The 115,343-nt window shown below is 33.8% G+C and carries 100 protein-coding genes and 17 pseudogenes (1 of these 117 running past the window's edge); 62 read left to right on the forward strand and 55 right to left on the reverse strand.

Annotated features, from left to right (window positions below; all coding sequences use genetic code 11):
• Both OM962_RS06260 and OM962_RS06265 read left to right on the forward strand, forming a co-directional pair.
• Positions 1-683 (forward strand): DMT family transporter (locus OM962_RS06260; RefSeq protein ID WP_264331184.1); only part of this gene is annotated, 683 nt, incomplete at its 5' end.
• Between the two features lie 47 nt (positions 684-730).
• Complete coding sequence (locus tag OM962_RS06265) at positions 731-2,038, forward strand: UDP-glucose dehydrogenase family protein (protein ID WP_264331185.1); 1,308 nt, start codon at positions 731-733, stop codon at positions 2,036-2,038.
• 39 nt (positions 2,039-2,077) lie between these two features.
• Here the strand turns inward: OM962_RS06265 and tnpC (OM962_RS06270) are convergent, their stop codons facing one another.
• The 10 genes from tnpC (OM962_RS06270) to OM962_RS06315 form a co-directional block, all read right to left on the reverse strand.
• Entirely contained in the window at positions 2,078-3,430 is a 1,353-nt protein-coding gene (gene tnpC / locus OM962_RS06270) for an IS66 family transposase (protein WP_264330462.1), read from the reverse strand.
• A 113-nt stretch (positions 3,431-3,543) separates the two neighbouring features.
• Positions 3,544-4,689: an MFS transporter gene (locus OM962_RS06275; RefSeq protein WP_405196980.1), complete on the reverse strand. Its 1,146-nt coding sequence runs from the start codon at positions 4,687-4,689 to the stop codon at positions 3,544-3,546.
• Between the two features lie 127 nt (positions 4,690-4,816).
• A complete protein-coding gene (locus tag OM962_RS06280; protein ID WP_006280070.1) occupies positions 4,817-5,869 on the reverse strand; it encodes a threonine aldolase family protein in 1,053 nt (350 codons plus the stop codon).
• Positions 5,866-6,915 carry a threonine aldolase family protein gene (locus OM962_RS06285; protein ID WP_264331021.1) on the reverse strand — a complete coding sequence of 350 codons (1,050 nt, stop codon included), beginning with the start codon at positions 6,913-6,915 and terminating at the stop codon, positions 5,866-5,868. The genes OM962_RS06280 and OM962_RS06285 overlap by 4 nt, the downstream gene beginning before the upstream one ends.
• 1 nt (position 6,916) lies before the next feature.
• Positions 6,917-8,692, reverse strand: a complete 1,776-nt coding sequence (locus OM962_RS06290) for an ABC transporter ATP-binding protein (protein WP_264330992.1) — start codon at positions 8,690-8,692, stop codon at positions 6,917-6,919.
• Entirely contained in the window at positions 8,693-9,682 is a 990-nt protein-coding gene (locus OM962_RS06295; protein WP_319606758.1) for a phytanoyl-CoA dioxygenase family protein, read from the reverse strand.
• A 4-nt stretch (positions 9,683-9,686) separates the two neighbouring features.
• A complete protein-coding gene (locus OM962_RS06300) occupies positions 9,687-11,363 on the reverse strand; it encodes a WG repeat-containing protein (RefSeq protein WP_264330990.1) in 1,677 nt (558 codons plus the stop codon).
• Positions 11,324-13,651, reverse strand: coding sequence for a glycosyltransferase (locus OM962_RS06305; RefSeq protein ID WP_264330989.1), 2,328 nt, complete (start codon positions 13,649-13,651; stop codon positions 11,324-11,326). The genes OM962_RS06300 and OM962_RS06305 overlap by 40 nt, the downstream gene beginning before the upstream one ends.
• On the reverse strand, positions 13,608-14,561 hold the full coding sequence (locus OM962_RS06310; RefSeq protein WP_264330988.1) for an NAD-dependent epimerase/dehydratase family protein: 954 nt from the start codon (positions 14,559-14,561) through the stop codon (positions 13,608-13,610). Before OM962_RS06310 ends, OM962_RS06305 begins: the two co-directional genes overlap by 44 nt.
• Positions 14,562-14,685: 124 nt before the next feature.
• Positions 14,686-15,435, reverse strand: coding sequence for an NTP transferase domain-containing protein (locus OM962_RS06315; RefSeq protein ID WP_151807609.1), 750 nt, complete (start codon positions 15,433-15,435; stop codon positions 14,686-14,688).
• 647 nt (positions 15,436-16,082) lie between these two features.
• On the opposite strand from OM962_RS06315, the gene OM962_RS06320 reads away from it, so the two are divergent.
• A complete protein-coding gene (locus tag OM962_RS06320; protein WP_264330447.1) occupies positions 16,083-17,315 on the forward strand; it encodes an IS256 family transposase in 1,233 nt (410 codons plus the stop codon).
• 153 nt (positions 17,316-17,468) lie between these two features.
• Here OM962_RS06320 and OM962_RS06325 read toward each other — a convergent pair.
• The 3 genes and pseudogenes from OM962_RS06325 to pdhA form a co-directional block, all read right to left on the reverse strand.
• Positions 17,469-19,988: pseudogene (locus OM962_RS06325) on the reverse strand (ankyrin repeat domain-containing protein); the annotation flags it as partial.
• Positions 19,989-19,999: 11 nt separating this feature from the next.
• On the reverse strand, positions 20,000-21,421 hold the full coding sequence (gene gatB / locus OM962_RS06330) for an Asp-tRNA(Asn)/Glu-tRNA(Gln) amidotransferase subunit GatB (RefSeq protein WP_264331187.1): 1,422 nt from the start codon (positions 21,419-21,421) through the stop codon (positions 20,000-20,002).
• 205 nt (positions 21,422-21,626) lie between these two features.
• Positions 21,627-22,607: a pyruvate dehydrogenase (acetyl-transferring) E1 component subunit alpha gene (gene pdhA / locus OM962_RS06335; RefSeq protein WP_264331188.1), complete on the reverse strand. Its 981-nt coding sequence runs from the start codon at positions 22,605-22,607 to the stop codon at positions 21,627-21,629.
• A gap of 65 nt (positions 22,608-22,672) precedes the next feature.
• On the opposite strand from pdhA, the gene hemJ reads away from it, so the two are divergent.
• The 7 genes from hemJ (at position 22,673) to OM962_RS06370 (ending at position 32,034) form a co-directional block, all read left to right on the forward strand.
• Positions 22,673-23,101: a protoporphyrinogen oxidase HemJ gene (gene hemJ, locus OM962_RS06340; RefSeq protein WP_012481732.1), complete on the forward strand. Its 429-nt coding sequence runs from the start codon at positions 22,673-22,675 to the stop codon at positions 23,099-23,101.
• Between the two features lie 154 nt (positions 23,102-23,255).
• Complete coding sequence (locus OM962_RS06345) at positions 23,256-24,767, forward strand: HlyD family type I secretion periplasmic adaptor subunit (RefSeq protein WP_264331189.1); 1,512 nt, start codon at positions 23,256-23,258, stop codon at positions 24,765-24,767.
• 556 nt (positions 24,768-25,323) lie between these two features.
• Positions 25,324-26,088, forward strand: a complete 765-nt coding sequence (gene coxB / locus OM962_RS06350) for a cytochrome c oxidase subunit II (protein ID WP_264331190.1) — start codon at positions 25,324-25,326, stop codon at positions 26,086-26,088.
• Positions 26,089-26,103: 15 nt separating this feature from the next.
• A complete protein-coding gene (gene ctaD / locus OM962_RS06355) occupies positions 26,104-27,654 on the forward strand; it encodes a cytochrome c oxidase subunit I (protein WP_264331191.1) in 1,551 nt (516 codons plus the stop codon).
• 1 nt (position 27,655) lies between these two features.
• A complete protein-coding gene (locus OM962_RS06360) occupies positions 27,656-28,543 on the forward strand; it encodes a heme o synthase (protein ID WP_006013853.1) in 888 nt (295 codons plus the stop codon).
• A 175-nt stretch (positions 28,544-28,718) separates the two neighbouring features.
• Positions 28,719-29,156, forward strand: a complete 438-nt coding sequence (rnhA, locus tag OM962_RS06365) for a ribonuclease HI (protein WP_264331192.1) — start codon at positions 28,719-28,721, stop codon at positions 29,154-29,156.
• The gene (locus tag OM962_RS06370) at positions 29,149-32,034 is read left to right on the forward strand and encodes a DUF3971 domain-containing protein (protein ID WP_264331193.1); all 2,886 of its coding nucleotides are present in this window, start codon (positions 29,149-29,151) and stop codon (positions 32,032-32,034) included. Before rnhA ends, OM962_RS06370 begins: the two co-directional genes overlap by 8 nt.
• On the opposite strand, the pseudogene tnpC (OM962_RS06375) reads toward OM962_RS06370, so the two are convergent.
• Positions 32,017-33,368 (reverse strand): annotated as a pseudogene (gene tnpC / locus OM962_RS06375) (IS66 family transposase). The gene OM962_RS06370 and the pseudogene tnpC (OM962_RS06375) sit on opposite strands and share 18 nt — an antisense overlap.
• A gap of 107 nt (positions 33,369-33,475) precedes the next feature.
• On the opposite strand from tnpC (OM962_RS06375), the pseudogene OM962_RS06380 reads away from it, so the two are divergent.
• From OM962_RS06380 to OM962_RS06420, 9 genes and pseudogenes are all read left to right on the forward strand, one after another.
• Positions 33,476-34,105: pseudogene (locus tag OM962_RS06380) on the forward strand (integrase core domain-containing protein); the annotation flags it as partial.
• Positions 34,106-34,133: 28 nt separating this feature from the next.
• A pseudogene (locus tag OM962_RS06385) lies at positions 34,134-34,238 on the forward strand (group II intron maturase-specific domain-containing protein); the annotation flags it as partial.
• 18 nt (positions 34,239-34,256) lie between these two features.
• Positions 34,257-34,523, forward strand: coding sequence for a hypothetical protein (locus OM962_RS06390; protein ID WP_264331194.1), 267 nt, complete (start codon positions 34,257-34,259; stop codon positions 34,521-34,523).
• Positions 34,520-34,945: pseudogene (locus tag OM962_RS06395) on the forward strand (PD-(D/E)XK nuclease family transposase); the annotation flags it as partial. The gene OM962_RS06390 and the pseudogene OM962_RS06395, both read left to right, overlap by 4 nt.
• Positions 34,946-35,455: 510 nt before the next feature.
• Entirely contained in the window at positions 35,456-37,159 is a 1,704-nt protein-coding gene (gene ltrA / locus OM962_RS06400; RefSeq protein ID WP_264330835.1) for a group II intron reverse transcriptase/maturase, read from the forward strand.
• Between the two features lie 95 nt (positions 37,160-37,254).
• Positions 37,255-37,626: pseudogene (locus tag OM962_RS06405) on the forward strand (nuclease/transposase family protein); the annotation flags it as partial.
• A gap of 108 nt (positions 37,627-37,734) precedes the next feature.
• Positions 37,735-39,189, forward strand: a complete 1,455-nt coding sequence (locus tag OM962_RS06410; RefSeq protein ID WP_264331196.1) for a cytoplasmic incompatibility factor CifA — start codon at positions 37,735-37,737, stop codon at positions 39,187-39,189.
• 13 nt (positions 39,190-39,202) lie between these two features.
• The gene (locus tag OM962_RS06415) at positions 39,203-42,646 is read left to right on the forward strand and encodes a cytoplasmic incompatibility factor CifB (protein ID WP_264331197.1); all 3,444 of its coding nucleotides are present in this window, start codon (positions 39,203-39,205) and stop codon (positions 42,644-42,646) included.
• 784 nt (positions 42,647-43,430) lie between these two features.
• Positions 43,431-43,907, forward strand: a complete 477-nt coding sequence (locus tag OM962_RS06420) for a hypothetical protein (protein ID WP_264331198.1) — start codon at positions 43,431-43,433, stop codon at positions 43,905-43,907.
• A 204-nt stretch (positions 43,908-44,111) separates the two neighbouring features.
• Here OM962_RS06420 and OM962_RS06425 read toward each other — a convergent pair whose 3' ends face one another.
• Positions 44,112-45,134 (reverse strand): IS110 family RNA-guided transposase, encoded by a 1,023-nt coding sequence (locus OM962_RS06425; RefSeq protein WP_264331199.1) that lies wholly within the window; start codon positions 45,132-45,134, stop codon positions 44,112-44,114.
• An 841-nt stretch (positions 45,135-45,975) separates the two neighbouring features.
• Between OM962_RS06425 and OM962_RS06430 the strand changes: the two genes are divergently transcribed.
• Together OM962_RS06430 and OM962_RS06435 are read left to right on the forward strand one after the other, a co-directional pair.
• A complete protein-coding gene (locus tag OM962_RS06430) occupies positions 45,976-46,929 on the forward strand; it encodes a D-alanine--D-alanine ligase (protein ID WP_264331200.1) in 954 nt (317 codons plus the stop codon).
• Complete coding sequence (locus OM962_RS06435) at positions 46,910-47,668, forward strand: cell division protein FtsQ/DivIB (RefSeq protein ID WP_211908130.1); 759 nt, start codon at positions 46,910-46,912, stop codon at positions 47,666-47,668. The genes OM962_RS06430 and OM962_RS06435 overlap by 20 nt, the downstream gene beginning before the upstream one ends.
• A gap of 133 nt (positions 47,669-47,801) precedes the next feature.
• On the opposite strand, the pseudogene OM962_RS06440 reads toward OM962_RS06435, so the two are convergent.
• Positions 47,802-48,425: pseudogene (locus OM962_RS06440) on the reverse strand (ankyrin repeat domain-containing protein); the annotation flags it as partial.
• An 87-nt stretch (positions 48,426-48,512) separates the two neighbouring features.
• Between OM962_RS06440 and OM962_RS06445 the strand changes: the two are divergent.
• A pseudogene (locus tag OM962_RS06445) lies at positions 48,513-49,607 on the forward strand (IS256 family transposase); the annotation flags it as partial.
• On the opposite strand, the gene OM962_RS06450 reads toward OM962_RS06445, so the two are convergent.
• Positions 49,563-50,435 carry an IS982 family transposase gene (locus OM962_RS06450; protein WP_264330502.1) on the reverse strand — a complete coding sequence of 291 codons (873 nt, stop codon included), beginning with the start codon at positions 50,433-50,435 and terminating at the stop codon, positions 49,563-49,565. The pseudogene OM962_RS06445 and the gene OM962_RS06450 overlap by 45 nt on opposite strands.
• 77 nt (positions 50,436-50,512) lie before the next feature.
• On the opposite strand from OM962_RS06450, the pseudogene OM962_RS06455 reads away from it, so the two are divergent.
• A pseudogene (locus tag OM962_RS06455) lies at positions 50,513-50,713 on the forward strand (IS256 family transposase); the annotation flags it as partial.
• Between the two features lie 113 nt (positions 50,714-50,826).
• Here the strand turns inward: OM962_RS06455 and OM962_RS06460 are convergent.
• The 3 genes and pseudogenes from OM962_RS06460 to OM962_RS06470 form a co-directional block, all read right to left on the reverse strand.
• Positions 50,827-52,320 carry an ankyrin repeat domain-containing protein gene (locus tag OM962_RS06460; RefSeq protein WP_264331201.1) on the reverse strand — a complete coding sequence of 498 codons (1,494 nt, stop codon included), beginning with the start codon at positions 52,318-52,320 and terminating at the stop codon, positions 50,827-50,829.
• A 114-nt stretch (positions 52,321-52,434) separates the two neighbouring features.
• Entirely contained in the window at positions 52,435-53,787 is a 1,353-nt protein-coding gene (gene tnpC, locus OM962_RS06465) for an IS66 family transposase (protein WP_264330462.1), read from the reverse strand.
• A 110-nt stretch (positions 53,788-53,897) separates the two neighbouring features.
• Positions 53,898-54,647: pseudogene (locus OM962_RS06470) on the reverse strand (IS66 family transposase); the annotation flags it as partial.
• A gap of 67 nt (positions 54,648-54,714) precedes the next feature.
• Here OM962_RS06470 and OM962_RS06475 point away from each other — a divergent pair.
• The 3 genes and pseudogenes from OM962_RS06475 (at position 54,715) to tnpC (OM962_RS06485) (ending at position 56,810) form a co-directional block, all read left to right on the forward strand.
• Positions 54,715-55,065 carry a head decoration protein gene (locus OM962_RS06475; RefSeq protein ID WP_264331330.1) on the forward strand — a complete coding sequence of 117 codons (351 nt, stop codon included), beginning with the start codon at positions 54,715-54,717 and terminating at the stop codon, positions 55,063-55,065.
• A gap of 64 nt (positions 55,066-55,129) precedes the next feature.
• Positions 55,130-55,351 (forward strand): annotated as a pseudogene (locus OM962_RS06480) (major capsid protein); the annotation flags it as partial.
• Positions 55,352-55,457: 106 nt separating this feature from the next.
• Positions 55,458-56,810 carry an IS66 family transposase gene (gene tnpC / locus OM962_RS06485; protein ID WP_264330459.1) on the forward strand — a complete coding sequence of 451 codons (1,353 nt, stop codon included), beginning with the start codon at positions 55,458-55,460 and terminating at the stop codon, positions 56,808-56,810.
• A gap of 190 nt (positions 56,811-57,000) precedes the next feature.
• Here tnpC (OM962_RS06485) and OM962_RS06490 read toward each other — a convergent pair whose 3' ends face one another.
• From OM962_RS06490 to OM962_RS06525, 8 genes and pseudogenes are all read right to left on the reverse strand, one after another.
• Positions 57,001-58,029, reverse strand: a complete 1,029-nt coding sequence (locus OM962_RS06490; RefSeq protein WP_264331202.1) for a S49 family peptidase — start codon at positions 58,027-58,029, stop codon at positions 57,001-57,003.
• Positions 58,026-59,444 (reverse strand): phage portal protein, encoded by a 1,419-nt coding sequence (locus OM962_RS06495; RefSeq protein ID WP_264331203.1) that lies wholly within the window; start codon positions 59,442-59,444, stop codon positions 58,026-58,028. Before OM962_RS06495 ends, OM962_RS06490 begins: the two co-directional genes overlap by 4 nt.
• Entirely contained in the window at positions 59,445-59,669 is a 225-nt protein-coding gene (locus OM962_RS06500) for a gpW family protein (protein ID WP_264331204.1), read from the reverse strand.
• Between the two features lies 1 nt (position 59,670).
• A pseudogene (locus OM962_RS06505) lies at positions 59,671-60,102 on the reverse strand (terminase gpA endonuclease subunit); the annotation flags it as partial.
• 8 nt (positions 60,103-60,110) lie between these two features.
• A complete protein-coding gene (locus OM962_RS06510) occupies positions 60,111-60,611 on the reverse strand; it encodes an IS630 family transposase (RefSeq protein WP_319606738.1) in 501 nt (166 codons plus the stop codon).
• 10 nt (positions 60,612-60,621) lie between these two features.
• Complete coding sequence (locus tag OM962_RS06515) at positions 60,622-60,969, reverse strand: IS630 transposase-related protein (RefSeq protein ID WP_213864026.1); 348 nt, start codon at positions 60,967-60,969, stop codon at positions 60,622-60,624.
• Positions 60,970-61,017: 48 nt separating this feature from the next.
• Positions 61,018-62,709, reverse strand: coding sequence for a phage terminase large subunit family protein (locus tag OM962_RS06520; protein ID WP_264331205.1), 1,692 nt, complete (start codon positions 62,707-62,709; stop codon positions 61,018-61,020).
• Positions 62,706-63,056 (reverse strand): annotated as a pseudogene (locus OM962_RS06525) (ankyrin repeat domain-containing protein); the annotation flags it as partial. The pseudogene OM962_RS06525 and the gene OM962_RS06520, both read right to left, overlap by 4 nt.
• Before the next feature lie 218 nt (positions 63,057-63,274).
• Between OM962_RS06525 and OM962_RS06530 the strand changes: the two are divergent.
• Both OM962_RS06530 and OM962_RS06535 read left to right on the forward strand, forming a co-directional pair.
• Positions 63,275-64,297, forward strand: a complete 1,023-nt coding sequence (locus OM962_RS06530; protein WP_264331199.1) for an IS110 family RNA-guided transposase — start codon at positions 63,275-63,277, stop codon at positions 64,295-64,297.
• A 218-nt stretch (positions 64,298-64,515) separates the two neighbouring features.
• A complete protein-coding gene (locus tag OM962_RS06535; protein WP_264331207.1) occupies positions 64,516-64,746 on the forward strand; it encodes a hypothetical protein in 231 nt (76 codons plus the stop codon).
• Positions 64,747-64,775: 29 nt separating this feature from the next.
• Here OM962_RS06535 and OM962_RS06540 read toward each other — a convergent pair whose 3' ends face one another.
• Positions 64,776-65,153, reverse strand: coding sequence for a ferredoxin family protein (locus tag OM962_RS06540; protein WP_254229739.1), 378 nt, complete (start codon positions 65,151-65,153; stop codon positions 64,776-64,778).
• Between the two features lie 61 nt (positions 65,154-65,214).
• Here OM962_RS06540 and OM962_RS06545 point away from each other — a divergent pair.
• A pseudogene (locus OM962_RS06545) lies at positions 65,215-65,742 on the forward strand (DNA-processing protein DprA); the annotation flags it as partial.
• A 20-nt stretch (positions 65,743-65,762) separates the two neighbouring features.
• Here OM962_RS06545 and tnpC (OM962_RS06550) read toward each other — a convergent pair.
• On the reverse strand, positions 65,763-67,115 hold the full coding sequence (gene tnpC / locus OM962_RS06550; RefSeq protein WP_264330459.1) for an IS66 family transposase: 1,353 nt from the start codon (positions 67,113-67,115) through the stop codon (positions 65,763-65,765).
• 205 nt (positions 67,116-67,320) lie between these two features.
• Between tnpC (OM962_RS06550) and OM962_RS06555 the strand changes: the two genes are divergently transcribed.
• Positions 67,321-67,515: a hypothetical protein gene (locus OM962_RS06555; protein ID WP_264331209.1), complete on the forward strand. Its 195-nt coding sequence runs from the start codon at positions 67,321-67,323 to the stop codon at positions 67,513-67,515.
• Between the two features lie 219 nt (positions 67,516-67,734).
• Here the strand turns inward: OM962_RS06555 and ykgO are convergent, their stop codons facing one another.
• The gene (ykgO, locus tag OM962_RS06560; protein ID WP_006015378.1) at positions 67,735-67,863 is read right to left on the reverse strand and encodes a type B 50S ribosomal protein L36; all 129 of its coding nucleotides are present in this window, start codon (positions 67,861-67,863) and stop codon (positions 67,735-67,737) included.
• 69 nt (positions 67,864-67,932) lie between these two features.
• The gene (locus tag OM962_RS06565; protein WP_264331331.1) at positions 67,933-68,751 is read right to left on the reverse strand and encodes a pyruvate, water dikinase regulatory protein; all 819 of its coding nucleotides are present in this window, start codon (positions 68,749-68,751) and stop codon (positions 67,933-67,935) included.
• Between the two features lie 142 nt (positions 68,752-68,893).
• On the opposite strand from OM962_RS06565, the gene ccmC reads away from it, so the two are divergent.
• Positions 68,894-69,604 carry a heme ABC transporter permease CcmC gene (gene ccmC / locus OM962_RS06570; RefSeq protein WP_264331332.1) on the forward strand — a complete coding sequence of 237 codons (711 nt, stop codon included), beginning with the start codon at positions 68,894-68,896 and terminating at the stop codon, positions 69,602-69,604.
• Between the two features lie 123 nt (positions 69,605-69,727).
• On the opposite strand, the gene OM962_RS06575 is transcribed toward ccmC, so the two are convergent.
• Both OM962_RS06575 and OM962_RS06580 read right to left on the reverse strand, forming a co-directional pair.
• Positions 69,728-70,228 carry an IS630 family transposase gene (locus OM962_RS06575; RefSeq protein ID WP_319606738.1) on the reverse strand — a complete coding sequence of 167 codons (501 nt, stop codon included), beginning with the start codon at positions 70,226-70,228 and terminating at the stop codon, positions 69,728-69,730.
• Between the two features lie 10 nt (positions 70,229-70,238).
• A complete protein-coding gene (locus OM962_RS06580; RefSeq protein ID WP_213864026.1) occupies positions 70,239-70,586 on the reverse strand; it encodes an IS630 transposase-related protein in 348 nt (115 codons plus the stop codon).
• Positions 70,587-70,924: 338 nt separating this feature from the next.
• Here OM962_RS06580 and OM962_RS06585 point away from each other — a divergent pair, with 338 nt between their 5' ends.
• The 3 genes from OM962_RS06585 (at position 70,925) to guaA (ending at position 75,342) form a co-directional block, all read left to right on the forward strand.
• Complete coding sequence (locus OM962_RS06585; protein WP_264331210.1) at positions 70,925-71,521, forward strand: hypothetical protein; 597 nt, start codon at positions 70,925-70,927, stop codon at positions 71,519-71,521.
• 564 nt (positions 71,522-72,085) lie between these two features.
• Positions 72,086-73,552 (forward strand): type II secretion system protein GspD, encoded by a 1,467-nt coding sequence (locus tag OM962_RS06590; RefSeq protein WP_264331211.1) that lies wholly within the window; start codon positions 72,086-72,088, stop codon positions 73,550-73,552.
• A gap of 227 nt (positions 73,553-73,779) precedes the next feature.
• Complete coding sequence (gene guaA, locus OM962_RS06595) at positions 73,780-75,342, forward strand: glutamine-hydrolyzing GMP synthase (RefSeq protein ID WP_264331212.1); 1,563 nt, start codon at positions 73,780-73,782, stop codon at positions 75,340-75,342.
• A gap of 229 nt (positions 75,343-75,571) precedes the next feature.
• Here the strand turns inward: guaA and OM962_RS06600 are convergent, their stop codons facing one another.
• The gene (locus OM962_RS06600) at positions 75,572-76,264 is read right to left on the reverse strand and encodes a TerC family protein (RefSeq protein ID WP_264331213.1); all 693 of its coding nucleotides are present in this window, start codon (positions 76,262-76,264) and stop codon (positions 75,572-75,574) included.
• A gap of 282 nt (positions 76,265-76,546) precedes the next feature.
• Here OM962_RS06600 and OM962_RS06605 point away from each other — a divergent pair, with 282 nt between their 5' ends.
• From OM962_RS06605 to lepA, 4 genes are all read left to right on the forward strand, one after another.
• The gene (locus OM962_RS06605; RefSeq protein WP_264331214.1) at positions 76,547-77,923 is read left to right on the forward strand and encodes a malonyl-CoA decarboxylase; all 1,377 of its coding nucleotides are present in this window, start codon (positions 76,547-76,549) and stop codon (positions 77,921-77,923) included.
• Between the two features lie 85 nt (positions 77,924-78,008).
• A complete protein-coding gene (locus OM962_RS06610; protein ID WP_264331215.1) occupies positions 78,009-78,611 on the forward strand; it encodes a hypothetical protein in 603 nt (200 codons plus the stop codon).
• A 102-nt stretch (positions 78,612-78,713) separates the two neighbouring features.
• Complete coding sequence (locus tag OM962_RS06615; protein WP_264331216.1) at positions 78,714-79,019, forward strand: hypothetical protein; 306 nt, start codon at positions 78,714-78,716, stop codon at positions 79,017-79,019.
• A gap of 81 nt (positions 79,020-79,100) precedes the next feature.
• Positions 79,101-80,897, forward strand: coding sequence for a translation elongation factor 4 (gene lepA / locus OM962_RS06620; protein ID WP_264331217.1), 1,797 nt, complete (start codon positions 79,101-79,103; stop codon positions 80,895-80,897).
• Positions 80,898-81,136: 239 nt separating this feature from the next.
• Here lepA and OM962_RS06625 read toward each other — a convergent pair whose 3' ends face one another.
• Entirely contained in the window at positions 81,137-82,009 is an 873-nt protein-coding gene (locus OM962_RS06625; RefSeq protein ID WP_264331218.1) for a hypothetical protein, read from the reverse strand.
• A 95-nt stretch (positions 82,010-82,104) separates the two neighbouring features.
• Entirely contained in the window at positions 82,105-82,476 is a 372-nt protein-coding gene (locus OM962_RS06630) for a glutaredoxin (protein ID WP_264331219.1), read from the reverse strand.
• Positions 82,477-82,544: 68 nt separating this feature from the next.
• Here OM962_RS06630 and ribF point away from each other — a divergent pair, with 68 nt between their 5' ends.
• The 7 genes and pseudogenes from ribF to OM962_RS06665 all read left to right on the forward strand — a co-directional run.
• Positions 82,545-83,477: a riboflavin biosynthesis protein RibF gene (gene ribF / locus OM962_RS06635; RefSeq protein WP_264331220.1), complete on the forward strand. Its 933-nt coding sequence runs from the start codon at positions 82,545-82,547 to the stop codon at positions 83,475-83,477.
• Positions 83,474-83,950: a signal peptidase II gene (gene lspA, locus OM962_RS06640; RefSeq protein WP_264331221.1), complete on the forward strand. Its 477-nt coding sequence runs from the start codon at positions 83,474-83,476 to the stop codon at positions 83,948-83,950. The genes ribF and lspA overlap by 4 nt, the downstream gene beginning before the upstream one ends.
• A gap of 4 nt (positions 83,951-83,954) precedes the next feature.
• Complete coding sequence (locus OM962_RS06645; RefSeq protein WP_264331222.1) at positions 83,955-85,286, forward strand: M16 family metallopeptidase; 1,332 nt, start codon at positions 83,955-83,957, stop codon at positions 85,284-85,286.
• Positions 85,273-85,566: pseudogene (locus OM962_RS06650) on the forward strand (insulinase family protein); the annotation flags it as partial. The gene OM962_RS06645 and the pseudogene OM962_RS06650, both read left to right, overlap by 14 nt.
• A 52-nt stretch (positions 85,567-85,618) precedes the next feature.
• Positions 85,619-85,966, forward strand: a complete 348-nt coding sequence (locus OM962_RS06655) for an IS630 transposase-related protein (RefSeq protein ID WP_213864026.1) — start codon at positions 85,619-85,621, stop codon at positions 85,964-85,966.
• A 28-nt stretch (positions 85,967-85,994) separates the two neighbouring features.
• Positions 85,995-86,477, forward strand: coding sequence for an IS630 family transposase (locus tag OM962_RS06660; protein ID WP_264330460.1), 483 nt, complete (start codon positions 85,995-85,997; stop codon positions 86,475-86,477).
• 1 nt (position 86,478) lies between these two features.
• Positions 86,479-87,516 (forward strand): annotated as a pseudogene (locus OM962_RS06665) (M16 family metallopeptidase); the annotation flags it as partial.
• Here OM962_RS06665 and purN read toward each other — a convergent pair.
• The gene (purN, locus tag OM962_RS06670; RefSeq protein WP_264331223.1) at positions 87,510-88,076 is read right to left on the reverse strand and encodes a phosphoribosylglycinamide formyltransferase; all 567 of its coding nucleotides are present in this window, start codon (positions 88,074-88,076) and stop codon (positions 87,510-87,512) included. The pseudogene OM962_RS06665 and the gene purN sit on opposite strands and share 7 nt — an antisense overlap.
• Positions 88,077-88,342: 266 nt before the next feature.
• Between purN and OM962_RS06675 the strand changes: the two genes are divergently transcribed.
• Positions 88,343-88,759 (forward strand): hypothetical protein, encoded by a 417-nt coding sequence (locus OM962_RS06675; protein WP_264331224.1) that lies wholly within the window; start codon positions 88,343-88,345, stop codon positions 88,757-88,759.
• On the opposite strand, the gene OM962_RS06680 is transcribed toward OM962_RS06675, so the two are convergent.
• Positions 88,752-89,273 carry a Na+/H+ antiporter subunit E gene (locus OM962_RS06680; protein ID WP_006015458.1) on the reverse strand — a complete coding sequence of 174 codons (522 nt, stop codon included), beginning with the start codon at positions 89,271-89,273 and terminating at the stop codon, positions 88,752-88,754. The two genes, OM962_RS06675 and OM962_RS06680, sit on opposite strands and share 8 nt — an antisense overlap.
• A 103-nt stretch (positions 89,274-89,376) precedes the next feature.
• Between OM962_RS06680 and OM962_RS06685 the strand changes: the two genes are divergently transcribed.
• From OM962_RS06685 to lgt, 3 genes are all read left to right on the forward strand, one after another.
• Positions 89,377-90,288: an ankyrin repeat domain-containing protein gene (locus OM962_RS06685; protein ID WP_264331225.1), complete on the forward strand. Its 912-nt coding sequence runs from the start codon at positions 89,377-89,379 to the stop codon at positions 90,286-90,288.
• An 88-nt stretch (positions 90,289-90,376) separates the two neighbouring features.
• Positions 90,377-90,826 carry an SsrA-binding protein SmpB gene (gene smpB / locus OM962_RS06690; RefSeq protein WP_264331226.1) on the forward strand — a complete coding sequence of 150 codons (450 nt, stop codon included), beginning with the start codon at positions 90,377-90,379 and terminating at the stop codon, positions 90,824-90,826.
• Between the two features lie 6 nt (positions 90,827-90,832).
• Positions 90,833-91,624: a prolipoprotein diacylglyceryl transferase gene (gene lgt / locus OM962_RS06695; protein ID WP_264331227.1), complete on the forward strand. Its 792-nt coding sequence runs from the start codon at positions 90,833-90,835 to the stop codon at positions 91,622-91,624.
• A 238-nt stretch (positions 91,625-91,862) separates the two neighbouring features.
• Here the strand turns inward: lgt and tnpC (OM962_RS06700) are convergent, their stop codons facing one another.
• Complete coding sequence (gene tnpC / locus OM962_RS06700; RefSeq protein ID WP_264330462.1) at positions 91,863-93,215, reverse strand: IS66 family transposase; 1,353 nt, start codon at positions 93,213-93,215, stop codon at positions 91,863-91,865.
• Between the two features lie 66 nt (positions 93,216-93,281).
• Entirely contained in the window at positions 93,282-94,607 is a 1,326-nt protein-coding gene (locus OM962_RS06705) for a UvrD-helicase domain-containing protein (protein WP_264331228.1), read from the reverse strand.
• A gap of 647 nt (positions 94,608-95,254) precedes the next feature.
• Here OM962_RS06705 and OM962_RS06710 point away from each other — a divergent pair.
• From OM962_RS06710 to OM962_RS06720, 3 genes are all read left to right on the forward strand, one after another.
• The gene (locus tag OM962_RS06710) at positions 95,255-95,530 is read left to right on the forward strand and encodes a hypothetical protein (protein ID WP_264331229.1); all 276 of its coding nucleotides are present in this window, start codon (positions 95,255-95,257) and stop codon (positions 95,528-95,530) included.
• Positions 95,531-95,598: 68 nt separating this feature from the next.
• Positions 95,599-95,946 (forward strand): IS630 transposase-related protein, encoded by a 348-nt coding sequence (locus OM962_RS06715; protein WP_213864026.1) that lies wholly within the window; start codon positions 95,599-95,601, stop codon positions 95,944-95,946.
• Positions 95,947-95,974: 28 nt separating this feature from the next.
• Complete coding sequence (locus tag OM962_RS06720) at positions 95,975-96,457, forward strand: IS630 family transposase (RefSeq protein ID WP_264330460.1); 483 nt, start codon at positions 95,975-95,977, stop codon at positions 96,455-96,457.
• Here OM962_RS06720 and OM962_RS06725 read toward each other — a convergent pair.
• Together OM962_RS06725 and OM962_RS06730 are read right to left on the reverse strand one after the other, a co-directional pair.
• Complete coding sequence (locus OM962_RS06725) at positions 96,387-96,902, reverse strand: hypothetical protein (protein ID WP_264331230.1); 516 nt, start codon at positions 96,900-96,902, stop codon at positions 96,387-96,389. The two genes, OM962_RS06720 and OM962_RS06725, sit on opposite strands and share 71 nt — an antisense overlap.
• On the reverse strand, positions 96,886-97,107 hold the full coding sequence (locus OM962_RS06730; RefSeq protein ID WP_264331231.1) for a hypothetical protein: 222 nt from the start codon (positions 97,105-97,107) through the stop codon (positions 96,886-96,888). Before OM962_RS06730 ends, OM962_RS06725 begins: the two co-directional genes overlap by 17 nt.
• Before the next feature lie 154 nt (positions 97,108-97,261).
• Between OM962_RS06730 and ligA the strand changes: the two genes are divergently transcribed.
• Positions 97,262-99,217, forward strand: a complete 1,956-nt coding sequence (gene ligA, locus OM962_RS06735) for an NAD-dependent DNA ligase LigA (RefSeq protein ID WP_264331232.1) — start codon at positions 97,262-97,264, stop codon at positions 99,215-99,217.
• Between the two features lie 61 nt (positions 99,218-99,278).
• Here the strand turns inward: ligA and OM962_RS06740 are convergent, their stop codons facing one another.
• From OM962_RS06740 to OM962_RS06760, 5 genes are all read right to left on the reverse strand, one after another.
• On the reverse strand, positions 99,279-99,779 hold the full coding sequence (locus OM962_RS06740; RefSeq protein WP_319606738.1) for an IS630 family transposase: 501 nt from the start codon (positions 99,777-99,779) through the stop codon (positions 99,279-99,281).
• Positions 99,780-99,789: 10 nt separating this feature from the next.
• Complete coding sequence (locus tag OM962_RS06745; protein ID WP_319606739.1) at positions 99,790-99,969, reverse strand: IS630 transposase-related protein; 180 nt, start codon at positions 99,967-99,969, stop codon at positions 99,790-99,792.
• The gene (locus OM962_RS06750; protein WP_264330453.1) at positions 99,957-100,136 is read right to left on the reverse strand and encodes a transposase; all 180 of its coding nucleotides are present in this window, start codon (positions 100,134-100,136) and stop codon (positions 99,957-99,959) included. The genes OM962_RS06745 and OM962_RS06750 overlap by 13 nt, the downstream gene beginning before the upstream one ends.
• A gap of 518 nt (positions 100,137-100,654) precedes the next feature.
• Entirely contained in the window at positions 100,655-101,245 is a 591-nt protein-coding gene (pyrE, locus tag OM962_RS06755; protein ID WP_264331233.1) for an orotate phosphoribosyltransferase, read from the reverse strand.
• Positions 101,242-102,426 (reverse strand): dicarboxylate/amino acid:cation symporter, encoded by a 1,185-nt coding sequence (locus tag OM962_RS06760; protein WP_264331234.1) that lies wholly within the window; start codon positions 102,424-102,426, stop codon positions 101,242-101,244. The genes pyrE and OM962_RS06760 overlap by 4 nt, the downstream gene beginning before the upstream one ends.
• Positions 102,427-102,543: 117 nt before the next feature.
• Here OM962_RS06760 and OM962_RS06765 point away from each other — a divergent pair, with 117 nt between their 5' ends.
• Positions 102,544-102,945, forward strand: coding sequence for a hypothetical protein (locus tag OM962_RS06765; protein WP_264331235.1), 402 nt, complete (start codon positions 102,544-102,546; stop codon positions 102,943-102,945).
• A gap of 152 nt (positions 102,946-103,097) precedes the next feature.
• On the opposite strand, the gene murB is transcribed toward OM962_RS06765, so the two are convergent.
• Together murB and hemC are read right to left on the reverse strand one after the other, a co-directional pair.
• Positions 103,098-103,982, reverse strand: a complete 885-nt coding sequence (gene murB, locus OM962_RS06770; protein ID WP_264331236.1) for a UDP-N-acetylmuramate dehydrogenase — start codon at positions 103,980-103,982, stop codon at positions 103,098-103,100.
• The gene (hemC, locus tag OM962_RS06775; RefSeq protein ID WP_264331237.1) at positions 103,973-104,851 is read right to left on the reverse strand and encodes a hydroxymethylbilane synthase; all 879 of its coding nucleotides are present in this window, start codon (positions 104,849-104,851) and stop codon (positions 103,973-103,975) included. Before hemC ends, murB begins: the two co-directional genes overlap by 10 nt.
• A gap of 119 nt (positions 104,852-104,970) precedes the next feature.
• On the opposite strand from hemC, the gene OM962_RS06780 reads away from it, so the two are divergent.
• The 6 genes from OM962_RS06780 to OM962_RS06805 all read left to right on the forward strand — a co-directional run bounded on the left by OM962_RS06780 (position 104,971) and on the right by OM962_RS06805 (position 108,737).
• A complete protein-coding gene (locus OM962_RS06780; RefSeq protein WP_264331238.1) occupies positions 104,971-105,336 on the forward strand; it encodes a hypothetical protein in 366 nt (121 codons plus the stop codon).
• 107 nt (positions 105,337-105,443) lie between these two features.
• On the forward strand, positions 105,444-106,958 hold the full coding sequence (gene secD, locus OM962_RS06785; RefSeq protein ID WP_264331239.1) for a protein translocase subunit SecD: 1,515 nt from the start codon (positions 105,444-105,446) through the stop codon (positions 106,956-106,958).
• 457 nt (positions 106,959-107,415) lie between these two features.
• A complete protein-coding gene (locus OM962_RS06790) occupies positions 107,416-107,724 on the forward strand; it encodes a transposase (RefSeq protein ID WP_264330510.1) in 309 nt (102 codons plus the stop codon).
• Positions 107,725-107,879: 155 nt separating this feature from the next.
• Positions 107,880-108,059: a transposase gene (locus OM962_RS06795; protein ID WP_264330453.1), complete on the forward strand. Its 180-nt coding sequence runs from the start codon at positions 107,880-107,882 to the stop codon at positions 108,057-108,059.
• Positions 108,060-108,106: 47 nt separating this feature from the next.
• Positions 108,107-108,226, forward strand: coding sequence for a hypothetical protein (locus OM962_RS06800; protein ID WP_264330464.1), 120 nt, complete (start codon positions 108,107-108,109; stop codon positions 108,224-108,226).
• A 28-nt stretch (positions 108,227-108,254) separates the two neighbouring features.
• Positions 108,255-108,737 carry an IS630 family transposase gene (locus OM962_RS06805; RefSeq protein WP_264330460.1) on the forward strand — a complete coding sequence of 161 codons (483 nt, stop codon included), beginning with the start codon at positions 108,255-108,257 and terminating at the stop codon, positions 108,735-108,737.
• A 110-nt stretch (positions 108,738-108,847) separates the two neighbouring features.
• Here OM962_RS06805 and OM962_RS07845 read toward each other — a convergent pair.
• The 4 genes and pseudogenes from OM962_RS07845 to OM962_RS06820 all read right to left on the reverse strand — a co-directional run.
• Positions 108,848-109,004, reverse strand: a pseudogene (locus OM962_RS07845) (helix-turn-helix domain-containing protein); the annotation flags it as partial.
• Positions 109,005-109,187: 183 nt separating this feature from the next.
• Positions 109,188-110,147, reverse strand: coding sequence for a P44/Msp2 family outer membrane protein (locus OM962_RS06810; protein ID WP_264331240.1), 960 nt, complete (start codon positions 110,145-110,147; stop codon positions 109,188-109,190).
• Between the two features lie 58 nt (positions 110,148-110,205).
• Positions 110,206-111,432, reverse strand: coding sequence for a tRNA (N(6)-L-threonylcarbamoyladenosine(37)-C(2))-methylthiotransferase MtaB (gene mtaB, locus OM962_RS06815; protein WP_264331241.1), 1,227 nt, complete (start codon positions 111,430-111,432; stop codon positions 110,206-110,208).
• A 230-nt stretch (positions 111,433-111,662) separates the two neighbouring features.
• A complete protein-coding gene (locus OM962_RS06820; RefSeq protein ID WP_264331242.1) occupies positions 111,663-112,217 on the reverse strand; it encodes a hypothetical protein in 555 nt (184 codons plus the stop codon).
• A gap of 397 nt (positions 112,218-112,614) precedes the next feature.
• Between OM962_RS06820 and OM962_RS06825 the strand changes: the two genes are divergently transcribed.
• Positions 112,615-112,863 (forward strand): hypothetical protein, encoded by a 249-nt coding sequence (locus OM962_RS06825; protein WP_264331243.1) that lies wholly within the window; start codon positions 112,615-112,617, stop codon positions 112,861-112,863.
• Positions 112,864-113,235: 372 nt separating this feature from the next.
• On the opposite strand, the gene OM962_RS06830 is transcribed toward OM962_RS06825, so the two are convergent.
• Complete coding sequence (locus tag OM962_RS06830; protein ID WP_264331244.1) at positions 113,236-114,072, reverse strand: hypothetical protein; 837 nt, start codon at positions 114,070-114,072, stop codon at positions 113,236-113,238.
• Between the two features lie 144 nt (positions 114,073-114,216).
• Between OM962_RS06830 and recG the strand changes: the two genes are divergently transcribed.
• Positions 114,217-115,343, forward strand: the 5' portion of a protein-coding gene (gene recG, locus OM962_RS06835) for an ATP-dependent DNA helicase RecG (RefSeq protein WP_264331245.1). 913 nt of this gene lie beyond the right edge of the window; only the first 1,127 of its 2,040 coding nucleotides appear in the window; the start codon lies at positions 114,217-114,219; its stop codon lies beyond the right edge, outside the window.

Below are 115,343 nucleotides of genomic sequence, written 5' to 3' on the forward strand. Positions count from 1 at the left end.
AAATAACCAGGGGTGGGTTGTTGTTTTGTGGAATGACCTTATGGACTTACGGGTTGACTGTTTTCCCCATAGTAACTGCAACGATTATAAGTTTTTCTATACCATTATTTGTTATACTTCTTGCAATCCCTTTGCTAAACGAAAATGTAATTTGGCAAAGATGGATAGTAACTGTTATTGGCTTTGTTGGTATTGCTATTACTACCAAAGCTCATAGTGAAGATTTTAATCCTAAAATTCTTATTTTTATTGTATCTGCATTGATCTTTGCTATATTAGATATACTTAATAAGAAACTTGTAATAAAAGAGTCAGTAATAAGTATGTTATTTTATTCAGCTCTAACGACAACTATTTTTTCTACTCCACCTTTGTTATTTTATTGGCATATGCCTTCCTTGTTGGAGTTAGTATTACTGCTGATTTTAGGAATAAGTTCAAACCTAATTCTGTTCTTCATGTTAAAAGCTTTTGCTCTTACTGATGCTACTGCACTTGCACCGTATAGATACATAGAGCTAATAATTTCTGCAATAGTAACATACGTTATATTTAATGAATTACCTGATGAAAGTGCTTTATATGGTACTTTGATATTAATACCATCAACCTTATTTATAGCTTATTCGGAAGGTAAGGCAATTAAGAAAAATAATGTAACAACAAAAGTTTATAATTGTTAATGGTATTTATTTTAGATGCTAAGCTATATTTTTAAGGTGATAATAAAATGCACATAACTATTATAGGAGTAGGGTATGTAGGCTTAGTATCTGGTACAATGTTATCTGAGCAGGGCCATAAAGTTGATTGCATTGACATAAATACTGAGAAGATTGAACTTTTGAAATCAGGGAACATTCCTCTATATGAACCTGGATTAGCAGATTATTTAGAGAATAATATAAAGTCACAAAGGATAAGATTTTTCGATTCGTATTTTCAAATAAATCCCAATACAGAAGTAGTATTTATAACTGTAGATACTCCATCAGACTCCCTAGGAAATGCAAATTTAAAGAATGTATATAATGCAGTAAGTGAAGTTTCTGAGAGAGTTAATCAAGATTGCTTAATAGTGATAAAGTCAACTGTTCCTCCTGGTACTGCAGAAAATATATATAATTATTTATCTAATAAGGGCTATAACTTTGATTTGGGGGTTAATCCAGAGTTTCTCAAGCAAGGCTCTGCAGTATCAGATTTTTTATACCCAGATAGGATAATAATAGGAGTAAAAACTAAGCTAGCTAGAGCAAAACTAGAAGTTATATATAGATCATTTATAGATAAGAATATTCCGTTAATAGTCACTGATACAGTTACTGCTGAAATGATTAAATATGCTTCTAATGCTTTTCTAGCAACAAAGGTTGCTTTTATCAATGAGATGGCAGGTTTATGTGAGCTATTAGGAGCAGACATTGACCTTTTAGCTAACAGTATGGGAATGGACCATAGAATAGGTAAGGAATTTCTCAAAGCTGGTCCAGGATTTGGAGGATCATGTTTTCCTAAAGATTTGTCAGCTTTAATAAGGCTTGCTGAAGATCACAATGTCAAGCTACAAATTTTAAATTCAGTTAAGGAATCTAACTATAATCATATAACAAACATTGCTAAAAAGGTAGAATATGTATTAAATGGAGTCCAAAATAAAAAAATAGCAATATGGGGGCTAACTTTTAAGTCTGGTACTGATGATGTAAGAAATAGCCCAGCTATAGATATTGCACAATTGTTAGTGAATAACAAGGCTAAAATTACTGCATATGACCCAATGGGGATGGATAATGCTAGGCAAGTTCTAAAGGATATAGAATACGCGGACAATGCTATAGGGGCTGCAAGGGACGCGGAAGCCTTGTTATTGTTAACGGAGTGGAAAGAATTTAAAAATCAAGATTTTGCAAGTTTAAAGAGTATTATGGCTGCACCTAATGTTTTTGATTTCCGTAATTTATTAGATAGCGAGCTATTACTAAGATATGGTTACCATGTTTATTCCTTGGGTAAAAAATCTATCTACAAAGTTTAACTGTTGAGAAATTTTTTTGTATCCGTTCAGAGGTGTGGTTTAAGAAACAACAGCTAGCAGGTTTTGAAAAGGGTTTAATTCCTTTTGTTTCCAAGTCAGATACAACGAAATTATCCGCTCAAGAAATCTATTCCCTCGCTCTGACTGTGCAAAATATGAATTCTTACGATAGACAACATAATGCCGTATCTGTCGCTCAACATGGTTATTCGTTAATGGAATATTCTCTGGGTCATCCAAAAATGTCCACATCATTGACTCGGATTTTATAATACCCTTTACCGTTCGTGAAGCTCCTTTTGCTTCAAGTATATAAGATATTTTTATCATGCAGTACTGTATGTATCTTCGTAATTCTTTAGCTTGCTTAGTGAACTTTGAAATACTAATTTCATTTTCTGACAAAGCGTTTTTTAATACAAACAATCCATTAGCTGCGTCTTTTAAACAATGGCCAAGTCTCATTACTTCACTATTCCAACTATGAGATAACCTCTCGAAATTTCTCAATAAGTGAGCCCAACAAATTTGTCGTTTTTCATCACTGAAGTGGTTGTAAACTGCATATCTGTCAGTAATTACCAGGTTTTTGTAATCACAAAATGCACTATTCTTTAAAAATTTCATTCCTCTTGTATCTGCTAACTTCATAAGACTTGCTTTATTGTTGGCAAACATCCAGCACCATCCCAATTTGCCTTTGTTGTAGTGACTGGTTTCATCAATATGCAAAATTTCGCTTGCTTTTATTTCTTCCTCTATTTGTTCATAGGCTTCTTTACATTTTGACGAAACCCTTGCTTCACTATTGGACACACTACCAACACTTATACTCATGTTAAAGATGTCTTTCATAATATTCGCTATTTCTCGCTTTGAATTCTTATAAAACCCACTTAGTGATGCAACTACTGACTTAACTCTAGGACCAAAGGTATCCGGTGTAACTCCTTCTGGTAATTTGCTACTCCTTCTTTTTCCGCATTTACGACAGCGACCATGTTCTAATTGATACTCAACTACGTAAGGCTTAATTTCTGGTAAATCAACTTTTTGATAGACATATGGTTTTTCCGATATTGCGATTTCTTCACCACACTCGCATCTATTTGGTAACTCTACCTTCACCACCTCATCTGCTTCCATTTTAGCTCGGCAATTCCCCTTATGTCCAACTTGACCACCTATCTTCCTGCCGCCCTCTGACTTATCTTCTGGTGTGTCTTTTTTTATTTTGTACAGCTCTTTTGAACTTGGTAAAGATGAATTCCTTGAGTTTAAGCCGAGTCTCTCTCTTAGTTCAGCATTCTCTATTTCTAAGATTTTATTTTTTTCTTCAAGCTTTGCTACTTTCTGCTCTAAGTTTTTACATAACTCTACAATACTGATCAACAATTGAAGCATCTAGCCTTACTTTACTATCAACATTTTGTGTTATTACTACTTTAATATATTATGTCAATTGTTTTTTATCCTTGCCACACCTCTGAACGGATACATTTTTTTTACACCGCTTTACTTAGTTTTTTTAGATCTTTGCTTGATAGTATGGAAAAGCAAACGAGTGCAACAACAGAGCAAATGGAAAAAAATGAAAACATAATACTGTTACCACAGTGCTTAACAAGTACTCCTAAGAGCACGCATGAAAATATTGAACTTGCAATATACCCAAATAATCCTGTTAAGCTTACAATTGCACATACATTATTTTGTGGAGCAATTTCTACAGCTATAACACCTGTCAGTACTTGCACTCCAAATATAAAGAATCCTGATAAGATTGCACCAAGGTTCATAAGAATTATGTTTTGACCAAAGTTCATTGCAATAAAAGTGAGTGCTATACCCAACATATAAAGTGATGCCAGCAAGCTTCTATTTTGAAAGAAGTACATATCACTAATTCTTCCTGTTATTAAAGTTCCAAGGATTCCACCTAAATCATATACGCCTGTTATTAGTGAGGATTGTACAAGAGAAATTTGTAATTTATCCTTTAAAATTATAGGAAACCAAAAGAAGATTCCCATTTTTATAATATAAGCACAAAAAGTAGCACAACATAGAAACCATATGGAACTTGTTACCTTGATACCTATTTGAGATTTCTGCACCTTATAATAGGTAGTAAAGTTGGCACTTTCTTTGTAATATGCCTTTAATATTATATAAATTCCAAAAAGTAAGCATAAGAAACCAGAGTACAAAAATGCACTTTTTGCATCATATATTTTAATTATACTTGGTAATACAATTAAAGTAATACAAGAACCAAGTTGCTGAGATGCGCTCATAACTCCCCATGATGATGCAATTGAAGAGATGCTAGAGTTTGTAACCATAAACTTGGTAATAGCTGGCCAACCTAACCCTTGTGTCCAAGCTAATAATATTAATGTTAACAGTAATAAAGTTAGATTATTATATGATAAAGTTATACCAATGGTTAATAATCCAGTTGCAATATTGCATAGCCCAAACATAAATAATGGATTATTTTTGGAGTCCATGATTATTCCATTAACAAATTTTGATACTCCATAAAAAAAAGAAAAGCAGGCAAAAAAATAGCTTAATTTTACATGGTCAGTATCTATTAACAGTGGTAGAGCAATTGGTATACTTTGTCTTGATAAATAAAGCAGCATATATCCACAGAAGAATAGTAAATATTGAAAGAAGACAAAGTTCACACCTATTCCCAAATAGCTCTATGCAGATGCTAGCATAATACTATATTGGTATAATATTGTTTGACAAGAAGTTTGCAAACAATTAGTGCAGAAAATTACTTAGTATCTTTCTTATAGCAGATACAGTAGTATTAATATCTTCATAGCTTATATCTCTATGTGTTATAGCTCTGATTTTACCTTTGATGTTAGCCATTCTAATTCCATAATTTGTCATTAGTACGTTTATTAATTCTTGAGTAGATATACAATTAGTACGTAATGAAAAATACGCTATATTAGTTTTATACAGGTCGATATCAATTATAACTTGATCTATGGAGTCTAGGCCTTCTATAAGGTGCTGCATTTTTTTATGATCTTCTTCTAAAGAATTTACATTATTACGTAGAGCATATAAACATGCAGCTGAAATAATGCCAGCTTGGTGCATACCTCCGCCAATTTGAAACTTATAGTACCAAGCTTTTTCAATAAAATCTTCACTTCCAAGCAATATTGCGCCCATTGGAGCACCTAATCCTTTACTAAAATCAATGAATACCGAATCAAAATAACTTGCATACTCCTTTGGAGATATTTTAGTATGAGCACAAGCGTTGAACAGTCTTGCTCCATCTAAATGAGTGAATACGTCATTCTCTTTGCAGAGACTTGAGATCTCTTGAATATATTCTAAAGGCCACACAGCTCCACCACCAAAATTTGTCGTTTGTTCGATAGAAACAAGCCCAACTCTCGGAATATTTCTTAAACTAGGACGAGTAATAAACTCAACAATTTGTTCTCCAGTAAATATTCCTCTCGTACCTTTGATGGGCAAAGGAGTGGCATGTGCCTGGGCTGCGATCAAGCCAGATTGTACTATGAGCGGATGTGAAGTTTCATCAAGCAGCAAGTAATCACCAGGTCTTTGAATGTGTACTTTATAAGCAATTACATTGGACATCGTTCCTGAAATCAAAAAGATTCCTGCAGGTTTACCTAATATTTTACATGCGGTTGCCACTAATTCGTTCACAGTTGGATCTTCACATGCAGCTTCGTTTCCAACTTTTGCTTTAGCCATCGCTTCCCTCATTTTAGCTGAAGGGTCAGTGTTTGAATCGCTAAAGAAATCTATTTTTACTCTCATATTAAATTTAACACAACCTCCTTTATAATTTCAGCAGCTTTCATGATGTCTGTTTCCTTTGTGCCAAGATGGGTAACTGCTCTTATATGAGACTCGAGCCAAGGAAAAAGCAATAAACCATAAGCTTGGCACTTACTCAAGAAAACCTCATTAGTTACATTTAGTGCTTTTATACTAAAGCTTACTATATTAGTTTCTGGATAAGGTAGTACCAGTTTTATGTGTGGAATTTCCTTAATCTTGTCTGCAAACAGTTTGGCGAGTTTATTGTCTTCTTTAAGCCTAGAAATATTGTTCTGTAGTACATACTTTGCTGCATTAGCACAATACCCTATCTGATGATAACCACTACCTAGCCAAACCTGTAGCTTTTTAGCCCTTTCAATTATCTCTCTTTTACCCATAAGCATTGAACCAAAAGGAGCTCCAAGTCCTTTGGTAAAAGAAAAGCTCATTGTATCCACATATTTAGCATAATCTGCTAAAGCAATATTTGTTTCGACATGAGCATTAAATATTCTTGCACCGTCTAAATGAAGATTTACATTGTGAGCTTTTAAAAAGTGATATAACTCGACTTGTTTTTCAAAAGGATAAATTTTACCATTAAACCCGTTTATACTATTTTCTATAGAAACAAGACTCACCTGAGCAAAAATTTTGTACCTTGGCTTAGAATTAATAGCATATTCTACTTCATCAACATCTAAGATTCCGCTATTATTTCTAATACAATTAAATACGATATTATTTACTTTTGCATTGCCTGCGCTATCGAAAAAATTAACGTGATAATTATAATGAGTTATTAGTTCATCACCAGGACTTGTTTGACTGGCAATGGCTAATCTATTTGCAAGCATACCGCTGGTTACAAATAATGCTTCTTCTACTTTGAATAATTGTTTGCAATATTCTGATAAGTCATTACAGCTTTTGTCTTCACCATAAGCAAAATCTCCAACAGTTGCATTACTTATTGCATGTATAACGTTGGAGCTCTGCAGAGTTGTAGTGTCACTTCTCAGATCAATAATTTTTTCCATCTTATTTCTTGCCATTCAAACAACCAATTTGAGCATTCCAAAGTTCCTTGTAAAGACCTTGCTTAGAAACTAGTTCAGCGTGTTTACCATCTTGGACAATTTTTCCTTTGTTAAATACTAGAATTCGGTCCATGTGTAAAAGTGTAGAAATACGGTGTGCTATAGTAATCGTAGTTTTATTTTTCATCAGTTTAAATAAACTCATTTGAATTGTTTTTTCTGTTATAGAATCTAACTGACTAGTTGGTTCATCGAGAAATAATATTGGAGCGTTTTTTAAAAATGCCCTTGCTATTATTATTCTTTGTCTTTCTCCTCCAGATAGCTTGATGCCTTTTTCTCCGACTGTAGTTTCATATTGATCTGGTAGCGCCATAATGAAATCGTGAACACCAGCCAGCTTTGCAGCTCTCATTATTTCTTCGATAGTAGATTGAAGTTTACCATATATGATGTTTGCTAAAATAGTATCATGAAATAACAATGGGTCTTGAGGTATTACAGATATTTGTTGCCTCAAAGAACTCTGTGTAACTTCTGATACTATTTGATTATCAATCTCTATATTACCTTTTTTAACATCAAATAGCCTTAGGATTAAGTTTATAAAAGTAGATTTACCACCTCCAGAATAACCAACTAGGCCTACCTTTTCGCAAGGATTAATGGTAACTGAGAAATCTTGAAATAATGACTCCTGACCTTCATAAGAAAAAGAAACATTATTAAACGTTATTCTTCCACTTAATAAATTTAATTCTTTAGCATTTTCCTTATCTTGAATTTCTGGTACGGTATTCAAGATTGGCAATGCATCTGAAACTTTGCCGAAATGAGTAGAAAATTGGGTAAGATTCCTAGTTAGATGGTTAAGAAACTCTATAATCGATATATTAATTCCAAGTACAAGAGCAATATCTCCTATTGCGACCTTGTTCAATTGATAATCATGAATTAAAAAATACAAGTTTACTGCTTGGAGTATATCGAATGAATAGCCATATATAAACCAAAGACAAAAGTATGCCCATTGTAATTTTCTCTCTGCAATAGTTCTTTTCTTGCATATTTGAAAAAATTTGTGTCTCTCATGTGCTTGCTGAGAAAATAACCTTACTGATATAACATTTAAAATACTATCTGCTATACTAGCTATTACTTGTGAATTTTGTTTAGAGTAATTATCAGCTAGTTCAGTAAGTACACGAAAGCTGAAAATCGATACTAAAATAAAAATGCTTACCCAAGTGAATGTAGCGATTGCAAATTTTATGTTTACTAATGATAAGGTATAAATAGCTAAGACTAATGCTATGCTGTAACTGAAAAAACAATCTATAAGCAATCTTATTAACTCTATCACACTATCCATTAAGTTACTGACCTTATGTACTAAGCTTCCAGATAAATTGTTCTGATAATAGGAATGGTCTTGCTGGAGTAGCCTACAAAAAGACATATCAGCTATCTTTTGACGCATTAAGGTAAACATTCGAATGTCAACAAAATAGCCATAGAATCTAAAAGCAGTAGTGATAAGTAATGCCATACCAAGATAAGCGCTTACAGGTAATAAAAGATTTTCAATTACATTACCTTCCTGATATTTTACAGCTGTATCTAGAATATTTTTTACTAAATACTTTCTAAAAGACAAATCAACAGCTACCACCAGGGCAACTAAAGACATTATAAGTACATTAAGTTTGAATTTAGATACTATATTCAGGATGAACATCAATACACATTTGAAGCTATCAACTCTACTTCTGTTCATTTACAATGCTAGCTCCACTACGTTGACTTTTTTATTGAGAAATACAAGTAGTGAAAACCATAAATTTTTGTATATTTTTCCTGAGATGTCTCCAGCATCATGTAGTACTGATGCTTGATTTAGAATAAGCAGCTTATATAAATCTCGCTTAGCCTCAGTAGTGTCGATCTCAGAAATATTTGTAGTTGTGTCTATAATAAAGGCTAACCAGCTCTTGATAAGTTCTTCCATGTTTTTTGCTTTTATACTTTCCTGGTAGCCAAACAATGACAAGCATTCTCTCAGTATAGATTCTGTTAACTCACCACAATTGAGTATACCAAAAACTGAAGGCTGAGGTTTTGGCACATAGGGAAGGTCTTGATCTTTTATAATCCACCTTGTTACATAAGCAAATCTATCTTTAGCATCTGTATTTTTATCACTACCATGCCATAACCGTGAATCAAAAACTATCGCATCTCCTGCTGAAATAGGTAGTGACTTAATTTTGTAATTTTCTCGGTTGTTTGAGTACTGATCAAAAAAATATGGGTACCAAAAATCAACTAAAGGCTGTATTTCCCATTTATGACTGTTTTCTATAATTTGCAGTGCACCTGAAGTTTCACTGACATTATTCAAAGCTAACCAAACAGAAAAGTGGTAAGGATCATTGAAACTATAGGAGATGTCTTGATGGAAGGGAACTGCATCTATTAAATCAGCAGTTTTACATATAACATTTGATTTTTTCTGCAGTATCTGACACTGAAGTGACTTTTCAAGGTAATTTTTAATAATTTTATCTAATGCTTGAGAGATAATTCTAGTTACTTGAGATGACGTGCCCCATCTGCCGGTACAGTTTAAGTAGTCAGAAGTTGAAACACTTAGTTCTTGGGATAGCTTTGATATTTTATTTGTTATATCACTTAAAGACTGATTTATTAGTTCTAAAGGAACCAGATTTTTGATAATAAAAAAACCATTTTTTTGTAGTATTTCCATATGATTAATACCTGACATCAATGACTGACAAGTAATCTGTTAAAGGTACAACAGAAGAAATTTTGAATCCTTTTACTTGTTTGAGTATTTTTTCCCAATCGCTTAACGTTCTTAGTTTACCTCCTGTTTCAACCATTACATTAATATCTACAGAGCCTCCAGCTGGAGAGCGGTAATCTAAAATGGTTTCTATCAATAAAATACGAGATATTCCTTTGACCAATTTTAAATAAGATAATACTTTATCATCATCATAATGCTGCAGAAAGCGGCAAAAGACACCTAATTCATAATTTGTAGCTGATAGTTCTTTCTGAGTTATAAGTTTGACTTTTAAATTTTCTACTAACTGTCTTGGCACTTTATGTTCGTTATATAGGCCTATGGAACCTTTATTGTGTATACCAGAATAAGCAAGAAATAAAGAATGTACACCAAATAGCAATATATTCTTAGCATCATCTATATTAATTCTAGAATTAAACTCTTTAGTATCAAACCTAGAATATCCTAGCAATGCTTGGTAAAACGCTATTTTCTTATTTTCTGATGCTTCTCTTTCCTTAAAAGATTCAAATGAAGAGATTGACTTCTGTTTTAGTATATCGGCAATATTTAACCAATTCTTTTCAGCGGCAACTCTTGCCCACATCGTTGCTGCTTTTGGCAAAAATGGTATTCCCTTAAAACACTTACCTTTTGATGATAGTTGCCATAAGTCCTTGTCCTTATCGTAATCAATAAACCCTATTTCCCACAACGCCCTTAACAGCCTTTCTAGATTTGGTACGATAATGTTTAACTTTTTAGATAAAATCGGCATAGTTGCAGGTAAAATATTTAACAAATCAAGTTCAATAGCAACGTTTGTTAGGTACGTTTTCCAAAAGGCTGAAAGTTCTGCAGAAATCTTATGCACTTGAGATTCTTTACCTAAATCAAAAATATTAAACTTTACATTTCCGGTAATATCGATTTGTCCTAACACACCCTCAAAAGTTTCAACTTTTGCCATCCCATTATAGAATGCTTCTACCATTTTAAATCTCTGCTGGTAAACAGGATCACCATTAATATCTATATGAAACCAACCATGTTGATCTTCTGCAATAGAATATCCTTTATGAAAAACATTAAGTTTTTTATACCATTTATTATGTACTAACTTTCCATGATGATTAATATGTGTAGCTTTGCCATCCTTATAGACTACAGCGATACCATCCTTAAAATCTCCAACATAATCATATTCCTCTTGATAAATCCTGTTGCCATTTAAATTAATATGAAAACATTTATCATGTCTTCTAACTACACAAGCATCTTCCTGATAATTTCCAATCCATTGATACGACTGTTTGTATACTCTACATCCAGATGAATCAATATGGTAACACCCTGTATCATCTTCTACGGCCGCTCTATTAAAGTAGAATCCAAAAGTTTTTAGAAATCTATGATGATAAACTGCTTCTCCTCTCACATTGATATGATAAGCGCCTATCTGATCATAAACCGGTGCAAGACCGGGCTCATGAAATTTACCAACCTTTATAAACCTATTTTCATACAAAGGATTTCCTAGCAACTCGTGAAACCTCTCACACGGTGAAATTTTAATAGATCTAAGATTATCTTTGATTAATTGATCAAAGGTTTTCTCATGTTGCATGTTTTGCATAATTTGTAATTTAAATAATTCTTTTGTAAGCTTAGGTACTCACTACTCTGCCATATTTCCTCGAGTTTAACCTCATTAACATTACCAAAATTTCCTAATGTCTTACGGAGTTCATCTGGGGCACAGCAAGGACTAAACTTTCCTTCATTGTTTATCCATGCTTCTTTACCTAAAAATGGGCATTGACCACCTGGAGCCAAATCCTTAATACCTTCTTGAGAAAGGATTGTGAAATTTTCTAATTTTATCTTTTTACCATTTGGCAATAGCATATTATCTCTAAGTTCGTATAACCTTCTCACCTCCGTGTTCCATCTACTAATTGCTAATTCATCTCTTCTCATAGATAGATCCTGAATTTCCTCAAAATGTGCCCAAAGATGATGTCCTTTGACTCTATCTATGCCGTTCTTTATGGCCATCTTAACTATGTCATAGAGTTCATGTAAATTACTTTCCAAAAATGTTAATTGTAAAGTAACGGTACACCTTTCACCTGTATCGCTAAAGTATTTATCTCTAACTTCAAGGAAAGTTTTTAAATTTTCTGTCACTACTTCCCATTTTGAACCTTTCATGATTCTTTCATGAGTTTCTTTAGTTGCCCCATTCCAGGAAATCTTAACATCAGATAAAATTGGTACCAATAGTTCAGCCCATTTTCTAGCTCCTTTAATAGGAAAAGAACCATTAGTTGTTAGGTTAAGCTTCAAACCAAACTCATGGCACAAATTGATTATTTCATCAAAGCTTTTGTACATTAAAGGCTCACCCATAGTAGAAGGAATGATTTCCTTTAAAGGTGTGCCAGCTGCTTCCTTAATTACTTTTCTGATAGTTTCTATCGACAATATCTTAGGTTTTATTCCTTTAGCTTTCTTTTCTTCTTTAACTTTGCTGTATGGTGAAAAACATTCGCACATTATACAAGCAAAATTGCAGTAGTCTGGATTAGTATCAAAAGTAATTCTCCAAGGACCGGGTTTCACAGCTACTGATTTGCCTTTCTTTTCAATAGCATTACGGTAAATCTTGTTAAGTTTCTCAGTATGCTCACTTATAGAAGGTATATTTCCATTTTCAGTATAAGGATAGCCTTTTTGGGTAAGTTTATTGTATAACTCCTGATTTGTAGATAGGACTTGCATTTTTTCTGACAAACTACTTGCATCTCTGTGCTTAAATAATAGTCCATCTCTTACATATTCTGCCATGCCACCATAATCGGCTGTTATAACTGGTATTCTAAGTTGCTGTGCTTCATGTATTACTAACGGTGAATTTTCACCCCAAATTGAAGGAACGACTATTGCGTCAACTTTATTAAATACGTCAGTAACTATATTCTTATTATCATAACTTCCCATCCACTCTATTCTTTCTTTAACAACAGGTGAAAACTGATCGGCAATCGCTTTTAAAGCTTTAGTTTCTTCTCTTGCTGCTCCCCAAATTCTAAGTTTTGCTTTAGATGATAAGTGAGAAAAAGCTTTCAATAATAGATCAACACCTTTTTCGGGAGTATGAGTACCAATATAACCGAAAATAAACTCTTTTTCTTGTGCTCTATTTCTATTCTTAAGACGATTGAGATCAAAACCATAATCAAGATAAGAAATTTTGTTTATCGGAACATTAAAATCCTGAGTAAATTTGTCCATCAAGAATTTCGATGGGGAAATAAAGTAATCTATATAGTCTATTATTTTCCTTGTGTGCTTCATTCTAGTTGCAACCCATTGTTCCCAATAATTTATGTCTAAATTCAGGAATTCTTCATCTCCTGTAAAATATCCTTTGTAACATTGGGTTGCACATTTTTGATCCTTTTGTCCATCACAAAGCCGTAACAAATCTTCAGAATTGCGTTGAATAAACCTTCCTCTTGGACACATTAACCAAAAGTCATGTAGCGTAAAAATTGTAGGTATATTTTCTTTAAAAGCAATTTCTGGTAAAGTAATTGATAGATGATTAAGATGACCAAAATGTATAAGATCTGGCTGAAAGTTATCTATTACTCTTTTAAATTGTATATCTACTTCTTCATTGATAAATTTGTAACGATATTTAGCTATGGGTATATTAATTAAATGCAGTAAGATTCGAGAATCACTACGATCTAGGACTGTAGTGTAATAAAAATCAGGTAAAAAGCTATTTTCATACCTAGTAAATACTTGTACCTCATTGTTATTTGCTAGTTCATGAGCAAGAGTTTGGCTATAAACCTCTGAACCAGCACTATAATAAGGAGGGTAACCATGAATAACTTTTAATATTTTCATATATTACCATATCTATATTGTTAGGATATTCTTGTGTATTGTTTTGTAGACTTTTTATAAATTTACTTAATCCTACTTCTAATGAATGTTTTGGAGACCAACCAAGTAGCTCTTTAGCTCTAGTAAAATCACCATAGAACTTAGTTACGTCAAAATTTCTTGGAGGATAAAAATCAATTCTAGAATCACTTTTCGTGACTTTTAATATTGTTTTTGCTAAGTTTTCTAAAGTACATGGGCTATTAGTAGTAAGATGAATAGCAGGAAGAGAAGATTTTTCGCTTTGTAAATATTTAACAGTTAAGCATATACCCTCTATAACATCATACAAATAGGTAAAATCAAAAACACATTCTTTACCTTCTATTTTAATTGGATCACCTCTTAATGCATTAATACAGAGTGCAGGAATTACTCTACTGTTATGATCTAGTAAACCACCGTATACATTTGAAAAGCGTAATATTGCTACATTAAAATCTTTTGAACTTGTTATTTGTTCCTCAATAAATGCTTTACCTTTGGCATAATTATTTATTGGATCGATACTAGCAGATTCTGTAACTGGCAGTTCCTTCTGCTCTCCATAGACTTCCCTACTACTTGCATATATAAACCATGGTTTATTTGGAAGTGACTTACATAACCCTAAAAACCGCATTGTACCATCAACATTAATTTTTTGACACAGTGTAGGATAAAGTTCACCATGTATAACTCGAGAAATTGCAGCCAGATGAATAATTCCTGTACACTTAGCAAGTAGTGGTACTATATCTTCTGAAAAAAAACTGAGTGGATTGTTGCAAAACCTAATATCGCAGCTTATTACTTCATGGCCTTGGTTTTCTAACTTTTTCACCAAGGTCGACCCTATCAAACCTGCAGCACCTGTTATTAATATCCCCATGTATACCCTCTACTACAACTAGGAAAATTTGTCGTACCAATTATCTTACAAGTAAGAATCAAAAGGTATTATAAAACCAGTATAAAACAAATGTCAACTTAAATTAATGAATAAAAAAATTTAGTTATGAAAGAAGAATTGGCTGCCTTCTTTCTTGAAAATAGTGTTCGGCTTTAATCAAATCCTCTTTATTATTTACTCCCATTGCTTCTTTTTCATCAGAAACTACATAACCTACACTCAAGTTATTGTTTGCTGCAATGGGTACTATATCATTAAGACAATATTCATTGGTCGAATTATTAAATTTTATTTCTTTTACTAAGGTAAAAAGATCTTTAGCATATGAAACTATTATTCCAGAGTTTGCAAGAAGCATTTTATCGCCATTTTTTAGGATTTTTTGAACATTTCCGTAATTATCAATTACTAACCTTCCATATTGTTCATCTTGACTATTGAATCCAAGAAGAACTAAATTATTATACTTTAGACAATCAGTCATCTTCATAACTGTATCACTAGATATAAATGGAGTGTCCCCATACTGTATTAAAACCATATCTTGATCAGATAACTTCTCCAGATTTTCTAGGGCAATTTTAACTGCAGTGCCAGTACCTGTAATATCTTCTTGAACTATTAGTTTTATATTGTATTGATCGATTATACTTTTTAGGGTATCAAACCTTTGTAAATCTTTTAGAAGAGACTCATTAACAACAATTGATAAGCTTTTTAGACTCAGCGATTTTGCATTAGAAATTATATGCTCTAAAAGAGTAAGATTTCCCACTTGGTGCAACGCTTTTGAATATTCAGAATTCATTCTACTGCTCTTTCCTGCTGCTAATATTATCAAAATGTTACTCATACATAACTCAGGAATTAATTAGGTAGTAAGTTAATTTATAATTAATAAGATGTAAAGTCCACTTTGATTTTCTAGAGGAAGATAACTAACATCGAACAGACAAAATTCGTTAAATTAGCATCTGTAGTAATTCTTAGCAGTTCTTAAGTAAAATTTTAGAAAGAGACGCACCATAGTTATAATTGAGTGTGTGCTACTTTCAAGTATGGTTTTTATTGATGAAACCTCTTAGACCACTCTGTTTGAAATAAGGTAACTACTGCTTAATTCACCAAAAAGTCTGTAATTAAGTTTTAAAGCGAGTGTGCCCACCAACCCAATCGATTGTACCTCTTTAGCGCCTGTAATGCCCTTTAAAATTTGAATAAAAGGTACTTTTACTAATTCTATTAGTATAGAATAAACGTGTGCATAACCCTATAGTCATTGTTATTTATTGTAAAGAAAATTTTGTATGAAGGTTTTTTAGAAAACTCACTTACCCCTCTTAAATGTTCTCAACATCCTGAAAATTTGAATAAATGAAAACATAGGCTGTTTGTAACAAAAAAGTAATTGCTATTTTCAGAAACTTTTGGGAACGTTCAAAAAAGTGTGTCAAACCGAGAAGTAAAGTAATAAATTGATATAAAAAATGGAGGTTTGATATGAGTCAAGCAAATAGAACTAATGGGTTGGTAGATTATAAAGAATTAGAAACAAATATCCTGTCATCTATACGAGAAGGAAAACCATTGACAGGAAAAGATGGAGCATTAACACCGTTTATAAAAAGGTTGCTAGAGGCAAGTCTGGAAGGTGAAATAGAAAACCACATGTCAGCTAAAAGTGAAGAAAATAACCGAAGAAATGGGAGAAACGCAAAAACTTTACGCACGAGTGGAGGCTCATTTGAGCTGCTAACACCAAGAGATAGGGAGGGAAGTTTTGAACCACAAATAGTTAGAAAAAGGCAAACAAGCCTACATCCAGAACTTGAAGCAAAGGTATTAAGTACATACGCCAGTGGCATGGGATACAGAGACATAGCTTCACACGTTGAGGAAATATATGACCACAAAATATCAGCAGCAGAGATATCCAGTATTACTGATAAACTGCTACCAATAATCAATGAATGGCGCAGCCGTCCACTGCAATCAGTATATCCAATAGTGTTCATGGATGGCATGTTTTTTAAGGTTAAGGAGGATGGACATTGTGTAAGCAAGTGTATGTATAACATATTAGGCATAGATCAAAATGGCAGAAAAGAAGTATTAGGTTTTTATTTGGCTGAAAGTGAGGGAGCTAATTTCTGGTTGGGAGTGCTAAATGACCTCAAAGAAAGAGGAGTAGAAGATATTCTAATTGCCTGCATTGATGGGCTAAAAAGCTTTTCTACAGCTATAAATAGTATATTTCCTAAAGCAGAAGTACAACTATGTATAGTGCATCAGATAAGGAATTCACTGAAATATGTATCTAGCAAAGATGTAAAAGTTTTCATGAATGATTTGAAAAAAATATATCGTGCTTCAAGTAAAGAAATTGCCGAAAATTATTTGCTTGAACTGGAGGAAAAATGGGGCGAAAAGTATCCATTAGTCATAAAATCTTGGCAGAATAATTGGGAAAATTTGTCCAGTTATTTTAAGTATTCAGGTCCTGTTAGGAGGCTAATTTATACCACTAATCCTATTGAGGGACTGCACAGACAGATTAGAAAATTTACTAAAACCAAAGGCTCATTTACTAATACAAATGCCTTGTATAAACAGGTATATTGTGCTATAAAAAAAGTAGAGCAAAAATGGGCTATGGCTTTACCTAATTGGGCTTTAACTATATCTCAACTTGATATCTTTTTTCCTGATAGATTAAAAATTGAGTTGAATTAAAAATACGGTTTGACACACTTTTTTGAACGTTCCCAGGGAATAGATTTCTTGAGCGGATAATTTCGTTGTATCTGACTTGGAAACAAAAGGAATTAAACCCTTTTCAAAACCTGCTAGCTGTTGTTTCTTAAACCACACCTCTGAACGGATACCATATTTGTCTCTAGCATTAGTGCTAGCACCTTTATTGACTAGACATTTCATTACATTCAAACTCCCACTCCTAGCAGCAATATGCAACAAAGTTTGACCGTGATTGTCCTTAACATTAAGAGTTTTTACAAATTCACTAGAGTAATGTTTTTCTATATGTGCTATTATTGCACTAATTGCTTTACAATCACCACTTTCAGCAAGCAAGTGCAAAGTGGTGCTTTTCCTTATAAACAGTGGTCCTCCATATACATAAGATGAGTTAAAGTAAAAGTCATCAATCAACTTACCGTATTTACTTGCATATCCCCAAATAGAGACAATATGACTTATACTGTCTTGTGCTATATTACCACCGTTTATCAATTCTAGAGCTTTTCTCAAAATTTCTTCTTCTCGGCCTTCTTTTTGTAATTTTAATCTTGTTACTTCCTGCACCAGTCTGTGAATGTTTACTACTCCTTCACTTAAGTTAACCATCGAATATCTATCGAGTAACTTAACAGCATTCCACAGCTTTTCTTCATCATCTGCTATTAATTTTGAAAAGATTTCTTCTATATGAATCTTGTCAGGAGCAAGGTAGGCCATTATCTCCAGAATATTCAACGTTTCACAGCCGTATTCTTTTTGTATATGTGTCATCGTAATGGTACAAGTTATTGAAACTGCTTCAGCATAACAATCTTCATCTTTACAAACTCCTTCTTTAAGTGATTTTCCTGTGTACCGTTGACACTCCTTTAAGTAATCACTTATCTCAAATCTTCCACAACCTCTCAACTTTGATTCTTTATTTTTGTTGCGAATGTACACTACCACTTGCTTTAAAGCCAAGGGCAAATACTGCAGCTTTTCCATTAGCTCTTTTATTTCCTTATCCTGTAAAGGGTCATCTATATTTAAGGACTTCTTAATAAATCCCAAAGCCTCCGTTTTATTGAATATATCTAACTTTATTACTTCTATATCTCCTCTTGCTTCCCACTTATTATCACGAGAAGTAATTAAAACATAAGGTTTTTTATAGTCAGGATATAAAGACAGTGGTAAAAATTTACTGATGTCTTTATATTCTCTTGCATTATCGAAAATAAAAAGACTTTTTACATCTTTAAAATATCTATATACACTCTTAATAATAGATCTGATTCCCTTTTCTTGTTCAGTATCTTCATCTGTAATAAAAATTTTCGAACCTTCAGGTAACCTTCTATTTAACTCCTTAGCTAATCCTTTAAACGATTCTTCAAGATCCTTTTGTGTTCCTGCATTTACCCATACAAGATTACCATCATAATGCTCTTTATATTCACAAGCATATTTTCTGGCTAACTCACTCTCCCCTACTCCTTCAGAACCGCCAATAACAACAATCCGCGATATTGCCATTGGTTTGTCAGTGCTTTTATGCAGCCTATCATATATTTCTTGCAATTCATTTTTTCTTCCAACAAACATTTCAACCGGATGTTTTATATTAAACTGAATAGGTTTCCCTACCCGCTTGTTATCCTGTGTCGTTACAGCCACATATATTTTATGTAGTGTTTTACTATCCTTATGTTGTTGTTTTATTACTTTATCAATTCTTTCATTCTTTTCTTTTACTCCTTGTTCTATCTTACCTAAAGTACTAGCCCACAGCTCAACTTCTCGAAAAAGTTCTTCTCCTTCTTTGTACGAAAGAGGACGCGCTTTTATATCTTTTACCCAGTCTGATATTTTTTTTAGAAGATTATTACAAAAGATTTGATTGTCACCAATATAGTCGAACTTTTTGTTCAACCTACTACTCAACTTACCTAGCAATAATTTTCTTAGCTGAGCTTCATGGGGTAAGTTAACGACGAACACCAGTTCATTTAAAAAGTCCTCTATCTCTTTATTGCTGACTTCCTTGCCTATCTCACGCTTTATAAAATCCATATTTTGTTTCAAGTATTGAGCAACACTACCACCTGAATCACTAATTCTATATCTTGCACTATCACCTATATCCAGAAACTCATCTTTTGTGTCTATCCTTACAAATGAAAGTTCTTTTCCTTTATTTTCTCCACTTAACATTGCTCTTAGGTTTCTTACTTCGTGTTGTATTGAATATGGTGAATCAAGATCCATATTCGTAGCAAAAAGAAAATGCTTTATTCCATCACTAAACTTTGCACTATTTTTGATTTTTAAATAGGCAAGGAAAAGTTTTAAAATACTAAACTTACCACTTTTTGTTAATAAGCTACTTACACTGATTTTTTTAGTTCCATTTTGGTTGTGCTTAACTTGTATAAACTTATGTACTATATCTTTATTTTGCTCATGCCAAACAACAATGTCATCAAAACCTTGAGCTGACTCTAACTCTGTGTCTATGGAGAAAGAACATTCTTTACCCATCTTAGACATGAGAGATGTTATATCCATCTCATGCATTAGAGATATTACGATCAATAACTCTTGAAAGGCAATACCATGGTAAATGCGTTTGAAACCCCAAGTAGAATCATCTTCTAGATACATTACCCCTGTTTTTACCCTAATCTTTCACTCAAAACCAAGTTTACGACATCAGGGCTGGCTTTTCCCTTGGTAAGTTTCATGACTTCGCCGACAAAGAATCCATATAGTTTTGTTTTACCGCTTTTGTATTCTTGAACTTTATCTTGGTTGCTATTGATGATTGTGTCGATAACTTCTGCTATTTGACCTCTATCGGTTATTTGTTTTAGGTCCTGCTCTTCTATGATGAGAGATGCCGGTTTGCCAGTTTCAAACATAATATCAAAAACTTGCTTGCCGAGCTTAGCAGAGATCGTTCCATCAACGATAAAGTCAAGGAGCTCGGATAAAGCATCTGCTTTAATTGGAGAGCTAACAATATCAATATTTGTTTTATTTAAACGACCGAAAAGCTCGACGGTTAACCAGGTAACTGCAATCTTTGAATCATGCTTTTTTGCTAATTTTTCAAAATAATCGGCAATTTCTTTATCAGAAGTGATAACGTCTGCATCATATTCATTGATACCTAATTCCGCTATGTATCGAAGTTTTTTTTGATCTGGCAACTCGGGTAAAGATGATTTAATAGAATCAATTTTGTCTTGGCTTATTTCAACAGGTAGCAAATCAGGTTCAGGGAAATATCTATAGTCACTTGAATCTTCTTTGCTTCTCATCACTTTTGTTTTTCCTAAAGTGACATCAAACAATAAGGTATCTTGACTTATTTCTCCTCCGCTTTCCAAAATTTTGATCTGCCTTTGTGCTTCATAATCTATAGCTTGTACAATATAACGTATTGAATTTAAGTTTTTTATTTCACAACGAGTGCCAAATGTGCTACTGCCCTTTGGGCGAACAGAAACATTTGCATCACAGCGAAGTGACCCCTTTTCCATATCACCATCACATGAACCGATGTAACGCAAAATCTGCCTCAATTTTTTCATGAATTCTGCAGCTTCTGCAGATGAACGAAGATCTGGCTCTGAAACAATTTCCATTAAAGCAACACCTGCACGATTTAAATCTATGTAAGTTTTGCTTTCTTCATGAATACTCTTTCCTGCATCTTGCTCTAAGTGAATTCTTGCGATTCTTATTTCTTTTTCATTATTATTGATAAAAACTTTGCCATTTTTAACTATTGGCTCAAAGAACTGGGTTATTTGATAACCTTGTGGTAAATCGGGATAAAAATAATTTTTCCGGTCAAAGTAAGAGCATTTATTAATTTCTGCAGAAATTGCAAGTCCGGTGCATATTGCTTGCTCTATGCAGCTATAATTTAATACTGGTAGTGTACCTGGCATTGCTGCATCAACTAGAGAAACTTGAGTATTGTGCTCAGTGCCAAATTCCGTTAGTGAACTAGAAAATAGCTTTGTCTTAGAAGAAACCTGAGCGTGTACCTCAAGTCCAATTACTGTCTCCCAGTTTTCTTTTGTCATGTATTTTATTCAATTAATAACTTTATATTCTGCAAACTAGCACAAAAAGTCAAATAAAACTCATTTAACCTATGATCCAAGAGCGGTGTATATCAATAATATAAGAGTTACTACAGTTTCTATTGACTAGGCTGTTATATAATAAAGTTAAGTGCTGCCAAAAAATATCTATAGTAGGCCAAAACATAATTTTGATGGCAACTGATTAGCTAACAAATTTATAAACATCAGTATATAGTTCATCAACGCCTGGCTCTTTACTATTTTTAGCAAAATCTTCTGACTTTTTTACTAAATCTCGTATTTCCTTATCAATAGCTTTGCATTCTTCATCAGAAGCGATTTTATTGTCTGTTATATACTGCTTTAAGGTGCTTATAGGATCATGATTTTGCTTCATATCTTCAACTTCTTCTTTTGAGCGATAAGTAGCAGGATCTGACATCGAATGGCCACGATATCTATATGTCTTCATTTCAAGCAAGAGAGGTCCTTTTCCCCCACGTACGTGCTCAGCTATTTCACTTGTTATCTCATAGACAGAGAAAAAATCCATTCCATCAACTTGTTTTCCAGGAATACCAAAACTCTCTCCTCTTTTATATAGTTCAGTTACTAAAGTTGATCTTTGCACAGAAGTTCCCATTGCGTATTCGTTATTTTCTATGATATAAACCACAGGTAACTTCCACAAAGATGCCATATTAAATGATTCATATACTTGTCCTTGATTTGCAGCACCGTCACCAAAATATGTGAATACAACGTTATCTTTTTTCTTGTATTTATTAGCAAATGCTATTCCTGTACCAATTGGGACTTGTGCACCTACTATTCCATGTCCACCAAAGAAATTTTTTTCAACATCAAATATGTGCATGGAGCCACCTTTACCTTTTGAACACCCTGTTTCTTTGCCGTTTAGTTCTGCCATCACAACATTCGGATCAGAATTACATGCAAGCATTAAGCCATGGTCTCTATAGCTTGTGATAAAAGCATCACCAGATTTTGATGCAGCTTGAGTCCCAACTGCAACTGCTTCTTGCCCTATTGATAAGTGACAGAATCCGCCTATTAATCCCATTCCGTATAATTGTCCTGCTTTTTCCTCAAATCTGCGTATGAGAAGCATTTTTCTGTAGAATCCAATCACCTGTTCTTTAGTGAAATTTTCTGCTTTCATATTGACTTTCTTTTATTAAATTGAGATCATACCAGAAATTTTTAACATTTTATAATACTATCTATATGGACTACTATCACTGGCTTGAAGCTTTTCACGTTATCTCTGTAATTATGTGGGTGGCAGGTATGCTCTATTTGCCAAGGCTTTATGTTTACCATGCATCTGTAAAACCAGGGTCAGAAAATGACAGCTTACTTCAAATAATGGAGAAGAGACTCCTTAGATATATCATAAACCCTGCAATGCTTTTCTCCCTTAGTTTTGGAATTATGCTAATGATTATTAGGGAAGCATATCGCGAAGGGTGGTTTCATGTAAAAGCGCTAGCATTATTCTTAATGTTTGCTATTCATGTCCTACTTGCAAAACATAGGAAAAATTTTGCAGTGGGCTTGAATAAGAAAACTCACGTTTATTTTCGTGTTTTAAACGAAGCAGTAACAGTGTTAATAATAATTATAGTTATTATGGTTATTGTAAAACCTTTTTGATTTTCTAGCCTAATGCTGAACCATTGAATGGAGTATAAGAATTGTTACTAAATAGTTTATTCTGATGTTCCATAGTCTAAGTAAAGTACTTAAGGTATAGATTCTTTGTTTTTGTGTGTTATCCTGGTTAACAAGAATTCGCAGTAGTATTATAATGAGTAAGTTAAAAAAGCTTAGTGCTGGACTTTCTTTGACAGGCCTGATTGGTAGTGATGATATAGATATGCAAAGGGCAGGAAATAGAAAGAAGAAATATCAATTTTTGGATAAGACGTTCGCATGGATTGATGCGATGATAAATTTTATTTTTAAACGTGAGAGTAATAACGTAAATGAAGTCCTAAAAGTCACATGGGGACCACTATTTTTTGGTTTAGTGGTGATATTCATCTTTTTTGGAATAGGTGGTATTTGGTCAGCTATAGCTCCAATTGACGGAGCAGTGCATGCAAGTGGAGAAGTTATTGTCTCTTCAAATAGAAAAATAGTGCAACACTTGGGTGGGGGAATAATAAGCAAAATTTTAGTAAAAGAAGGTCAAGCAGTTAAGAAAGATGAGCCTTTAGTTTTATTAAGTGATGTTAACGAAAAGGCAAATTTGAGTATAATTAAAGAAAAACTCTTATCGTTTTTGGCAACTGAAGCAAGACTTATTGCAATTAGGGGAGACTTAGATACGCTAGAATTTTCTGATGAGGTTAAAAGATTATCTAACGATGAACTTGTAAATAAAGCGATAAAGAATCAGGTAGAGTTGTTCAACTCTCAGAGAAAGAGTATATTAGGAAAAACTGACATACTGCAACAACGTATAAAGCAGTTAAATGATGAATTAGCAGGGCTAAATTTTCAACTAAATGCAGCCCATAAGCAATATGACTTGATAACTGAGGAGTTAGAAACAAAAAGACAATTACTTGATAGTGGCCATATAAGTAAACCTCACATTTTAGCTTTAGAAAAACAGTTTGCTGACATTGAGGGTAGAGTTGGGCATTACCGTTCTGCAATATCTCAAGTACAGCAAAAGATTGGAGAAAATGAGTTAGAGATTATAAATGTGAAGAATGATGCTCAAGAAAGAGCAAATGCTGAGCTTAAGGAAGTTAATACATCTATTGCAGACTTAAAAGAGAGGCTGATGGTTTCTGAAGATTCGTTAGCACGTACAATAATTAAATCACCTCAAGATGGTATAGTTACAGATATAAGATACCACACTGAAGGTGGTGTTATACAATCTGGAGTTCCAATTATGAGTATAGTACCATCAGATGATGATCTAATAATAGATGCTAAAGTTTTAACCAGAAACATAGAAGAGATACTGTCAGCAAAAAAGAAAGATAGCAATATAGTCTCTATCGACGGACTAGAAGGGCTGAAAGTTAAAGTAAGGCTGAGCGCTTATAGTGCACGTCGCTTAAGTTTAATTAACGGTATAGTAAACCATATTTCCCCTGATGTTCTTGATGATCCAAGGATGGGGCGTTATTATTCAGTGCGAGTGGTGATACCAAAATCAGAACTTGCTCAATTTAAAAACGTATACCTATATCCTGGTATGCCAGTAGAGGTATATATAGTTACTCAATCCCGCACTCTTTTATCGTTCTTGTTTACACCTATAATTGCAACATTCGATAGATCTTTCATAGAGAGATAATTTATTTGGCTTTTCTAAAAAATTTGTTTACAGAGTTTGATATGCAAAAAAATTTACACACAAGTAGTGTATTATTTTATAATTATTTTCTATAATATGTAAATCTTTGATTTAAGATGCAAATGCTAACGTAAACATTAAAGGTTAATTAGTAAACTCAGCTGTATAATAGAATTAAAGGAATTAGTAAGATTTTTACCTTAATGAATTATAAATAGATAAACTTACCTAAAGTTTAATAGTGTCTGTTACTGCTTTTAGGTGTGAGGCTAGAGGGTTATTAGCAATAACAGACACTATTAAACTTATTATAGAATTTCCTTAAAGTAAATACTTAACTTAAAATATTATAATATTTTAACTTAAAATAGATTCATGTAAATGCTTTTTCCTCAAGTTAGTATCGTATTATTATATTTATTAAATGCTAAAAAAACATTAATCATCATTTACTTTTGATTCAATATTTAGCAAAACACTTGTGTATATCCTATAATCTCTGTTTGCATAGTAAGTTTATATATACTATTATATAGTTAGTTTTACAGCAAAAAATATGGTGAAGTTATTTGCACTATTGATAATATTTTACTCAAATATATCTGTTGCCTCTGCTCCTACTTCCTGGCAATTTGGATTTCCTGCTCCTGCAACTGAAGTAATGGAGGCTGTAGTTAGGTCACATTCGTTTGTGATGCTTGTGATGGTTACAATAATGCTTTTTGTGTGGGCGCTGCTTGCTTATATAGCGTTTCGCTTTCGTAAAAGCAAAGTAACAAACATAAGTAAAACTACCCATAGTGTTCCTTTAGAAATTATTTGGTTTGTTATACCAACTATCATTGTTGGAATATTAGCCTTTGAAAACGCTAAATTACTGAAGCTACAGGAAGAAATACCGAAAGCTGACATAACACTAAAAGTTATTGGCCATCAATGGTATTGGAGCTACCAATATCCAGAATATCAAGGTGTGTCATTTGATAGTTATATCAAGGGAAAAGATGACTTTATTGAAGGGGATTTGAAGCTATTCTCTGTTGATAATAACATCATTTTACCCGTTAATACTAACGTTCGTTTACAAGTTACAGCAGGAGATGTGATACACAGTTGGGGAGTGCCGGCTTTTGGTGTAAAAATTGATGCGATACCAGGAAGGCTGAATGAGGCGTGGTTTAATGTCAAAAAGCCAGGTGTTTATTACGGGCAGTGCTACGAATTGTGTGGTCAAGGCCATGGATTTATGCCAATTGTTGTTGAAGCAGTAAGCAAAGAAGATTTTAATAAGTGGATCGAAAATAGAAAATTAGTGAGTTAAATTTGGAGTATAGATATGAGTGATGTACCAAAGGGCATAAAGCGTTGGTTGTTTTCCACTAATCATAAAGACATAGGGACACTGTACATTATTTTTTCCATATTAGCTGGAATTATTGGTGGATTATTATCGTTGATTATTCGCACTCAGCTAATGCACATTAATATACTTAACAATAATTATCAATTATATAACGTAATGGTTACAGGGCATGCGTTGATAATGGTATTTTTTATGATAATGCCAGCCCTCATGGGAGGATTTGGTAACTGGTTTGTACCTCTCATGATTGGTGCACCAGATATGGCATTTCCTCGTATGAATAATTTAAGTTTTTGGTTATTAGTGTCATCTTTTATTTTGCTCATTCTCTCAGTGTTTATTGGTGAAGGTCCAGGTACAGGTTGGACTTTATATCCACCTTTATCACAGGTAATATCCCATCCAAGTGCAGGAGTTGACCTTGCTATACTTGCACTTCATGTTGCTGGTATGTCGTCAATTGTTGGGGCGATCAACTTTATAGTTACTATATTTAACATGCGCGCAAAAGGAATGTCATTAACTAAGATGCCACTGTTTGTTTGGTCTGTCTTGTTAACAGCATTTATGTTGATTGTTGCCTTACCAGTGCTTGCCGGTGCTATAACTATGCTTCTTACTGATCGCAATATTGGTACTTCCTTTTTTGATCCTGCCGGTGGTGGTGACCCTGTGTTATTTCAACATTTATTTTGGTTTTTTGGTCATCCGGAGGTTTACGTAATTATTTTTCCTGCATTTGGCATCATAAGTCAGGTTGTATCAACTTTTTCTCACAGACCTGTATTTGGTTACATAGGAATGGTTTATGCAATGATAGGTATAGCAGTATTTGGCTTTATGGTTTGGGCTCACCATATGTTCACTGTTGGGCTTAGTGCTGACGCTGCTGCATTTTTTAGCACTACCACAATTTTTATCGGTGTTATAACTGGTGTAAAAGTCTTTAGCTGGATTGCAACTATGTGGGGCGGAGCAATTGAGTTTAAAACCCCTATGCTATTTGCGTTGGGTTTTATTTTCATGTTTGTTGGCGGTGGAATAACGGGAATAATTCTTTCTCATGGTGGAATAGATAAGCTCTTGCACGACACCTATTATGTCGTTGCTCACTTTCACTATGTCATGTCGCTTGCTGCATTATTTGGAGCTTTCGCCGGTTTTTATTATTGGATAGGTAAAATGTCAGGTAAGCAATATAACGAGTGTTTAGGAAAGATACACTTTTGGCTCACTTTTATTAGCACCAATGTCACTTTCTTACCCCAGCATTTCCTGGGATTAGCAGGTATGCCAAGGCGTATACCTGATTATCCCGACGCGTTTATCCCTTGGAATTATATATCCTCAATTGGCTCATATATGTCCTTTGTTTCAGTTATGTTTTTTGTATTTATAGTTATACATCTCTTTAAGTGGGGCAAAAAAACTGGAGATAATCCTTGGGGGGGTGATACCTTAGAGTGGACGGTATCTTCACCACCACCTTTTCATACTTTCGAAAAGCCACCAGTGGTAAAATAAAGTGTACATAAGTGCTTTGTTAAACGTTGAATCGACAATATTAGATTTTTGGCATTTGCTAAAGCCAAGGATAATGTATCTTGTAGTATTTACTGCAGTTGCTGGAATGGTTGCTGCACCAGGTAGCATTCATCCTTTCCTTGCACTAATATCTCTTATGTGCATTGCTCTTGGTTCAGGATCTGCAGGTGCAATAAATATGTGGTATGACAGAGATATAGACTTGGTTATGGAGAGGACAAAAAGTCGTCCTATACCTTCGGGTAGAGTTTTTGCAGAAAGCGCGCTTGAGTTTGGTATAACTCTTGGAATATTGTCAGTATTTATCATGGCAATAGCAGTAAATTATATTTCTGCTGCTTTACTTGCAGTTAGCATATTATTTTACGTTTTCGTATATACAATTTGGCTAAAAAGGCGTACTCCGCAGAATATCGTTATCGGTGGTGCAGCAGGTGCTTTTCCTCCAATGATTGGCTGGGCGGTTGTAACTGACTCTGTAAGTTGGGAAAGTTTTATTCTATTTTTAATAATTTTTATGTGGACACCACCACATTTTTGGGCTCTATCTCTAAATAGTTCTAAGGATTATGTAAAAGCATCAATTCCAATGTTTAATATTATCCATGGACCGGAAAAGACAAGAAAACGTATATTAATTTATAGTGTATTATTGGTGTTAACTAGCTTACTCCCAGCACTATTTTTGAAAAAGGCTCTATTTTACCTGAGTATGGCAATTATTGAAGGTTGCGTTTTTATTTGGTTTGCCATATCAGTTATAAGGCTTAAGAGTCATAGCTCGCAGAGAAAGCTGTTTTCTTATTCGATCTCCTATCTATTTTCTCTGTTTGCTAGTATTATTTTTTGTTCTATTGACTTGTTTTGATTATGAAAGAACACAAAAACTATCTTTTACTTTCTCTTCTAATAATGCTAGTTGTAGCACTTTTCTTTATTTCCATAATAAAATTTAAAGGTGGGGCTTAAATTGCCTATATATCTATAAAATTTGTGATTTTATAGAAGCAGTTATATACTTTATTAATTCATTACAGTTAAAGATGAATAAAAAGGAAGTGACAATATATACAGATGGAGCATGCCTTGGTAACCCTGGTTTAGGAGGGTGGGCAGCAATCATATTATTTCAAAATCATAGAAAGAACATCTGTGGTAGAGAAGAAAATACTACAAATAATAAAATGGAGTTAACAGCAGTGATCAATGGACTGAAGGTATTAAAATTTCCTTGTAATATCAGTTTGTATACGGATAGCCTCTATGTTAAATGCGGTATAACAGAATGGATAAGTAAGTGGAAAATGAACGGCTGGAAGACAAGTAATAAGAAGTCAGTAAAAAATATAGAATTATGGAAAGAATTAGACGATGTTGCTTTGCAACATGAGATTAACTGGAAGTGGGTGAAAGCGCATAATGGTGATAAATACAATGAAGAAGCCGACAGCTTAGCAAGAAAAGCAATAATCGATGCTTAAAAAAATAGCTCTATCATTTTCTATAATTTTATTATTTATATTCTGCTTCTTTATCCCTTTTAAAGGGGAAGGTCCTTTAGAAATCAATATTAGTTATATTAATTTTTATATAAAGAAAAAAATATCAAAGATATTTACCAATTCGGATGTCAGCATGGAGAGTACCTCGGTTATTTGGCAGAAAGATGGCAAGCTAGTCATTACAGATTTAAAAATAACAAATCCTGACTTTACCATAGAAGTTCCTGAGCTTTTCGTACACTTTAAGTTAAGTTCCAAAAAGTTCTCTCAGGTTTTAGCTGGTAATGTACACATATATATCAAGAAGGAAGAGACCAGAGGAATAACAACATCTGTAATGACAGATAAGATGAGTAGTACAAAAAATCTGCTGAAGACAATAAGAAAAATTTTTTTCTACTTAAATGCAGACTCAAGGATTGAAATTACTAACATTGCTATCAATAAAAATATGGAAGGTGAATTCTTCATTGATAAAGTATATTTAGGAAAGGAGGAAAATTTTAATGTTTTGGATATTCGTGTTCATACAAAAGATAAAAAGGGGATTCTAGATGATTTATCTATTATGATAAAAAATCGCAATAATTTGTTAAATTTGTATGGAACATTTTATAACCTAAAGTTGGGGCTATTTAACGAGTTTTCCACACTAGTTAAAAGTTACAATTTGGACAAAGAAATAGGGTTCAAAGGGAACTTCTCAATGAGAATTAATGGAAGGGATGAAGTTATGGATGGAAACATATACGTGTTAAATACAGAGAGTCACTCAGGTAAAAACTTAGCCTTGACTAATGTAAATGTAAATTTGACATATAGTGATGAAATCATTAGCGTAAAAAACTTTCATTTTAAGTTAAATGATACTTACCTTTCTTTGATTGGCAAAATGAACTTTGGCACAAATCATGCTTTGCTTAGAGTTAATATTAGTAAACTTGTTGCAAAAGATTTATGTACTTATGTACCAGATGGTCTAGTGAACAATGAATTTAGAAAGTGGTATTGTAATAATATTGATGGGAATATTATAAATACAATCATAAGTTTTAACGGTAAAATCGATAGTTTAATAAATGATGATCTGTCAGGTATTGTAATTGTTGCTGATATAGAAAATGGCAGCGTTCAATTTGATGAGGATTTTGAACGAGTAGAGAACTTGAACGGTGAGTTAACTCTCAAGGATAACAATCTCAAAATTATTGTAAATAGAGCTAAGTTTCAGAATTTTACTATCAATAGTGGTCATATTGAAATGAACTCTCTCAATAAAGAAGATTCTGTTCTTACCATTAATGGTCAGGCTGTAAGTGATGCTTATGGGTTATATGAGCCTATAAAATTTAAGCTGGATGATGTGGTAAAATTTGAAAGAGATAAAGTAGGTGGAATAGCAAATTCTATATTCAATTTTCGTATTTTTAATCTAAATGGTGATAGTAAAAAAGTGGACTTCTCAGCAAATTTCTATTCTGAAATTGATAATTTGGTCGTATATAATGAAAGTCTTGGTAAGTATGATATTAAGCTTGATTTCGGCAGAGATTTTATTGATTTAAATGGCAGTGGTATGGTAAATAATACACAGCTGCTATTTGACCTCAAAAGTAGCAATAAAAATGAAAATTTTGCCTGGAGTTTGACTGGAGATTTACCTGCTCAAATACTTAATTTCGGTGATGGTTATATCAATGCAAATATAGAATCAGCGATAAATCAAGATAAGACTGGATATGTTAATGGTAATATAGATTTATCAGAGCTTGAGTTGCGTTCAAGCTACTTAGGATGGAAAAATCATTTTGAAGATCACAATGAAGTTTTATTTTCTACAAGGCTAAAAGGAGCAGGTAAGTTACTAATAGATAAACTAGACGTTGTAGGAAGTGATCTAGACATAAAATTTAGCGGAAGAGTAGAAAATGGAAATCTATATTTAAATTCTAGCAATTTTAAATTACCTGATAATAATTTTAGTATAGAAATTGAATCAGGTAAGGAGAAAGATGCCATAACTATTCACGGTGAGAAAATCAACTTAAGTGATGTGTTAGGTTTACTTGGCAAAGATAGTAATCGATTAAGTAACAAAATAGAAGTTACTATGAATGTTGACAATATAATTATGAAAGAAGGCATTACCATAGAAGATGCCAAGCTGAACGTAACTTGCGCTAAAGGTGATTGCAGTGGAAGTCAATTTACAGGAAAGTTTTCAGAGGATAATAGTAGTATATTAGCAGAATACAGTGAAATAGGGCTTGAAATATACGCGGATAATTCAGGTATGCTTTTGCGTTCTTTAGGGATTAGTAAATCAGTTAAAAACGGCAAATTCTCCCTTTATCTATCTTCTAAGAGAGAAAATGGAGGACATTATGGTATGTTATCTATCAGCAATTTCTATATCAAAGATGCTCCATTACTTACTACTTTATTATCAATGTCCTCACTTCCTGGCATTGTAAATGCTATAAAGAACGAAGGTGTGCATTTTTATAAGTTTAATGTACCTTTTTCATATAAAGATGGCACTGTTGAAATTGAAGAATCTTGGCTTGAAGGAGCGGAACTGGGCATTAGTACTAGTGGTACGCTCAATACTAAGGATTATAAGTTCCAGGTTGAAGGACAAGTAATACCGGCATACTCAATTAACAAATCTTTGTTGAAAATCCCTATAATCGGAAAACTTCTGACTGGTGGGAAGAGTAGGGGGATTATTTCAATAGACTACAAAGCAAATGGTGATGATAAAAACAATAACGTATCTGTTAATCCTATCTCTTCTCTCACTCCAAGCTTATTTAAGGTATCCGTTCAGAGGTGTGGTTTAAGAAACAACAGCTAGCAGGTTTTGAAAAGGGTTTAATTCCTTTTGTTTCCAAGTCAGATACAACGAAATTATCCGCTCAAGAAATCTATTCCCTCGCTCTGACTGTGCAAAATATGAATTCTTACGATAGACAACATAATGCCGTATCTGTCGCTCAACATGGTTATTCGTTAATGGAATATTCTCTGGGTCATCCAAAAATGTCCACATCATTGACTCGGATTTTATAATACCCTTTACCGTTCGTGAAGCTCCTTTTGCTTCAAGTATATAAGATATTTTTATCATGCAGTACTGTATGTATCTTCGTAATTCTTTAGCTTGCTTAGTGAACTTTGAAATACTAATTTCATTTTCTGACAAAGCGTTTTTTAATACAAACAATCCATTAGCTGCGTCTTTTAAACAATGGCCAAGTCTCATTACTTCACTATTCCAACTATGAGATAACCTCTCGAAATTTCTCAATAAGTGAGCCCAACAAATTTGTCGTTTTTCATCACTGAAGTGGTTGTAAACTGCATATCTGTCAGTAATTACCAGGTTTTTGTAATCACAAAATGCACTATTCTTTAAAAATTTCATTCCTCTTGTATCTGCTAACTTCATAAGACTTGCTTTATTGTTGGCAAACATCCAGCACCATCCCAATTTGCCTTTGTTGTAGTGACTGGTTTCATCAATATGCAAAATTTCGCTTGCTTTTATTTCTTCCTCTATTTGTTCATAGGCTTCTTTACATTTTGACGAAACCCTTGCTTCACTATTGGACACACTACCAACACTTATACTCATGTTAAAGATGTCTTTCATAATATTCGCTATTTCTCGCTTTGAATTCTTATAAAACCCACTTAGTGATGCAACTACTGACTTAACTCTAGGACCAAAGGTATCCGGTGTAACTCCTTCTGGTAATTTGCTACTCCTTCTTTTTCCGCATTTACGACAGCGACCATGTTCTAATTGATACTCAACTACGTAAGGCTTAATTTCTGGTAAATCAACTTTTTGATAGACATATGGTTTTTCCGATATTGCGATTTCTTCACCACACTCGCATCTATTTGGTAACTCTACCTTCACCACTCATCTGCTTCCATTTTAGCTCGGCAATTCCCCTTATGTCCAACTTGACCACCTATCTTCCTGCCGCCCTCTGACTTATCTTCTGGTGTGTCTTTTTTTATTTTGTACAGCTCTTTTGAACTTGGTAAAGATGAATTCCTTGAGTTTAAGCCGAGTCTCTCTCTTAGTTCAGCATTCTCTATTTCTAAGATTTTATTTTTTTCTTCAATCTTTGCTACTTTCTGCTCTAAGTTTTTACATAACTCTACAATACTGATCAACAATTGAAGCATCTAGCCTTACTTTACTATCAACATTTTGTGTTATTACTACTTTAATATATTATGTCAATTGTTTTTTATCCTTGCCACACCTCTGAACGGATACAAAAGAGGCCCATGGAGAAATTGAAACAGAGCATCCAGGATACTTAGGTAGCCAAGACAGTTATTATGTTGGTAATATCAAAGGTATTGGACGAATTTACCAGCAAACCTTTGTTGATACCTATTCCAGAGTTGCTTTTGCTAAGCTTTACACAGAAAGGACTGCTATCACAGCTGCAGATCTTCTTAATGATAGGGTAGTACCGTTCTTTGATGAACAGAAAGTATCATTGCTACGTGTTTTGACGGATCGTGGTACAGAGTATTGTGGCAGACCTGAAAATCACGCTTACCAGCTATATTTAGGGGTAGAAAATATTGATCATTCTCGAACCAAAGCTCGTTCTCCACAGACTAATGGCATATGTGAAAGGTTCCACAGAACTATGCAAGATGAATGTTACAATATTATCTTTAGAAAGAAAATTTACACCTCTTTGGCAGAACTTCAGTTAGACGTAGACCATTGGGTGCATTCTTACAATAGATCTAGACCGCATTCAGGTAAATATTGCTATGGTAAGACTCCTATGCAAACCTTTTTTGATAGTATGCATATTGCTTATCAGAAAAATATTGATAGCATTAAACAGGATGCTGGTTTTGACTTTGTTAATTCTTCTGTCAGTTAATTCATGCCTGTCAGATCAAGTCTAAACTATTACAGCTAAAAAAGCGTTTAGAAAGATCGACAATGAAATTTGGCATAGTTTATGGAAATGGGCAAAGAAAAGACATCCTTGTAAAGGATTACGTTGGATAAAGAATCGTTACTTCAAAGTAATGGGTCAACGCCAATGGGTTTTTGCTGCACCCCTATGCAAGAACAAACCAAAAGAGATACGGTATTTAAGACTGCTTAAGCTGATTGATATACCTATCAGACGACATGTTAAAATCAGAGCGGATGCAAATCCCCTTGACTTAAAATGGAAAAAGTATTTTGATGAGAGAGTGAAACGAACAAGAATGTTAGCAAGCTCTTTCTCAAGAGAAGGTTCTCTACTGTTGGTGTCACCATTAAGAATGATGTTTCCTGAGGAATCATGAAGGACAAGCCGGTTCTAGAAAAGAAGAACTTAGATAAGGGGCTCAAGCGTAGTGTGGGGAAACCTGCATGCTGCGTTTCTAAGGGAGGGGGTAGTAGTAATACTGCTTCCTTACCTGACCAGCTTGCTCGTGATAAAGGCTTTGAAAAACGTGCTCAACTTTATGCTGCTAAGGCTTACTCAAGGCAGGCTGATAAAGGTGGTAAGTACATTGATTTAAAGAAGGTTTTCTTTATTGCTATTTCTAACTGTAATTTATTTCCTGACAAGCTTGATTATATATCTAGCCATACCATAAGAGATGAAAAAACTAACGAGCATGACTTAAAAGATTTTCAATTTGTCTTTATTGAGCTGCCAAAGTTTCCTAAGAGTAGAGAAGAGCAGCTAGAAAATGTAGTAGATCGTTGGCTATTTTTTTTCAGTGCGACCTGGAAGGTCATGGTTTTGTGGTGGTTAAATTCCATCTTCCCAGACATCAGGGATAATGTATATCTCACATTTCAAAGAGTGGCAACCTCTGGGATGCAAGCATGAGATAAAAGCAGGTAACACTAAATCTCGTGGTGAATCCCTGCAAACAGAGTTAGATATGATTACGAGAGAAACCTATGTTTGAATTGTCGTCAAAGCATAATATGCGAAAAGAGATTGAACTACGCATAGACCAAAATGGTACGAAGCAAAAAGGGAACTAAAGATTGAAGACTTTAGTTATTGATGTTCCAAGCTTCCGGCAAATAGTAGGAATCTAAGTTTAACGTGAAACGAAGCCATGGAACAGAGTAACCACATAGAAGCTCTTATATTCATTAAAATATAAGTAAGTAGCCAGCCACAAGCTACTATGTGGAAGGATTGTTTAAGAAGCTAATGCCCAAAGTAATATCTGGGATATGCAGACGTAAACACTTTAATTTGGAAGGTAAAGTGGTGAATAGTAGTGAATATGTTATGGACCAGCAAAAAGTTAGGTATGAATGGAATGGAATTCCTTGGCGCAAGCTAAAGAAATCTTCATTTAAGCTACAAAAACGAATTTACCAAGCTTCTAAATGTAATGATATCAAAAAGATGCATAATCTTCAGAGATTATTACTCAAATCAACAAGTGCAAAAACACTCGCTGTTAAGAAAGTAACACAGGACAATAGGGGGAAGAAGACTGCAGGTATTGATGGAAAAGCTAACCTTAATCAAAAAGAAAGATTACAACTATCATATTCTTTAGATATAAAAGAAAAAGCAAAGCCATCAAGACGTGTCTGGATTCCAAAATCTGGTAAGCCATCGGAGCATCGCCCACTTGGTATACCCACTATATCGTGTCGAGCAAAACAAACACTTGTAAAAATGGCTTTAGAACCAGAATGGGAGGCAAAACTTGAGCCAAACACTTATGGTTTTAGACCTGGTAGATCATGTTATGATGCAATTGAAGCCATATTTGATGTGCTAAAACAGAAAACAGCATATGTATTAGATGCTGATATTTCTGGATGCTTTGACAATATTAACCATAATAAATTGCTTGAAAAGCTCAATACCACACCAACATTAAAGAAAATCATAAAAGGATGGTTAGGAGCTGGTGTTATGGAAGATGGAAAGCTTCAATCCACAAAACGTGGTACAATTCAAGGAGGGACGATCTCACCGTTGCTAGCTTGTGTTGCATTACACGGATTAGAGCAACATGTCAAAAAAGCATTAACAAACGAACTCTTTCAATGCATGAAAAGAAAATATGGTAGGATATCGCATAGAAACGCGCAAAAGTCTATTAGTGTAATTTTCTACTGTGATGATTTTGTCATCATACATGAAAACGAAGAGATTATTCTTAAAGCAAAAATTTTAGTTGAAGAATGGTTAGAAACCATTGGACTAAAATTAAAGCCCTCTAAAACAAGAGTTTCTCATACATTAAGAACCATTGACGAAACAAAACCAGGATTTGATTTTCTTGGATTTTCAATAAGACAATATCCAATAAAAGAAAGTAAGAAAGGTTACAAGTTATTAATCAAACCAAGTCGTAATTCTATAAAACAGCATACACTAGCTATTAAACATAAACTCAGAGAAATGCGTGGAGCACCACAAGAACGGGTGATAAAGGATCTCAATCCAATAAACAGAGGATGGAGTCAATATTACTCCTCGGTAGTTTCATGTAAAATCTTTAGCTCATTGGATAATATTATGCATAGAAAACTCTGGAAGTGGGCAGTTTTTAGGCACCCAAACAAAGGGAGATGCTGGATAAAAAGAAAGTACTTTAAGAAGTATAATAACGAAAACTGGCGCTTTATGACAAGTAACAAGGTACGTCTTACTATACACAGCGATCATGTTATTAAACGACATATCAAAGTGCAAAAAACCAGATCCCCATATGATGGTGATTGGGTATATTGGGGTAAACGTCTGAGAAAAATACCAGATAAGCCACTAGGAGTAATAAAATTATTGAGGTTGCAACAAAGTAAATGCGATAATTGTAGACTATGGTTTAAAAGTGATGATATAATAGAAATACATCACAAAGACCGGAATAGACGAAACAATATGATCACAAACTTATCTTTGTTACATGGACATTGTCACGATGAATTACACAGGAGGTGTGCATGAAAAGCACCAAATTAGAGAGAAGCCGTATGAGGCGCAAAGTCTCACGTACGGTTTTGCAGTCGAGTGAGGAAGGGCGACCTTCTTCACTTAGACAACAATATGCAGAAGAAACAACTGATGAAGATTTAAGGAAAATAGTAGAAAAATCACCAATAATAAAGTTAGCATATGATGAATTAGATAAGTTTCATTGGAATGAGAAAGATCTTGTGGCTTATGAAGAAAGGGTAATGGATTTACAGAAAGAAGCTGCTATCTTAGAACAAAAACTCGATGATGCTACTCAAAAAGGTAGACAAGAAGGCATCCAAATTGGCCATGAAAAAGGCAGAGAAGAGAGCAAAAAACAGGCTAAAATTGCTGTGGCTAAAAACTCACTTAAGGCGGGTGTTTCTATTGATGTGATTGCTGAAATAACAGGGTTTTCTGTTGATTATATTAAGAAAATTCAAGAAAAGGAGTTTTAGCCATAACGTTTTTTTATTAAACCCTCTATTCTAGTAATTTTAATATTGCAATCCATTCTAATGTCTGTACAATGCCTTTTTTACCTAAATACTTAATAGGAGGGGTTAATGCCAACACAGAAAGAGCTTCGGGCTACGATGTCCAAAAAATTACAGGAAGCTATTAAACATCCAGATACAACAGTTGCTGCCGGAAGGAAGTCAGCTATCAAGAGATGGGTGGGAGTCCTTCAAGATAACTTTATGGAGCACATAAAATACTTCAAGGATGATAAGCTGAAGTTTTTGCACAATGTATTCCAAGATGAAAGTTGCTGGTCAGGTGTAAGGTTGGATAATGCTTCTTTAGGTCAAAGATTTACTGAAGAGAAAGTAGGTGGGGTAGATAATTCACTTTCAGAATATGATATAGCTTGTAGGTATTGCGTAGTAGATAAAATTCACCATCTCTTTCAAGAGCAGTTTGAATCTTACAAAGGTAGTTTTTCCTCGAATGCAGTTGATGGTTATGGTAATCCTGTAACTGACATATACATAAGAAACTCACTGTTGAACGGTATGAAAAGGGAAGATCCTGTATTAAGTTTCTGGATCGATAGAGAATCTGGGGAATTAAAGAAGTATGATGCAGTAGAAGGTTTTGATAGTGCTGTAAAACTTAAGTGGAGTGAAGGGGTAGAGTATTTTTATAATCATTTAAAAGAAGAAGATAAGGAAAAGAAGCTCACAGAAGCTATTCTTGCTCTTTCTCGTCCTCAATCTGTTGAGAAAGACGCCCCTATTTTAGATTTCTGTATAAGGAATGTAGATGATAAAGATACTCTTTTACAAGAATTATTACGGAGAGATGATGGAGTATATTGCTTTTTTAGTAGATTAATACGTTCGTGTTTTTTTGATACAGTTCATGATTTGGTGCAGTGCTGGTGTTATAAAGAAGTTTCAGCATGTGGAAGCCATTCAGAGAAAATATTTTCACAGGATAAGTATGAACTTCTTCTTTATTCACTTTCAAATGTGATGTTGAAAAATCCTGAGTCAAGCGTTCAAGCTAGATCTCTTATCATGGAGATTTGGAAGTGTGACCGCTTTACTGAATACAGAAAGACTTCTGTTAATACTTCTAATTATACAGTTCCTATAAAGAGTGTACTTGGGGGATTAATCATTAATTGGAAACGAGGAGATGTTTGTAAGCCTGATGAAGAAAAGAAAATAGAGAAAAAAGAAATATTAGATATAATATCATTTGCTCGAGGTTCCTTTCCTGAAAAATTTGAACTTTTTAAAGAAATCATGATAGAAAACCTTAGATTATGTGGTAGAGAAGGAATGGAAGAAGATATAGACTATGGTACTTTCGCAAAAGAGTTGTTTTCTGAGTTAGAAGAAGCAACTTTACCTCCTAGAGATGATGGTTCCGGTGATTATCGAAGACGGTCCATATCCATAGTGGAAGCTGAAGATTCTAGTCTTTCTATTAGACATGATGGTTCTGGTGATGCTCCGAAATCCATTCTTGGAATCCCTGGTGTAAGTGATTTTTCTCGCCGTAGCAAGTAGAAAGGTATATTATATGAATAATGGTGATGGGTTTATCAGAAGTTTGGTCAATAGAAATCTTGAAGGTTTTAGACGAGAGTTTGAATCCTTTTTAGATCAGTGTCCATCTTTCTTGTATCATGTGGGTACGGGTCGTTTCCTTCCTGTATTCTTTTTCAGTATGTTTGCTACTGCACATGACGCAGGTGTTTTAGCTCCAGATGAGAGAGTCTATATTCGTTTTGATAATCATGGTATTGATACAGATGGTAGGAATAGAAATACAGGAAACCTGAAGGTTGCAGTCTTAACTAATAAATCCCTTGGTAAAAAGCGAGTTGTCAGGTGTTACAGCATCTCTGATGTCCCCAATAGTGATGGGTTAAGATTTAGTGAAAGGGAGAAAAATTCTCTAGTGCAAGAGATTGGACGGGAAAATTGGGATTTAAGGGAAGAAGGCCTAAGTTTTGAGCAATACAAAGTGTGTACGCATGGGAAAGGCAAGAGCCAGGGAGAGAAAGGAGCAGTAGTATTTGAAGAGATTCGCGAAAAAGATCCTCGAGGTGGAGATAGATTTGCCAAATATTCAGCATCTGAAATCAATCTTATTAGAGTGCTCTTAGAAAATCACGAATTAACAATTAAGGAAATAGAAGGGATGGACCTCAATCAAAATCAGCATGGACAGCTTGATGAGTTGGTCAATTTTGCACAAGTCGGGCCTGGTCAACAAAGAATCGACGGTTTTATAGGGATGCTAGCAAGTAACAATGAAGAAAATACAGAACGTCAAATAAATGAAGAAATTTTGCCATACATAACTCGAATCTATCGTCATTACTCAGGCACACTAGAAAATGATATTCAAAATCGTAATCAAAAATTTGAGAGTCACGCGGTTTTATTAGGTTTGTTAGCAAATTTTAGTCACCTCTACACGATAGATATTGACCTTGACTTGTCCCCTGGAAATTCATATGTTGCTTTTCTTGTACGTCGTCAAGCAGAGAGAGAAAACATTCCTATCGGTATTAATGTTACTAGATGGAGAACACCGTCTGATATTGCATTAAACCGCGCTAGAGGTGACGCTAAAAGATTACATGCTTCTTCATTTATATCTATTCATACTGAATCAAGAAATACTGTCTGTGTTGGATTAAATTTTAATTTAAATCGAATTCCTTTTAGGGTTGATACAGTAGGGCTTCAACAGGGTAGGTTTCCTTTAGTACAAAGATTGTTTGAGTGTTTGGAGAATGAAGGAATTAGAGAAAATATTAGAGATTTCTTGCTTCAACATCTTCCTAATGAAATACCAAGAAATGCAGAGAATTATAATAGAATATTTGATTGCATAACTGGTTTTGCTTTTGGAAGTAGTGCTTTTGATAATGGGTATATACCAATACAAAGGAATGGAAAAAGAAGTAGGTTGCAAGCAACAAAACATATATTCAGATATGATGATCCAGATTTAAGAAGATGTTTAACTATGGTCTTTCATGTTCAAGGTTTGCCTATAGTCATACTTGACGTTAGAGCTTACAATATGCAACAACAAGGGGCAATCAATTTAGAAAATCTTAATGTTGGTAGAAATAATCCTAACGTTTATAGAGTATCATGTATACTTAACAATCAAGATAATCAAGTGCACTTAAATACCCGTGTAGATAATCTTGGTTTATATCGCGGTTATCAAAATGCAAATAATTTTCTTGCTGGTGATCTTATACAAGTGCCTAATGCTGAAAATGTACATGGTATTTCAGAAAGGGTTATGAATGATAGCTGGCAAAATAGAGATCAGCATAGAGTATTACTGATGGCTATTTCTATAGTATTAATGCCAGAGAATATGAACGGTGATGCAATAATAGATGTAGATAGCAATGACAAGTTTAGGTCTATGTTACATGGTGTATTTTATGCTAGTGACGATCCTGATAAAGTGCTTGCTATGTATAAAATTGGTCAAACATATAGTTTGAAAAGGAGGCAGGAAGAAGAAGGAGAAAGGGTAATGCTCACAAGAATTACAGAACAGAGATTAGACCTTTTATTATTAAGACAATCTACGGAGAATGCTCCAGATACTCACCCGATTGTATATGTATTAGGATTTGCTGATAATGCGGAAGAAGTAGCACAAAAGGAGAATAACGCAAAAGATCGAATAAAAGAACTTATGAACAGGCAAAGGGGATATTTGCCTATTACTCCTGGAAATGAGGTGGTTTTATCTTCTGCTGTATTTAATGCAGGTGCACAGAGAGTAGAAGATCTTATATCTATTCCACAAGAACTATATATACATAGGCTTGACCGCAGTACTAGAGGATTAGTGGGACCTGAAAGTGTTATTGATGAAAATCCACCAGAAGGTCTATTATCAGATCAGACTCGTGAAAATTTCAGGCGCTTTTACACGGAAAGAAAACCAGGACAGAACTCGATTTTTTTGCTTGATATAGATGATAATCTGCACGTTCCATTTAGTTACTTGCAAGGTACTAGAGCACAGGTAATAGAAACATTAAAGTCAAGAATAAGGGGAGGTGATAATTCCATTCCTACAGCACAAGAGATAAGAAGACAAATAAGAGATATTCTTGGAAATCAAGGGATAGAAGTAAATGATCTACTTACACTAGAATTTGCGACGAGAAATGGACATTATGATTACTGGCTTCAACAAATTGATATAGCTCACGCTGGAAGATTGCGATATCAGCTTCGTACTGAAGGTAATCACACTTTTGAAGTAGCTAATTTGGCAAGGAATGACGGTAACGAGCACATTGTTAGAGTATTAAATCAATTTAGGGAAAATGAAGAACAACAGCGTTTAACTTTAATCATTACTTTAAATAATACTCATTGGGTTACACTAGTGATTGAACGTCAAAATGGGAACTATGTTGGGTACTATGCTGATTCAACTGCTACTGCTGTTCCAGGTGGTATTATCGATATCATTCAAAATAACTTAGGAAATAATATCAGGATTAATAATGTTTCTGTTCGTCAGCAAACAGATGGTTGGAATTGTGGTTTATGGGCATTAGAAAATGCTACAGATATTAATAGAGTCCTAAATGAAAATCCTGGAGAACAAGTTCAGAATGTTGTAAATATTATGCGTGATTTTCTTGGAAGAGGCCACCCAAACAGAGATAGAAATTACTTTCAGAACATAAGAGTGAGCATTTCACAATTATTCAGGAATGATCCGGGATTTCAAGATGTGCAATTGCAAGCATACATTCAAAATAGAGAACAAATTGATCCATTACTACGTACTTATCTAGAATTAGGATATCACAGAGTGGGAGGAGGGTGTGGACCAGTAGAAGCACCTATATCGCTTAGTGTTAGTGATTCCAGTAATTTTGGTGGCCTGCCACAGTCGAGTTTAGAAGGTCCTGAAGCTAGTCGTGTTTCTGACCTTAGCAAAGGTAAAGGCGGTAGGTAGAGGTAATCGGTAGATGAAAGGAGTGTAACAAAAACCTTATGCATCAAGTAGAGATTGTGAGCAAATTTAAAGAAGTTAAGATGGGTAACCTGTTTTTTTCTACTTGCAGCAATGTTTCAAAAAGTATATGTGTCAAGTTGGGTAAAGTTGAAGGAGGTTCTTAAATGAGCAACTATTAATTTGGTAGTGTATAACATTAATAAATTTAAACGATGCAACCATTTCCAGCAACCAAAATCAGCAAGTATGAGAACAAGTTTTTTTGGGATGGATTGGTCTACCAAATGATACATACGAACTTTTCAATATAATGATTTTGCTATACGCTAAAACTAGCCATATTAGACCATTTCATCCATATCTACATACGAACTGTTTTGCCTAAGCTTATGGAAATAATTTAAATCTTCTATTTTTATAACCTTATTTTTACGCGGCTTGTTCTCACAAATATACGATCTATTTTTATCTTTTCAAAGAAAGTAAACAATCAAATTACTATTAGCGCTATCTACTGTAATATTCTTCCCAGAAGTGCTCTTGAACACACGTTGCTTGTGTCATCGAAGGTAAAAAGATTTATGATTGGTCTTGCAAGTTGATAGATTATTTGGTAGTATGCAAGCTAAGCTGATTTGCAGTTAGGTAAGAAAAGTAGTTTAATGTGTTAGTGGTGATTTGTGTATTAAAAATCAACAAGTTGGTAAAGAAATGGTCTGCAAATTAGAAAAGGAATCAATAAACTTGTTGAATGTGTTCAGCAAGGTATTTAGAGGGGGGAAAAATGTTAAGTGATTGGTCTTCAGACATGCAATCAATTAATTCTATTCAAGAAATACTTAAGCAGCTAGGTCCTAATGGTACAGGTGAGAATGGAGGAGGAGCCTATTCTATCAGAATAGTGTCTCCTTTGGTTAAATGTATTGCAAATATTCTTGGGAGCGTAGGTGAATGCTGTGGACTTCAAGATGGAAAAGGAGTGGTACGTGAGTTAGGAGAAGAAGTAGAAAATTTACTTGGTACACTTGAAAAAATGAAGAATAAAGCTGATAGGCTTTCTGACACAAGTTATACACTCGAAAAACAGATAGAAAAATTACAACAAGATCTAAAAAATAATAATTATATAGAGGAAATGGCATCAGAAGTAGAAGGTAAGCTTCTGTTGCAGTTGCAGGATGTAGAAAAAGAACTCAAAGATAGTAAAGCTACGATAGACAATCTAGAGATACCGTCTCGTCAGTCAACAAAAAAATTATAAAAATTGAACCTTAAGCTGTATTGTAAAATCACAAAATACTGCCAACTGTTTAGTGGTATAAAGATTATTATAGTTAATGTATATGTTGATAAGTAAATTAGTTTTATATATAAGACAGCAGGAATTTACTTATCAACATATACATTAACCAACTACATTAAACGAATTTATATAAAATACTATTTTATATTAGATGGTAGCATCTTAAATTACTAAAACTTCAGTCAACCTCCTAGCCCTGTAGTTTTTAATATGGTCAGGATTAAAAGCACTTTTGGATCTCAGGATACCAAAAATAATATGGAGTAGTTTACGCATTGCAGCACCAACGATGGCCATATTATGCTTACCCTTTTCCTTTAATCTTTGGCAAAAGCTCATAATGATAGGATTGTGATTCTTAGCTACTATAGCAGGAAAGAAAAGTGCCTTACATAATGTTCGCGAACCAACTTTACTTAATCTGGGCTTGGCATGTACAGATGAACCTGACGTTATGTTTCGTGGTATAACTCCTGCATATGCTGCCAATTGCCTGGCATCTCTAAAAGCCTTTATGTCAGGAACTTCAGCTAAAATAGCTATTGCTGATTCCTCTCCTATTCCTGGAATAGTTAATAAAAGTTGAAAATTTTCCAACAATTCTTTGTGCTGTTTTAGTAGTTCACGTACAGAGTTTTTTATTGTTTCTATTTTTTGTTCTATGTTCATTGCAAGGTCTTCCCAAGCATTTGCAACTTCTTTTGGCAGTCTCTCTTTTTTTTCTAAGTGGTTATTTACTAATGTCAATTCATCTTTTAACGCAGCCGAGCAGCGATAAAGATGTTTTAGTTTTTTCAATTCAGAAGAAGGCGGTGTCCAGCGAGAAGGTTCCTGTCTTTGGCAATAATCAGCAATAATTTCTGCATCAGTCTGATCATTCTTTTGTCGTACAAGCTTACTCCTCGCATAAGATTTAATACAATAAGGATTTATAACACTAACAAAATGCCCAGTATTGTGCAGAAATTCAGCCAAAGCTCCGCTATAACAACCAGTAGCTTCCATACAAGCTTTCACTTGTTCTACGTTATGTTTTTGTAGAAAGCTCAGTAGACCTTGAAACCCATTATCATCGTTCTTAAAGCTCCTTTTCCTAGCTTCACGTTTTCCTTTTTTGCTTATGAATGAAAGAAAGACATCAAAACGTTCTTTTGAAATGTCTATGCCTAAAAAATTGTTGATCATATATAACCCCGTACGTTACTATTAAAATGAAAAGTAAGGCTTACCTTGTGAATACAGAATTAGAACCACTTAGGTTTTTCTATGATACCGTCCAGCCTATACTTTTGAGGAGGAAGCTCTTATCTCACGAGCAGATTCTTAATCTTGGACAGGTTTCAGAGTTCTTCCTCCTCCATCTAATATTTAAGCTTAAAACATTAGATGCTTTTTTCAAGATACAAGATAGGTTACGTGCCTGAAACGTTAATGAATTCGAGTTTTGTGTAGGTATAACCATAATATACTCCTAAATTAAAAAACTAACGCCACGGTAGCATTTATGTGTTAATAAAATTATAATATTTATATCAGCATAATTACTTTCCAGATAAGTTTACTTTATTAAAAACTTCAGGAAAATATTGTACAATTACTCATGAACTTTGGTAAAACTTACGGCAAACGCTAATGTATCTTTCAGTAAAAAAACTTTACAGCATTTTGCTAAGCTAGTTGAGTTTACTAAGCAGCCCACTCAAGAATTAGCAGAAAGACTATTTAATAGATCATGAAATGGAACTATCTGTAGTTGCTGATCAATATGACATTGAAGGTGTAGAAACAGTTGATTACAAAGATGTAAAGTGGAAATCAAGTGGATTACAAAATTAAATTTTTAAAGAATATTACTGAAAAAGATCTTCCAGTTTTACTTGCAATCTGGTGTCTGATCATAAAGGAACCAGTTTGCATGACACCATCTGCAAGTTTCAATATCTGTACGGCTGTGGAATTTTTCAAAGCGTTTTTTCTATTGAAGATAAAAGTATCTTTTATATATGATATATAGCAAAATATTAGGGTGCTTATGGTTCCAAATATAGCAATTTTAAGTGGTGGATTTTCTTGCGAAAGAGAAATATCGCTTATGAGCGGAAAAGCAGTAAAGAAGGTGCTTGATAGCCTTTCATATAATGCAATAGAAATAGATGTTGATAGCAACATTGCTGAAAAGCTTAGAAAAATTAATCCGGGCCTTGCTTTTATTGCTCTACATGGACCTTATGGTGAAGATGGCTGTATTCAAGGTTTATTGGAAATCTTAGGTATAAAATATACACACTCCGGAGTTATGGCTTCGGCTGTTGCTATGAATAAAGTGATGTCAAAGCATATATTCCGATCCCTGAGTATCGACACTCCAGAAGGTGATGTAATTAGTCGAGAAGATCTGCTAAAAAATAATATTAAAATTGATTATCCGTACGTCTTAAAACCGATTAACGAAGGCTCAAGCATTGGAGTACACATGATTTTCTCGCATGAGGATTACTTAGAACTGAAAAATAACAGTTCTACTATAATGGAAAAGATGATCATAGAAGAATACATACCGGGTATAGAGTTACATACTGCTGTGTTGCTGAATGAAGCAATTGGCACTATGGAAATACGACCAAAAAATAAATTCTATGATTATGAAGCAAAGTATACAGATGGATTTGCAGAACATATATTTCCTGCTGAAATTCCTGACAATATATATAAAATGACCTTGGAACACGCACTAAAAGTTCATCAATTTTTAGGATGCAAAACTGTTTCCCGCTCAGACTTCCGTTATAATCCCCAAAATAACACTTTAAAAATGCTTGAGATTAATACACATCCTGGCTTTACTGAATTATCGTTAGTACCAGAAATTGCAAAATTGACAAGAGGAATTGATTTTAATGAATTAATTAAAATTATTGTCAAAGACAGTTTACACCACAAGAATATTAGAGATCAAGCCGATGTTGAACAATGTTACTAGAAGCCAAAGGAGTTTTTTGCGCAAGTGTGCTTTCATGATTATAACTGCACTTTTCCTTACACTAGTACTTTATAGTTCACTTGATAAAATAACAAATCGATTCAATTACTACTTTACTTGGTGTAACGATCGCTTATCGAGCTTATTAATTAGCAATGGATTTTCAATCGACAAAGTAACCGTTACTGGAAACAAATTTACAAATGAACAGGACATTCTAAGTTTAGTAGATAGAACACAACCTATCATGTATGTATCACTCTCAAAACTAACAGATAATATACAATCTGTAAGCGAATGGATAAAACATGTAAGAATTTATAGGATTTTACCCAACACCTTACTCATTGATGTAAATGAACACAAACCTTTTGCTCTTTGGAAAGATGATAACAGAACTTCAGTAATTGACTCTGAAGGTAAAGTAATCGTAGATGATTACCAGATAGATAACCTCGTTATAATCAAAGGACAAAATTCGTTATCAAGCCTAAAATTCATTAAATATATACTAGAGAGGAAAACTCAATTAAGTGATCATATTTCTTCTTGTGTTTATGTAGGAAATAGAAGATGGAATATCATACTCGATGACAGTGCCACAGTAAAATTGCCTGAAGATAATCCTTATAGCGCATGGGATTATTTAAGCCACTTGCAAAATACAACCGACTTTACTTTTAGCAATTGGAGTATAATTGATATGCGTGTTGCTGATAAGATCCTTGTGAAAAAGTGATCTGCTCGGTGCTCCTTTTCATGTCATGCAAGTAGCCTTTTCTCTTTCATCCGAGTAGCTTAAAACTGGAATCCAGATTGCAAGTAATTAATTAGGTTGGGTGAGTATGGGTTTTGCATTATAGAAGGAAGCATTAACCATTACTAAACAAAAAGCCTTGATCTGGAGTAGAATGTTTTAAAACAGAAACATCACAAAGATCTCTCTTAGAATGAGAATTTTCTTTAGCACGTTTTAGTTTTTTAAATATTTCAGTTTCTGTGTCTATATTTTTCTTAGCATAAGCATATAAAAGATCTAATAACTTTCCACCAGCTTTAATAGCAATTTCAATAGTCGTATTTTCATCATTACCATCTAGAGAGTAGTTTAAGCTTGCTTTGAAACCATGTTTGTTTTTTGACTCCAATAATTCTTCTATCTTTTTGAGTAATTTATCTGACTTACCCTTATCCTTTTCATTTGATACTTCTTTTATCTTTTGAAATAAATTGTAATCCTGTCGAAATTTTTGAGAAAATTTTTCTTTGCCTTCTTTATTTTCCTTGTTAATAGATGCAGCTTTTATACAACCAATATTAATATTTGGATCAGCAAACAGAAGATTAGCCACTTCGAAATGTCTACACTCTAGTGCTAATAACAAAGGAGTACTACCTGCCTTGTCCTTAGCATTAACATTAGCTTCACGCTTTAGAAGAAGTTTAACTGTACTATCTTTACCATTCATTACTGCCGTATGTAAAGGAGTAAAATTAAAATTGTTCCTAGAAGGGAACGTTCAAAAAAGTGTGTCAAACCGAGAAGTAAAGTAATAAATTGATATAAAAAATGGAGGTTTGATATGAGTCAAGCAAATAGAACTAATGGGTTGGTAGATTATAAAGAATTAGAAACAAATATCCTGTCATCTATACGAGAAGGAAAACCATTGACAGGAAAAGATGGAGCATTAACACCGTTTATAAAAAGGTTGCTAGAGGCAAGTCTGGAAGGTGAAATAGAAAACCACATGTCAGCTAAAAGTGAAGAAAATAACCGAAGAAATGGGAGAAACGCAAAAACTTTACGCACGAGTGGAGGCTCATTTGAGCTGCTAACACCAAGAGATAGGGAGGGAAGTTTTGAACCACAAATAGTTAGAAAAAGGCAAACAAGCCTACATCCAGAACTTGAAGCAAAGGTATTAAGTACATACGCCAGTGGCATGGGATACAGAGACATAGCTTCACACGTTGAGGAAATATATGACCACAAAATATCAGCAGCAGAGATATCCAGTATTACTGATAAACTGCTACCAATAATCAATGAATGGCGCAGCCGTCCACTGCAATCAGTATATCCAATAGTGTTCATGGATGGCATGTTTTTTAAGGTTAAGGAGGATGGACATTGTGTAAGCAAGTGTATGTATAACATATTAGGCATAGATCAAAATGGCAGAAAAGAAGTATTAGGTTTTTATTTGGCTGAAAGTGAGGGAGCTAATTTCTGGTTGGGAGTGCTAAATGACCTCAAAGAAAGAGGAGTAGAAGATATTCTAATTGCCTGCATTGATGGGCTAAAAAGCTTTTCTACAGCTATAAATAGTATATTTCCTAAAGCAGAAGTACAACTATGTATAGTGCATCAGATAAGGAATTCACTGAAATATGTATCTAGCAAAGATGTAAAAGTTTTCATGAATGATTTGAAAAAAATATATCGTGCTTCAAGTAAAGAAATTGCCGAAAATTATTTGCTTGAACTGGAGGAAAAATGGGGCGAAAAGTATCCATTAGTCATAAAATCTTGGCAGAATAATTGGGAAAATTTGTCCAGTTATTTTAAGTATTCAGGTCCTGTTAGGAGGCTAATTTATACCACTAATCCTATTGACGCTAACTATGGATTAGCGAACAAAAAAAGAATTGGAAATGGAAGGTTTTTTACGTTGTAAAGAGTATGAAATGAGTGTAGAAAAAATATGAACCAGAAAGTTAAAAGGAGATCGGTGGCGAGTGTGCTCAATTTCTAATCTATTTTTTAGGTAACCAAAAACTGTTTCAATAATAGATCTTTTCCTTAAAAAAATCTTCTCATTTAGAGAGATTAATGCGTTTTTCATCCCTTTTTTTATCTTGGTAACAAGCTTTAAATTTCTATCAAGTAATTGTAGAAATAGACCTTTTTGGATATAACCTTTATCTCCAAATAATAAACCCGTTAGTTTTTTAGTCAGATCTAAAACTGGCTTTCTATCGTCAATGTTACCTCTGGTTAGCGTAACACCTTGAATTTCGCCTATTTCATTGATTACTACATGTAATTTAAAACCAAAAAACCAGCCATAAGTGCTTTTGCTTAATTTTGCAATTCCAGTAAAAACTTTATTTTTAGATATTCTTTTTGCATGACAGACCGTGATAGGAGTTGAATCAATGTAGGAAATACCTGTATTTTTTGCCTGCTCACATAACCACTGTAGCAACATTGCTAAATACCATAAAACTCGAGGTTTTAGCGCAATAAATCTATCATAAGAAGGTAGTCTGGAAAAGTCTGACTTATGCAGCAACTGTAAGTAACATATGTAAAATGATTTAAAGTTTTCATATCTAGATTGCTGATATAACAGAATTATTGTTATAATTTCGGAATGCGTTATTTCTGGCACTCTTGTAGGTTTTTTACCATTGGATAATAATCTACCTGCAAAATTTTTGTCTATTATTTTACAATAATCATCTACAAAACAGAATAATTCTGTTACATTCTTATTCACTGGGTAACCTCCTATTATCTCTAAAATACTGGAGTTTACCTTCTTTTCTTCTTCTCTTCTAATCCATAGTTAGCGTTATTGAGGGACTGCACAGACAGATTAGAAAATTTACTAAAACCAAAGGCTCATTTACTAATACAAATGCCTTGTATAAACAGGTATATTGTGCTATAAAAAAAGTAGAGCAAAAATGGGCTATGGCTTTACCTAATTGGGCTTTAACTATATCTCAACTTGATATCTTTTTTCCTGATAGATTAAAAATTGAGTTGAATTAAAAATACGGTTTGACACACTTTTTTGAACGTTCCCTCCTAGAATTAATATTATCTTTCTTAGAATCTAGAAAAAGTGTAACTATACTATCTTTATAATAGATTATTGCTAGATCTCAAGGAGTAAAACCTTCCTTATTATTAGCATCAACCTCAGCTCCATTCTTCAGAAGAAATTTAACTATATCATAGAGACCTCTTTTTACTGCCAAATGTAAAGGAGTATCATCTACTTTAGTCTTAGCATTAACATCAACATTTTTTTCTTCGATGAAGTATTTAACTATCTCTAAACGACCATTCTCAGCAGCTTTGTGTAAGGGAGTCCTACCTGAAGCATTTTTGGCATTAACATCAGCTCCATAATCCAGAAGAAGTTTAACTATATCTACGTAACCATTTCCTTCTGCTGTATGTAAAGAAGTCAAATTTTTCTGATTTACACCAGCTACAGCATGAACGTCAGCTCCATTACTCAGAAGAGATTTAACTACTTCATAATAACCATTTTCTACTGACCAATGTAAAAAAGTACGATTTACTTTATCTCTAGCATAAACATTAACTCCTTGTTCAATTAATCGTTCAGCCTTTTTCAAATTTTTATTTTTTAAAGCTAAAAATAATTCATTTGTATTTTTCTCTAATCTTTTTGATTCCTTTGCGTCATTTAAATCCTGTTTATACCTTTCATTCTGAGGCTTTTTGCTATTGTGTTTTCTATTAGTACTATCTTCTAAAGAAAGCTGTGGTTTTACCTCTTGAACTTGATGATATTTTTTAGCTTTCTTCTTTTTGTTTTTATTATGTCTACTTTCTTTACTCTGAGGTTTGCTAATATCATCTCCTTCATGTTCTGAGTTTTGTGAAGACTGAGAACTCATATCACTCTCTAACACTGAATTTGTATGCTTGTTCTTATCTAAGATCTGATCCTCTTCATGATACCTATTAGTTCTCAACGCATTCGTAACCTCTTCAGCATATTCTTTTTTTCCTTCGTTTTGCAATTTCCTTGCTATAAGTTCTGCTTGCTCTATGTTTCCTTTCTCTATTAACTCTAGTGCCTTATTTCTCCATTCTTCAGGACTCGATTTTTCTTGCTCAATATTTACATTACCTGCTTCTTCTGGTTCTATTATTTTCAATAAATTACTTTCATCATCTATAATGTAGACATTACTAACAGCACGAGTGACTCCAACATACAGAGCGTTCATATAAAATTTATATTTCTCCAAAGACTTATCATTCTTATCCTTCTTTCTTGAAGTGTTAACTTCCCTTTCGTTATATGAATCACGAATTTCATTAATAGTATTATCTATCTCCCTCTCACTTTTATTCGGACATGCTATATTCCATATTTCATTATAAGCTTTACAGGATGTAAACTTGTAAAGAACCACATTTTCAAACTCCAGGCCTTTGGCTTCATATATATTAAACACAAGTGGAGTATCAAACGATTTACGAGCATCTTCTTTGCTTTCATCATCCAGAACTAAAACAGCACAATTTACAGATTCATTTATTTTTTTTGCTATTTCTTCTTTTTTATCATCAATAATAAAGCCAACGTTCCCTTTGTTCTTAGTTTCACTCTTCATTAGAAAAGCATCGTCTACTGTTATTTTATCTTCTGAAGCAAAACAATAATTCTTAAGATGTAGTATACGGTTGGCAAGCTCAATGACTTGTTCGTATCCGTTCAGAGGTGTGGTTTAAGAAACAACAGCTAGCAGGTTTTGAAAAGGGTTTAATTCCTTTTGTTTCCAAGTCAGATACAACGAAATTATCCGCTCAAGAAATCTATTCCCTCGCTCTGACTGTGCAAAATATGAATTCTTACGATAGACAACATAATGCCGTATCTGTCGCTCAACATGGTTATTCGTTAATGGAATATTCTCTGGGTCATCCAAAAATGTCCACATCATTGACTCGGATTTTATAATACCCTTTACCGTTCGTGAAGCTCCTTTTGCTTCAAGTATATAAGATATTTTTATCATGCAGTACTGTATGTATCTTCGTAATTCTTTAGCTTGCTTAGTGAACTTTGAAATACTAATTTCATTTTCTGACAAAGCGTTTTTTAATACAAACAATCCATTAGCTGCGTCTTTTAAACAATGGCCAAGTCTCATTACTTCACTATTCCAACTATGAGATAACCTCTCGAAATTTCTCAATAAGTGAGCCCAACAAATTTGTCGTTTTTCATCACTGAAGTGGTTGTAAACTGCATATCTGTCAGTAATTACCAGGTTTTTGTAATCACAAAATGCACTATTCTTTAAAAATTTCATTCCTCTTGTATCTGCTAACTTCATAAGACTTGCTTTATTGTTGGCAAACATCCAGCACCATCCCAATTTGCCTTTGTTGTAGTGACTGGTTTCATCAATATGCAAAATTTCGCTTGCTTTTATTTCTTCCTCTATTTGTTCATAGGCTTCTTTACATTTTGACGAAACCCTTGCTTCACTATTGGACACACTACCAACACTTATACTCATGTTAAAGATGTCTTTCATAATATTCGCTATTTCTCGCTTTGAATTCTTATAAAACCCACTTAGTGATGCAACTACTGACTTAACTCTAGGACCAAAGGTATCCGGTGTAACTCCTTCTGGTAATTTGCTACTCCTTCTTTTTCCGCATTTACGACAGCGACCATGTTCTAATTGATACTCAACTACGTAAGGCTTAATTTCTGGTAAATCAACTTTTTGATAGACATATGGTTTTTCCGATATTGCGATTTCTTCACCACACTCGCATCTATTTGGTAACTCTACCTTCACCACCTCATCTGCTTCCATTTTAGCTCGGCAATTCCCCTTATGTCCAACTTGACCACCTATCTTCCTGCCGCCCTCTGACTTATCTTCTGGTGTGTCTTTTTTTATTTTGTACAGCTCTTTTGAACTTGGTAAAGATGAATTCCTTGAGTTTAAGCCGAGTCTCTCTCTTAGTTCAGCATTCTCTATTTCTAAGATTTTATTTTTTTCTTCAAGCTTTGCTACTTTCTGCTCTAAGTTTTTACATAACTCTACAATACTGATCAACAATTGAAGCATCTAGCCTTACTTTACTATCAACATTTTGTGTTATTACTACTTTAATATATTATGTCAATTGTTTTTTATTCTTGCCACACCTCTGAACGGATACTAAGACTTGCTTTATTGTTGGCAAACATCCAGCACCATCCCAATTTGCCTTTGTTGTAGTGACTGGTTTCATCAATATGCAAAATTTCGCTTGCTTTTATTTCTTCCTCTATTTGTTCATAGGCTTCTTTACATTTTGACGAAACCCTTGCTTCACTATTGGACACACTACCAACACTTATACTCATGTTAAAGATGTCTTTCATAATATTCGCTATTTCTCGCTTTGAATTCTTATAAAACCCACTTAGTGATGCAACTACTGACTTAACTCTAGGACCAAAGGTATCCGGTGTAACTCCTTCTGGTAATTTGCTACTCCTTCTTTTTCCGCATTTACGACAGCGACCATGTTCTAATTGATACTCAACTACGTAAGGCTTAATTTCTGGTAAATCAACTTTTTGATAGACATATGGTTTTTCCGATATTGCGATTTCTTCACCACACTCGCATCTATTTGGTAACTCTACCTTCACCACCTCATCTGCTTCCATTTTAGCTCGGCAATTCCCCTTATGTCCAACTTGACCACCTATCTTCCTGCCGCCCTCTGACTTATCTTCTGGTGTGTCTTTTTTTATTTTGTACAGCTCTTTTGAACTTGGTAAAGATGAATTCCTTGAGTTTAAGCCGAGTCTCTCTCTTAGTTCAGCATTCTCTATTTCTAAGATTTTATTTTTTTCTTCAATCTTTGCTACTTTCTGCTCTAAGTTTTTACATAACTCTACAATACTGATCAACAATTGAAGCATCTAGCCTTACTTTACTATCAACATTTTGTGTTATTACTACTTTAATATATTATGTCAATTGTTTTTTATCCTTGCCACACCTCTGAACGGATACAATAATTTAGGCGATCTTCTGAAATATGAAGTGTCCAACCTATATTCAAGAGACCAAATAACAGTAGCTAAAGGTCAAAATCTTAAGCTTGGTGCAGTAGTTGCCAAAAAGACGGAAGATGGTTTTATTAGAGTACTTAATCCTGCTGGAACAGATGGCACACAAACAGCAATAGGTGCAATAGTAAGTGATGTAAATGCGACAGAAAATGCCAAAGCAGTAATTATTACTCGTGGTGCAATACTAGCAGATCATGCAGTTGTGTGGCCAGCAAATATCACTGAAGAACAGAAAGCTGAAGCAATAAAGCAACTTGAAGCATGAGGGATCATTATCCGCAAGGGAGCTTAAAAAAACTATTAAAAATACAAAAGGGGGAAAAGAAAAAATGCAAAATCCATTTACAAATACAGCATTTAGCATGACGGCGCTAACAAATGCGATAAATATATTGCCGATAAATTATGGACGTGTTGAAAATTTAAACTTGTTTCCAAATAGGTCAGTAAGATTTAGACATATCACCATAGAAGAACATAATGGAGTTTTAAGCCTGTTGCCAACACAAGTTCCAGGAGCACCAGCAACAGTAGGAAAAAGAGGAAAAAGAGTATCCGTTCAGAGGTGTGGCAAGGATAAAAAACAATTGACATAATATATTAAAGTAGTAATAACACAAAATGTTGATAGTAAAGTAAGGCTAGATGCTTCAATTGTTGATCAGTATTGTAGAGTTATGTAAAAACTTAGAGCAGAAAGTAGCAAAGATTGAAGAAAAAAATAAAATCTTAGAAATAGAGAATGCTGAACTAAGAGAGAGACTCGGCTTAAACTCAAGGAATTCATCTTTACCAAGTTCAAAAGAGCTGTACAAAATAAAAAAAGACACACCAGAAGATAAGTCAGAGGGCGGCAGGAAGATAGGTGGTCAAGTTGGACATAAGGGGAATTGCCGAGCTAAAATGGAAGCAGATGAGGTGGTGAAGGTAGAGTTACCAAATAGATGCGAGTGTGGTGAAGAAATCGCAATATCGGAAAAACCATATGTCTATCAAAAAGTTGATTTACCAGAAATTAAGCCTTACGTAGTTGAGTATCAATTAGAACATGGTCGCTGTCGTAAATGCGGAAAAAGAAGGAGTAGCAAATTACCAGAAGGAGTTACACCGGATACCTTTGGTCCTAGAGTTAAGTCAGTAGTTGCATCACTAAGTGGGTTTTATAAGAATTCAAAGCGAGAAATAGCGAATATTATGAAAGACATCTTTAACATGAGTATAAGTGTTGGTAGTGTGTCCAATAGTGAAGCAAGGGTTTCGTCAAAATGTAAAGAAGCCTATGAACAAATAGAGGAAGAAATAAAAGCAAGCGAAATTTTGCATATTGATGAAACCAGTCACTACAACAAAGGCAAATTGGGATGGTGCTGGATGTTTGCCAACAATAAAGCAAGTCTTATGAAGTTAGCAGATACAAGAGGAATGAAATTTTTAAAGAATAGTGCATTTTGTGATTACAAAAACCTGGTAATTACTGACAGATATGCAGTTTACAACCACTTCAGTGATGAAAAACGACAAATTTGTTGGGCTCACTTATTGAGAAATTTCGAGAGGTTATCTCATAGTTGGAATAGTGAAGTAATGAGACTTGGCCATTGTTTAAAAGACGCAGCTAATGGATTGTTTGTATTAAAAAACGCTTTGTCAGAAAATGAAATTAGTATTTCAAAGTTCACTAAGCAAGCTAAAGAATTACGAAGATACATACAGTACTGCATGATAAAAATATCTTATATACTTGAAGCAAAAGGAGCTTCACGAACGGTAAAGGGTATTATAAAATCCGAGTCAATGATGTGGACATTTTTGGATGACCCAGAGAATATTCCATTAACGAATAACCATGTTGAGCGACAGATACGGCATTATGTTGTCTATCGTAAGAATTCATATTTTGCACAGTCAGAGCGAGGGAATAGATTTCTTGAGCGGATAATTTCGTTGTATCTGACTTGGAAACAAAAGGAATTAAACCCTTTTCAAAACCTGCTAGCTGTTGTTTCTTAAACCACACCTCTGAACGGATACAAATTATTTCCTTCAGTTATACTTATCATGTCTTTTTCTCTCCTTTTTTTATTTTTTACCGCCGTGTTTATAACTGCTATACACCGCGGTTATTACCTTATAATTAGCCATTATGGCGCATTTTGGACACTTATTTACCGCAGAGCACTATATATGGCGGTTATAAAATTTAAATGCACCGACTTTTCGCTACCTGTGTCATCAAATCTTCTCCTGAATTCTGTGATATTGCACTCAGTATCTCTGTCTTCTTCGTTCGCTCTGCTAGCAGTTCCATTAAAACTTCCCTGGCTTGCTCAACACTTACGCTTTGCTCAATAAATTCTCCTATCTTTTCTGGCATCTTTGATACATTACATAATCTTATTATCTCTAAAATTTCTCTACGACAGTTCTCGTAGCTTTCCTCAATAGTTGTCATACTAACACTCCTACTTTTATGATTGTTGATAAATTCAAAAAATGTTGTAACTCCATCTGCAAGACCTATCTCTACTGCTTTCCCGCCAAAATATAGACCTGCTTCTGTTGATCGAATCTTTTCCATTGAAAGACCTCTGTTTCTTGCTATTAGCTGCAAAAACATTTCATATAGTCTTCCTACTTCTTTTTGTAAGCTTTCTAAACTTTCAGACGTCATTGGCTCATGCGGGTTTAAATCATTCTTTCGACTACCAGCAAAGATTGTGGTGTACTTAATACCTTGCCTTTCATCAAACCTACTTTGATCTATGTGACTTGCTATTACTCCAATACTGCCCACACCAGAAGTTCTGCTCACAAATACCTTCTCAGCGCTAGAAGCTATAGCATATGCAGCAGAATATGCATCATCATTTGCTATCGCTATTATCCTCTTTTTTCCCCTTGCACTGTAAATAAAATCAGCAAGGTCAAACACTCCATTGACCTCTCCTCCAGGACTGTCTATATCCAACAGGATTGTTTCTATATCACTATCTTCTATTGCTTGTGTAATTTGTGCTTCTATTTGATTATAGGAAGTCATTCCAAAAATATCATCAAAAGTTTCTGACTTTTTTGTCAAGATTCCATGTATCGGTATTATTCCTCTTTCACTATTTCTTACTGCATGTTTTATCTTTTTAAAGATAGGCTGCTTTCCTGTTTGTAGTGACAGTAATTCAAAACTCCTTGGTTCTACCATTACACATCTGTTTAGCCATTGTTGTTTCATATCACCTCTTGATTGGCCGTAACGTCAGAATCAAAACTTAAGCCCAGTTCACTTGCACGTCTTTGATCTTCAGCAATTTCCTGCTCAATTTCTTCTACATCGTAACCCATTTCTGATACTACTTCCGATCGACTCTTAAATCCATTCCTTACTGCCATTTGCTGTGCTTGCTGGTCTTTCAGTGGATCCACCCAATCAAATCCCTGTGGTATCCATTTTACTTCTTCTTTCGCTGCTTTTACTACTTTTTCATCTATACTCAGTTCTCCACAAAGTACTGCTAACTCTAGCCATCTATTCCAAATAGGTCTACAAAACTGGAACACTATCACGTTATGCTGTAACATTGCACACCTTCTGCGAAACTCTATCAGCCCTGCTCGAATGGATGAATAATTAACACCTGTTAAATCTCCTGTTAGCTGCTCATATGTTATTCCTGTACCTATTGCTATTGCCCTCAGTTGCTGTCTCATGAATGCTTCATAACTTCCTCCAACATCTGATGGCTCTGAAAATTTTATGTCCTCTCCTGGGTCTAAAAGCTGCATTGTTCCAGGTTCCAGGCCAGATAGTGCTACTCCTTGCTCACTTGCTTCACCTTCTCCCATGATATTTGCTTCTGGATCAAGTCTCGTAATAAATCCCGCAAACATTGCTGCAGTCTTTTTTCGTACTAATTCTGCATCATCGTATTGATCAAGCTCATAAAGCTTTAGTAGTATACTCGAAAGCCAAGGCTCTCCTCTAATTTGCCCAGGTCTTAGTGGTCTATAAATATGTAAAACATCATTTGCTGGTACTCTTACTGATTCTCCAAATGAGCCTTCGCCCGGATGTTCTCTAAATAAGTAATATGCTTCTCTTTGCCCAAGCTTGTTAAACTCAATCCCGTTTCTTATTACATTACAATTTGCTAAAGTTTGATTTGTTTTATTGTCTAAATGTTCAGACTCAAGTACTTGCAGTTGTAGTGGTACAGAAAATCTATCTTCCAGCTTTCTCGTTCTTAAACGTACAAAACATTCTCCTCCCTCTATCATACTTCTGCATACTAGAGCTTGTAATCCATAAAAATCACTTACTCCGTTACTGTCTGCTTCATCTGTCCATTTTAGCCATAATTCTTGTACTTTCTTTCGAAATTCTCCATCTCTTGCTTTTGATTGCGGTTTTATTCCTGTTCCAATAGAGTTACTCACTATTGTATCAACGATATTTGCTGCATATGGATTTTTTCTCACCATATCACGTGATCTACTACGTAAAGTTTCAAGGTTTTGAGACAGCAAATTGTTTATACTTCCTAACTCTGGTTGAAAGTGAAAAAATCTTCTTCCTGAGCCTGCTGCATCCCACGCTGAGCTTTTTATCTTTGGTTTGTTAAATAATTGCTTGAAGGTTTTTAGCAGCATTTATAAAATTCCTTTACTCGTTGAAAAAACAATTTTCCTCTTTGGCTCCACTCCAGCAATCTTTAGCTCAGCTTTAATTCGTTGTCTTAAGCTTAGTAAATCATTTATATCTACTTCAGCATATCTTACAACATGGTCACCATATGCAATTGATACTACTCGCTCTCCGTTTTGTAGTTTCTTTATCGCTTCTTCGACTTGAATTAAATACTCTTCGCTGTACATCTTACTTCTCATTCAACCATTTGCTTTGTCTCACTTTTTTAGGTTTTTTGCTTTCTGGTTTTTCACTATTCCATTTACTCTCTGGCCAACGATCAATTCCAAGCGCAATAGATGCTGCTCTTGCGTAAATTCGGCAATCTAGTACTTCATTTCTTTCTCTTACCTTTTGCCACTCTTGTTTGGTATATCCTTTCACTACTTTACTGACTAATTGCTCTGCCGTTAGCTGCTTAAAATATTCAGGTGCATACTCAGGAAAATGACAATATCCTGCTGGCACTTTCTCTTTTTCCCCGCTTTTTAAAATATTAAGTAGCTGAAAAAGCTCTGATTTTAATATCGATACTCCTACTGGCCAGAGCTTTATTCCTCTCTTTAGCTTTTGACCACCAACTGTTATATCTACTCTACTTGGGCTGCTAAGTGGTACTATAGTATTTTCTAAAATGGATGATAAAGTTCCATTATGGTATTACCAACCAAAAGCTGTAAGTCTGTATATTTATACATGAGAGGTCTGAGGCGGCTTTTGATGGTATGCCAACAGTATTCTATAGGATTCAAATCTGGTGAATATGTTGGAAGATACAGCAAATGACAGCCAAAAGACTCTATTAATGATTTTGTTTTAGTGGTCTTATGAAATGTAGCATTATCCATAACTATAGTTGTGCCAAGTGGCAATTTAGGTAATAACATCTTCTCCAACCATGTATTGAATACCTCTTTGTCACACCCACCTTTGAAAGTCATTGGTGCAATAAATCTCTTTCCAATCCACCCGGCTACTATACTGATTCTCTCTCGAGTTCTCCCTGGAATATCTGCATAAATTTTCTTTCCTCTTGGAGCGCGTCCATATTCTCGGTATAACTTATTATCAACTCCTGCTTCATCTATATATAAGATGCTGGAATGGTCTATTTTTGAGATTTTATCAATAAATTGCTCCCTATCTTCTTGATTGCGCTCTTGATATAGTGTGACTTTTTTTTAAAGTAATTTTTAGCTGTTTTAGTCTATACCAAATTGAGTTTATTCCAAATCCAAGATTTTGTTTCATCTCTGCCAGAGTATGATCTGGATTCTTTGTAACATATTCTTCGAGTATTTTGGGGTCTATTTTTCGAATAAAGCTACCGTTTTTAGATGGCTTGAGGCTTTCACCAGCAGCTTTCTTTTTTAACCAACGGTACAGAGTTGCTATTCCTATCTCCATAAGCTCTGCTACCTCAACCTTTGTCTTACCTTTTTCTATCATCAATACTGCCTTTTCCCTTAAATCCACACTATATGCCATTATAACTCAAATACTTTATTATACCTTTATCATTTACTTTAGGAAATACTATAGTACTTCATTTCTTTCTCTTACCTTTTGCCACTCTTGTTTGGTATATCCTTTCACTACTTTACTGACTAATTGCTCTGCCGTTAGCTGCTTAAAATATTCAGGTGCATACTCAGGAAAATGACAATATCCTGCTGGCACTTTCTCTTTTTCCCCGCTTTTTAAAATATTAAGTAGCTGAAAAAGCTCTGATTTTAATATCGATACTCCTACTGGCCAGAGCTTTATTCCTCTCTTTAGCTTTTGACCACCAACTGTTATATCTACTCTACTTGGGCTGCTAAGTGGTACTAGTGCTTTATTTACACCTTTCACTGCCATTACTCTTCCCGATCCTTGATGACTTCTCACCCAGTTGTAAACTTCCTGCGTTGCATACCCTGCATCAACCGCCATCATGCTTATCATATATTCAAGCCCATTTTCACCGATAAAATGATGATTTAAGAGCTCAGAGAGTTTTCCCCATACTTCTCCACCTCCTGTATCTCCTTCAAATACTCGATAGTCTATTGACCAACTTTCACGGCTTTTTCCCCAGGCTACAACTTCTACTTCTAACCGATCTTTTTGGACATCTACTCCTGCTGTGAGAACTACTTCGCCTTTTGGTACTGTGCCTATGGGGAAAAATTCTCTTCTGTTAAATAGTTGCTTCCAGTCTGGTACTTCTCCTTTGTCTACCCAGGTTTCTCCAAGCGTAGTATTTATCCAAACCTTCAGTAATTGTTCACTTTCCTTTGCATGCAGAAAATCCTCTACTGCTTGTTGCCAACTATACCAGCCAACTGGACTATAAAGACTTGAAAGATGAAATCCTTTTTTCTCACCTTTTACTCTACTAGTAGGCCTCCATTCTCCACGCTCAAGCATCTCTGTCTTTTGATGATTTTCTATCTTTTCACCACATTCTACACATATATAGTGTGCTGTATTTGGATTTTTATCTTCCCATTTTATTTGTGACCACTTTAGAACTTGATAGTAATTACAATGCGGGCATGGTACAAAAAAGTATCTCTTATCTGTTGCTTCAAATTCCTTCTCAATTCTGCTTATTCCATGAATTGTTGGTGTTGATACTAAAAAAATCTTTCGCTGTGCAAATGTATTAGTTCGAGCAATACTAAGCAGTACTGGATCTCCTTCTCCTCCTGAATCTCCTGGGTAGGCATCTATTTCATCAAGAAAGAGATATTTTACTGGCATAGATCTCAGTGCTACACTGCTATTTGCTCCGGTTATTACTACTATTCCACCTGGAAATTCCTTACTTTGTACAGTATTGCCTGAGTCTCTTGACCTTGGGTCTTTTACTTTACTCTTTAAACATGGCGTACTCTCTATTAACGGCGCAAATCTTCCTTTTGACCAACGTTTTCCCATTTCAACTGTTGGCTGCACAACTAACATTGGACCTGGTGTCTGATCAATGATGTAGCCAATCCAATTGTTACCAGCTTCTGTTCCTCCAATCTGCGCTCCTTTCATGAATACTACTTTTTCTGCTGGTGAGAACGGAGAAAGTGAATCCATGATTTCTTTTAAATAAGGAGTTCTTTCCGTTCTCCATTTACCTGGCTCTGATGCTGCAGTTGGCGCTAAAACTCGATACTCATTCGCCCACTCTGATACTTTAAGTAGTGGATCTGGTCTTAAACCTTCAGAAAAAGATGTAGCATAGATCATACCTTAACCCTACTTATTGCTGGTTCTATCTCAACATCATTAACAGTAGAACTACATTCCTCCAATTCCATAAACATCTTTTTCTGAAATTCATTTTCTATATACCTTTTGCTCATCTCACTTATCATTATTGCTATAATAAGCGCAAATATTCCTGTTATTGTTGCAAAAATGATTGCATTGCTTATTGTTGTTGTTATCAACCCTATATATACTGCTACTGCTGTTGCGCTGACTGTAGTATAGATGCAGATAATATTATTATGTTTTTTCGTCCTTTTATCTGCTATTTCTCTCTGTGCTATATATTTATTATGAAGGGTTGGAAAATTAACAACGGTATCTTGTATCTTGAAAAAAGCATCTAATGTTTTAAGCTTAAATATTAGATGGAGGAGGAAGAACTCTGAAACCTGTCCAAGATTAAGAATCTGCTCGTGAGATAAGAGCTTCCTCCTCAAAAGTATAGGCTGGACGGTATCATAGAAAAACCTAAGTGGTTCTAATTCTGTATTCACAAGGTAAGCCTTACTTTTCATTTTAATAGTAACGTACGGGGTTATATATGATCAACAATTTTTTAGGCATAGACATTTCAAAAGAACGTTTTGATGTCTTTCTTTCATTCATAAGCAAAAAAGGAAAACGTGAAGCTAGGAAAAGGAGCTTTAAGAACGATGATAATGGGTTTCAAGGTCTACTGAGCTTTCTACAAAAACATAACGTAGAACAAGTGAAAGCTTGTATGGAAGCTACTGGTTGTTATAGCGGAGCTTTGGCTGAATTTCTGCACAATACTGGGCATTTTGTTAGTGTTATAAATCCTTATTGTATTAAATCTTATGCGAGGAGTAAGCTTGTACGACAAAAGAATGATCAGACTGATGCAGAAATTATTGCTGATTATTGCCAAAGACAGGAACCTTCTCGCTGGACACCGCCTTCTTCTGAATTGAAAAAACTAAAACATCTTTATCGCTGCTCGGCTGCGTTAAAAGATGAATTGACATTAGTAAATAACCACTTAGAAAAAAAAGAGAGACTGCCAAAAGAAGTTGCAAATGCTTGGGAAGACCTTGCAATGAACATAGAACAAAAAATAGAAACAATAAAAAACTCTGTACGTGAACTACTAAAACAGCACAAAGAATTGTTGGAAAATTTTCAACTTTTATTAACTATTCCAGGAATAGGAGAGGAATCAGCAATAGCTATTTTAGCTGAAGTTCCTGACATAAAGGCTTTTAGAGATGCCAGGCAATTGGCAGCATATGCAGGAGTTATACCACGAAACATAACGTCAGGTTCATCTGTACATGCCAAGCCCAGATTAAGTAAAGTTGGTTCGCGAACATTATGTAAGGCACTTTTCTTTCCTGCTATAGTAGCTAAGAATCACAATCCTATCATTATGAGCTTTTGCCAAAGATTAAAGGAAAAGGGTAAGCATAATATGGCCATCGTTGGTGCTGCAATGCGTAAACTACTCCATATTATTTTTGGTATCCTGAGATCCAAAAGTGCTTTTAATCCTGACCATATTAAAAACTACAGGGCTAGGAGGTTGACTGAAGTTTTAGTAATTTAAGATGCTACCATCTAATATAAAATAGTATTTTATATAAATTCGTTTAATGTAGTTGGTTAATGTATATGTTGATAAGTAAATTCCTGCTGTCTTATATATAAAACTAATTTACTTATCAACATATACATTAACTATAATAATCTTTATACCACTAAACAGTTGGCAGTATTTTGTGATTTTACAATACAGCTTAAGGTTCAATTTTTATAATTTTTTTGTTGACTGACGAGACGGTATCTCATATTTGCCACAAAAACTGTGAAGAGGCGTTCAATGAAACAGACAAACCTCTATGCAAGGCTAGATGTGACGTTTTCTTTCCAGTGCCTGAACCTCGTTCACAAATTAGTGAGAAATTAATAGATATTGCAAACAATCTCCGTTTTGAGAGTGCACAATTATCGTCTATGGCAGATGAAATAGACGCTTACAATTCAATGTCTATTTAATCAAAAAAATGTAAGTCTATTTTTGTACTCTATGACCCTAAATTTTCATCAAAATAAGCTGTCTTATCCTTTTTTTCTTTATACTCTTCTGCTGTATCTAGGGGTTGCTTTTTAGCTGTAATGTTTGGCCATTTTTGCGAATATTCTACGTTTATATTGTAAAATGATTTAAAGATTTTTTGTTCATTATTCAGTAAGCCTTCATCTAGCTCTAGAATATCTTTTATGGAATCATCAGTTACAATTGCATCTACTGGACATTCAGGTATACACACTCCACAATCAATACACTCATCTGGGTTAATCACGAGCATATTTTTACCTTCATAAAAGCAGTCAACGGGACATACTTCCACACAGTCTGTATATTTACATTTTATGCATTTATCTGTAACAAAATGCGTCATAAAACACTGTATATTTACATTATCTTGGGTACACTAAATTGATAAGAAATTCAAGCCTTTTATGAAGATAAATAAATTAAATAACGAAGAATTAGAAATATGGCTAAGCTTGGCTAGAACTGTGGGACCAGTAAAGTTCTTTAGTATACTTAGAGCATGTGGGTCGCTATATGAAGTGCTTAAATATCTTAATAAGTTGACTAACAAGGATTATGGAATTCAAAATGCACGAGAAGAAATTAAGAATGCAGAAAAAATTGGAGCCAAAATAACACCAGCATGTGATCCAGATTACCCTGATATTTTAAGGAATATCTCTGGTTTTCCTCCTGTAATAACTATACTTGGTGATGTATCATTATTAAGTCGTGAGATAATTGCAATAATCGGTGGACGTAATTCTTCAATGAATGGAAGAAATTTTGCCAATAAGTTGGCACTCGATTTAAGCCAAGCTGGTTTCATCATAATTTCTGGGCTTGCAAGAGGGATTGATACTGCAGCAAACAGTGTAATATACAAAAATTACCCCACTATTGCTGTCACAGCAAGCGGAATTGACGTAGTATACCCAAGAGAAAATTTTGAGTATCCGTTCAGAGGTGTGGTTTAAGAAACAACAGCTAGCAGGTTTTGAAAAGGGTTTAATTCCTTTTGTTTCCAAGTCAGATACAACGAAATTATCCGCTCAAGAAATCTATTCCCTCGCTCTGACTGTGCAAAATATGAATTCTTACGATAGACAACATAATGCCGTATCTGTCGCTCAACATGGTTATTCGTTAATGGAATATTCTCTGGGTCATCCAAAAATGTCCACATCATTGACTCGGATTTTATAATACCCTTTACCGTTCGTGAAGCTCCTTTTGCTTCAAGTATATAAGATATTTTTATCATGCAGTACTGTATGTATCTTCGTAATTCTTTAGCTTGCTTAGTGAACTTTGAAATACTAATTTCATTTTCTGACAAAGCGTTTTTTAATACAAACAATCCATTAGCTGCGTCTTTTAAACAATGGCCAAGTCTCATTACTTCACTATTCCAACTATGAGATAACCTCTCGAAATTTCTCAATAAGTGAGCCCAACAAATTTGTCGTTTTTCATCACTGAAGTGGTTGTAAACTGCATATCTGTCAGTAATTACCAGGTTTTTGTAATCACAAAATGCACTATTCTTTAAAAATTTCATTCCTCTTGTATCTGCTAACTTCATAAGACTTGCTTTATTGTTGGCAAACATCCAGCACCATCCCAATTTGCCTTTGTTGTAGTGACTGGTTTCATCAATATGCAAAATTTCGCTTGCTTTTATTTCTTCCTCTATTTGTTCATAGGCTTCTTTACATTTTGACGAAACCCTTGCTTCACTATTGGACACACTACCAACACTTATACTCATGTTAAAGATGTCTTTCATAATATTCGCTATTTCTCGCTTTGAATTCTTATAAAACCCACTTAGTGATGCAACTACTGACTTAACTCTAGGACCAAAGGTATCCGGTGTAACTCCTTCTGGTAATTTGCTACTCCTTCTTTTTCCGCATTTACGACAGCGACCATGTTCTAATTGATACTCAACTACGTAAGGCTTAATTTCTGGTAAATCAACTTTTTGATAGACATATGGTTTTTCCGATATTGCGATTTCTTCACCACACTCGCATCTATTTGGTAACTCTACCTTCACCACCTCATCTGCTTCCATTTTAGCTCGGCAATTCCCCTTATGTCCAACTTGACCACCTATCTTCCTGCCGCCCTCTGACTTATCTTCTGGTGTGTCTTTTTTTATTTTGTACAGCTCTTTTGAACTTGGTAAAGATGAATTCCTTGAGTTTAAGCCGAGTCTCTCTCTTAGTTCAGCATTCTCTATTTCTAAGATTTTATTTTTTTCTTCAATCTTTGCTACTTTCTGCTCTAAGTTTTTACATAACTCTACAATACTGATCAACAATTGAAGCATCTAGCCTTACTTTACTATCAACATTTTGTGTTATTACTACTTTAATATATTATGTCAATTGTTTTTTATCCTTGCCACACCTCTGAACGGATACAATAAATATATATAGAAGGTACCGTTTTAAAGAGCACAAAAGGAATACACAGTAAAAGCGAGAAGAAGTTGAGAGTATGTATGGAAGCAGTGTGGAGAAATGGCTGCCAATGATCAAAAATTTACTGCAATTACAGAAGTATACATAAGAGGTTTAAAAGGTGGTGTAAAAAGGGAATTTTGGCAAAATGACTTAAGTATGCACAACAAGATCCAGATTTGCATAATTGATGATCAGATGTCATTCATGCTCAGCCTATATATAGAAAAAATTCTCAAGCTCAAGAGGGCTTAGGGTGGAACTAAAATTCATGGACTTGTTGACGCACGTAATTAATTTCTTTTTTTAAGTTAATTAATGTTAACAAGCCACGTCTGCCTGTAATCAGGTTAACACCAAAATATAATGTAAGAGAAGAAATGGGCAGTGCTATGGTTAAATACAACAATTTTTGTTTCTTTCTAACCATGCTTCCATATGAAAAACATATGACATAAAAAGGCAAACAAAAAGCTAAGAACCTTGACGCGCTTTACATCTCGGCTTTACCTTATTTATAATATAAACTTTACCACCCCTTTTCACAACTTTACAATTTTTATCTCTGTTACGATGAGATTTTAGTGACCCTTTAACTTTCATATCTATAGTAAGAATAGAATTACCTTACATTATGATCACTGACAGAGAGTTAGTCAATTGATAAATTTTTCACATTTTATTAAAATATTGTATAATTGTTGCTGATACTTCTTCGATCGACCTTTGCGTAACATCAATAATTGGCCAGTTATTTTGCTTAAAGAACTCCTCCGCTTCTTTAATTTCCTTTTCTACTTTTCTAGGGTCAGCATATATATTATTACCTTCATTATTAATTGAAGTCAGTCTATTTTTGCGTATTTCTATTAGCCTTCTTACGTCTATTGTTACTCCTATAGTCAGTTTATTTTTTAATTTTGCTAAGTCGACGTAAAAGGGTATCTCGCTAACAAAAGGAACATTTGCAACTTTATAGCCTCGGTAAGCTAAATACATACTGGTGGGAGATTTTGATGTGCGTGAAACTCCAACCAAAATTATATCGGCTTTATCAATATCTTGAATATTTTGTCCATCATCATGATTAATGGTATAGTTTATTGCCTCAATGCGCTGAAAATATTCGTTATTTATTTCAGTATATAGGTCAAGTTTTTCATCTTTTTCAATTTCAAGATAGGATGAAATTTCTCTAATAATATGTGATAATATTGCTCTATATGGAATTTTTAACTTGATACAATTATCTTTTAGATATTTTCTGAGTCCATCATCAGTAATAGTACATATAACAAAGTTATGCTCATCACTTTTTCTATTAATTTCCTCTAAAATTTTGTCAATCTGCTCTTCTCCTTTTACGAAAGACCAAACATATTCGATCGTTTCTACAGAACGAAAGTGTTTCAGAGCTGATTTTGCAACTGATATAACAGTTTCACCACTTGAATCTGACACTAAGTGTAGGTTAAGCTTTTTAAGGGTCATCAACGTTATACTAAAAATAATAGCAAGCAATCTGCTACTGAAATTGTGCTAATTTATTATACTACGTAAATATAGAAAAACTATCTTGTTGATAAAACTCAAACTAATTGATAAATTCTTAACACAATTATTCTCAAAACGAATGTTTTTATTAAAGCCTACAAATTTCACTTCTTTTGCTAAAAAAGCTCTACCTTGGCTTGGGATTATTTGTTTCGCATGTTTTTTAATTGGAATGTTCTTGGCATTATTCTTCTCCCCAGGAGATTATAAACAAGGAGAAATCGTACGAATTATGTATCTTCATGTGCCTTCTGCATGGCTTGCTCTTGGAATATACGGACTCATTGCATCACTCAGTTTCATTTCGTTGGTATGGAACAATAGCGTTGCTAGTGTCTTAGCACATGCCGCTGCTCCTGCAGGGACAGTCTTTTCGGCAATATGCTTAATCACAGGTAGCGTCTGGGGAAAAGGAACATGGGGTACTTGGTGGGTATGGGATGCAAGGCTTACTTCAATGCTGATTTTGTTTTTTCTGTATGTTGGTTATCTTTCATTGTGGAGCGCTTTTGATAATCAAGCAAGAGCAGAGAAATCATCAGCAGTATTTGCCATTTTTAGTGCTATAAATATTCCCATAGTAAAATTTTCTGTGAATTTATGGTCTACTCTTCATCAGCCAGCAAGTATTTTTAGAAAAGGTGGAGTAGCAATAGAAGGTTCTTTACTGCTGCCACTCATTGCAATGTTTATATTTTGTGCAACATTCTTTTTAGTAGTGTGGATACTTAATGCCCTTCATTTAATTAATTTGCAGAAGATAAAGAGAGAAATCAGCATGCGATATTAGGTATATAGTTCCAGAGTGTAATGTTGTGAACAGCGACAGAGATTAAAATGTAGAGCAATCATCCATTGGCAAGTTCCAGAACTAATTACGTACAAACCACACTTCAAGATTATATAGTATTTTCTAAAATGGATGATAAAGTTCCATTATGGTATTACCAACCAAAAGCTGTAAGTCTGTATATTTATACATGAGAGGTCTGAGGCGGCTTTTGATGGTATGCCAACAGTATTCTATAGGATTCAAATCTGGTGAATATGTTGGAAGATACAGCAAATGACAGCCAAAAGACTCTATTAATGATTTTGTTTTAGTGGTCTTATGAAATGTAGCATTATCCATAACTATAGTTGTGCCAAGTGGCAATTTAGGTAATAACATCTTCTCCAACCATGTATTGAATACCTCTTTGTCACACCCACCTTTGAAAGTCATTGGTGCAATAAATCTCTTTCCAATCCACCCGGCTACTATACTGATTCTCTCTCGAGTTCTCCCTGGAATATCTGCATAAATTTTCTTTCCTCTTGGAGCGCGTCCATATTCTCGGTATAACTTATTATCAACTCCTGCTTCATCTATATATAAGATGCTGGAATGGTCTATTTTTGAGATTTTATCAATAAATTGCTCCCTATCTTCTTGATTGCGCTCTTGATATAGTGTGACTTTTTTTTAAAGTAATTTTTAGCTGTTTTAGTCTATACCAAATTGAGTTTATTCCAAATCCAAGATTTTGTTTCATCTCTGCCAGAGTATGATCTGGATTCTTTGTAACATATTCTTCGAGTATTTTGGGGTCTATTTTTCGAATAAAGCTACCGTTTTTAGATGGCTTGAGGCTTTCACCAGCAGCTTTCTTTTTTAACCAACGGTACAGAGTTGCTATTCCTATCTCCATAAGCTCTGCTACCTCAACCTTTGTCTTACCTTTTTCTATCATCAATACTGCCTTTTCCCTTAAATCCACACTATATGCCATTATAACTCAAATACTTTATTATACCTTTATCATTTACTTTAGGAAATACTATAGTAGAAAAGAAGCTTACGAAATGTGAAGAGGAGGTTAAGCGAGCAAAAGCAGAGACTGAGTGGTATAAAAAAATAGCTGAAGAATGTAAAAAAGGAAGTGGTACGGGCGAACCTGTTACCGATGAAGGAGAGAATGAAAATGGAGAAATTACATCTCGCAAAGTAACCTCAGATTGTTCCAAGTATGAAAATTGTGGGCCGTATTCTCATTTTTATAAAGTTGATAATAAGATAGGTTGTCAAGGTTTTAGTGCATCTGATTTACTAAAGGAATTATATCCTGAGATGTACAGTAATCCTAAGATTGCAAAATATATAGAAGAGGGAGCAAATGGTAATTATGGTGCAGTAAATTTTAAATTTGCCTTTACAGAGGATCTTAATTCAATATCCTGGCTTGGTAATATAGAATGTGAAAAATATGTCGATGATCAAATAGAGTTAGCGTGTCAAGAAGAAGAGATTAAGAGTTTCTGCTACCCGAACGTTTACCGTAGTAATCCAGAATTCAACAAGAGCTTTTTTTCCAGAGGAGCATGTCCTAATCTCTTTAAAGAGTCCAGTGAAACAAGTGTTGTAAAAGCAAAACAAGTTGCACCATTGATACTTGTTAATACCTTAGGACAAATGATAGATAAAGAAGGTAATAACACTAAAGTATACTATGATGCATTGAAGCGTTATCTAAATGATGATGGTAAAATCAAGGATTGTGGAGACAATCAAAAGTGTAAGGATTATATTCCAATTATGGAGAAAGTTGCATGGAATAGTGATAAGGAAGTACTATTAAAAACTGCTGTTAATAATACACAAGAAGCAAATCCTTACTATTATGGAAATGAGGATAATTCTACTTCCGTTGAATTTGGTTCTATATAAGGCTGAATTTGTCTAATTTTTTCTACACTAGACACAATGTAGTCGTATCTGAACAAATACATAACCTATATAAAGAGGACGTAGGTACCATCTGTCCTTTTAAGGCATTTATGTCAATGATATGCGTAATCCATGATTTTAAACATGATGATCCTCCTAAGTAATACAAAAAAACTCAGAAAAATGTATATAGCTATGATAGAAGTTATCTATACATAAGTACAATATACTTTAACTAGAGATTATAAATTAATGAAGTTGAAAAGTCTGCAGACGAAGATAGATTTCGAGCTCTAGAATATCTTCACTATCAAAATAACAAAGCTGTCAAAATTTGTCAAGTAATTTTTATCGCAACTGTACAAACATTTCACAGGACAAATTTAAAATGCTGTAAAATAGTGTCTGTTCAGACGCATGTGAAACCAGTGCTTCTTTTCATCCTACTTCCATGCGGCTAAACCTTTTTCATAATCTCCTATCTATCATTTCTTAAACCACTCCCCTGAACGGATACAATTAAATACATTTTTAACATTTTTATAGAAAACTATTAGTATAGATTTGTATGCTGCCCTCATGGCTATTTTAAAATGTTTAATACTCCTTTTCATTATTTCTTGTACACATCTACCTAACAAGCAACATTCTGTTAATATAGACAATTATAAGCACGATTATTCGTTGCAACAATATAATACTCCTTTGAAGAATAACGAACCAGCAATACCAGAAATGATACCTTTACCGGTAGAGTTTCCCGATCTTACAACCAGTAACCAGTTTCTTTCGATTAATGTTGATGAAAAAGTACCAGTAAAGGATTTACTGATTGAGATAGGAAAACTTTCTGACGTTAACTTAGACATAGATCCCCAGATATCAGGTAATATTATTTTAAAGCTAAAGGATAAGAATATAAATGAAGTAATTCAGAGTATAGCCAACAGCGCCAAATTGCGTTACTCAATGAATAATGGTGTAATTAGAATTGAACAGGATTTGCCATACGCACAAAATTATTACGTAGACTTCATCAATATTCAACACTCTGCTCAAAGCAATTTTGTCGTTAGTGGCAATGTTACAAGCAGCGATGCTGACAGGAATGTTAGAAAGTCTCAATATAGCAGTGACTTATGGAGTTCATTAGAAAAAGGCTTAAATGCAATAATGGATGTTAATGGAGTGGATGATGGTGAATTTCTTTCATCCAACAGAGAAGCTGGTGTCATTATTCTGAATGCCAGGAAGGATATTCATAAAGCTGTTGAAGAATATATTAATAAAGTTAAGAGACTGGCGTCTTCTCAAGTAATGATAGAGGCCAAAATAGTTGAAGTTGTATTAGACGATAAATACCTTTCTGGTATCAACTTAAATGATTTGCATAATGAAACAAAATCTATAACAAATCAAGATAGTTCCATTACTAGCCTGGTAATGAACTCTGATTTAGAAAATTTAGTAAAAACTTTAGACAAGTTTGGCACTTCAACCGTAATTTCAAGCCCTAGAGTACATGCTATAAATAATCAGCAAGCAATGATTTCATTTACTAAAAACCATATCTATTTTACTTCCGATATACAGAAAGATACCGGAAACTCCAATCATGCCTTAATTACCAAGATGAATAGCACTCCAATAGGTGTGGTGTTAATAATCCACCCAAGCATTAACATTGATACTAACGAAATATTTATGGATATACACCCAACCTTATCAAGAATTAACAATTACACTAAAGACCCAAATATAGAATATGTCGCACAACAGAATAAAATGAAATTAAATAGTGACATTCCAATTATTGAAACCAGAGAAATGCACTCTACGTTAAAAATTAAGAGCGGCGAAGTTATGGTAATTGGTGGGCTTATAGAGCATAGAAAAGATAACCAAAACTTATTGCATCAAAAGTCAAAAAAACTGGCTAAGACAGTAGAAACCGTCATCTTCCTGAAAGCAACAATCGTACCAACACTTGGTTTATTAGATATAAAAGATAGGAATTTATATATATATTAAACGTATCCGTTCAGGCAATGGTATCAACTTAAGGAAAGATGTTGGGGTTGCTATTATGATAAGAAGAGAGTATCAGAATGATAATTAAGACAGCTTAATCATAAATCTGTTGCGGTAAATTTAAGTTACTTTAGTCATATATTAAAGTTTTTAAACAGGTCTTAGTTTACTTACTTTATTGTTTTCTTTATTATCAAATATTGCTTTAAATAATATGGAGGAGCACATTGTCAGCAATTGCCGTTATTGATTTTGGTTCACAGTTTACACAGCTTATTGCAAGACAAATCAGGGAAATGGGCGTTTACTGTGAAATATTTCCAAGCAATATTGATTTCGAAACAGTATCAAAATTCAATGGATTTATTTTTTCTGGAGGACCGCAATCTGTAAATGACAATTGCTCTGAAGTAAGTGAAGTAGCACATAAAATTATAAAACTTAACGAAACAATAAACACTCCTATACTTGGAATATGTTATGGACAGCAACTCATTTGTCATTATTTCGGGGCAAAGGTAAGAAAAGAATTCAATCAGGAATTTGGCAAAACTAAAATCAAGATACTAAAAGAATCCCCAATTATAAAGGATACTTGGGACGTTAATTCCGAAGTCGATGTGCTAATGAACCATGCAGACAGTGTCGAAACTATACCGCAAGGATTTACTGCTATTGCCTCAGGTATAATAAATCAAACAATCGCAATAATTGCCAACGAACAGCGGAAGATTTACTGTACTCAGTTCCATCCTGAAGTTAAGCCTACGACAAATGGTAGTAAACTTCTCTCTAATTTCTTAGATATTGCAAATTGTGAGAGAGATTGGACAATGAAGTCATTCATTGAAAAACAGAAGGAAAAAATTCAAAACTTAGTAGGGGAGAAAAAAGTAATTGCTGCAGTAAGTGGGGGGGTTGATTCAAGTGTTGCAGCAGTTCTTACACACAAAGCTATAGGAAAACAATTAAACTGTATTTTTATCGATACTGGGTTATTGCGTAAGAGCCAGACCACTGCTATGTTAAAAGAAATTCCAATAAATTACGTTGATAAATCAAACTTGTTTTTAAGTAGGTTAAAGGGAATAACTGATCCGGAAGAAAAGCGAAAAATTATCGGCAATACTTTTATCGAAGTATTTGAAGAAGAGGCAAAAAAAATAGGTGATGTGGATTTTTTAATGCAAGGCACCATTTACTCTGATGTAGTTGAATCAGGTCACGCTTCAGGAAACACTAGTACAATTAAATCTCATCACAATGTTGGTGGGTTGCCAGAAAAAATGAATCTGAAACTAGTAGAACCTTTACGTTATCTCTTTAAAGATGAAGTAAGGCTGCTTGGCAAAGAAATTGGGCTTTCAGATGAGATAATATTTCAACATCCATTTCCTGGACCTGGACTTGCAGTGAGGATCATAGGTGAGGTTGATGAAGAAAAGGTACGAATATTGCAAGAAGTAGATGAAATATATATCAACACAATGAAAAATTATGATCTGTATGATAAAATATGGCAGGCTTTTGCTGTACTGTTACCAGTAAAAACTGTGGGAGTTATGGGAGATAATCGTACATACGGATATGTTTGCGCTTTAAGGGCTGTGACTTCATCTGATGGCATGACAGCTGATGCATTTCCATTTGAAAATAAAGATCAACATTCGTTAGTATTTTTGAGGTTTTTGCAAGACGTCAGTAGTATAATTGTTAACAAAGTTTCCGGAGTAAATCGAGTTGTGTATGATTTAACTTCCAAGCCACCAGCAACTATTGAGTGGGAGTAGCAATAATTTCATTCCAGTTTCAGCTACTCGAATCACACCAAAGAGGCTGGTTGCATAACTCAAATTTTAAGGAAAACTATTTAATGTCATTCCAGCGCGTGACGCTGGAATCCAGAAAAAAAGAATAATGGATCCCAGTGTCAGCTACTCGGATGACATCGAAATGTTCGTACAGATATTCGTCACACACCGGAATAAAAATTAGACTTTTGCTTTGTGGAAAATAATTTCAAGGCCGCATTGTCTTTATTTTGCTTATAGCTTCCACAAGCAGTGCAAACATAAATGAAGAATACAAATATGCTTTTGGTAGCTCTATGTGAAGTCCTTCAAGTATTAAATATATACCGATGAGTAAAATAAATAGAATGGCAATTACTTTTAAGCTTGGGCTGGATTTTATTAACTGAGCGGTATAACTTGATGAAAATAGCATTGCTAATATGGAAAATGTAAATGCTATAGCAATGATTATCATATTATGAGTTAATGCTATAGCAGTTAATATTGAATCAACAGAAAAAACTAAATCTATTAATATAATTTGTAGCACAACTAAAAAAAATTGTGATTTAACGTTTGCCTTTGTTTTGTTCTCCTTATGTACAAAAATTTCGCTCCATAACTCCATAGAACTTTTAACAATAAGAAATAACCCTCCTGCAATCATAAGCAAATCTTTTACTGAAATATCTAGTGATACAGAGTGAAATATAGGCTTTTCCATTGATAATATATGTGATATAAAAAATAGTATTACAAAACGCATCAATAGCGCCAAGCCAAAACCTATCAGGCGGGCTCTTTCTCTCAGCAGATTTGGCACCTTATCTATTGCTAGAGAAATAAAGATTAAATTGTCTATACCAAGTATAGTTTCAAGTAGCGTAAGTATCAATAAAGTCCAAGCATCAGCTAGCATTTTCATTCCAAAGTCAGATTTTGTACTTTACAATAGATGTGTAAAAATTAAGTAACTTCGACTAGGTAATTAAAAAATCAGCCTTACCCGGAAAAGAAAGAGGCAAAAGGGCATTTTTATAATAAAAGTACTTTTGTAAGAGAAATAATGAAATTAAAAATCTAACTCTCTTTACGAAAATTTTAAATAAATTGTAAAATAGTTGTACCATGAAAATATATGCCTTCTTTGTAGACTAAGATTTTTCTTTAAATTAAGATAGATACACGATAAAAGGAACATATGACAAAAGAATCATTAGCAAAAACTGATATAGTAAAAGTTGAAGATAAGAAAGCAACAAAGGGCTTTTTTAAAATATTAGGTGAAGTAGCAGATGCTGTAAGGTCATGGGTTGGCAATATTGGCCCTGATTTAAGTAGTAGTCGCGATGTCGATAGTTTAGTCTTGAAGATGAACGAATGCTTAAACCCAAAGGGGGATGAAGTCTCAGCACGTAAGAACACCGTATCTCTTGGTAATTTGTACTTGAGTTTATCAGAGGCAGGTCAAATAAAATTTTTACAAACCCTGGCAGAAAAGTTCAATCCAGATAAAACGAAAATAGATGAAGAAATAAAAGTATATAAGAAAAATCAAGATTTTGAGTCGAGCTATAAGTTTGAACAAGACTTAATAAAAGTCCTTGAATCACCACGCTCTAAAATATTGAAGCAGTTTATCTCCTTACCGGAGGGCCTTAAGTTTATTGTTGATATGCGTTCTGATGTACTCAAGCTGAAGAATCAATATAAAAGTCTAAGTCCACTAGAAAACGAATTAAAAAGTATACTTTGTACTTTGGTTGATGTTGATCTACTTGATCTTCATCAAATCACCTGGGATTCACCTGCATCATTGTTGGAAAAACTTATAAAATACGAAGCTGTACATAAAATTTCCTCTTGGGGTGACTTAAAAAACAGACTAGATTCTGATCATCTCTGTTTTGCTTTCTTTCATTACAAAATACCAAATGAACCTTTAATTTTTGTAGAGGTTGCACTGATGAATGAGATTGCAGATAGTATTCAACACGTTTTGGACGAGTCAGTTCCTTCAAGTGACCCAAGCAGTGCAAGTACTGCTATATTCTATTCAATATCAAACACTCAAACTGGTTTATCTGGAATTAGCCTCGGTAACTTTTTAATAAAGAGAGTCGTAGAAAAACTATCGCAAGAATTTAAAAGCGTAAAAGTGTATGCAACTCTTTCTCCAGTTCCTGGATTTACAAAATGGCTAAAAAATCAAGACGTAGCTTTATTAGGTAAGCTTAATATAAAACAATCAGGTACAGAAATTTTAGAAAGCATAAAAACTAACATTGAATGCGAAAAACAGTCCCTACTGAAACTTTGTGCACATTATTTGCTAAAGGTTAAGAGCAGTGGTGGGGGTGCTTATGATCCAGTAGCACACTTTCATTTAAGCAATGGTGCATCAATCAAACAAATCAACTGGATGGCTGATACTTCTGAAAAAGGCATTAGTCAGTCAGCCGGAATAATGGTGAATTATTTGTACGAATTACCTAAAATAGATAACAATCATGAGAATTATATGATTAATAAAGCGATTTCTCATTCAAAAAAAGTGTCAGCTATGTTAAAGGAATAATAGGAAGTGTGCAAGCATGTAGAAAGTGCTAACATTTCCTAATGTTTATGTATATAATATTAGATAGTTTTATGAGGTAAAGTATATGGTTTTGAAAAAACTTCAAGGTATCAAAAAAGAACGAGAGAAGTCAATAAAGAGCAAGTCGATAGTAAAGTCGCCTGTATCTAATAATTTAGTTGATGATATTAAAGAAAGTCTGGAGTCAATTAAAAATGGTCATAGTGAAGAAGAAGAAATAAAAAAAGAGCTTCTGTCTATCTGTCGATTGCTTAAAGAGGAACGTAATATTATTGAAGAGGACTGTTGGGACAGCTTGAGACATTCTTTAGCTAACAGTGAACCTTTGAGTGATAAGTATAATATTGAAGTAGCTTATGAAAACTTAAATATAGTAGTACAAGCTTTAAACCTACTTCATAATGGTCAAGTAAATGAAAGAGAAGCACTTGATGCAGCTTTATCACTCCAAACAAAAATGAAAGAAGCGCTAGAAAAAACGCAACAACAACAAAGTGCAGCAAGGCAAAAAGAGTTAGAAGAGAAAGCTAAAGAGGAGTTTGGCAAGTACATAGAAAACGGTACTATTGATACAGTATCAATTGCAAGTGATAAGAATACAAATCTTCTTTGTACAAAAATCAAGCTAAAAGACAACAATAAAAACACAGATATTAGGGTAAGCTAATTTTTAAATAGTGAATTTTGTAAAGAAAACAATATTGCTAGTTTCTCTCTTTCAAATGGTGATCAAAAAGAAGTTGTCTACGGTTTTGTAGACGAAAATGGAGTGAGGTGTTATAGTTTAGGTACTGCAGCTCAATATGGAATAAAGTTTAACTGGTATGTAGATGGAAAAGAATTTAGCATTACATTAGGTGCTAACAGTGATGGCAGCATTAGAGTAATAGGCGATAGACCCACTGATAAAGATTTAGAAGAAAATAAAAAAGATGTAAAAATTAAAGCTGGTAATGCTTACCTAAGCCTTGCTGATGCAGTAAAAATGTGTAGACAGCAAGAAGATCCAAGTAGCACAGTGAAGCAAGCATCAGCTAATGAGCATTGCCGGCCATTGGCAAGGACTTCAGCTTAATGTTTTTAGCAAAAAGAGATATAAATAATTGCTCTTGTAATACTTAAAATGTAAAATAGATCTACTTAAATAAGTAGATCTATGAACAATATAAGAAATTTTGCAATAATAGCACATATAGATCATGGGAAGTCAACTCTTTCTGATCGTTTGATAGAAGAATGTAACGGTCTTGAGACAAGGGAAATGACCAATCAGGTACTTGACTCAATGGATATAGAGCGTGAACGCGGAATCACAATCAAAGCACAAACGGTAAGACTCAATTACACTGCAAATAATGGTAATCAATATTGCCTCAACCTCATGGACACACCAGGTCATGTTGACTTTTCATATGAAGTCAGCCGAAGCTTAGCCGCATGTGAAGGCTCACTTTTGGTAGTAGATAGCAGCCAAGGAGTTGAAGCTCAGACTCTGGCAAATGTCTACAAGGCAATTGACAATAATCATGAGATAATAGTTGTGCTTAATAAAGTCGATCTTCCTGCTGCAGATCCAGAAAGGATAAAGCTTCAGATTGAAGAGGTAATCGGAATTGATGCAACTGAATCAATTTTGATATCGGCAAAAACTGGTCTTGGGGTAAAGGATGTACTTGAAGCTATAGTGACAAAACTTCCCGCTCCTCAAGGTGATACAAATGCTCCACTGCAAGCAATTTTAGTTGATAGTTGGTATGATCCTTACCTAGGAGTAGTAATTTTAGTGCGAGTTAAAAATGGAGTACTAAAAAAAGGCATGAGAATCGTTATGATGTCTAATAATGCTACATATCAGGTCGATAATATCGGTATTTTCACTCCTAAAAAAGTTATGACTGGTGAACTTTCAGCAGGTGAAGTTGGTTTTATAACTGCTTCAATGAAAGAAGTAGCAGACTGCAAAGTAGGAGACACTATTACTGAAGAGAAAAGGCCGTGCAGCAAGGCATTACCTGGCTTTAAAGAAGTACATCCTGTAGTATTTTGCAGTATTTTTCCCAATAACACAGATGATTTTAAATATTTAAGGGAAGCACTAGAAAAATTACATTTAAATGATGCTAGTTTTACATTTGATGCTGAAACGTCAAATGCGCTAGGTTATGGATTTCGTTGCGGTTTCTTAGGAATGCTACATCTTGAAGTCATTCAAGAAAGACTCGAAAGAGAATTTGATTTAGATCTAACAGCAACTGCACCGAGTGTTATATATAAAGTTGCAACACAAAATGGTAAAGTTTTAAATATCCATAACCCAAGCGATATGCCAGACCCTACAAAAATTGAAATAGTGGAAGAACCGTGGATCACTGCAACTATAATGGTACCTGATCAATATTTAGGAGAGATTCTATCTCTGTGTGAAGAGAGGAGAGGAGAACAGCAGGATTTATCTTATGTTGGTAATACGACAACAGCACTACTGAAGTATAAATTACCGCTGTCTGAGGTTGTTTTTGATTTTTACGATAGACTAAAATCAATTTCCAAGGGATATGCAAGTTTAGATTGGGAAATATCCGATTATCAGGAAAGTCAGATAGATAAATTAAGTTTTTTAGTTAATGGAGAACCTGTGGATGCGTTAGCCTGCATTGTTCATAAAAGCAGGGCAGAAAAAAGAGGCCGTGAAATATGTGCACGTTTGAAAGACTTGATACCACGCCAGCAATATAAAATCGCGATTCAAGCGGCAGTAGGCGGAAAAATTATTGCTAGAGAAACGATTAACCCGTATAGAAAAGATGTAACAGCCAAGCTCTATGGTGGAGACGTCACACGAAGGATGAAGCTGCTTGAAAAGCAGAAGAAAGGTAAGAAAAGATTGCATTCTGTGGGAAACATAAACATCCCACAAAATGCTTTTATTGAGGCTTTGAAAATAAATGATTAATATATATCCAAAAACATAAATTTAAAGAACTAAGTGATATTTTCTCAATAAATTTACTGACATTGATATGGGTAAATTTGAAATAGCTATGTGAATTTGTAAAACACTATACAAGATACCATACAACGAAATCATCCCAGTGTTAAACGCTGGGATGACAGAGAGCAGCTCAATTGCTCCACTCAATCAGTAAAAATCAGATATATGTAGACATTGGCTAAAACCATTCCAACAACATTTTAGTGAAACTTAACAAGCTTATCTATAGTTTTAGTGATGATTCTTGGAGTATTTGGAGAGACTTCTGAGCCCAGTTTATTTAACCGCTCTATAGCAAACCCGCTGTTCTCATTTATTATGAAATCACATAAAATATTTTCTATATCTTTAATAACACTTTCATGCTTTCTCAGAGGATGGTTATTCGGATATCTATGAATGGTTTTGATGCTAGAATACTCAACGAAAGCTTGATCTTTAAAAGCAAGTTGTCTCAATTTCTCTTTGAATTTTTCTTCTTCATCTCTTGCTAAAAGGCAAGACTTTATCAGTGATTTTATAATCGAGTTTATAGCCTGATGTATTTCAGAATGCACTATAACTTTGATGATATTTTCTTCCACTATGCAATCATAAGTGCTTTTTTCGCTCTTTAATGACTCTATAAGCATTTTGCTATTTTGCGAATTCAATTCTAGATTCTCTTCACTTATAGGAGTCATTATAAAGGTATTCTTATTTACCCTGATGTAAAATTGTGGCAACCCTTTAGAACAGGCAAATGCTACATCCTTAGACTCAAGTGCGTGATTGTATGAAGAAGAAAGGGTGCTTGCTATAACGCTACTTGGTACTTTCATTCCATGATTACTTAGGTGATTTAACACATTCTCAACATCATGATATGTAAAACCTGTATCTTTTATCAATTCAACAACTTCTATGCAATTGTGTTGTTTATACTCTATTGTCACTTCTTCTGTAAAAAGAGTTTTAGCTGCTATATGCTTATCAAGCACTGTGAAAATCTTGATGAAACTCTCTAAATCTTGTTTGTTAATTAATTCAATACTAATTAAGTTGTTGCTAACAATTATAATATTTTTTATCATTTTTTCCCACTAAAAAAACTCACTAGATGAATTGTATTTTTAATTCATTAAAAATTGTTTAAAGTGGGTATGCCAGCAACGGTAAGACAAAAAAATCACATAAAATCTTCATTATGTATTATATTACATCCCTCGTGTTCATCACTGCCGCTTGTGTAAGCTGTTGCATTAATGCTATCTTCATTGTTATTTAACATATTATCCAACTTTCCTTCTTTTTCAAGATCCATCAATTTGTCACATCCAGCAATATGATGTAAATAATCACCATTTTCATCAGTAATAAAAATTTGTGGAACTGTCCTGACGTTATATTTTGATTTTATACCGTCAAACAAATCCGAGTTTCTAAGTACATCAATTTCTTCGTATTTCACACCTTTTTCATCCAATAACTCTTTTGCTTTCTTGCAGAATGGGCAGTACTTCTTCACATATATTACAACTTTTCCTTTAGTGTTTTTCACGATTTATCTCCATAGTTCATAAAATACAACTATTATATATAAAAAATATATATAAAATATCAAATTGTATGAAAATTATTTACAACTGTGAGCAAGGGATAAAAGATAATGTGGCACTAACTTTCGGAAATTTTGATGGCGTTCATTTAGGACATAAGTTTGCAATTTCCAATCTAAAGGAGGTAGCACAAGAAAGAGGATTACCCTCTGCAGTTTTAACTTTTGAGCCTCACCCATCAACTGTTTTATTTAGTAGGAACAATTTTAGGTTAATAGACCAAGAACAAAAAAAGGAACTAATCAGCAGCTATGGTATAGATTACTTGTATATTATTAATTTTAGTAGAGGTTTTTCTGAGGTTAGCTGCGATGACTTTATTGGTAAGATTTTGGTAAAGAAGTATGGTGCTAAACATATAACTGTTGGAGAAAGTTGTACTTTTGGTCACAAACGATTGGGTAACATATTAACTCTAGAAAAATATTCTCAGATGTATGAATATTCTTTAACTAAATTAGAGCCATTGATAATCGATAGAAAAATTTGCTCTTCTTCCTCAATCAGGGAGTGTTTACAAAAAGGCGAAATAGAAATTGCTAATAAATTGCTTGGTAGGTCTTATCAAGTTTCTGGTATTGTAACAAAAGGTGTATGTAGAGGTAGAGAAATAGGGTTTCCAACCATAAACATTCCGATAGAAGATTACATGATAAAACCTAAGCTTGGTACATATTACGCCAAAGTTGCATTTTCTGAAAATAGTTCAAGTTGGCTATATGGAGTAGTCAACATTGGTATGAGACCTACATTTAAGGACTTAAAAAAACCTATAGTAGAAATGCATATATTTGACTTCAACGAAAATGTATACAATTTTAAGGTTGACATACAACTTTTAAAATTTATTAGGGCAGAAAAAAAATTCCATAGTATTAACGAGTTAACAAAACAGATAGACCGTGATATAATGAAGGCTTACCAGTTAAAGATAAACTTATGAAAAGGATATGTTTAGTTATTATATTGATTATAGTATCATTCGATCAAACAAGTAAATTGTATATAAACTCATTGATTGATGAGGGGGAGTCAATCGAGATTACTAGTTTTATGAAATTAGTTGAAGTTTGGAATTCAGGAATTAGCTTTGGAATGTGTAGTACTCTGCCGCATGGCAGCTTCTTTTTTTCGGTATGTTCAATATTAATAATTGGTATACTTGCATACTTGATATATAAATCTAATGATAAGTCAATTTACCTTAGTTTTTCTCTGATGATTGGTGGAGCGATCGGAAATGTAATTGATAGAATCTATTGGGGCGCTGTATATGATTTCATATATTTTCATATCAATGATTGGTATTGGCCAGCCTTTAATTTAGCTGATCTATTTATAGTTTGTGGAATGTGTACATTGTTATATAAGTGGTATATATATGATAGGTCTATCTCTAAGCAAAATGAGGAATGAAATAATGCTTCGCAAATTCTTTAGTTTTTTTATACTATCTGTGTTTTTTTTCATTTGTCCGATTTCTTTGGAAGCTGAAATCATAAAGCATGCTAAGCTCAGTAACGGATTAGATGTTTATGTAGTACCTAATCACCGAATTCCAGCTGTTTTTCATGCAATAATATATAAAGTTGGGGGAATGGATGACCCAATTGGCAAAGCAGGATTGGCTCACTACTTTGAACACTTAATGTTTGAAACTACAGGAAAATTTAAAGACATAGAATCCACTTTGGGCAGCATTGGGGCCCAATTTAATGCTTTTACCACTAAAGAATACACCTGCTACTACGAATTAGTTCTCAAAAAAGATTTACCACTAGCAATGGAAATTGAAGCAGACAGAATGGGCAATTTTGATGTTACTCAAGACAAAATAGATAGAGAAAAAAATATCGTATTAGAAGAAAGAAAGATGAGATTTGATAATAATCCTGAAGCTTTACTATGGGAGGAAATGAACAGTGCATTTTATCGTAATGGTTATGGTAGGTCTGTTATTGGTTGGGAGAGCGATATTAAAACTTACAATCAAGATGACATAACAAGGTTTCATGATAACTATTATCATCCAGGTAATGCTATACTGCTCGTTGTTGGTGATGTAGAATTTGAAGAAGTAGCGGAATTAGCAAAGGAAAAATATGGTGCAATTAAAGCTGAGCCTGTAGTTAAGCATTATCCGAACCAAGATTCAATACATAATGCAGATATATCGGTAATTTTAGAAAGCACTGAAGTGAAAGAGCCAGTTTTATACTTTCGCTATAGTATTCCTTTATTTGAGCAAATAAGTGAAACTTTTCCTGTTGATTTGGCAGTTGATGTTTTGGGGAATGGCAAGTCTAGTAAGCTATATAAAGATTTAGTTCTAGATAAGAATGTAGCAGTAGAAGTGTTTGCTTATTATAATAGCTTAGCTTTTAGTAATGGTTACATTGAGATTCGGGTAACTCCAAAAAGCGGGGTAGATTTGGATGCTGTTGCAAGAGAGTTAGAAAATTCTATTAATCACTTTACCTCTGAAGAAATAACAAGTGAAGAGTTGCAAAGCACAAAGTCTAAATACAAAGCAGCACAGTTTGATAATCTATCTGATTTAACTAGTGTAGCAATGTTTTATATACCACGTCTAGCACTAGGTATCCCACTTGATGAAATAGACATTTCATATAGCAAAATTAATGATGTCAATCTGAAAGATGTAAATCACAAAATTCGTACTATTTTTTCTACTAATAAATTAGTCGGCCGTTTGCTGCCAAAAGGAGGTAATAATGATGAGAGTAAGTAAACTTTTATTTCTACTTTTTTTCTGTCTAGGCTTTAATTTGCAGGCGAGCAGCCACCTAAATATAGAGGAGGTTACTACTAATAAAGGGCTTAAGTTTCTGTTTGTTAAAAACCGTGATTTACCAAAAGTTTCACTCAATATATCATTCAAAGATGCAGGTTACGTGTATGAAAGTGCAGAAAAGCAGGGACTTGCTTGGTTTACTTCTCTTGTAATTCAAGAAGGAGCAGGAAAGAATGATGCCAAAGATTTTGTAAAAAAGCTTGAGGATAAAGGAATTATAGTATTTCCTAAAGTAAATGATAAAGGTATAATAAAGTATTTGAGTTATAATGGCATATAGTGTGGATTTAAGGGAAAAGGCAGTATTGATGATAGAAAAAGGTAAGACAAAGGTTGAGGTAGCAGAGCTTATGGAGATAGGAATAGCAACTCTGTACCGTTGGTTAAAAAAGAAAGCTGCTGGTGAAAGCCTCAAGCCATCTAAAAACGGTAGCTTTATTCGAAAAATAGACCCCAAAATACTCGAAGAATATGTTACAAAGAATCCAGATCATACTCTGGCAGAGATGAAACAAAATCTTGGATTTGGAATAAACTCAATTTGGTATAGACTAAAACAGCTAAAAATTACTTTAAAAAAAAGTCACACTATATCAAGAGCGCAATCAAGAAGATAGGGAGCAATTTATTGATAAAATCTCAAAAATAGACCATTCCAGCATCTTATATATAGATGAAGCAGGAGTTGATAATAAGTTATACCGAGAATATGGACGCGCTCCAAGAGGAAAGAAAATTTATGCAGATATTCCAGGGAGAACTCGAGAGAGAATCAGTATAGTAGCCGGGTGGATTGGAAAGAGATTTATTGCACCAATGACTTTCAAAGGTGGGTGTGACAAAGAGGTATTCAATACATGGTTGGAGAAGATGTTATTACCTAAATTGCCACTTGGCACAACTATAGTTATGGATAATGCTACATTTCATAAGACCACTAAAACAAAATCATTAATAGAGTCTTTTGGCTGTCATTTGCTGTATCTTCCAACATATTCACCAGATTTGAATCCTATAGAATACTGTTGGCATACCATCAAAAGCCGCCTCAGACCTCTCATGTATAAATATACAGACTTACAGCTTTTGGTTGGTAATACCATAATGGAACTTTATCATCCATTTTAGAAAATACTATAGTTTAAATTTTATTGCTGGTTTAGAAGCATTTAGGGTTTCATTAAATACTTTATCTGAGAATCTAGAGGATGCAATTTCACTACTAAGTGATGCTATAATGCGTCCTAAAGTTGATCCTGAAGGATTGAATAGAGTTTTTGAAAAAGCCAAAGTAAACTTTAATAATTTTGAAAAAGATCCTTATTTTATTGCTGCAAAAGAGTTGGATACGTTGTTGTTCAAAAAACATCCTTACTCAAGAGATCCATATGGAACTCTAGACACTATAATGAGCATTACTAGAGACGATGTTTTAACATACATAAAGCGTAGTTTTACTAAGGATAATATCGTTATTAGTATTGTTGGTTGTGCAACAAAAGAAGAAGTTAGTACGCTGCTCGATAAATATTTATCTAAGTTACCATCAAAAAGATCAAAAATTAGGAAGGTATCTGTAAAAAATGAATTTGGGCCTGCAGAAAGTAAGAGCGTTTTTATGGATATACCACAGAGTGTAATACTTTTTGCTCAAAGAGGCATAGCATATGAAGACCCTAATTACTATAATGCTAGTGTTTTGATTAATGCGCTTGGTGGTATGAGTCTAAACTCAATACTGATGAAAGAGTTGAGACAAAATCTAGGTATTACTTATAGTGTCAGTGCACGTAATGTTCCTAATAAGCATGGAAATATTATATCTGGATTTATGAGTACTGATAGTTCCACTGCTAGCAAAGCTATATCAGCAGTAAAAGATACATTTAGCAGAATAAAAGAGGAAGGAATTGACGAACAACTATTCAAGGATGCAAAAATCAGTTTAGTAAATGACCTTATCTTCTCTTTTCTATCCAATAATGCGAATACAGCAACGTTACTGGATAGTATGCAGATAGACGATCGTGATATTAACCATATAAATAATTATGCAAATATCATTAATGATGTTCAATTGGAAAAAGTAAACAAGCTGGCAAGTTCTTTACTGAATCCTGAAAATTTATTTTTTGTTGAAGTTGGAAGAAACGCTCAAGGTCAATAGTTAATACCTTCTGCTATTGATCTTACTGCTTTTACATAACACTTATGCTCTTCAGCTAGAATGCGCTCTGAGAGACTGTGAACATCATCATTTGGTAACATTGGAACAGTAGCTTGAGCGATTATGGCTCCAGCATCAATTTCAGGAGTAACATAATGCACAGTACATCCTGTAATTTTTACACCCGCTTTCAGAGCTTGCTCCTGAGCATTTAGGCCCTTAAATGACGGAAGTAAAGAGGGATGAATATTTATAACTTTGTTATGCCATTTATTCAGGAAATTGGCCTTTATAATTCTCATAAACCCTGCAAGGCAAATTAAATCAACCTTATGTTGAACAAGTATTTCATGAATTTTATCAGTATCAAGTGGCTTATCTTCAATAACAAATGCTGAAACTCCTGCTTGCTTTGCTATTTTAAGGCCTTCAGCTTCACTATTATTTGTGATAACACACACAGTTTCAGCAGGGAAATTATGATCTTGACATGCTTCTATTAAAGCCTGCATGTTTGATCCTCTACCTGAAATTAGTATTCCAAGTTTTATCTTTTTCATTTTAGTGCAGCCGCAAGAATGGATATTAATAAAATAGCTCAAAAGGAAAGTTTATTTTAGAATAAATACTATTGTGTAGCAATACTTTACACTGCTGGATAACATGGAATTAAAGAAATCATTCAGTTTGAAGTAACTTTAACATTTAATTTTAGGAATATTATACAATTTATGGTAAATAAATGCATATTTTTATGGCTGCGTTATTATTTATTTAACAAAGTATTAGTATAATTTACTACACTGAATTAAATGGAGAAAATTCAATGAATAAATTACCAAGCAATGCAAAAACAAGCAAGTCTCAGGTTACTCAGTGGGAGGTAATAAAAAATTGTGAATATTCTGATAATTGTTTATCAAAAGTAGTAACTTTATACGTCATTAAAATGGCAGAATTATCAGATATTTATACGAGTAATGAACCTGAAATTAATACTATACTTACAAGAATAAGCATAACAAGTGAAAATGCATTTTTAAATAAGGTTGTTGATATTGAAATTATGGAGGGCATTTTTCCGTACAAATTCAACAGCAAGAAGAAAAATAACATATCAAAGCTAGAAGATTTGTACAATTATTTATGTTCTACTGTTATTGATAGCCTTCCAAAAGAAATGCTTGAAAGCCTAAGAAGAGAATACAGAGACGCTGTTAACTTATTTAAAGCAATTACTTAACTAGGTGTAGCATTTTTAAGACTTTACCTTCTATTTCAGAAATGCCACTTTCAAGATCTTTATCTATCAAACATATGGTAGATAAATATGTTTTCTGCTTCTTTTCAACATTGATAGTTAAAGTTCCAGGAGTAATCGTAACCGAGTTAGCAAATAATGCAATGGTCTTATCATTATGTCCTATGCATTCCCTTACAATAACAATTGGCTCAACTGTAGATTTGAATCGTAGCACCTTTTTTGTTACATAAATACTTGAAAAAATAATTTGGTAAATTAGCCAAGGTATATAACTTATAAGCTGATAAAGTGACAGCCTACCACTATCATTTAGAATTTGACTAAGGGCACTTTCAGCATCAATTAACCTTTTAAAGATAATCAATGTGAACACAGAAGAAAATACTCCACAGAGAATAAAAAAAGGCTCGAAATAACCAGACAATGTAATCCATAGAGAAGACAAAATCACAAATGATAGAGAAAAAAACTTAATATTTTGCCTGACTTTCATGATTTGGAGTATAACTTAAATGATTTTTTAGGAAAATAAAAAGTTCTTGATTTTTGTGTCAAAGAACATAATAACCAAGTTATTTTAATAAGTAGTGGAGATTATGACGCTTGATGATTTTCTAAAAATGCTTGAAGAAATAAATGATACTTCAGGTTTAAGCAAGAACAACATAGTTGAAAGAATAAAAATAAAATTAGAAAGTATTGATTTACGGAGGTGGGAAGATAGTGGATTTAATATCAATCATATATTCACTACACATAGTGATCTAGATCCTGTAGAAACTACATTGTTGCATTTTGCTGCTAAGAGTGGCTATGAGAACATAGTAATAGCTCTAATTGAATATGGAGCATATGTTGATGCATGGGACAGCGATGGATGCACCCCTTTACATTTTGCTGCTGAATGGAACCACAAAGGCATATTAGATATTTTAATTGAAAGTGGAGCAAATGTTAATGCGTGGGACAATGATGTATGTACACCTTTACATCTTGCTGCCGAAGGTGGAAATGAAAGTGTAGTAAGAGCTCTAATTGCATGTGGAACAGATGTTAACGCGCAGAACAATGATGGACACACTCCTCTACATTTTGCTACTAAGAGTGGCTATGAGAACATAGTAATAGCTCTAATTGAACACGGAGCATATGTCGATGCGTGGGATAATTATAGAAGCACTCCCTTGCATTTTGCTGCTGAAAGTGATAATGAAAACATAGTAAGAACTCTGATTGAACATGGAGCATGTGTTAATGTGTGGGATAGTTGTGGACGCGCTCCTTTGCATTTTGCTAGCGATCATGAAAGTATAAGAGATATTTTAATTGAAAGTGGGGCATATGTTAGTAAACAGAACAATAATAGATATGCTCCTTTACACTTTGCTATTGAATGGGGCTGCAAAGATGTAATAAGTTCTTTGTCAGGTAATGCTATTCCTAGGTCTGAAATGGCAGTAGGAAGAGTGGAACAAATTACACTTGCAGGAAGATTAGAGCTTTTTTAACCAAACTTGCATTTACTGAGATAATTGTTTTGTTATGAATTAAACCAAAAGTTCTGTAATATATTGAAGCTTAAAGATATCTTTAGATATGGAAGTTATTGCAGAAAATAGGAAAGCAAGGTTTGAATACTTTATCTTAGAAGAATTTGAAGCAGGTATAATCCTCTTAAGTAGTGAAGTAAAATCACTAAGGGAAAGAAAAGCAAACATTTCTGATGCTTACGTTACTGAAAAAAAAGGTGAAATATGGCTAAACAATATGCATATTGCAGAGTATAAAGCTGCAAACCAAAAGAATCACAAGCCAAAAAGAGAACGAAAATTGCTTTTGCATAAAAAAGAGATAAATAAGCTAATTGGTCAAATCAAAATCTCTGGAATAACTGTTGTGCCACTTTCTATCTATTTTAATGATAAAGGGTTGGCAAAAACTAAAATTGCTATTGTTAAAGGAAAAAAACTCTACGATAAGAGAGCAACCATAAAGCAGAGAGAGTGGGACCGTGAGAAAAGTAGATTGTCTAAGAATAATTTGTAGTAAAATATGTCTTTAAGTCCAGTTATTTTTAGCATCGGTCCTGTTTCTATATATTGGTACTCTTTAGCATATGTTTTGGGTATAGTTTTTGCATATTGGTATTTACATAAGCTAGACAATCAAAAAATATTTACTAAGAATTTTTACGATTCGTTATTAACAGCCGTTATTATAGGCATTATCCTTGGAGGTAGGCTTGGCTACGTATTGATATATGATCCGGTTCTCTATATAAGCAATCCTATCGAGATACTAAAGACCTGGGAAGGAGGGATGTCATTTCATGGCGGTGCTATAGGAGTTTTGCTTGCAGTAATAATCTCCTGTAGAAGACATAACATTCCTATATTTTACACACTGGATCTAATTTCTTGTGGAGTTCCGATAGGTTTACTTCTAGGCCGCATAGGTAATTTTATAAATGGAGAGTTATTTGGCAGGGTTACAACTATGCCGTGGGGTATGGTATTTCCAGAAAGTGGTGATAATTTATTGCGCCATCCAAGCCAACTTTATGAAGCATTTTTAGAAGGAGCGCTACTTTTCGTAGTTGTAAATTCACTATTTTTCTTGAACAAAATGAGATTGTATTATGGTGCAACAACTGGAGTTGCAGTTATGTTGTATGGAGTAGCACGTTTTATGGTTGAATTTTTCCGCGAGCCAGACTATCAAATTGGCTATTTATGGTTCAATTTAACTATGGGACAGTTGCTTTCTATACCTATGATTTTGGTGGGAATGCTTATATATTTAGGTGCGTTGAATTTTAGGTTTGATACAAAATCTATTCAATAGACAAGAGGTAAGTTGAATAAAAAAATATAGTAGAAGTTTATCTACTACATAGCATGTACAACTGTACTAACTTTTCGTGTTGCAGAGAATAAATGTAAGACCAGCAAACCTTCGTTGTATAGCTATAAGAAAAACTTAGTAGCTACTGACCAAATTCATTACTAAGTAGATATTCATTTTCCACCAGAATATTCCTGATTGAGAAGCTACTCTATTAGTATCCGTTCAGAGGTGTGGTTTAAGAAACAACAGCTAGCAGGTTTTGAAAAGGGTTTAATTCCTTTTGTTTCCAAGTCAGATACAACGAAATTATCCGCTCAAGAAATCTATTCCCTCGCTCTGACTGTGCAAAATATGAATTCTTACGATAGACAACATAATGCCGTATCTGTCGCTCAACATGGTTATTCGTTAATGGAATATTCTCTGGGTCATCCAAAAATGTCCACATCATTGACTCGGATTTTATAATACCCTTTACCGTTCGTGAAGCTCCTTTTGCTTCAAGTATATAAGATATTTTTATCATGCAGTACTGTATGTATCTTCGTAATTCTTTAGCTTGCTTAGTGAACTTTGAAATACTAATTTCATTTTCTGACAAAGCGTTTTTTAATACAAACAATCCATTAGCTGCGTCTTTTAAACAATGGCCAAGTCTCATTACTTCACTATTCCAACTATGAGATAACCTCTCGAAATTTCTCAATAAGTGAGCCCAACAAATTTGTCGTTTTTCATCACTGAAGTGGTTGTAAACTGCATATCTGTCAGTAATTACCAGGTTTTTGTAATCACAAAATGCACTATTCTTTAAAAATTTCATTCCTCTTGTATCTGCTAACTTCATAAGACTTGCTTTATTGTTGGCAAACATCCAGCACCATCCCAATTTGCCTTTGTTGTAGTGACTGGTTTCATCAATATGCAAAATTTCGCTTGCTTTTATTTCTTCCTCTATTTGTTCATAGGCTTCTTTACATTTTGACGAAACCCTTGCTTCACTATTGGACACACTACCAACACTTATACTCATGTTAAAGATGTCTTTCATAATATTCGCTATTTCTCGCTTTGAATTCTTATAAAACCCACTTAGTGATGCAACTACTGACTTAACTCTAGGACCAAAGGTATCCGGTGTAACTCCTTCTGGTAATTTGCTACTCCTTCTTTTTCCGCATTTACGACAGCGACCATGTTCTAATTGATACTCAACTACGTAAGGCTTAATTTCTGGTAAATCAACTTTTTGATAGACATATGGTTTTTCCGATATTGCGATTTCTTCACCACACTCGCATCTATTTGGTAACTCTACCTTCACCACCTCATCTGCTTCCATTTTAGCTCGGCAATTCCCCTTATGTCCAACTTGACCACCTATCTTCCTGCCGCCCTCTGACTTATCTTCTGGTGTGTCTTTTTTTATTTTGTACAGCTCTTTTGAACTTGGTAAAGATGAATTCCTTGAGTTTAAGCCGAGTCTCTCTCTTAGTTCAGCATTCTCTATTTCTAAGATTTTATTTTTTTCTTCAAGCTTTGCTACTTTCTGCTCTAAGTTTTTACATAACTCTACAATACTGATCAACAATTGAAGCATCTAGCCTTACTTTACTATCAACATTTTGTGTTATTACTACTTTAATATATTATGTCAATTGTTTTTTATCCTTGCCACACCTCTGAACGGATACACTTGTTCACTATTACGATAATTCTTCTCAAGGGTATAAAAAACTTCTGACCCTTGATCCCTTATACATTGATTTTGACAGAGAAAAGATTTTAACTTAGATAGAGAGAAAAAACTAGGATGTATTACTTGATTAATATCACCGCATAACAAAAAATTATCCTTACTTTCATCTTTTAAACTTTTTAATATTAAACTCAGTGTGCTTTCGGTCAAATCTTGTACTTCATCTACAACAATCGCACTATACATTCCTTCTGTAATGCACTTATATGCAACAAGATTAGGATCATAATACTCTGAATCTTTTTCTATAAACTTCCTGTACTCTTTAAAAAAATCATAAACTTTGTTCCTTTCGTCTACAGAAAACATAGATTGTCTGTTTCCTAATTTACCATATCTATCTTTTCCATCTTTTCCTAATAAGTCTCCTCCACCTATCACAGCTGTAAATTCTTCGAATATTTTATCTCCATCTTTTTTATACTCTTTAAATTTATCTTTCTTGCATATTTCGTTGAACCATGAAAAAAACTTACTTCTATTGATTGGCTTCTTTCCTTTTATATCTTCTGCTCGCTTTTCAAGAAACTCATGCAGAGATAAGAAATCAATTTCTTCCGGAGCAGCAATCTTGAACTCATTAGCAGTTTCATCATAGTATTCGTATTCAAGTAATTTTTTTGATTCTTTTATAAGATTTTCGGATTTGGTAATATATAGAATTTTTCCTCCCTCAAACTTCCCTTTTATCTTCTTTAGGCTCTCCAAAGCCACTGATGTCTTTCCACTACCAGCAGATCCACTAATAACTAAAGGTAATTCAAACTTTCCAACTCTTTTAACTATATCTTTTTGCTTTGCACTAAAAGTAATAAATTTACCGAGATAACTAACTTGTGGAGCATCTTCAATCTCCAATGTACTTACGCTATTAGAAACTTCTTCATTGTTTTTATCTATTATTTCTATGTTTTTAATTTTTTCTCTATTTGTTAAAAATTTAGACTTATGATAATCATGATTCAGAATTACTTCTAAAATAATAAAAGCATCTTTGTTATCAATCTTTATACTTGTGAATAATAATCTGTCACTATCACTTAATTTAGCTCGAGAATATTCAATATTCCCATCACCTTTTATTAATTTTATATTCCCTTGGCTTGTACTGTTGTTCTCTTTTAAATCTTTAATTATTTCGTTGAACTTTTTTCTCAAAGAACTTTTATCATCACCTAAATCATGGTCATTAAACTTCTTATAAAACAATATAATACTCATAATTTCTCTTAATTACTTAATTATACTAAGAGTATAATAATATTATTAATATGTCAATATTTCTATTATTATATTAACTTTTATTATTTATTAGCACGCAATTCTTATCTCATCATTAAATAAGTAATACTGCAAAGTTGTGGAATAAAAGTTATTAGAATCAATTGGTGTACCATATAAACTTTTCAATATAGTGATTTTGCTATACCATGAAATCAGCTATATTGGTTTACTTTCACTAAATTTACATATGAACCAATTTGCCTAACTTTGTTGCAATGATTTTAAGCTTCCATTTTTACAACCATATTTTTATAGGCTTGTTTTCACAAAGGTAGGTACTTTTTTTGCGTTTTTGGAAAAATGAACATTAAAGATTTTTATGATTCTAATTTGCAGTATGTTTCTGAAACTAAAGTGAATATTAATAATCCTATATAAAATATAAAAAAATACATAATTCTTGATTTTCTCACAGATATAGTTAACAATTAAGCTATATTATTCTAATAAAAAAGTTATAACTTTATGGTGGAAAAAGATATTAGCTGTAGAAAGTGATCCTAGACTTTTAATTGATATAGATAAACAAGCTAACTTAAAGAAAATGTTAGTTCTTTCTTTAAGGGAAGCTATAAATAGACCAGATGTTTCAATTGTTACAAACCTATACGAACATTTTACACAAAAACCTACTAGAAATAGGCGCGAGTACCCTGATTCACAATTCTCAATTATTTCGGGAAATATATAAAAATGCCTTTATACTTGTAAGCAATGATATTGCCAAGCTCAATGAAAAAAATCTTAATCAGATCATTAGTAGAAAAGTAGGGCAGATCGAAACAATTTTGGCTATAGTCTCATTAATTGATAATAAACGACTGATAAAAAAAAGAGCAGGGAGTGTTCAATTGTATTAAATAAGAGTCTGATATTATAGTATTTCCTAAAGTAAATGATAAAGGTATAATAAAGTATTTGAGTTATAATGGCATATAGTGTGGATTTAAGGGAAAAGGCAGTATTGATGATAGAAAAAGGTAAGACAAAGGTTGAGGTAGCAGAGCTTATGGAGATAGGAATAGCAACTCTGTACCGTTGGTTAAAAAAGAAAGCTGCTGGTGAAAGCCTCAAGCCATCTAAAAACGGTAGCTTTATTCGAAAAATAGACCCCAAAATACTCGAAGAATATGTTACAAAGAATCCAGATCATACTCTGGCAGAGATGAAACAAAATCTTGGATTTGGAATAAACTCAATTTGGTATAGACTAAAACAGCTAAAAATTACTTTAAAAAAAAGTCACACTATATCAAGAGCGCAATCAAGAAGATAGGGAGCAATTTATTGATAAAATCTCAAAAATAGACCATTCCAGCATCTTATATATAGATGAAGCAGGAGTTGATAATAAGTTATACCGAGAATATGGACGCGCTCCAAGAGGAAAGAAAATTTATGCAGATATTCCAGGGAGAACTCGAGAGAGAATCAGTATAGTAGCCGGGTGGATTGGAAAGAGATTTATTGCACCAATGACTTTCAAAGGTGGGTGTGACAAAGAGGTATTCAATACATGGTTGGAGAAGATGTTATTACCTAAATTGCCACTTGGCACAACTATAGTTATGGATAATGCTACATTTCATAAGACCACTAAAACAAAATCATTAATAGAGTCTTTTGGCTGTCATTTGCTGTATCTTCCAACATATTCACCAGATTTGAATCCTATAGAATACTGTTGGCATACCATCAAAAGCCGCCTCAGACCTCTCATGTATAAATATACAGACTTACAGCTTTTGGTTGGTAATACCATAATGGAACTTTATCATCCATTTTAGAAAATACTATAGCTTCTAAGATATTAGATTTTACTTCTGTAAGTTCACATTTAATCTGATCTATTTTCCCATTCAAATTTTTATGTGCATCTTCGATTAATTTATTCATTTCATCTTCTAAAAGTATTCTTATTTCTTTGCTTTGTGAAGTGACAATATCGGCTATTTTGTCTGTGATTTCAGGTTTTATAAGGCTTTCAATTTTTTCTTCAGTGTATTTTTTTACTGCTTCTTCTACCTGAGTTTTTATTTCTGGCTTTAGCAGATCTGCAACTTCTGGTCCTACTTTTTTCACTGCTTTTTCAGCTGCATTTTTTGCTGCTTTTTCAGCATTTGCTTCTACTGACTTTACTGTCTTATCAATTGAAGTCGATATTTTTTTTTCTATTTGATTAGCTTTTTCGGTAGCTATTTTGTTAGCTTTCTCTTCAGCTAAAGTTAGCATTTTTCCTTCTATTTTTTTTTACTTCATCTTGAGCTGATTTTCTAGCTTCTAGTTTTAAATCGTTACCCATTTGAGATATTACTTGATTCGCAGCTTCTTTTGCTGTTTTGCTTATACCAAGAATTTTATCAAACATTCCTGCACGATACACTTGAGAGCCGAAGTTTGATTCGTCAGCCAAATTTTTGTAATTGTATTCTTTCATAATGTACTCCTTAATTTAAAAACCATACTAACATTAATATACAAGTACAAAAATTATATTAATATTAGTATTGCTTTTCAGGGCAGTAGTATAAATTTATAGTACCTTTTGAAAAAATTCATGACTTGACGACAAAGAGCATTATATTGGTATCATGACTGACTTGGAAAAGATGAGAGAAAAACTGCAAAATCAAATTAATTATCATAATATCTTATATTATCAAAAAAGTAAGCCAGAGATAAGTGATGCTGAATATGATGAACTGAAAAAAAAGTTAGCTGCGATAGAGCCAGAAGCTTATGCAACACAAGATAGTGTTGGTGCTCCGCCTGATGAGAGATTTTCTAAGGTGGAACATCAAGAACCTATGCTTTCTCTTGAGAATGCTTATGATGAACAAGGTGTAGAGAAATTTTTGTCTAAAATAAAGAGATTTTTAATTGCAGATGAAATAGAAATACTATGTGAGCCAAAAATTGATGGATTGTCATTTTCTGCAATTTATGAAGATGGGAAATTTGTTAAAGCTGCAACTCGAGGTGATGGTTTTGTAGGAGAGGATGTTACTCACAATGTTGCAACAATAAAAGACTTTCCTAAGTTTTTACAAGATGTGCAAGGAAGACTAGAAGTAAGGGGTGAAATATATATCAGTAACAGCGACTTTTTAAAGTTAAATGAAAATAATGAATTCGCTAATCCTCGAAATGCAGCTGCTGGTTCTTTAAAGCAATTGAATGCGAACATTACAGCAAGAAGGCCTCTTAGATATTTTGCTTATTCTTTAATTGGTGGAATAGAGAAAAGTCAAAGTGAAGTACTAGAAAAACTTAAGAAACTTGGTTTTTGCGTAAATGAGCATCGTTCCTTAACAAGTAGTTTGAATGGAATGCTAAAGTTCTATAACGAGATCTATGATTGTCGTTATAACTTGGATTATGATATCGATGGGATAGTCTATAAAGTGAATGATTTGGTGCTACAAAGTCGTCTGGGAAGTACACACAAAGCGCCACGCTCAGCACTTGCATATAAGTTTTCTGCGATTTATGCGAAGACAAAGTTAAATAAAATATTTATACAGGTGGGTAGAACGGGGGTTTTAACTCCAGTTGCAGATTTAGTACCAGTCAATATTGGTGGAGTATTAGTTAGCAGAGCAAGTCTACATAACCAAGATGAGATAAAACGTAAAGATATAAGAGAGGGAGATGTTGTAACAATTAAAAGGGCTGGGGATGTAATTCCTAAAATTGTCAAAGTAGATGAAGGTTCTCGTCATACAAATATGCCTGAATTTGTTTTTCCTGACATATGTCTTGAATGTGGTAGTAAAGTGCAGATTGAAGGAGTGGCAGTAAGATGTCCTGAAGAATTTAATTGCAAGGCTCAAATAGTAGAAAAACTAAAACATTTTGTGTCAAAAGATGCATTTGATATTGTTGGCCTTGGTGAAAAACAAATAAAGTTTTTTTATGACCTGGAACTAATAAGACAAATTCCAGACATTTTTATTTTAGAGGAAAGATTAAAAGAGTTTTCCTTAAAAGAGCATCATGGTTGGGGCGAGAAGTCAATAGCTAATCTATTAAGTGCTATAAAAAACAGAAGAGTAATCACTCTAGATAGGTTCATATTTTCTTTGGGTATCAGATTTATCGGCCAAGTTGCAGCAGAATTGCTCGCAAATTATTATGTATCTTATGATAACTGGTATAATTCGATGTCATCAAATGATGTTGAGTTGGTAGGTATAGATGGTATAGGAGAAAAAGTAGCTGAATCTTTAAAATCGTTTTTTTCTCAGGAACGTAACATTAAAATGTTAAATGACCTGACTGCATATCTGCAAATTCTTCCCGTGAGCTCCAACTCTAGCGATTCTTTTTTGAATAACAAAATTATAGTGTTTACTGGTAAGCTACGTGCTATGAGTAGAGGGGAGGCAAAGGTAAGAGCTAAAGTTTTAGGGGCAAAGATCAGTTCAAGCCTTTCTACTAAAACTGACTATTTAATTGCAGGAGAAGATCCAGGTTCAAAATATAAAAAAGCAATGGAATTGGGTGTGGAAATTTTAGATGAAGAACAGTGGAACAAATTGTGCTAAACACAACTTAATCTGACGGGAATTAATTAACTGATAGAAGAATTGAAAACTATAGTATTTTCTAAAATGGATGATAAAGTTCCATTATGGTATTACCAACCAAAAGCTGTAAGTCTGTATATTTATACATGAGAGGTCTGAGGCGGCTTTTGATGGTATGCCAACAGTATTCTATAGGATTCAAATCTGGTGAATATGTTGGAAGATACAGCAAATGACAGCCAAAAGACTCTATTAATGATTTTGTTTTAGTGGTCTTATGAAATGTAGCATTATCCATAACTATAGTTGTGCCAAGTGGCAATTTAGGTAATAACATCTTCTCCAACCATGTATTGAATACCTCTTTGTCACACCCACCTTTGAAAGTCATTGGTGCAATAAATCTCTTTCCAATCCACCCGGCTACTATACTGATTCTCTCTCGAGTTCTCCCTGGAATATCTGCATAAATTTTCTTTCCTCTTGGAGCGCGTCCATATTCTCGGTATAACTTATTATCAACTCCTGCTTCATCTATATATAAGATGCTGGAATGGTCTATTTTTGAGATTTTATCAATAAATTGCTCCCTATCTTCTTGATTGCGCTCTTGATATAGTGTGACTTTTTTTTAAAGTAATTTTTAGCTGTTTTAGTCTATACCAAATTGAGTTTATTCCAAATCCAAGATTTTGTTTCATCTCTGCCAGAGTATGATCTGGATTCTTTGTAACATATTCTTCGAGTATTTTGGGGTCTATTTTTCGAATAAAGCTACCGTTTTAGATGGCTTGAGGCTTTCACCAGCAGCTTTCTTTTTTAACCAACGGTACAGAGTTGCTATTCCTATCTCCATAAGCTCTGCTACCTCAACCTTTGTCTTACCTTTTTCTATCATCAATACTGCCTTTTCCCTTAAATCCACACTATATGCCATTATAACTCAAATACTTTATTATACCTTTATCATTTACTTTAGGAAATACTATAGTACAAAAAGTTTCCTTGAGAGCGCAAAATTATTGTCTTTTGCTGCACAAGATGAAATATGTGAAAACCAAGATTTAGTGTATTTTTAATCACAACAGGGGTTTTATATAAGGTTTTTATGTTTTTTTTAACCCATAAAAACCTGAGGATAAATGAAGAGAAAAGTATCTGTTAAGTTGCATAGCTACTGTGCAAAATATTGAAGCAAAAAGGTTTCATCCCAGTGCTTCCTACCTTGTCATCCCAGTGCTCAGACACTGGGATCCATTGTTCCTTTCTGGATTATATCGTCACGCGCTGGAATGACACCTATTATTGTTTTTACTTTATATCTTTATTTGTCTATCTTATTTTACCATTCTGTTGAACGAATACAGGAAAATAAACTGTAATATCTAACTTTGATGCAAAAAGATCAACATATAACACGTAAAAGTTACTGAATCACTTTAGCCATATATAGAATTACTTTGTTAAATATCCTCTACTCCCAGGTTTCATTATGGGTAATTGTTTTAATTCACTTGGCAGTTCTTCCTCGCTATAGTTTTTGATATTTAGTTCAATCAAAGATATGATAGGAAAAGGTAGTTTTGTTTCACTATTTCTCTTGATCAAAGAAGCTCCAGCAACAACTTTACCTCCCTTCTCTTCTGCACATTTTACTGCTTCAAGTAAAGATTTACCTGTGGTAATCACATCTTCAATTAGTAATATTTTCTCACCTTGTTTAATCTCAAATCCACGGCGTAATTCAAACTTACCATTAACACGTTCGCAAAATATTGTTCTTATTCCAAGCTGTCTACCAATCTCATAACCCACGATTATTCCACCAATTGCAGGAGATAGTATTAAATCTATGGGTTCAATAAGCTCTTTTCTTATTTTATTCGCCAATAGCTCACAAACGTTCATTGCTCTGCTTGGATTTTCAAAAATTTTAGCGCATTGTATGTAAGTGTTGCTGTGCAGCCCTGATGAGAGTACAAAATGTCCGTGCAAAATCGCACCAGCCTCTTCAAATTCTTTTATTATTGTATTATCTAATATCATTCTTGAGTTTTAAATTCTTTATTAATTATCTGTGTTATACAGATATCAGACCACACATTTATTGCAGTTTCAAACATATCAATGATTGTATAAATAGGCAAAATCAATCCCATAATGTACAAAGGAACATTCATTGATACCAAATAACTAGTTGCCATAAAATAGCACCCCATCGGCACTCCAGCGTTACCAATTGCAGCTCCTGTAGCTAAAAAAATCCATATGAACATCTCACTTAAGGAAAATGTGTGCCCATTCATCTCTGCAACAAACATCACTGTGATTAAAATAAATGCAGCACACGCATTCATATTGACTGTTGTGCATATTGGTAGAATAAAAGATGACAATTTCTTTGGTACCTTTAGCTGATTTTGCACACATTCTATAGTTGTAGGCAGCGTTGCACTAGATGATTTAGAAAAAAACGCAAGTGTAAGTGCTGGCATAACACCTTTCATCGTTTGAATTGGTGATATACCTTTATACCACATGAGTAGTGGCAAAATCACAAATGCTTGCATGAAATTTGCAGACATTATGCAAGCAAAATACCAAAAAAGACTATGGAATTCGCTGCCACCTTTTAACTCGTATAAAAAACATGTGATAAAAGACCATACAGCAAGAGGAATAAACTTTAATAACCCTTGAGCAATTTTAAGAAGTGTATCAAACAGTGCAGAGAATATTTGGTGTAATATATTCTGTTTTTCTTTTGAGAGCGAAATAATAGCTCCACCCATCAAAAAAGCAATCAATATGCTGCCAATAACATTATTTTCAAGAAAAACTTGCACAAAATTCGAAGGAATGAGTGATTTTAAGTATGAAAAGTAATTGTGGTTGCTGTCACTCACACTTTCTATTGTGTTACTTATGAAATTTTTTCTTACTGGATCTATGAATAAATAGAAAGATAGCGCAACAAATGCAGCTATAATGGTTGTAAGCAGCGTATAAAACAGTGTCTTCTTAAGTAATACTTTAATTTCAATTGAGTCTTTAAGTCCCGAAATTGTGGACACGATAGATAGAAAAACTAAAGGTAAGCTAATCAATTTCAATAAACTGATGAATATATCACTAAGTAGCCTTGCTACTTCAAATATCACTTCATTGTTTAAATAGTAAGCAATTACCGCAAACAGTATAGAAAAGAATATTGCAAGTTTGCGCATTGAAAATAAAACCTCAAAATGATATTATACAATAATTTTTGGAATTAGGTTAAGATAACTTTACAGGTTAGGTAAAGATGAGTAACATTTTATTATAATTAAGTGTTAAGGAGGGGTATGGATAAAAAAACTAAAGAAGAGTTAATCCTTGTTGGAATATTAATGGGAATGAATATTGCAATAGGAGTGCTTGTAGGTCTTGGCCCAAGTTTCGCAGTTTTATCACCTTCCATTATAGGTGGAATTATTGCTGCTGTTTCTACAATATTATCTATCGCATACCTTACATATTGTGATCATAAGGAAGATAAAGTAAATCGAGAATGCATTTTCCCTATATTTTGTATGGGCGTTACTAGCACTGCAATCGGGATTGGTCTTGGTGCAGCTATAGGTGCTATTTTTTCCTGGTGTAATGTTAAATACAGGATCAGCAGTTTTGATGGGTGCGACAATAGGAATTATTGCCCCAATTACAGGCCTTATTGTTGGAAATATGCTTGTAGAACCTATGATTAAGAAAATAAATCACTACATCATAGAACCGGTAATTGAAAAAATAAAAGAATGCTTTTCCTCAAGAGAAGCGTAATAAGACTCGCAAAATAATATATCTTGGACGTAAATTGAGGTACTCAATTTACGTAGGTCATATTAGAGGAGATTAGAAGTTACCTACCCAAAACCCTTATCTCCCACTCAAGCTCAACATTAAATTTATCTTTTACTGCATTTTGTACTCTGTTGCCAAGGTTTTCTAAGTCAAGTGCAGTTGCATTATTGTAATTGAGCAGAAAATTACAATGTTTCTTAGAAATTTTAGCTACACCATTATCTAATCCTCGGCAGCCAGATTCATCAATCAGTTTCCATGCCTTGCAGCCTATTGGATTTTTGAATATACAGCCAGCAGTTTTTCCTCTTACTGGTTGGCTTTTATTTTTTTTATCAATAACTTCTTTCAATCTTTGCAATATAAGCTCATACTCTGAACTTACTCCTTTAAATTCAGCTTCAATAAAAATCCACCTGCCTTTTAGACTATGTCCACGATAAAAATATCCCATTTCTTCACTGGAAAATTCATATAAATTTCCATCTTCTAGATTCACTGCCCTTATAAATTTTACAACACTCGCAATATCACTACCATATGCACCTGCATTCATTTCTATTCCACCGCCAACTGTTCCTGGAATTCCAGCAAGAAACTCAAGCCCACTAATTTGCTGTTCCCCTGCAAAGTAGGCAAGGTTACTAAGCAGTGCAGCACCACCTGCAACGATGGAGCTATTATCTTTACATTTAATATATGCAAATTCCTTACCTAATTTCACCGTTATTCCTCGAATGCCACTATCTTGCACTATTATGTTAGATGTTGCACCGATAATGCTAATTGGTAACTCAGTATCTTTTATCAAGCACATTAGATCTTCAACGTCACGTGGCTTAAATAGTACATCAGCTTGGCCACCAACATTTAACCAAGTCATTTTAGACATTGAAACATTATAACGGTAGATTCCACATACTTTAGGTAAGCTTATAAGCATTTTGATTTTAACTCTAATCCTGCATCCATACCCATTTTTTCGGCATCTTCTACAAACGAAGTACGCTCAGTGAAGTATATACCTTTCTCATCTGCTAACATACAACAAAGATTCAGCATGTTTTCACTCACATATTCTGCTAAAGCTGCAAGCGGCGTAAAGCATGAACCATTTACTGTCTTCATGAAACTGCGCTCTGATTTTGCCCTTATAAAAGACATATTATTATTAATTTTCTCTAAAAGATCGATAACTTTTATATCATTCTTTCGGCATTGAATGCAAATTGCCCCCTGCCCTACTGCGTTTAACATGACTTTTGGTGATAATACTTCTGTAATTAAATGGTGTTTTTTTAATCTTATCAGTCCTGCTTCGGCTAAAATCATTCCATCAAAATTCTGATTTTGCAGTCTAGTTGTCACATTTCCACGCAGTGTCACTACATTTAAGTCTGGCCTGAGATTTAGTAGCTGAACTTTTCTTCTTATTGAAGAAGTTGCAATTGTAGCCTGCTGTGGCAAAGTTTTTAGGCTCTTATATTTATGAGAAATAAATACATCACATGGACTTAGCCTCTCTAAAACACAAGGAATTGTTAAGTCCTTCGAGAAAAACGCAGGTACATCTTTTAGCGAATGAACCGCCATATCTATATTATTTTTGAGTAATTCAGCCTCAATCTCCCTGAGGAACAGTCCTTTACCTCCTATTTCAGCAAGGGTTACATTAGCATATTTATCACCAGAAGTTTTGATTTTAATGATCTCAACGGATAGATTAGGAAAAGACTCTAATAACCTTTGTTTTGCTTCCAAAGCTTGGATGATCGCAAGGTCGCTTCCTCTCGTACCTATTTTAACTAGCATATATCCTTCATATTATATGTCTATATTCTATGCCCATTTTTTATTATCTCCAATTTAGTTATTGAACATTTTACAATTAGCCCTTAGTATCACGAACATTTAGTAATCGAGGAGTATGTATGTTTGATATTTTAAAAGATTCTAATGGCAGATTTAATAAAAAGAATATTTTACCTCTTGTAGGTGCCACTGTCGCTATTATTCTAACAGCATTAAGTGCAGTATTAGCAATTCCCAGATTTTTCTCTCACCCCTCTCTATCTAGTCCTCTCGGTTGGAAAGATTCAAGTTATAGTAAATTTCTTGCTAATCACATACCACTTAGCATAGTTATTTTCTTAACACTTGGTTTATGCACTTACCTTGCAATTGACAAAATTAGACAAAACAAACAAACAGAGAATCTGAGAGCCAACTCTGAACCTAATACATGTGTTTATACTGCTTCAATAAATGATGTTCTAGAAGAACAAAATCAATTATAGAGATATTGGTTCTAGGCTTGTTTTTTATCTTTCACGGACCTTTTCATTTAGGTGCTTGTGATTAGCAACCATTCAGTTTACACTGTACCTAAGTATAGTTTAAATTTATGCTAAACAAGTTCACAGTTAAATCTCTTTCAGTATTGCTAATTTTTTTGCTATCTTTATATATAATACTGCCAAACTTCTTTGATAATAAGTTTCTCACCTCAAAAAAGAGGATAAATCTAGGGCTCGACCTGAAAGGTGGATCATCTATACTCCTAAACGTAGACTTAGATTTTTACTTCAAAGAGAAACTAAGCATGCTAACCGATGAAATAAAAGAAGGTCTGTTAACACAAAAGATTGAATTTAGCGCAAAGAACGATAAACAAGTGGTTGTAACTTTAAATAATATTGATGATTACAAAAAAGTTTCAACGTTAATACATAAAATAAACCCAAATTTAGAATTGAGTAGAAAAAATACTGCAATTTTCATTTCATATAAACCGCATTATAAGAATTCATTAATCAATGAGGTAGTTTCAGAGTCAATAATTAATGTCCAAAGGCGCTTAGATAAGCTTGGTACAAAGGAAGTAAGTGTACAAAAACAAGGGCAAAATAAGATATTAGTTCAAGTTCCTGGAGTAGAAGATACTCAGCAGATAAAATCTCTGCTTGGCAAAACAGCTAAGCTAGCTTTTCATTTGGCAAATACTAACATAGAAAAGTTGCAAGATATAGACCATGAAACTACTGTAATGCTCAAAGATTCTTTGGGTAATTCCTACCCGATATTCCGCAAAACTGAAATAGGCGGTGATTCATTAGTTAACGCATCAGTTAGATTTGGCAATTTAGGTAAATCAACAGTACATTTCAAATTCGACAGCATAGCAAGCAAAAAATTTGCAAAAATTACTAAAGAAAATGTAGGAAAGCCTTTTGCAATTGTTTTAGATAACACAGTCTTAACTGTACCAACAATACGTGAACCTATTCTAAATGGAGAGGGAGAAATTAGCGGTAATTTCACTGAAAAACAAGCGAGTGAACTTGCAATACTTTTAAAATCAGGTGCACTACCTGCACCACTTAAAATAATTGAAGAAAAAAACATTGGTCCAAGCCTTGGAGAAGAGTCAATAAAAGCAGGAGAAATTGCAGCAATAATCTCTATCATAGCCGTTGGTTTATCTATAATCATTACTTACGGCAAATTAGGCTTGTTAGCGTCTGTTGCACTCGTTTTTAATGTAATCTCTATACTACTCATTCTTACCTTACTTGAAGCAACTCTTACTCTCCCTGGAATTGCTGGAATTGCACTAACTGTTGGCATGTCGGTAGATGCAAATGTTTTAATATTTGAACGCATTCGCGAAGAAATAAGAGCAGGAAAAAGAACAGCTCGTGCCATTGACGAAGGATTTAAAAACGCAATAAAAACAATTCTTGATTCAAACCTCACTACACTAATTGCTGCGGGAATAATGTTCATTATTGGTAGCGGAGCAATTAGAGGATTTTCTATCACTTTATCGATAGGAGTTTTATGCTCGATGTTTTCTGCAATTATAGTCACAAAACTTCTGATAGAATTGTGCATCAACCCACAAAAGCTAGTACTTTAGTATCTGTTCAGAAGAGTGACAAAATAAGATAGACGAGAAAAGACAACTAAATGGTTGTCATGCAAGTAGCTATCCAGTCTTTTCGTCGTCAAAAACGTTGTAACATGCTCACCAATTTAGTAAGCATAAAAACAATATATTTGTGGAGGAAAAGGAAAAAAGAAACCATCTTCAGGCTATCACAAAGGATATGGCCATAAGATTAAAGATATGGATAGATTTATCAAATTTCTGGATGGATATTAGAATTGAAAAGATAATTGAAGAATTTGGTAATATGTGTAGAAACACAGTATATAACTACCTTAGCAAAGTAAACTATACATATAAAAAAAACTTTTCTTTATCGAGAAAGAGAAACGCAAAGAGTTCATAAAAAAGTAGAAGAAATAAATAAAGAAAACTTGATATACATAGATGAGTCTGGAATAGAGGACAATGAATTTTATGAATATGGGTGTTCTCAAAGAGGCAAGAGGTTATTTGCCCAGGGTTTAAAAGAAAGAGGGTAAGCATAATTGGAGCACTGAATGAAGGAAAAGTTAAAGCACCATGGATAATTGATGGCTACTGCAATAGTGAGATTTTTGATGCTTATGTAGAAAATGTACTTGTTCCTGTATTTAAACCTGGACAGACTATTGTTCTCGACAATGCGAGCTTTTATAAATCTGCAAGGACAAAAAATTTGATAGAAAATATTGGGTGTAAAATTTTGTTCTTGCCTCCATACTCGCCAGATTTAAATCCGATTGAGAAGTTCTGATCAAGCACGCCATAAGAAAGGCTCCACAAACCTTTTGGCCCAATATTAATTCGGCTATTGATTTTGTTTTTTAGTGCTCAGGCAAATCTTACTTCGGTTAGCTATAGTATTTCCTAAAGTAAATGATAAAGGTATAATAAAGTATTTGAGTTATAATGGCATATAGTGTGGATTTAAGGGAAAAGGCAGTATTGATGATAGAAAAAGGTAAGACAAAGGTTGAGGTAGCAGAGCTTATGGAGATAGGAATAGCAACTCTGTACCGTTGGTTAAAAAAGAAAGCTGCTGGTGAAAGCCTCAAGCCATCTAAAACGGTAGCTTTATTCGAAAAATAGACCCCAAAATACTCGAAGAATATGTTACAAAGAATCCAGATCATACTCTGGCAGAGATGAAACAAAATCTTGGATTTGGAATAAACTCAATTTGGTATAGACTAAAACAGCTAAAAATTACTTTAAAAAAAAGTCACACTATATCAAGAGCGCAATCAAGAAGATAGGGAGCAATTTATTGATAAAATCTCAAAAATAGACCATTCCAGCATCTTATATATAGATGAAGCAGGAGTTGATAATAAGTTATACCGAGAATATGGACGCGCTCCAAGAGGAAAGAAAATTTATGCAGATATTCCAGGGAGAACTCGAGAGAGAATCAGTATAGTAGCCGGGTGGATTGGAAAGAGATTTATTGCACCAATGACTTTCAAAGGTGGGTGTGACAAAGAGGTATTCAATACATGGTTGGAGAAGATGTTATTACCTAAATTGCCACTTGGCACAACTATAGTTATGGATAATGCTACATTTCATAAGACCACTAAAACAAAATCATTAATAGAGTCTTTTGGCTGTCATTTGCTGTATCTTCCAACATATTCACCAGATTTGAATCCTATAGAATACTGTTGGCATACCATCAAAAGCCGCCTCAGACCTCTCATGTATAAATATACAGACTTACAGCTTTTGGTTGGTAATACCATAATGGAACTTTATCATCCATTTTAGAAAATACTATATATTACTAAAATCTCGTATTCTACATTTGACTTTAATAGCTCTTTATCTTCCTGAAATCTGGATGTTTTATCAATGCATCTTCTATTCAGCTGTTAGCAAGAACTTTCACTTATTCCATAGCTTTGCGCTATATGGAAATATGTACGGTATTTACACAAATATTCGAGTGCTATTAATAAATATGCATTATTTATTTGGTTTTCCTCCTCTTGCCTTTTTCTTGGCCTCTTCCTCTATTAAAATTTCTATTATTTTTCCAATGTTTTTCCTTTTACTCCTCTTAGTCTTCGAAGCTTCTCTTCATCAAGTTTACTTACCTGCTCAAAATTTATACCTTCCCTAATATTGCTTCTACTACTTGTTTCTTAAGTTATCCAAGAAGTCTAATGGCAAGCACTGACCACTTTTGCTTCAGATGCCCTTGAACAGATATTATTACTAGAAATTAAACATCAAACCAACTTCAATACTATGAGTGGATATATCATCTGCAATAGGTATTGGGATACTAAAGTAACGATAGCCGAAAAAGGTTTTAACTTCTGGGATTATTAAATAATTAACACCAAGCTTTATTTGATAAGCAAACCAAGGAACATTCAGTGGCATTGAATTTTCTGGTGACCCATTAATCTTTTTTAATCTAAAAACTGTTGGCCCTATACCAAGACCAATGTACGGAGCAAATTGTGTATCTTGAATGCTGGAGTTATAATAGAAGTTTAATAAAAATCCAAACACGCTTGCTGATTTCTCAAATACCGGAGGAGAATTACTATCTTCAATATTGGCTGTAGAATACATAGCTTCAAAATCAACTCGGCCATTTTCCCCAGCATAGTAACCTAAAGATACGCTCCTAAGCCACTGGAAATCAATTTTGCCGTTAAATTTTTTTATACTCTGAATTTCATCCACTAATCCCGCTTTGATGAACACTGATACTAATTTTTCTTGCAAAGAAAGATTAGTATTAGCTGTATTGATTAAATTAATAAACCTTTCTCCTATTGCCTTTATACCCTTTACAAATGTTTCTGAATTATCATGGCATATCTTACCACCGTTAGCACTAACATAGAAATCAAGTTTTTTTGATTTTTCCTTTGTAGGTTCAGTTTGATCTGCAATACTTGGCCACATATTTTTCTGATCAGTTATTTGAACAACAGAAGGTTGTTCAACAGAACTATTTTCAGGCTTTTGATATTTTAAATCATTAATTAGTATTTTTTTTTCAGTAACTTCTTCAGAATATATCACATTTTCATTATTGTCTGTTTCTAGTTTTAAGGGTTGTATTTGCTCAATGTGTGTATTGTTACTGATATAAGTAATAAAAAAATAGACACATGGAATGAAGATGAAAAATAAAGCAATAGATATTCTAGTTATCATAAATGAATTATCACTTATAGTATGATTACTATATCATATATTCCTTTAATGTACAAAATTAAGAAATAATATTTCCAATTAAACAATTATTTTCTATTCCTTTAACATGAGCTTTCACAATACTTTTAGCTTGAACTCTTGATGTAAGTTTTATTAATGCAAAATTTTCTGTTCTACCAATATTATTCTGCTCAACCAAAACGCTTTGCTCAGTGCCGAGCAAAGATTGATAAAAACTGCTCATCATTTCTTTATTTATTTCTCTTAGATGCTTTACTCGTTCTTTACGCACATTCTCTGGTATTTGTGGCATTCGTGCAGCAGGTGTATTCTTCCGCTCTGAATATGGAAAAGCATGTAGATAAACTACATTTATTTTTTTCAGTAAATCAACTGTATCCTCAAACATTTCATCAGTTTCTGTTGGAAATCCAGCAATAATATCAGCGCCAAATGCTATATTAGGCCTCAAGCTCTTCATTTTATGATAAAATTCTATCACTTGTTCTCTATTGTGACGACGTTTCATTCTCTTTAGTATTAAATTATTACCAGACTGTAGACTCAAGTGTAAGTGAGGCATAAGTCTTGACTCATTAGCTATTAAATCCATTAGTTCATCATCAACTTCAGCAACATCAATAGAGGAAAGTCTTAGTCTCTTTAACTGTGGTATATCCTTTAAAACTCTTCTAATCATTGAACCAAGTGATTGCTTACCAAACAAATCTGTACCAAAATCAGTAATATCAACACCTGTAAACACCACTTCTTGATACCCATTTTCTATAAAAATCTTAATTTGCTCTATAATATTGTTTACTGGCACAGATCGATTATTCCCTCTTGCCTCAGTAATTGAGCAAAATGTACAGCTATGATTACAACCATTTTGAATTTCAATAAACGCCCTTGATTTATCTTCAAATCTATTAATGAGAATAGGTTCTACTTGGTTATCACTAACTAAGATTTCATCATTATTTAGTAGATAATTTTCAGCTCTTAGCTTGTCTTGATTACCTAGCACTTTACTTACACCAGGAATATCACTATATGATTTAGGATCTAATTGAACGGCACAGCCAACTACGATAATTTCTTTACTTGGGTCGTTTTTATAGATCTTACGTATTTTTTGCTTTACTTGACGTTCTGCTTCATTTGTCACTGCACAGCTATGCACCACAACAACATTTTCTCTCTTTGCTTTTTTTAATGCTTCTTTGATTAATTCGCTCTCGTAAAAATTTAGACGACAACCAAATGTTATTACTTCATTCATGCTTTTGCTTTAATAGATCTAAATTATATCAAATATTCAAGCAAAATGACTATTTTTTGGTAGACTTAAACAGAATCGCTAGAGTTGGAGCTCACAGGGAGAATTTGCAGATATGCGGTAAGACCATTTAACATTTTGACATTATGTTCCTTAGAAAAAAAGGCTTAAGGCCAATGATGTTAACCTCAAGCGAATATAAACCAAAAAACATCTTGCTAAACCCTGAAGCTCTACCATGCAAATCCATCTATATCATTTGGTACATAAGTGTCAGAATAAGCTTCATCCAAACTTTCTGCTTTCCATGGAAGCCACGAAGAAGGTTTTATCTTCTCTAAAACTTTACCTGGTATTGATGTTATCTCTTGCTTCACGTCTTCTTTTAATTTTTCTATTTGTAACCGAGCAAAATCTTCCACGCGAACCATGAGTTTATCTGTTAGCTCTTTTATCATATCTCGATTTTGTTCTGCAACTTTCTTTGTAATAGGTACGACAATTTTACTTATAATCTCTGTTCCTAATGGAACAACAATTTGCTTTGCAACCTGATCACTAACAGGTTTAATAAGGTAATCTGCTATACTCTTTGCTGTATTTCCAGTCAGATTTGTTACTTTTTTTAAACCATCACCAATAATACCATAGTTTTTTTGGTACATCATATCTTCATCAGCAACTTCATATCTTCCTAGATCAGCATACATTCCCATTTGTTGGTGAGACAATCCATTTGCATCAGATACATATCCGTATTTATTAAGTGAATTGGAATTAGACCGCATAACATTTTCCTAATTACTTATATATGCTTATTTTAGCATGAAACAACTAACAAAACATTAACTTTTAAGAAATCTTCTCAATTAATACATCAATAAAGGTAAAACCACATAATTTTCTCCTTTCTTGATACTATTCTCCTCCGAACTTAGTTCACACAGTTATTCAGACACTTCTGAATTTACCACTTTATTCCACTGATCTTCATCTAAAATTTACCACCCCCAATTCCACTGCTTTTTTATATCTTGACTAGGTCTTCTCCTACAATTAGGTAATCAGTACTTTTATCTGAAATGTACCATATAACTACACCAAGCTACAAATATGACACAAGAGTTTAGATTATTTTAGTTATTCTCTTGTATAAGATACTCTTTATATCAAAAAGAGGACCATATGAGTGAAGCAACTTTTTCTGAAAAAAATCAGCTTTCTAGAGAGGAAATAGTAGAGTTAACAGAACTTATGTGTCTTGAACGAAGTGAAGTAAGTGAAAGTGGAACAGGGCTATCAGAACTTATAGCTGAACAGGAGCAAATACTTGAGGATTTAGGAATAGAATCAAAAGAGCTTTTATGTTCTCAGCATACAGGAATGTATGAGAACCTTAGTCAGCCCTATTCTACGGATCTCGAGGTTTTATAGCAGATATATAGATTATCATTATTATTGATACCTACTCAAGAGTTGATATGGCAAACAGACAAAACTGCAATTACTGCCGCTAATCTTTTTAATATATCTTTCTTTGATGGTGCTATTATCGCGCATTTTGACTGATATGGGCTATGATAAACCAGAAAATCACAGCTATATTTAGGAATTGAGACAAGGCCTCATTTAGGTAAATATTGCTATGCAGACTTTTCTTGATAGCAAACATATTGCTTTTTAGAAAAATATTAGTAGCATCAAAAATAGAGATTGATATTAGTTTTTCTGTCAGATTAAGTTGCGTCTAGTACAACTGACTATGCAAATAAGCTAACAGAACTTGAGATATTTTAATTGTTAGTTTTAGGGTGTATTTTCATGTTCATTGCTATGAATGGGCAGAGCTACCTCTTCGAGGTAGCTCATCGGATCACCTAAATCATGCTCTATTTCTACTTCAAACTTGAACCCTAACTTCTCGCAAAATTTGTAGAAATATTCTTTAATGATATCAAATAGATTTCTGTCATCAATTGTGTAATCTCTCAATTTTCGGGGCACAGTAAGTAACAATTTGCTATCTTTATATATCACATCATCTTTCCCATCTTGAGATTCAAGTGTGAACTCTAGTGAGAACGATATATCACATACTCTGGCTTCTTCTCCCAACACTTGAATAGGTATCATTGAAGTATCATATCTGACTCCCACAGAATCTGAATTTTTTTCACAGTCAATTAGTACCCTTCTACAAACGTTACTACTATTAACATCCATATGTAATTTATGTTTGCTATTAAGTGCTTCAATAAATGGTGCATATATAAACTCATATCCTGCTTGATTACAATTGGTAACCAATTCCTCTAAGATAGAGTCACTTGGAACTTGAGCTTCAGCATATTCAAATATTTCCTTAAAAACTTCTTTTGCAAATTGGCGATATTTCTTCTTTCCATTTCCGTCATTTCCAATTAAACCAGCATGTCTTTTATATAATTGATTAATAAAAGCTTGATCTATATCCTTTTTGTTGATAATAAACTTCATTCTTGGAAAGTCCAAGTGCATCTGTTCACCAGAGTTTGCTCCCACATTCCCTTTACCAGCTCTTAATTTGCTAAAATCAAGCTTTTCCGCTTGAGCCTTTAGCGTAACTACTGGATTTCCCTTTTTTTCCTGTATAGAGTTGTTCATTGTTAATACTTTGATATGAATTGCTGATAGTATAATAATACATAAAAATAGTTAATATGTCAATAATATACTTAACATAGACAGTCATAATAGGGTGACAGGATTTTAGTAAGGCTCTATTATGAATAAACGGTTTTACACAGTATGAATGTTGATGAACAATCAAGTGTGCTGACTTTTCTAAATAGTAAAATTGAGAATATACCAAAGTTTCATTCCGCAATATTGCCTAAACTTTGCGGTGGAGACAGAGTAATGGACTTGCTGTTTTATAGGCCGCTCAGTTATGTGGATAGAAGTAAATCACTACCTGATGCTCAAGTGGGAGAATTTACAACTTTTGTGGCAAAAGTGTATGAGCACCAGCGCCCCACTGTTAGAGGTAGGCCATATAAAATAATCGTTGAAAGTGAAAGTCAGTATTTATTTATAGTTTTTTTTAATTACTCAGTTAAATATTTGTATAAATTATTTCCAGTTGGAACAGATATAGTAATCAGTGGTAAACTTGAAAAGTTTGCCGAACATTGGCAAATTACTCACCCAGATTACATGTTGTCTGATATCAATCTATTTAAAGAAATAGCCTGCATAGAGCCAATTTACCAATTATGTCGCGGTATTACTAACAAGAGCATTAGAAACATAATAAGTTCTAATCTAAAAGATTTGCCTGATTTGCCAGAGTGGATAGATGAAACATTAATCAAGCAAAAGAAATGGCTGAATTGGAAAGAAAGCATCATAAGATTGCACAGACCGAGCTCACTCACAGAAGCAGAAGTTTGTAGAGAAAGACTTGCTTATGATGAGCTATTTGCGTACCAGTTGGCGCTAAAACTTGCGAGGGAAAATCATGTAAAAAAAGGAGGAAGGGAATTTATAATATTGAGTAAATACAAAGAGCAGGTCTTAAATGAATTACCGTTCCAATTAACAAATGATCAAATTCGAGCGATAGATGAAATCTCAGAAAGACAAAAATCCAAATACCGTATGGTAAGTCTGCTACAAGGTGACGTTGGGAGTGGCAAAACTGTAGTTGCACTCTTTACGATGCTGAATGTGGTAGAAAATAACATGCAAGCAGCTCTAATGGCACCAACTACTATCTTAGCGGAGCAACATTATAATTGGATCGAAGAAGCTCTATCTTGTACTGATATAAAAGTTGCTTTGCTTACCAGTAAAACTGCGCGCAAGGAAAGAAAGATTATTATGAACGAACTTGCAAGTGGTATTTTAAATATAGTAATTGGTACTCATGCATT

Origin of the sequence: Wolbachia endosymbiont (group B) of Erebia ligea (assembly GCF_947179575.1) — a bacterium.
Classification (GTDB): Bacteria; Pseudomonadota; Alphaproteobacteria; order Rickettsiales; family Anaplasmataceae; genus Wolbachia; species Wolbachia pipientis_C.

Coding starts and splice junctions, on each gene's coding strand:
- OM962_RS06265 (WP_264331185.1), top strand. CDS start 731: ATGCACATAACTATTATAGGAGTAGGGTATGTAGGCTTAGTATCTGGT.
- OM962_RS06275 (WP_405196980.1), bottom strand. CDS start 4,689: ATGCTGCTTTATTTATCAAGACAAAGTATACCAATTGCTCTACCACTG.
- OM962_RS06280 (WP_006280070.1), bottom strand. CDS start 5,869: ATGAGAGTAAAAATAGATTTCTTTAGCGATTCAAACACTGACCCTTCA.
- OM962_RS06285 (WP_264331021.1), bottom strand. CDS start 6,915: ATGGAAAAAATTATTGATCTGAGAAGTGACACTACAACTCTGCAGAGC.
- OM962_RS06290 (WP_264330992.1), bottom strand. CDS start 8,692: ATGAACAGAAGTAGAGTTGATAGCTTCAAATGTGTATTGATGTTCATC.
- OM962_RS06295 (WP_319606758.1), bottom strand. CDS start 9,682: ATGGAAATACTACAAAAAAATGGTTTTTTTATTATCAAAAATCTGGTT.
- OM962_RS06300 (WP_264330990.1), bottom strand. CDS start 11,363: ATGCAAAACATGCAACATGAGAAAACCTTTGATCAATTAATCAAAGAT.
- OM962_RS06305 (WP_264330989.1), bottom strand. CDS start 13,651: ATGAAAATATTAAAAGTTATTCATGGTTACCCTCCTTATTATAGTGCT.
- OM962_RS06310 (WP_264330988.1), bottom strand. CDS start 14,561: ATGGGGATATTAATAACAGGTGCTGCAGGTTTGATAGGGTCGACCTTG.
- OM962_RS06315 (WP_151807609.1), bottom strand. CDS start 15,435: ATGAGTAACATTTTGATAATATTAGCAGCAGGAAAGAGCAGTAGAATG.
- OM962_RS06320 (WP_264330447.1), top strand. CDS start 16,083: ATGAGTCAAGCAAATAGAACTAATGGGTTGGTAGATTATAAAGAATTA.
- gatB (WP_264331187.1), bottom strand. CDS start 21,421: ATGACAAAAGAAAACTGGGAGACAGTAATTGGACTTGAGGTACACGCT.
- pdhA (WP_264331188.1), bottom strand. CDS start 22,607: ATGAAAGCAGAAAATTTCACTAAAGAACAGGTGATTGGATTCTACAGA.
- hemJ (WP_012481732.1), top strand. CDS start 22,673: ATGGACTACTATCACTGGCTTGAAGCTTTTCACGTTATCTCTGTAATT.
- OM962_RS06345 (WP_264331189.1), top strand. CDS start 23,256: ATGAGTAAGTTAAAAAAGCTTAGTGCTGGACTTTCTTTGACAGGCCTG.
- coxB (WP_264331190.1), top strand. CDS start 25,324: ATGGTGAAGTTATTTGCACTATTGATAATATTTTACTCAAATATATCT.
- ctaD (WP_264331191.1), top strand. CDS start 26,104: ATGAGTGATGTACCAAAGGGCATAAAGCGTTGGTTGTTTTCCACTAAT.
- rnhA (WP_264331192.1), top strand. CDS start 28,719: ATGAATAAAAAGGAAGTGACAATATATACAGATGGAGCATGCCTTGGT.
- OM962_RS06370 (WP_264331193.1), top strand. CDS start 29,149: ATGCTTAAAAAAATAGCTCTATCATTTTCTATAATTTTATTATTTATA.
- OM962_RS06390 (WP_264331194.1), top strand. CDS start 34,257: ATGGGTCAACGCCAATGGGTTTTTGCTGCACCCCTATGCAAGAACAAA.
- OM962_RS06410 (WP_264331196.1), top strand. CDS start 37,735: ATGCCAACACAGAAAGAGCTTCGGGCTACGATGTCCAAAAAATTACAG.
- OM962_RS06415 (WP_264331197.1), top strand. CDS start 39,203: ATGAATAATGGTGATGGGTTTATCAGAAGTTTGGTCAATAGAAATCTT.
- OM962_RS06420 (WP_264331198.1), top strand. CDS start 43,431: ATGTTAAGTGATTGGTCTTCAGACATGCAATCAATTAATTCTATTCAA.
- OM962_RS06425 (WP_264331199.1), bottom strand. CDS start 45,134: ATGATCAACAATTTTTTAGGCATAGACATTTCAAAAGAACGTTTTGAT.
- OM962_RS06435 (WP_211908130.1), top strand. CDS start 46,910: ATGTTGAACAATGTTACTAGAAGCCAAAGGAGTTTTTTGCGCAAGTGT.
- OM962_RS06460 (WP_264331201.1), bottom strand. CDS start 52,320: ATGAAGAGTGAAACTAAGAACAAAGGGAACGTTGGCTTTATTATTGAT.
- OM962_RS06490 (WP_264331202.1), bottom strand. CDS start 58,029: ATGAAACAACAATGGCTAAACAGATGTGTAATGGTAGAACCAAGGAGT.
- OM962_RS06495 (WP_264331203.1), bottom strand. CDS start 59,444: ATGCTGCTAAAAACCTTCAAGCAATTATTTAACAAACCAAAGATAAAA.
- OM962_RS06500 (WP_264331204.1), bottom strand. CDS start 59,669: ATGTACAGCGAAGAGTATTTAATTCAAGTCGAAGAAGCGATAAAGAAA.
- OM962_RS06515 (WP_213864026.1), bottom strand. CDS start 60,969: ATGGCATATAGTGTGGATTTAAGGGAAAAGGCAGTATTGATGATAGAA.
- OM962_RS06520 (WP_264331205.1), bottom strand. CDS start 62,709: ATGATCTATGCTACATCTTTTTCTGAAGGTTTAAGACCAGATCCACTA.
- OM962_RS06530 (WP_264331199.1), top strand. CDS start 63,275: ATGATCAACAATTTTTTAGGCATAGACATTTCAAAAGAACGTTTTGAT.
- OM962_RS06540 (WP_254229739.1), bottom strand. CDS start 65,153: ATGACGCATTTTGTTACAGATAAATGCATAAAATGTAAATATACAGAC.
- OM962_RS06555 (WP_264331209.1), top strand. CDS start 67,321: ATGGCTGCCAATGATCAAAAATTTACTGCAATTACAGAAGTATACATA.
- ykgO (WP_006015378.1), bottom strand. CDS start 67,863: ATGAAAGTTAAAGGGTCACTAAAATCTCATCGTAACAGAGATAAAAAT.
- OM962_RS06565 (WP_264331331.1), bottom strand. CDS start 68,751: ATGACCCTTAAAAAGCTTAACCTACACTTAGTGTCAGATTCAAGTGGT.
- ccmC (WP_264331332.1), top strand. CDS start 68,894: ATGTTTTTATTAAAGCCTACAAATTTCACTTCTTTTGCTAAAAAAGCT.
- OM962_RS06580 (WP_213864026.1), bottom strand. CDS start 70,586: ATGGCATATAGTGTGGATTTAAGGGAAAAGGCAGTATTGATGATAGAA.
- OM962_RS06585 (WP_264331210.1), top strand. CDS start 70,925: ATGTACAGTAATCCTAAGATTGCAAAATATATAGAAGAGGGAGCAAAT.
- OM962_RS06600 (WP_264331213.1), bottom strand. CDS start 76,264: ATGCTAGCTGATGCTTGGACTTTATTGATACTTACGCTACTTGAAACT.
- OM962_RS06605 (WP_264331214.1), top strand. CDS start 76,547: ATGACAAAAGAATCATTAGCAAAAACTGATATAGTAAAAGTTGAAGAT.
- OM962_RS06610 (WP_264331215.1), top strand. CDS start 78,009: ATGGTTTTGAAAAAACTTCAAGGTATCAAAAAAGAACGAGAGAAGTCA.
- lepA (WP_264331217.1), top strand. CDS start 79,101: ATGAACAATATAAGAAATTTTGCAATAATAGCACATATAGATCATGGG.
- OM962_RS06625 (WP_264331218.1), bottom strand. CDS start 82,009: ATGATAAAAAATATTATAATTGTTAGCAACAACTTAATTAGTATTGAA.
- ribF (WP_264331220.1), top strand. CDS start 82,545: ATGAAAATTATTTACAACTGTGAGCAAGGGATAAAAGATAATGTGGCA.
- lspA (WP_264331221.1), top strand. CDS start 83,474: ATGAAAAGGATATGTTTAGTTATTATATTGATTATAGTATCATTCGAT.
- OM962_RS06645 (WP_264331222.1), top strand. CDS start 83,955: ATGCTTCGCAAATTCTTTAGTTTTTTTATACTATCTGTGTTTTTTTTC.
- OM962_RS06655 (WP_213864026.1), top strand. CDS start 85,619: ATGGCATATAGTGTGGATTTAAGGGAAAAGGCAGTATTGATGATAGAA.
- purN (WP_264331223.1), bottom strand. CDS start 88,076: ATGAAAAAGATAAAACTTGGAATACTAATTTCAGGTAGAGGATCAAAC.
- OM962_RS06675 (WP_264331224.1), top strand. CDS start 88,343: ATGAATAAATTACCAAGCAATGCAAAAACAAGCAAGTCTCAGGTTACT.
- OM962_RS06680 (WP_006015458.1), bottom strand. CDS start 89,273: ATGAAAGTCAGGCAAAATATTAAGTTTTTTTCTCTATCATTTGTGATT.
- OM962_RS06685 (WP_264331225.1), top strand. CDS start 89,377: ATGACGCTTGATGATTTTCTAAAAATGCTTGAAGAAATAAATGATACT.
- smpB (WP_264331226.1), top strand. CDS start 90,377: ATGGAAGTTATTGCAGAAAATAGGAAAGCAAGGTTTGAATACTTTATC.
- lgt (WP_264331227.1), top strand. CDS start 90,833: ATGTCTTTAAGTCCAGTTATTTTTAGCATCGGTCCTGTTTCTATATAT.
- OM962_RS06705 (WP_264331228.1), bottom strand. CDS start 94,607: ATGAGTATTATATTGTTTTATAAGAAGTTTAATGACCATGATTTAGGT.
- OM962_RS06710 (WP_264331229.1), top strand. CDS start 95,255: ATGTTTCAATTGTTACAAACCTATACGAACATTTTACACAAAAACCTA.
- OM962_RS06715 (WP_213864026.1), top strand. CDS start 95,599: ATGGCATATAGTGTGGATTTAAGGGAAAAGGCAGTATTGATGATAGAA.
- OM962_RS06725 (WP_264331230.1), bottom strand. CDS start 96,902: ATGCTAACTTTAGCTGAAGAGAAAGCTAACAAAATAGCTACCGAAAAA.
- OM962_RS06730 (WP_264331231.1), bottom strand. CDS start 97,107: ATGAAAGAATACAATTACAAAAATTTGGCTGACGAATCAAACTTCGGC.
- ligA (WP_264331232.1), top strand. CDS start 97,262: ATGACTGACTTGGAAAAGATGAGAGAAAAACTGCAAAATCAAATTAAT.
- OM962_RS06750 (WP_264330453.1), bottom strand. CDS start 100,136: ATGGCATATAGTGTGGATTTAAGGGAAAAGGCAGTATTGATGATAGAA.
- pyrE (WP_264331233.1), bottom strand. CDS start 101,245: ATGATATTAGATAATACAATAATAAAAGAATTTGAAGAGGCTGGTGCG.
- OM962_RS06760 (WP_264331234.1), bottom strand. CDS start 102,426: ATGCGCAAACTTGCAATATTCTTTTCTATACTGTTTGCGGTAATTGCT.
- OM962_RS06765 (WP_264331235.1), top strand. CDS start 102,544: ATGGATAAAAAAACTAAAGAAGAGTTAATCCTTGTTGGAATATTAATG.
- murB (WP_264331236.1), bottom strand. CDS start 103,982: ATGCTTATAAGCTTACCTAAAGTATGTGGAATCTACCGTTATAATGTT.
- hemC (WP_264331237.1), bottom strand. CDS start 104,851: ATGCTAGTTAAAATAGGTACGAGAGGAAGCGACCTTGCGATCATCCAA.
- OM962_RS06780 (WP_264331238.1), top strand. CDS start 104,971: ATGTTTGATATTTTAAAAGATTCTAATGGCAGATTTAATAAAAAGAAT.
- secD (WP_264331239.1), top strand. CDS start 105,444: ATGCTAAACAAGTTCACAGTTAAATCTCTTTCAGTATTGCTAATTTTT.
- OM962_RS06795 (WP_264330453.1), top strand. CDS start 107,880: ATGGCATATAGTGTGGATTTAAGGGAAAAGGCAGTATTGATGATAGAA.
- OM962_RS06810 (WP_264331240.1), bottom strand. CDS start 110,147: ATGATAACTAGAATATCTATTGCTTTATTTTTCATCTTCATTCCATGT.
- mtaB (WP_264331241.1), bottom strand. CDS start 111,432: ATGAATGAAGTAATAACATTTGGTTGTCGTCTAAATTTTTACGAGAGC.
- OM962_RS06820 (WP_264331242.1), bottom strand. CDS start 112,217: ATGCGGTCTAATTCCAATTCACTTAATAAATACGGATATGTATCTGAT.
- OM962_RS06825 (WP_264331243.1), top strand. CDS start 112,615: ATGAGTGAAGCAACTTTTTCTGAAAAAAATCAGCTTTCTAGAGAGGAA.
- OM962_RS06830 (WP_264331244.1), bottom strand. CDS start 114,072: ATGAACAACTCTATACAGGAAAAAAAGGGAAATCCAGTAGTTACGCTA.